Source organism: Methylomonas sp. 11b (assembly GCF_000515215.1).
GTDB lineage: Bacteria > Pseudomonadota > Gammaproteobacteria > Methylococcales > Methylomonadaceae > Methylomonas.
This window is the reverse complement of the sequence record NZ_KI911557.1, coordinates 4,538,669-4,654,011: the sequence shown is the minus strand read 5'-3', so window position 1 is coordinate 4,654,011 and position 115,343 is coordinate 4,538,669. Positions and strand designations below refer to the sequence as shown.

At 52.1% G+C, this 115,343-nt stretch carries 102 protein-coding genes (2 of these 102 running past the window's edge); 53 read left to right on the top strand and 49 right to left on the bottom strand.

Annotated elements, in window-relative coordinates:
* From METH11B_RS0122385 to METH11B_RS0122335, 10 genes are all read left to right on the top strand, one after another.
* Positions 1-666, top strand: the 3' portion of a protein-coding gene (locus tag METH11B_RS0122385; protein ID WP_155931180.1) for a hypothetical protein. 537 nt of this gene lie to the left of the window's left edge; the window shows 666 of its 1,203 coding nt (coding positions 538-1,203); its start codon lies beyond the left edge, outside the window; the stop codon is at positions 664-666.
* Positions 667-668: 2 nt separating this feature from the next.
* Positions 669-1,799, top strand: coding sequence for a glutathionylspermidine synthase family protein (locus METH11B_RS0122380; RefSeq protein ID WP_026603955.1), 1,131 nt, complete (start codon positions 669-671; stop codon positions 1,797-1,799).
* Positions 1,800-1,801: 2 nt separating this feature from the next.
* Positions 1,802-2,218: a DUF350 domain-containing protein gene (locus tag METH11B_RS0122375; RefSeq protein WP_026603954.1), complete on the top strand. Its 417-nt coding sequence runs from the start codon at positions 1,802-1,804 to the stop codon at positions 2,216-2,218.
* Between the two features lie 4 nt (positions 2,219-2,222).
* Positions 2,223-2,915, top strand: coding sequence for a two-component system response regulator CreB (gene creB, locus METH11B_RS0122370; protein WP_026603953.1), 693 nt, complete (start codon positions 2,223-2,225; stop codon positions 2,913-2,915).
* On the top strand, positions 2,912-4,345 hold the full coding sequence (gene creC, locus METH11B_RS0122365) for a two-component system sensor histidine kinase CreC (RefSeq protein WP_026603952.1): 1,434 nt from the start codon (positions 2,912-2,914) through the stop codon (positions 4,343-4,345). Before creB ends, creC begins: the two co-directional genes overlap by 4 nt.
* A 321-nt stretch (positions 4,346-4,666) precedes the next feature.
* Complete coding sequence (locus METH11B_RS0122355; protein WP_026603951.1) at positions 4,667-4,960, top strand: hypothetical protein; 294 nt, start codon at positions 4,667-4,669, stop codon at positions 4,958-4,960.
* 173 nt (positions 4,961-5,133) lie between these two features.
* Positions 5,134-5,595: a hypothetical protein gene (locus METH11B_RS0122350; protein WP_026603950.1), complete on the top strand. Its 462-nt coding sequence runs from the start codon at positions 5,134-5,136 to the stop codon at positions 5,593-5,595.
* Positions 5,596-5,876: 281 nt separating this feature from the next.
* Positions 5,877-6,629 carry a flagellar brake protein gene (locus METH11B_RS0122345; protein WP_026603949.1) on the top strand — a complete coding sequence of 251 codons (753 nt, stop codon included), beginning with the start codon at positions 5,877-5,879 and terminating at the stop codon, positions 6,627-6,629.
* Between the two features lie 174 nt (positions 6,630-6,803).
* Positions 6,804-7,436: a LuxR C-terminal-related transcriptional regulator gene (locus METH11B_RS28070; protein ID WP_155931179.1), complete on the top strand. Its 633-nt coding sequence runs from the start codon at positions 6,804-6,806 to the stop codon at positions 7,434-7,436.
* A gap of 44 nt (positions 7,437-7,480) precedes the next feature.
* Positions 7,481-8,005 carry a PepSY domain-containing protein gene (locus METH11B_RS0122335; protein ID WP_026603947.1) on the top strand — a complete coding sequence of 175 codons (525 nt, stop codon included), beginning with the start codon at positions 7,481-7,483 and terminating at the stop codon, positions 8,003-8,005.
* A gap of 122 nt (positions 8,006-8,127) precedes the next feature.
* Here METH11B_RS0122335 and METH11B_RS0122330 read toward each other — a convergent pair whose 3' ends face one another.
* The 7 genes from METH11B_RS0122330 to METH11B_RS0122300 form a co-directional block, all read right to left on the bottom strand.
* Positions 8,128-10,515 carry a hypothetical protein gene (locus METH11B_RS0122330; protein ID WP_026603946.1) on the bottom strand — a complete coding sequence of 796 codons (2,388 nt, stop codon included), beginning with the start codon at positions 10,513-10,515 and terminating at the stop codon, positions 8,128-8,130.
* 56 nt (positions 10,516-10,571) lie between these two features.
* On the bottom strand, positions 10,572-11,435 hold the full coding sequence (locus tag METH11B_RS0122325) for an esterase/lipase family protein (protein WP_026603945.1): 864 nt from the start codon (positions 11,433-11,435) through the stop codon (positions 10,572-10,574).
* Positions 11,436-11,457: 22 nt separating this feature from the next.
* Positions 11,458-12,516: a DUF6765 family protein gene (locus METH11B_RS0122320; protein ID WP_026603944.1), complete on the bottom strand. Its 1,059-nt coding sequence runs from the start codon at positions 12,514-12,516 to the stop codon at positions 11,458-11,460.
* Positions 12,517-12,533: 17 nt separating this feature from the next.
* Positions 12,534-13,430, bottom strand: coding sequence for a glycyl-radical enzyme activating protein (locus tag METH11B_RS0122315; protein WP_026603943.1), 897 nt, complete (start codon positions 13,428-13,430; stop codon positions 12,534-12,536).
* Positions 13,431-13,445: 15 nt separating this feature from the next.
* Entirely contained in the window at positions 13,446-14,099 is a 654-nt protein-coding gene (locus METH11B_RS0122310; protein WP_026603942.1) for a hypothetical protein, read from the bottom strand.
* 13 nt (positions 14,100-14,112) lie between these two features.
* A complete protein-coding gene (locus METH11B_RS0122305; RefSeq protein WP_026603941.1) occupies positions 14,113-17,085 on the bottom strand; it encodes a pyruvate formate lyase family protein in 2,973 nt (990 codons plus the stop codon).
* A gap of 242 nt (positions 17,086-17,327) precedes the next feature.
* The gene (locus METH11B_RS0122300) at positions 17,328-18,833 is read right to left on the bottom strand and encodes a phenylacetate--CoA ligase family protein (protein WP_026603940.1); all 1,506 of its coding nucleotides are present in this window, start codon (positions 18,831-18,833) and stop codon (positions 17,328-17,330) included.
* A gap of 99 nt (positions 18,834-18,932) precedes the next feature.
* Between METH11B_RS0122300 and METH11B_RS0122295 the strand changes: the two genes are divergently transcribed.
* On the top strand, positions 18,933-19,910 hold the full coding sequence (locus tag METH11B_RS0122295; protein WP_036278142.1) for an MDR/zinc-dependent alcohol dehydrogenase-like family protein: 978 nt from the start codon (positions 18,933-18,935) through the stop codon (positions 19,908-19,910).
* A 196-nt stretch (positions 19,911-20,106) separates the two neighbouring features.
* Here the strand turns inward: METH11B_RS0122295 and nadA are convergent, their stop codons facing one another.
* The 3 genes from nadA to METH11B_RS0122280 all read right to left on the bottom strand — a co-directional run bounded on the left by nadA (position 20,107) and on the right by METH11B_RS0122280 (position 22,307).
* The gene (nadA, locus tag METH11B_RS0122290; RefSeq protein WP_020485325.1) at positions 20,107-21,201 is read right to left on the bottom strand and encodes a quinolinate synthase NadA; all 1,095 of its coding nucleotides are present in this window, start codon (positions 21,199-21,201) and stop codon (positions 20,107-20,109) included.
* Between the two features lie 77 nt (positions 21,202-21,278).
* Positions 21,279-21,668, bottom strand: a complete 390-nt coding sequence (locus tag METH11B_RS0122285; protein WP_026603938.1) for a hypothetical protein — start codon at positions 21,666-21,668, stop codon at positions 21,279-21,281.
* Between the two features lie 84 nt (positions 21,669-21,752).
* The gene (locus tag METH11B_RS0122280) at positions 21,753-22,307 is read right to left on the bottom strand and encodes a DUF2780 domain-containing protein (protein WP_026603937.1); all 555 of its coding nucleotides are present in this window, start codon (positions 22,305-22,307) and stop codon (positions 21,753-21,755) included.
* Positions 22,308-22,585: 278 nt separating this feature from the next.
* On the opposite strand from METH11B_RS0122280, the gene METH11B_RS0122270 reads away from it, so the two are divergent.
* The 3 genes from METH11B_RS0122270 (at position 22,586) to METH11B_RS0122260 (ending at position 28,377) form a co-directional block, all read left to right on the top strand.
* Positions 22,586-23,515: a ZIP family metal transporter gene (locus METH11B_RS0122270; RefSeq protein ID WP_036276326.1), complete on the top strand. Its 930-nt coding sequence runs from the start codon at positions 22,586-22,588 to the stop codon at positions 23,513-23,515.
* 82 nt (positions 23,516-23,597) lie between these two features.
* Positions 23,598-24,254: a TMEM165/GDT1 family protein gene (locus tag METH11B_RS0122265; protein WP_026603934.1), complete on the top strand. Its 657-nt coding sequence runs from the start codon at positions 23,598-23,600 to the stop codon at positions 24,252-24,254.
* A 25-nt stretch (positions 24,255-24,279) separates the two neighbouring features.
* Positions 24,280-28,377 (top strand): bifunctional diguanylate cyclase/phosphodiesterase, encoded by a 4,098-nt coding sequence (locus METH11B_RS0122260; RefSeq protein WP_026603933.1) that lies wholly within the window; start codon positions 24,280-24,282, stop codon positions 28,375-28,377.
* 192 nt (positions 28,378-28,569) lie between these two features.
* On the opposite strand, the gene rnd is transcribed toward METH11B_RS0122260, so the two are convergent.
* Positions 28,570-29,769 (bottom strand): ribonuclease D, encoded by a 1,200-nt coding sequence (rnd, locus tag METH11B_RS0122255; RefSeq protein ID WP_026603932.1) that lies wholly within the window; start codon positions 29,767-29,769, stop codon positions 28,570-28,572.
* 151 nt (positions 29,770-29,920) lie between these two features.
* On the opposite strand from rnd, the gene METH11B_RS0122250 reads away from it, so the two are divergent.
* Positions 29,921-32,251 carry a TonB-dependent receptor gene (locus tag METH11B_RS0122250; RefSeq protein ID WP_036278136.1) on the top strand — a complete coding sequence of 777 codons (2,331 nt, stop codon included), beginning with the start codon at positions 29,921-29,923 and terminating at the stop codon, positions 32,249-32,251.
* A 33-nt stretch (positions 32,252-32,284) separates the two neighbouring features.
* On the opposite strand, the gene METH11B_RS0122245 is transcribed toward METH11B_RS0122250, so the two are convergent.
* Genes METH11B_RS0122245 through METH11B_RS0122235 form a run of 3 tightly spaced genes read right to left on the bottom strand, consistent with a single transcriptional unit; the run spans position 32,285 to position 36,824 of the window.
* Positions 32,285-32,833, bottom strand: a complete 549-nt coding sequence (locus METH11B_RS0122245; RefSeq protein ID WP_026603930.1) for a DbpA RNA binding domain-containing protein — start codon at positions 32,831-32,833, stop codon at positions 32,285-32,287.
* Positions 32,834-32,839: 6 nt separating this feature from the next.
* Entirely contained in the window at positions 32,840-34,126 is a 1,287-nt protein-coding gene (locus tag METH11B_RS0122240; protein WP_020485316.1) for a peptidylprolyl isomerase, read from the bottom strand.
* A gap of 7 nt (positions 34,127-34,133) precedes the next feature.
* On the bottom strand, positions 34,134-36,824 hold the full coding sequence (locus tag METH11B_RS0122235) for an LPS-assembly protein LptD (protein ID WP_231499654.1): 2,691 nt from the start codon (positions 36,822-36,824) through the stop codon (positions 34,134-34,136).
* A 257-nt stretch (positions 36,825-37,081) separates the two neighbouring features.
* Here METH11B_RS0122235 and METH11B_RS0122230 point away from each other — a divergent pair, with 257 nt between their 5' ends.
* Both METH11B_RS0122230 and murU read left to right on the top strand, forming a co-directional pair.
* The gene (locus tag METH11B_RS0122230) at positions 37,082-38,083 is read left to right on the top strand and encodes an aminoglycoside phosphotransferase family protein (RefSeq protein ID WP_026603927.1); all 1,002 of its coding nucleotides are present in this window, start codon (positions 37,082-37,084) and stop codon (positions 38,081-38,083) included.
* A complete protein-coding gene (murU, locus tag METH11B_RS0122225; RefSeq protein WP_026603926.1) occupies positions 38,080-38,778 on the top strand; it encodes an N-acetylmuramate alpha-1-phosphate uridylyltransferase MurU in 699 nt (232 codons plus the stop codon). The genes METH11B_RS0122230 and murU overlap by 4 nt, the downstream gene beginning before the upstream one ends.
* Here the strand turns inward: murU and hemJ are convergent.
* The 6 genes from hemJ to pyrC all read right to left on the bottom strand — a co-directional run bounded on the left by hemJ (position 38,775) and on the right by pyrC (position 43,839).
* Complete coding sequence (gene hemJ / locus METH11B_RS0122220) at positions 38,775-39,200, bottom strand: protoporphyrinogen oxidase HemJ (RefSeq protein WP_026603925.1); 426 nt, start codon at positions 39,198-39,200, stop codon at positions 38,775-38,777. The genes murU and hemJ overlap by 4 nt on opposite strands.
* 17 nt (positions 39,201-39,217) lie before the next feature.
* The gene (locus METH11B_RS0122215) at positions 39,218-39,670 is read right to left on the bottom strand and encodes a DUF4124 domain-containing protein (RefSeq protein WP_026603924.1); all 453 of its coding nucleotides are present in this window, start codon (positions 39,668-39,670) and stop codon (positions 39,218-39,220) included.
* A gap of 127 nt (positions 39,671-39,797) precedes the next feature.
* A complete protein-coding gene (locus METH11B_RS0122210) occupies positions 39,798-40,169 on the bottom strand; it encodes a lipid-A-disaccharide synthase N-terminal domain-containing protein (protein WP_020485310.1) in 372 nt (123 codons plus the stop codon).
* 48 nt (positions 40,170-40,217) lie between these two features.
* Positions 40,218-40,943, bottom strand: a complete 726-nt coding sequence (locus METH11B_RS0122205; protein WP_026603923.1) for a glycosyltransferase family 2 protein — start codon at positions 40,941-40,943, stop codon at positions 40,218-40,220.
* 76 nt (positions 40,944-41,019) lie between these two features.
* The gene (locus METH11B_RS0122200) at positions 41,020-42,597 is read right to left on the bottom strand and encodes an ArnT family glycosyltransferase (RefSeq protein ID WP_026603922.1); all 1,578 of its coding nucleotides are present in this window, start codon (positions 42,595-42,597) and stop codon (positions 41,020-41,022) included.
* A gap of 204 nt (positions 42,598-42,801) precedes the next feature.
* On the bottom strand, positions 42,802-43,839 hold the full coding sequence (gene pyrC / locus METH11B_RS0122195) for a dihydroorotase (protein WP_026603921.1): 1,038 nt from the start codon (positions 43,837-43,839) through the stop codon (positions 42,802-42,804).
* A gap of 113 nt (positions 43,840-43,952) precedes the next feature.
* Between pyrC and METH11B_RS0122190 the strand changes: the two genes are divergently transcribed.
* From METH11B_RS0122190 to METH11B_RS0122180, 3 genes are all read left to right on the top strand, one after another.
* On the top strand, positions 43,953-44,216 hold the full coding sequence (locus METH11B_RS0122190) for an FmdB family zinc ribbon protein (RefSeq protein WP_026603920.1): 264 nt from the start codon (positions 43,953-43,955) through the stop codon (positions 44,214-44,216).
* 89 nt (positions 44,217-44,305) lie between these two features.
* Complete coding sequence (gene aspS, locus METH11B_RS0122185; RefSeq protein WP_036276323.1) at positions 44,306-46,096, top strand: aspartate--tRNA ligase; 1,791 nt, start codon at positions 44,306-44,308, stop codon at positions 46,094-46,096.
* A gap of 247 nt (positions 46,097-46,343) precedes the next feature.
* Complete coding sequence (locus METH11B_RS0122180; RefSeq protein ID WP_026603918.1) at positions 46,344-46,619, top strand: hypothetical protein; 276 nt, start codon at positions 46,344-46,346, stop codon at positions 46,617-46,619.
* A gap of 90 nt (positions 46,620-46,709) precedes the next feature.
* Here METH11B_RS0122180 and epmA read toward each other — a convergent pair whose 3' ends face one another.
* Together epmA and efp are read right to left on the bottom strand one after the other, a co-directional pair.
* Entirely contained in the window at positions 46,710-47,687 is a 978-nt protein-coding gene (gene epmA / locus METH11B_RS0122175) for an EF-P lysine aminoacylase EpmA (RefSeq protein WP_026603917.1), read from the bottom strand.
* Complete coding sequence (efp, locus tag METH11B_RS0122170; protein WP_020485302.1) at positions 47,684-48,253, bottom strand: elongation factor P; 570 nt, start codon at positions 48,251-48,253, stop codon at positions 47,684-47,686. The genes epmA and efp overlap by 4 nt, the downstream gene beginning before the upstream one ends.
* Before the next feature lie 73 nt (positions 48,254-48,326).
* Between efp and epmB the strand changes: the two genes are divergently transcribed.
* The 5 genes from epmB to METH11B_RS0122145 all read left to right on the top strand — a co-directional run bounded on the left by epmB (position 48,327) and on the right by METH11B_RS0122145 (position 56,119).
* Entirely contained in the window at positions 48,327-49,313 is a 987-nt protein-coding gene (gene epmB, locus METH11B_RS0122165) for an EF-P beta-lysylation protein EpmB (protein WP_026603916.1), read from the top strand.
* A 99-nt stretch (positions 49,314-49,412) separates the two neighbouring features.
* On the top strand, positions 49,413-53,411 hold the full coding sequence (locus tag METH11B_RS0122160) for a PAS domain-containing protein (protein ID WP_026603915.1): 3,999 nt from the start codon (positions 49,413-49,415) through the stop codon (positions 53,409-53,411).
* Between the two features lie 4 nt (positions 53,412-53,415).
* Complete coding sequence (locus tag METH11B_RS0122155) at positions 53,416-54,339, top strand: diguanylate cyclase domain-containing protein (protein WP_020485299.1); 924 nt, start codon at positions 53,416-53,418, stop codon at positions 54,337-54,339.
* A gap of 89 nt (positions 54,340-54,428) precedes the next feature.
* Positions 54,429-55,154: a sulfite exporter TauE/SafE family protein gene (locus METH11B_RS0122150; RefSeq protein WP_020485298.1), complete on the top strand. Its 726-nt coding sequence runs from the start codon at positions 54,429-54,431 to the stop codon at positions 55,152-55,154.
* Positions 55,155-55,165: 11 nt separating this feature from the next.
* Complete coding sequence (locus METH11B_RS0122145) at positions 55,166-56,119, top strand: sigma-54 interaction domain-containing protein (RefSeq protein WP_020485297.1); 954 nt, start codon at positions 55,166-55,168, stop codon at positions 56,117-56,119.
* Between the two features lie 54 nt (positions 56,120-56,173).
* Here METH11B_RS0122145 and METH11B_RS0122140 read toward each other — a convergent pair whose 3' ends face one another.
* From METH11B_RS0122140 to smc, 10 genes are all read right to left on the bottom strand, one after another.
* Positions 56,174-56,917: a PP2C family protein-serine/threonine phosphatase gene (locus tag METH11B_RS0122140; RefSeq protein WP_026603913.1), complete on the bottom strand. Its 744-nt coding sequence runs from the start codon at positions 56,915-56,917 to the stop codon at positions 56,174-56,176.
* Between the two features lie 4 nt (positions 56,918-56,921).
* On the bottom strand, positions 56,922-57,665 hold the full coding sequence (pdxJ, locus tag METH11B_RS0122135) for a pyridoxine 5'-phosphate synthase (RefSeq protein WP_026603912.1): 744 nt from the start codon (positions 57,663-57,665) through the stop codon (positions 56,922-56,924).
* A gap of 73 nt (positions 57,666-57,738) precedes the next feature.
* Positions 57,739-58,440 carry a DNA repair protein RecO gene (gene recO, locus METH11B_RS0122130; protein WP_026603911.1) on the bottom strand — a complete coding sequence of 234 codons (702 nt, stop codon included), beginning with the start codon at positions 58,438-58,440 and terminating at the stop codon, positions 57,739-57,741.
* Complete coding sequence (gene era / locus METH11B_RS0122125) at positions 58,440-59,330, bottom strand: GTPase Era (protein ID WP_026603910.1); 891 nt, start codon at positions 59,328-59,330, stop codon at positions 58,440-58,442. Before era ends, recO begins: the two co-directional genes overlap by 1 nt.
* Positions 59,327-60,010 carry a ribonuclease III gene (gene rnc, locus METH11B_RS0122120; protein ID WP_026603909.1) on the bottom strand — a complete coding sequence of 228 codons (684 nt, stop codon included), beginning with the start codon at positions 60,008-60,010 and terminating at the stop codon, positions 59,327-59,329. The genes era and rnc overlap by 4 nt, the downstream gene beginning before the upstream one ends.
* On the bottom strand, positions 60,007-60,384 hold the full coding sequence (locus tag METH11B_RS0122115) for a DUF4845 domain-containing protein (protein ID WP_026603908.1): 378 nt from the start codon (positions 60,382-60,384) through the stop codon (positions 60,007-60,009). The genes rnc and METH11B_RS0122115 overlap by 4 nt, the downstream gene beginning before the upstream one ends.
* A gap of 97 nt (positions 60,385-60,481) precedes the next feature.
* Positions 60,482-61,258, bottom strand: coding sequence for a signal peptidase I (lepB, locus tag METH11B_RS0122110; RefSeq protein ID WP_026603907.1), 777 nt, complete (start codon positions 61,256-61,258; stop codon positions 60,482-60,484).
* 12 nt (positions 61,259-61,270) lie between these two features.
* A complete protein-coding gene (lepA, locus tag METH11B_RS0122105) occupies positions 61,271-63,070 on the bottom strand; it encodes a translation elongation factor 4 (RefSeq protein WP_026603906.1) in 1,800 nt (599 codons plus the stop codon).
* Between the two features lie 71 nt (positions 63,071-63,141).
* Positions 63,142-63,879, bottom strand: a complete 738-nt coding sequence (locus METH11B_RS0122100; RefSeq protein WP_026603905.1) for a cell division protein ZipA C-terminal FtsZ-binding domain-containing protein — start codon at positions 63,877-63,879, stop codon at positions 63,142-63,144.
* Positions 63,879-67,379, bottom strand: a complete 3,501-nt coding sequence (gene smc, locus METH11B_RS0122095; protein ID WP_026603904.1) for a chromosome segregation protein SMC — start codon at positions 67,377-67,379, stop codon at positions 63,879-63,881. Before smc ends, METH11B_RS0122100 begins: the two co-directional genes overlap by 1 nt.
* Before the next feature lie 371 nt (positions 67,380-67,750).
* Between smc and nhaD the strand changes: the two genes are divergently transcribed.
* Genes nhaD through METH11B_RS0122080 form a run of 3 tightly spaced genes read left to right on the top strand, consistent with a single transcriptional unit; the run spans position 67,751 to position 71,451 of the window.
* The gene (nhaD, locus tag METH11B_RS0122090; RefSeq protein ID WP_026603903.1) at positions 67,751-69,196 is read left to right on the top strand and encodes a sodium:proton antiporter NhaD; all 1,446 of its coding nucleotides are present in this window, start codon (positions 67,751-67,753) and stop codon (positions 69,194-69,196) included.
* Between the two features lie 24 nt (positions 69,197-69,220).
* Positions 69,221-70,756 carry a DUF4118 domain-containing protein gene (locus METH11B_RS0122085; protein ID WP_026603902.1) on the top strand — a complete coding sequence of 512 codons (1,536 nt, stop codon included), beginning with the start codon at positions 69,221-69,223 and terminating at the stop codon, positions 70,754-70,756.
* Positions 70,753-71,451 (top strand): response regulator, encoded by a 699-nt coding sequence (locus METH11B_RS0122080; RefSeq protein WP_026603901.1) that lies wholly within the window; start codon positions 70,753-70,755, stop codon positions 71,449-71,451. The genes METH11B_RS0122085 and METH11B_RS0122080 overlap by 4 nt, the downstream gene beginning before the upstream one ends.
* 200 nt (positions 71,452-71,651) lie before the next feature.
* On the opposite strand, the gene METH11B_RS0122075 is transcribed toward METH11B_RS0122080, so the two are convergent.
* Positions 71,652-72,011 (bottom strand): hypothetical protein, encoded by a 360-nt coding sequence (locus tag METH11B_RS0122075; protein WP_026603900.1) that lies wholly within the window; start codon positions 72,009-72,011, stop codon positions 71,652-71,654.
* A 294-nt stretch (positions 72,012-72,305) separates the two neighbouring features.
* On the opposite strand from METH11B_RS0122075, the gene queF reads away from it, so the two are divergent.
* From queF to tpx, 13 genes are all read left to right on the top strand, one after another.
* Complete coding sequence (gene queF / locus METH11B_RS0122070) at positions 72,306-72,695, top strand: preQ(1) synthase (RefSeq protein WP_020485282.1); 390 nt, start codon at positions 72,306-72,308, stop codon at positions 72,693-72,695.
* 7 nt (positions 72,696-72,702) lie between these two features.
* Complete coding sequence (locus tag METH11B_RS0122065) at positions 72,703-72,987, top strand: EscU/YscU/HrcU family type III secretion system export apparatus switch protein (protein ID WP_026603899.1); 285 nt, start codon at positions 72,703-72,705, stop codon at positions 72,985-72,987.
* On the top strand, positions 72,984-73,844 hold the full coding sequence (asd, locus tag METH11B_RS0122060; RefSeq protein WP_026603898.1) for an archaetidylserine decarboxylase: 861 nt from the start codon (positions 72,984-72,986) through the stop codon (positions 73,842-73,844). The genes METH11B_RS0122065 and asd overlap by 4 nt, the downstream gene beginning before the upstream one ends.
* A 108-nt stretch (positions 73,845-73,952) precedes the next feature.
* The gene (yajC, locus tag METH11B_RS0122055) at positions 73,953-74,303 is read left to right on the top strand and encodes a preprotein translocase subunit YajC (RefSeq protein WP_020485279.1); all 351 of its coding nucleotides are present in this window, start codon (positions 73,953-73,955) and stop codon (positions 74,301-74,303) included.
* Positions 74,304-74,378: 75 nt separating this feature from the next.
* A complete protein-coding gene (secD, locus tag METH11B_RS0122050) occupies positions 74,379-76,226 on the top strand; it encodes a protein translocase subunit SecD (protein ID WP_026603897.1) in 1,848 nt (615 codons plus the stop codon).
* A 149-nt stretch (positions 76,227-76,375) separates the two neighbouring features.
* The gene (gene ndk / locus METH11B_RS0122045; RefSeq protein WP_026603896.1) at positions 76,376-76,807 is read left to right on the top strand and encodes a nucleoside-diphosphate kinase; all 432 of its coding nucleotides are present in this window, start codon (positions 76,376-76,378) and stop codon (positions 76,805-76,807) included.
* Positions 76,782-77,894, top strand: a complete 1,113-nt coding sequence (locus tag METH11B_RS0122040; protein WP_020485276.1) for a bifunctional tRNA (adenosine(37)-C2)-methyltransferase TrmG/ribosomal RNA large subunit methyltransferase RlmN — start codon at positions 76,782-76,784, stop codon at positions 77,892-77,894. Before ndk ends, METH11B_RS0122040 begins: the two co-directional genes overlap by 26 nt.
* Positions 77,884-78,645, top strand: coding sequence for a type IV pilus biogenesis/stability protein PilW (gene pilW / locus METH11B_RS0122035; protein ID WP_026603895.1), 762 nt, complete (start codon positions 77,884-77,886; stop codon positions 78,643-78,645). Before METH11B_RS0122040 ends, pilW begins: the two co-directional genes overlap by 11 nt.
* 19 nt (positions 78,646-78,664) lie before the next feature.
* The gene (hisS, locus tag METH11B_RS0122030) at positions 78,665-79,951 is read left to right on the top strand and encodes a histidine--tRNA ligase (protein WP_026603894.1); all 1,287 of its coding nucleotides are present in this window, start codon (positions 78,665-78,667) and stop codon (positions 79,949-79,951) included.
* Between the two features lie 33 nt (positions 79,952-79,984).
* Positions 79,985-80,641 carry a YfgM family protein gene (locus METH11B_RS0122025; RefSeq protein WP_026603893.1) on the top strand — a complete coding sequence of 219 codons (657 nt, stop codon included), beginning with the start codon at positions 79,985-79,987 and terminating at the stop codon, positions 80,639-80,641.
* Positions 80,642-80,669: 28 nt separating this feature from the next.
* Positions 80,670-81,881, top strand: a complete 1,212-nt coding sequence (gene bamB, locus METH11B_RS0122020; protein WP_036276318.1) for an outer membrane protein assembly factor BamB — start codon at positions 80,670-80,672, stop codon at positions 81,879-81,881.
* 4 nt (positions 81,882-81,885) lie between these two features.
* Complete coding sequence (der, locus tag METH11B_RS0122015; RefSeq protein WP_020485271.1) at positions 81,886-83,277, top strand: ribosome biogenesis GTPase Der; 1,392 nt, start codon at positions 81,886-81,888, stop codon at positions 83,275-83,277.
* Between the two features lie 26 nt (positions 83,278-83,303).
* The gene (tpx, locus tag METH11B_RS0122010; protein ID WP_026603891.1) at positions 83,304-83,801 is read left to right on the top strand and encodes a thiol peroxidase; all 498 of its coding nucleotides are present in this window, start codon (positions 83,304-83,306) and stop codon (positions 83,799-83,801) included.
* 94 nt (positions 83,802-83,895) lie between these two features.
* On the opposite strand, the gene METH11B_RS0122005 is transcribed toward tpx, so the two are convergent.
* Together METH11B_RS0122005 and METH11B_RS0122000 are read right to left on the bottom strand one after the other, a co-directional pair.
* The gene (locus tag METH11B_RS0122005) at positions 83,896-84,450 is read right to left on the bottom strand and encodes a hypothetical protein (protein ID WP_026603890.1); all 555 of its coding nucleotides are present in this window, start codon (positions 84,448-84,450) and stop codon (positions 83,896-83,898) included.
* A gap of 157 nt (positions 84,451-84,607) precedes the next feature.
* On the bottom strand, positions 84,608-84,997 hold the full coding sequence (locus METH11B_RS0122000) for a glycine zipper family protein (RefSeq protein WP_020485268.1): 390 nt from the start codon (positions 84,995-84,997) through the stop codon (positions 84,608-84,610).
* A gap of 459 nt (positions 84,998-85,456) precedes the next feature.
* Between METH11B_RS0122000 and METH11B_RS0121990 the strand changes: the two genes are divergently transcribed.
* The gene (locus METH11B_RS0121990) at positions 85,457-85,963 is read left to right on the top strand and encodes a YkgJ family cysteine cluster protein (protein WP_036278132.1); all 507 of its coding nucleotides are present in this window, start codon (positions 85,457-85,459) and stop codon (positions 85,961-85,963) included.
* Here the strand turns inward: METH11B_RS0121990 and METH11B_RS27270 are convergent.
* The 5 genes from METH11B_RS27270 to METH11B_RS0121965 all read right to left on the bottom strand — a co-directional run bounded on the left by METH11B_RS27270 (position 85,946) and on the right by METH11B_RS0121965 (position 91,931).
* A complete protein-coding gene (locus tag METH11B_RS27270) occupies positions 85,946-86,230 on the bottom strand; it encodes a hypothetical protein (RefSeq protein ID WP_026603887.1) in 285 nt (94 codons plus the stop codon). The two genes, METH11B_RS0121990 and METH11B_RS27270, sit on opposite strands and share 18 nt — an antisense overlap.
* Before the next feature lie 128 nt (positions 86,231-86,358).
* Positions 86,359-88,164 carry a helix-turn-helix transcriptional regulator gene (locus METH11B_RS0121980; RefSeq protein ID WP_026603886.1) on the bottom strand — a complete coding sequence of 602 codons (1,806 nt, stop codon included), beginning with the start codon at positions 88,162-88,164 and terminating at the stop codon, positions 86,359-86,361.
* Between the two features lie 272 nt (positions 88,165-88,436).
* On the bottom strand, positions 88,437-88,946 hold the full coding sequence (locus METH11B_RS0121975) for a hypothetical protein (protein WP_026603885.1): 510 nt from the start codon (positions 88,944-88,946) through the stop codon (positions 88,437-88,439).
* Positions 88,947-89,160: 214 nt separating this feature from the next.
* Entirely contained in the window at positions 89,161-91,029 is a 1,869-nt protein-coding gene (locus METH11B_RS28065) for a diguanylate cyclase domain-containing protein (protein WP_026603884.1), read from the bottom strand.
* A gap of 89 nt (positions 91,030-91,118) precedes the next feature.
* Entirely contained in the window at positions 91,119-91,931 is an 813-nt protein-coding gene (locus METH11B_RS0121965) for a Crp/Fnr family transcriptional regulator (protein ID WP_026603883.1), read from the bottom strand.
* Between the two features lie 611 nt (positions 91,932-92,542).
* Between METH11B_RS0121965 and METH11B_RS28060 the strand changes: the two genes are divergently transcribed.
* From METH11B_RS28060 to METH11B_RS0121935, 4 genes are all read left to right on the top strand, one after another.
* Positions 92,543-96,064 carry a PAS domain S-box protein gene (locus METH11B_RS28060; protein WP_026603881.1) on the top strand — a complete coding sequence of 1,174 codons (3,522 nt, stop codon included), beginning with the start codon at positions 92,543-92,545 and terminating at the stop codon, positions 96,062-96,064.
* On the top strand, positions 96,061-96,669 hold the full coding sequence (locus tag METH11B_RS0121950) for a response regulator transcription factor (protein ID WP_026603880.1): 609 nt from the start codon (positions 96,061-96,063) through the stop codon (positions 96,667-96,669). Before METH11B_RS28060 ends, METH11B_RS0121950 begins: the two co-directional genes overlap by 4 nt.
* Positions 96,670-96,771: 102 nt before the next feature.
* On the top strand, positions 96,772-97,080 hold the full coding sequence (locus METH11B_RS29290) for a hypothetical protein (protein ID WP_155931178.1): 309 nt from the start codon (positions 96,772-96,774) through the stop codon (positions 97,078-97,080).
* Between the two features lie 471 nt (positions 97,081-97,551).
* Positions 97,552-97,863 carry a hypothetical protein gene (locus tag METH11B_RS0121935; protein WP_026603878.1) on the top strand — a complete coding sequence of 104 codons (312 nt, stop codon included), beginning with the start codon at positions 97,552-97,554 and terminating at the stop codon, positions 97,861-97,863.
* A gap of 16 nt (positions 97,864-97,879) precedes the next feature.
* On the opposite strand, the gene METH11B_RS0121930 is transcribed toward METH11B_RS0121935, so the two are convergent.
* A complete protein-coding gene (locus tag METH11B_RS0121930) occupies positions 97,880-98,701 on the bottom strand; it encodes a thermonuclease family protein (protein ID WP_026603877.1) in 822 nt (273 codons plus the stop codon).
* Positions 98,702-98,715: 14 nt separating this feature from the next.
* Here METH11B_RS0121930 and METH11B_RS0121925 point away from each other — a divergent pair, with 14 nt between their 5' ends.
* The 3 genes from METH11B_RS0121925 (at position 98,716) to METH11B_RS0121915 (ending at position 104,986) form a co-directional block, all read left to right on the top strand.
* On the top strand, positions 98,716-99,261 hold the full coding sequence (locus tag METH11B_RS0121925) for a DUF1415 domain-containing protein (RefSeq protein WP_026603876.1): 546 nt from the start codon (positions 98,716-98,718) through the stop codon (positions 99,259-99,261).
* A 495-nt stretch (positions 99,262-99,756) separates the two neighbouring features.
* Positions 99,757-103,830 (top strand): hybrid sensor histidine kinase/response regulator, encoded by a 4,074-nt coding sequence (locus METH11B_RS27255; protein ID WP_026603875.1) that lies wholly within the window; start codon positions 99,757-99,759, stop codon positions 103,828-103,830.
* Positions 103,823-104,986: a response regulator gene (locus tag METH11B_RS0121915; RefSeq protein WP_026603874.1), complete on the top strand. Its 1,164-nt coding sequence runs from the start codon at positions 103,823-103,825 to the stop codon at positions 104,984-104,986. Before METH11B_RS27255 ends, METH11B_RS0121915 begins: the two co-directional genes overlap by 8 nt.
* A 502-nt stretch (positions 104,987-105,488) precedes the next feature.
* Here the strand turns inward: METH11B_RS0121915 and METH11B_RS0121905 are convergent.
* Positions 105,489-106,190, bottom strand: a complete 702-nt coding sequence (locus METH11B_RS0121905) for a TPR end-of-group domain-containing protein (RefSeq protein WP_020485250.1) — start codon at positions 106,188-106,190, stop codon at positions 105,489-105,491.
* 83 nt (positions 106,191-106,273) lie between these two features.
* On the opposite strand from METH11B_RS0121905, the gene METH11B_RS0121900 reads away from it, so the two are divergent.
* Complete coding sequence (locus tag METH11B_RS0121900) at positions 106,274-106,600, top strand: DUF2288 domain-containing protein (RefSeq protein WP_020485249.1); 327 nt, start codon at positions 106,274-106,276, stop codon at positions 106,598-106,600.
* Here the strand turns inward: METH11B_RS0121900 and METH11B_RS0121895 are convergent.
* Positions 106,542-107,201, bottom strand: coding sequence for an HvfX family Cu-binding RiPP maturation protein (locus METH11B_RS0121895; RefSeq protein ID WP_231499653.1), 660 nt, complete (start codon positions 107,199-107,201; stop codon positions 106,542-106,544). The genes METH11B_RS0121900 and METH11B_RS0121895 overlap by 59 nt on opposite strands.
* 42 nt (positions 107,202-107,243) lie before the next feature.
* Between METH11B_RS0121895 and METH11B_RS0121890 the strand changes: the two genes are divergently transcribed.
* A complete protein-coding gene (locus METH11B_RS0121890) occupies positions 107,244-107,588 on the top strand; it encodes a cupin domain-containing protein (protein WP_026603872.1) in 345 nt (114 codons plus the stop codon).
* Between the two features lie 59 nt (positions 107,589-107,647).
* On the opposite strand, the gene METH11B_RS0121885 is transcribed toward METH11B_RS0121890, so the two are convergent.
* Positions 107,648-108,934, bottom strand: a complete 1,287-nt coding sequence (locus METH11B_RS0121885) for a DEAD/DEAH box helicase (RefSeq protein WP_026603871.1) — start codon at positions 108,932-108,934, stop codon at positions 107,648-107,650.
* A 151-nt stretch (positions 108,935-109,085) separates the two neighbouring features.
* Between METH11B_RS0121885 and METH11B_RS0121880 the strand changes: the two genes are divergently transcribed.
* Positions 109,086-109,448 (top strand): PilZ domain-containing protein, encoded by a 363-nt coding sequence (locus METH11B_RS0121880; protein ID WP_026603870.1) that lies wholly within the window; start codon positions 109,086-109,088, stop codon positions 109,446-109,448.
* A 54-nt stretch (positions 109,449-109,502) separates the two neighbouring features.
* Here the strand turns inward: METH11B_RS0121880 and rapA are convergent, their stop codons facing one another.
* On the bottom strand, positions 109,503-112,265 hold the full coding sequence (rapA, locus tag METH11B_RS0121875) for an RNA polymerase-associated protein RapA (protein ID WP_026603869.1): 2,763 nt from the start codon (positions 112,263-112,265) through the stop codon (positions 109,503-109,505).
* A gap of 198 nt (positions 112,266-112,463) precedes the next feature.
* Between rapA and METH11B_RS0121870 the strand changes: the two genes are divergently transcribed.
* Entirely contained in the window at positions 112,464-112,901 is a 438-nt protein-coding gene (locus METH11B_RS0121870) for an NUDIX domain-containing protein (protein ID WP_026603868.1), read from the top strand.
* A gap of 44 nt (positions 112,902-112,945) precedes the next feature.
* Here METH11B_RS0121870 and dapB read toward each other — a convergent pair whose 3' ends face one another.
* The 4 genes in view from dapB to METH11B_RS0121850 are tightly spaced (at most 44 nt apart) and all read right to left on the bottom strand, a layout consistent with a single transcriptional unit that may run on beyond the window.
* A complete protein-coding gene (dapB, locus tag METH11B_RS0121865) occupies positions 112,946-113,752 on the bottom strand; it encodes a 4-hydroxy-tetrahydrodipicolinate reductase (protein WP_026603867.1) in 807 nt (268 codons plus the stop codon).
* A 3-nt stretch (positions 113,753-113,755) separates the two neighbouring features.
* A complete protein-coding gene (gene dnaJ, locus METH11B_RS0121860; protein ID WP_026603866.1) occupies positions 113,756-114,895 on the bottom strand; it encodes a molecular chaperone DnaJ in 1,140 nt (379 codons plus the stop codon).
* Positions 114,896-114,939: 44 nt separating this feature from the next.
* Entirely contained in the window at positions 114,940-115,233 is a 294-nt protein-coding gene (locus METH11B_RS0121855) for a type II toxin-antitoxin system RelE/ParE family toxin (protein WP_026603865.1), read from the bottom strand.
* On the bottom strand, positions 115,230-115,343 hold the 3' portion of the coding sequence (locus METH11B_RS0121850; RefSeq protein WP_026603864.1) for an addiction module protein. The gene runs 111 nt beyond the window's last position; only the last 114 of its 225 coding nucleotides appear in the window; its start codon lies off the right edge, out of view; its stop codon occupies positions 115,230-115,232. Before METH11B_RS0121850 ends, METH11B_RS0121855 begins: the two co-directional genes overlap by 4 nt.

The window sequence follows — 115,343 nt, the reverse complement described above, 5'->3', positions numbered from 1 at the left end:
CTGTTGGTGTATGTGATTTATGCAACCATGCTGTATTGGCAATATCCGGTGTTTGCCGGTTACGCGCCGCAGTTACCGGTGTGGCCGGTGCGCGTATTGTTTGTAGCCATTGCCTTGGCGGCGTATCCGCTATTGCAAGCGCTGACCAAGCCGCCCGTCAATGTGCCGAACTATTCCTTACGCGTTGCCCAAGCCCAGCAGCAAGCCTTCCGTTCCGCATTGATCGCCAATGGTGTGGCCTGGTTGGGCTTGCCGCTGTTTCTGCTGTGCGGTAACAGACTGGATTTTTATCTAATGCTGTTGATAGGTGCGATTTATTACTACGACTTTTATCCCCGGCTATCCACCTGGGAAAGCATCTTGCAAGCCGCACCGGAAGCCCAGTCGGTCCAAGTAACAGTTCCCCGCCGTTCCATGCAGGTGTCCTTGGCTTTATTGGGCGGCTTATCGCTAGCCAGCTATGCCGGCAACCCGAACGATTTTCGGATTCGTCAGCAGGATTGCGTTGACGACATGGGCAACCCGGTCGAATGTAAAAGCAGTGGTAGCCACGGCAGCGGTTCCGGCTCCAGTTATCGCGGTAATGGCGGCTCGGACAGCCATAGCTCGACAAGACGCGGCGGTTTCGGCTTCTTTGGCGGATCGCACAGTTCGTTCGGCGGCTAAGCATGCAACGTATAGCGCTAACTCCCCGCAACGACTGGCAGCAGCGAGTGGAAGCGGTGGGTATGACTTATCACACCCTGGACAACGAAGCCTACTGGGACGAATCGGCCTGCTATCGCTTCACGGCCAGCCAGATCGATATTCTCGACGATGCCACCGCCGAATTGCATGCATTGTGTCTAAAAGCCGTTCAGGCCATCATCGACCGCAAGTTGTTCAAGCAACTGCTGATTCCGGATTGGGCCGTGCCCTATATCGTCGATTCTTGGGAGCGGCGGGAACCCAGCGTTTACGGCCGCTTCGATCTGGCCTGGGACGGCAGCGGCCAGCCCAAATTGCTGGAATACAACGCCGACACGCCCACCGCGCTGCTGGAAGCGGCTGTGGTGCAATGGTTCTGGTTGCGGGAATGCTATCCGGACGCCGATCAATTCAATTCGATACACGAAAAACTGCTCGGCTTTTGGCAACATTACCGGCAGCACCAGCCCAGCCTGTATTTTGCCGGCGTGGACACCAGCGACGAGGATAGCGGCAACTTGGAGTATCTGCGCGATACCGCTGTGCAAGCTGGTCTGCAAACACAGCGCCTGGCGATCGACCAAATCGGCTGGGACACCAACGGGCAACGCTTTGTCGATCTGCGCAATAACCCCATCCGCGCGCTGTTCAAGCTTTATCCCTGGGAATGGCTGTTGCATGAGGAGTTTGGCCCTTACCTGCCGCAAGCCCAGCCCGCCATGCTGGAACCGCCCTGGAAGCTGCTGCTCAGCAACAAAGGCATGTTGCCGATTTTATGGGAGTTGTTTACCGACCACCCCAATCTGCTGCCGGCCAGTTTCGCCGACCAACCGTTGCTGGGCGATTATGTGCGCAAACCGCTGTATTCCCGTGAAGGCGCCAACATCCAGATTCGCCGTGGCGCCAGCCTCGTCGAAACCGGCGGTAGTTACGGCGGTGCAGCTTACATTTATCAAAGACACACGCCGCTGCCCAACTTTGCCGGCAATTTTCCGGTGATCGGCTCCTGGGTCATCGCCGATCAACCGGCCGGCATCGGCATACGTGAAGACAAAACCGAAATCACCGGCAACAATAGCCGCTTCATCCCGCATTATTTCGTCGAGAATTGACTATGGAATCGCTAGACCTCTCTAACCTCCTGGCCGGCGCTAATGGCTTTTTTCTGCACTTCGTCGCCGCTGCGGCACTGACCGGCCTGTTTGCTTTCTGTTATCTGTGGATTACGCCCTACGCCGAATTCAAACTGATCCGCGAGGGCAAAACGGCGCCGGCGGTGGCGTTTAGCGGCGCATTGCTGGGCTTTGTGTTGGCGCTATCGGGAGCTGTCGCCAATAGCGTGTCTTTTATCGACATGCTGATCTGGGCCGGCATTGCTTTATTTTTGCAGGTGCTGGTGTTTGTCGGGCTGAGACTGGCCTTTGCCGACCCATGTAAACGCATCGCCGACGACGAACTGGGGCCTGCCATCGTCCTGGCCGGCTTTGCGCTGGCGGCGGGCTTATTAAGCGCGGCCTGCATGACCTATTAAAGCCGTGACTGCCGCGAAACGCATCTTAATCGTCGAAGACGAACCGGCCATTGCCGACACTTTGATTTACGTGCTGAACAGCAGCGGTTATCAGACCGAGCATGTCGGCTTGCTGCAAACTGCGTTGTCTAGGCTGCAAACCGACTCGTTCTCCCTGGCGATTCTCGATGTCGGTCTGCCGGACGGCAACGGCTTTGACCTGTGCCGGCAGTTACGCCGCTTCTCCGACATTCCGGTGATTTTTCTAACCGCGCACGGTGACGAAATCGACCGCATCGTCGGTTTGGAAATCGGTGCCGACGATTACGTCACCAAGCCGTTCAGCCCACGCGAAGTGGCGGCTAGAGTGGGCGTAATCTTGCGCCGACTCGGTAACTCCAGCGCTAACAAGCAAGCGCCGACAACAAGAGCAGCGTTTGACTTGGATAGCCAAGGCGGCCGCATCCGCTATTGCGGGCAGTTGCTGGATTTAACCCGTTACGAATTTTTGTTGCTGAAACTATTGATTGAGCACCCGGAGCGGATTTTCTCCCGCGAACAACTGCTGGAAAGAATCTGGCGAGACCCCGGCGATGTGTTCGACCGCACCGTCGATACCCACATCAAAACCTTGCGCGCCAAACTGCGCACTGCGGCCGCCGACCAAGACCCGATACGCACCCATCGCGGCCTGGGTTATAGCTTGCAAGGCCGATGAAGTTATCAGTACGGCTGTTTTTGGGTTATTTCCTGCTGGTGGCCGTGACCGGGCAACTGGTGTTGTTGCTGGTGGTAAAACAGATCGGCCCCGGCGTGCGCACCGCGCTGGAAGCCAGCTTGGTCGACACCGCCAACCTGCTGGCCGAACTGGCCGCGCCGGACTTGTTGCAGGGTAACATCGCCGACGGCCATTTCGCCCAGGCAGTCAAGCGTTACAGCAAGCGGCCGGTGTCAGCGACCATCTTCGGATTTCCCAAACAATCCCTGGATTACCGGGTTTACGTGACCGACGCGACCGGCATCGTCCGTTTTGACTCGGCGGGTACGGCAGTCGGCGAAAACTACGCCCGTTGGAACGACGTGTATCTAACCCTGCAAGGCCAATACGGCGCCCGTTCCACGCAGGCCAATCCCGGCGATAAGACCAGCTCGACCATGCATGTCGCCGCACCGGTACGCGACGGCGAGAAGTTGATAGGCGTGGTCACCGTCGCCTACCCCACCGCCCTGCTGCAACCCATTGTCGACGCCAGCAAGAATGCCATACAACGCGGCGCCTTCTGGCTATTCGGCGGCGCTTTACTGTTCGGCGCGATATTCAACTGGCGCTTGACCCGCGCCATCGATCTATTGGTCGGCTACGCCCGCAGCATCGCGTCCGGCGGCAAAGCCAGCCCGCCCAAATTGCGCAGCGTCGAGCTGTCCACACTGGCACGCGCCCTGGAAAGCATGCGTCAGGAATTGGAAGGCAAACAATACGTCGAGCGTTACGTACAAACCCTGACCCACGAGATGAAAAGCCCGCTGGCGGCAATTCGTGGCGCGGCGGAGTTGCTGGAAGAACCGCTGCCGGATGCCGACCGCCGCCGTTTCGCCGGCAATGCCAAAGAACAAGCCGAGCGCCTGGACCAGTTAATCGAACGACTATTGGGACTGGCGGAATTAGAGCAACGCCAGCAATTATCCGATCCACAACTATTGGATTTGGGCGAATTGGTCAATAGAGTCCTGGCCGAAAAAGCCCCGCAACTCCTGCAATTACATTTGCAAACAGTTGTGTCGCTGGACGAACCGCTACCGGTGCTGGCGGAAGAATTTTTATTGCGGCAGGCCATTTCCAATTTATTGGATAACGCGTTAGCCTTCGCACCTCCCTATTCGGCGATCGAAATCCACGGCAACCGCGATGGGAACCTAATCGTTCTGCACATCCGCGACCATGGTCCAGGTATCCCCGACTACGCGCTGGAGCGTGTGTTCGAACGCTTCTACTCTCTGCCGCGCCCCAACAACGGCCGCAAAAGCACCGGCCTGGGTTTGGCCTTCGTTCGGGAAGTAGCTACGTTACATGGCGGCGAGATCAAGGTCGGCAATGCCGAGGGCGGCGGGGCGGAGGCGGTGCTGAGTTTGCCTAAGGTTGACGGGTAAATAGTCGTTACTGATAAGGATAGGCGCACGCTATGTTAGGCTAGGCCATGAAGCAATTTAACTGGAACACAGAGAAGAACCAGACCCTAATCGCCGAACGAGGCATCTCATTCGAAGACATACTATTTGCAGTTTAATCCGGCGATTTGCTGGATGACGCGACCCACCCCAATCCAGATAAATATTCAAATCAAAGAATGCTTGTTGTGGATGTCGATAACTACGCTTATTTGGTGCCTTACGTCGAAACCAGCGAAGAAATTTTTCTGAAAACCATCATCCCCTGTCGCAAAGCGAGGAAACACCATCTGCGAGACGGACATGACTAACGTAAACTTGGATCAAGATGAACAGGCATTTTTAAGCGCCTTCGAAGCCGACGAATTCGAATCCGTGTTGACCGACGAACGTAAGGCCGATTTAGCTACGGCCGCCGAAGCAACCTTTAAAAAAGACAAGCGCATCAACATCAGAATATCCGCCAGGGATTTAGCGGCGTTACAACGCCGAGCCTTGCAGGAAGGATTGCCATATCAGACGTTAGTTGCCAGCGTGTTGCACAAATATGTCTCCGGGAGTCTGCGGGATGTTATGTCGGACAATATTCGGGGTTAACGAGCATTTAGGATTTGCATGGGTGTTTCATTAAGTATTTGATATACACGAATGCCGTCGAATAGGCTTGCCGGTATACTTTGTTTGTTGGTTTTTGATGATCCGGCACATGACGCTAACACTGATGCCTCCTAAGCGTACAGAAACTTTCTAATAAACTCCCAGGCGCGCCGTTGAAACACAACCCTAAATCTACTGTTGAATATGGAAACCAGAGGCTCGTGATAGCCCCATTTGGCGCCCTGCCTGCGACATTTTTTTTGATGCTTTGGGCCGCCCTATTAATTCCGGACTTTGAGCCACGCTATTTAGACATTTTATGGCTCGCTATGGATACACTTGGCGTTTTTGGTTTGTGGCTAGCAGTATTTCAAAATCCTCGGGAGTCTAATATTCGAAGCACGGTCACCTTTACTTTTCTTATTGCCGGACTAATTGCCGAGGGCCCGGTTCTATATGAGTTGGTAATATCCTTTTTTACGGTTACTCCTCTAACATTTTCGGCAAAAAGCTTTCTTGACTTGGGAACGTGGTGCTTTATTGCGACATTCTTCGGGCCAGCGACTTGTGCCTCGCATTACTGTTTCCACTATATCGCAGCAAGACTAAGCCAGGTAGGTCAGGGTGCGCGCTAGCGTTCCCTGACAATTTGGCTTCGATTCGTCACGTAGCCGCTCGGCAACTGCTCCTGCGTTGCCCTAACTCCTGCATCCATACAGTCGTATCGCGCCAACGTGACCTACATCATTCACTGCATTCATAGAGCTTGCTAAGTCAGGGAACGCTGTCGCGTACCCTGACCTACATGTCCACACTGCTCCACATTAAACATTAAATACTCCCAGTTTCAAGCCTGCAACAAAGCGGTTTTTAACCTATATTTTCCAAATATTTGCATAACCTACGATCACTATCGATGGAAGACGACTACGCGATTTTTAACCAGAAACAGATTGTCAATTACCTAACTGAAATCCAGCAGCGTAATTGTATTTTGTCCGCTCGCTATGGCGTGAATAATCAATCGTTTTTAACCGCGATCGTGCAAATTGACCTTAAGCATAATACGTTGGCGATAGACATTGCGCCGACGAAAGAATTGACGGACCGTTTGTTACTGACCAAGCGTGTGCATTTCTTCACGCAGGTGGATGGGATTGAAGCGACATTTCAAGGGGTGAACATCAAACTGGTGCAAAGCCCGCAGGGCGCGGTGTTAATGATGCCCTTGCCTGATAGGCTGTATTGGCGGCAGCGGCGCAATTATTACCGGGTGAAAGTACCGCAATCGCATGTCGGCACCTATTGTCAATTTAGCTTTAACATAACCGACGCCGCCACGGGCGTTCAATCTGCCCTTACAAAAACCTTCAAACTGCTGGATATCGGTTTGTGCGGTCTGGCCTTAATCAATCCCGAGCATGCGTTACAACAAGATTTACTGTCTATCGAAGCGGTCAGTTGCACGTTATTCCTGCACGATCACGAACATCATCATGCCGATGTCGGGCTACACGCCAAATATAGTATCGATGTCAAAACCAGCGCGATAAGCACCGCGCATCGGATAGGTTTTCAATTTACCGCCATTTCGCCGGCTTTTGAGAGCAGCGTGCAAATTTACATGCAATCCATAGAACGGATGCAGAAAAACATCGAGAGTCATTAGAACAGCGTTAACACGCCCTGTTTCTGTTAATCTCCAACGACAGCTAGGCTCAAACCAAAACCCGATTCAAAAGGCGAGTTCACGGTAGCCATCGATGCCAGAGAGAACCATGCCTTCCGCACCACAAGGGCTTGGCTTTGCAATTACACCCGTTTAGACAAAAGGCAAGATATTGTGTCAGTCATCAGACTATTGCTACCCGCACCAGGGTTTGCAGAAATTAGCCTTAATCCGGAAGAGCTGGAGAAACAAGGTGTTGTTGTCATAACAACGGAGCCAAATACTGCGGAACCGATGAATTTCGCGGCTTTAGACCTAGTCCTGATCGATGGGGAGGCGGCCTTGCAGGACAATCTGGCCCTAATCGATCAAATAAAATCTATTGCTCCCGCGTGTAAATTTATGGTCCTGCTTCGCCATTCCAGCGCCCATGCCGTGACTTATATGCAGGCCGGTGTGAAGGGGTTTTTGGCAGTGCTTCCCGACGCGGTGAAGTTGACCGAGATCATCCGCAAGCTTGTGCAAGGTGAATATTACCTGGACCAAAACATAGCGCAGTTGTTGGCCATGCGGCAAATCAAAAAGCAGCTAGATCCATTTGTATCGCTCAGCTCCCGCGAATTTGATGTATTTTGTCTGTTAGCCGAAGGCTGTTCATTACAAGCGATAGCGCTGCAGTTGGGCATTAGCAGTAAAACCGTGTCCAATTGCCAAACTCAAATCAAACTGAAACTGGCTATCGATAATCGAGGCTCGCTAAGAAAGTTTGCGAATTGCCATGGCTTGATTATCGATAACAGCGTATGATTCCCGTCATTCGGGAATTTTTCCTTTTATTTGCGAGGTAGCTTATGAAAAAGTCATTGTTAACATTATCTGTATTAGCCGGTTTTGGCATGTTGTCCGCTAGTGCCGTGGCAGCCGATCAAGGCCTGGAAAACTGCATCCAAGCCGTAAAAAAAGAAAAAGCGGGCGAACTGGTCAAACTGGAAAAGCTCAACGTAGCCGGCAAAGGCGCTTACGAATTGGAACTGCGCGACAACAACCGCCAGGAATGGGAGTTCATGTGCGATGCCGACAGCGGCAAGCTGACCGAGAAAGAATCTGAAGTGGCTGATCCGAATAGCCAGGCATTCAAAAAGAATGTCAAAGTCACAGAGGAAGATGCCGCAGCAATTGCGCTAAAAGCCAACCCCGGCAAGATTGAGGAGGTCGAATACGAAGTGGAGGAAAACGGCGGCTCGTCTTATGAATTCGACATCGTCAACGACAAAGGCTTAGAAACCAAAGTCGAAGTCGACGCCGCCAGCGGAAAAATCATCGAAACCGCTACCGAGGAATGGGAAATCGGCGAGGAAGTTGACGAAAAACGTTAAGCGTCAATCCCGGCCTTTACAGATAGCCCGATCAAGGGGACTCTTTCAATAAGAGTCCCCCACAGTACGCCGAATACCGCCATAAACCACGGTTAACGGTTAGGCGTATCCGATACTCATGTTCAGCTATTGATATCAAAGCCTATTGCCTGCCGATGTTTCTCCCAGGTGTTATCCAACAATAGGAAATAACCGAATAACTGGTATTGGTATTCCGCCGGATCGGTAGCCGAGTGAAACGGCACCAGCAGCGCGGTGGAATAAATCAATTGCCCCAGAAACAAGCCCTCTGCAATCTCCACCAACTCATCCAGACACGTACCTATCGGTGCCGGCCCGCCGATTAGCGGATAGCGGTAGTGAAACTGGAAGACTTTCTTGGCTTTATCCGGTCCGTTGTTCATCGGCAAAATCGATTCCCGATCATCTACACCCAAAAAGCTATAGCCCTGCCTGACGAACGGCGAAGGTCCGGCATCGGTGAGCTGTTGTATGGATGGTAGCGGCGGATGGTAATTCATATCCAATACCCTGAACAACGCATCGGTGGGTAGGATGCGCGAATCCTGGATGTTATTGCCAAATACCCAATGTTCGGCAGCTTCCCGTTCCCAGAAGGACTTGTCGGCTTTCGACATGCCCTGGTCCCAACTGCCGCTGCTCAAATGTTCGGCGTATAAGCCCGGCTCTGGCCAATAATGCTCACGATTTTTTTCAACCAAGGCGTAATGCGGAAAGCAGGCCGGATGAGCTTTTAGCTCGGCTACCCGCTCCGGATAGCGTTGCGCCAGGTCGTCGCTCTCGTCCAGCAGCATGCTCAACTTACGGCCACTGATCCGTTCGAAAGATTTACCGGCCCAAGGAAATATAAAGCGGCCGATATTGGCCCACACCGCGTTCAGCAAATTGGGCGCGCGCGGATCGTTTTGCAGCCTATCGGCCAGCGCGGCCGGAATCATGCTGTTCTCCTGTAAAGAGCGGGCGATGTTGGCTATAAAGCTGTCGCCAAAACCCCAATGCAAATTCAACGTCGCGCCGTGGTAATAATCAAAGCCGCTGCAAGGATCGCTTTGCCCGTACCAATCGCGCGCTTCGGGCGCATCGAAACGGGTGTTGTAGCCCAGGCCCTGGCCTTGAAACACGCCATCGGCAATGCCAGGCGCAACGCCGCAGCGAAACAGGCGATTCAACACTTCAAAATGCCGCAGGTGATCGTCGAATCCGCTGGCTGCGGAAATCTTGCCTTGCTGGCGTTGCAACATCTGCAAAATGGATTCGCCTGGCTGTAGTAACTCCCGCACATCGCCATCGTCACTTTTTGGCGATGCTTCCAGGCAAAATGTGGTGAATTTCCGATTCAACTCTGGTTCGTCGCGCCAGCCGCTCGCCCAATCCACGCCGTCTGCTGAGGCGCCCGGTTTGGCCGGCACCGGTTTATCGTAGCCTAGCTCCTTCCAGCCGCGTTCTCCGGGGCGCGGCCGCAGGTTGGGAAAGGCCGAGTCGGCAAACGCCTCGCGGGCGCGAGCGGTATCTATCATCAAAAAGAAACCGTTATTTTGATAGCCGTAATCGACCGAGTTATTGCCGGTATACGCTTCGCCCAATTCCCACTCCGGCGGATGATCACCGAATAAGGGTAACTGCAAAGTGCCCAGACTGTAATGATGGGTGGCCATGACCAATTGTCCCAAATAGACGCCGTCTTCGATTTGTACCAATTCGTCGATTAGCCGTGTCATCGGGAACGCCGGATGCAAATTGTGCCAACGATAATTGAGCTGATACACGGCTTTGCTGTTCATCTCTCCAACCACTGACTTGCCAGGCAAGGACAGGAAAATCCCGCCGGTTTTCACATACGGAATGGCTTTTTCCTTGGCCAGATTTTGCGCAAGCAATTGGCTATCGAAGCCCTGCGCTTTGGTATCCAAAGGCCGGTCCCGCAAACTCCAGAATTGGGTCAGGACCGGCATACCCAAGCTTTGAATGAAATTGGGATCGTCCGGTTCGCGGAAAAAATTCCGGCCGATACGAGTCGTTTCCGGATCGTAATTAAAGATCGCGACCGGATCGTGGCCACATTTCGTGGCGAACACCTCTTTAGTCAACGGCTCAAACGTCTTACCCATCCATAAACCGGTACTGGCGTAAGTAACATTCCACAGCGTCGCCATCCATTCCAGATGCGCCAGCAGCGAACGGTTTTCACCGTGTTTCTTGGCTGCCTCCTTAAAATAATCGCTGTCGCGAATAGACATCGAAACGCCGATCATCGGGCCGTCCAGCGGCGTGCTGGTGCCGCACTTGAATAAGGTCAGCAGTTTTTCGTGGACAGCGTCCCATTCCTCGCGGCGGCGATTGTCTCCCAGAATTTTGCGAAAGCGGCCCAGCATAGGCAGCGCGCCGTCTTGAAGATCGTTGGCAAGAATAGCTTCGAGCGCATTGGCCAACGCTTGTGTTTCAGGCTCCGAAGCGGTTGGGAAATTGGCGACATTGAGATAGTTGTTCATGGTCCTTCCCCTGTATTTGTTATATTTTTTGCTTAGGCCGGACGTATGGCTCCGGCTCAAAAGCCTTGTTGTTTTAGGTCTTTGACTATGTCGAGGTACACCGCAGGAACATTGAAATGAGTAAGCAGCATGCCGCGATAGTCCACCAAGTCGCCATGCGACAAGCCGTGGTCCGGATTGCCATCGCCTATCAGTCCGCGAAATCTGCCCCATTGGCAGGACAGCGTGGAGACCATGCCGTCGTTGTCGCCTTCTATGCGCTTCAGCAACACATGGGTGGCAGCAAACACAGGGTCGTCGATAGCCAGGCGCATCAGCGTCCCATAGCTTTGGTAATACACGCCGGGCACATCAAGTATTTGTCGATTAAATTCCGCTAGGTAACTACGAGTCAGCTGTTTAATGGCCATGCCAGCTTGGGGGCTTTTGTCGCCGGTGATCCTGGCCAGAATGTCCATCGCGCCGAACCCCAATCTCTGCGCCAGGCGTTTGAAGAAATTTACGCTCAAAAGGTTTTGGGTATCGGGAATGTCGCCAGCGACCAGATCCGCCACGGCCGAGCCATGGTGTGGGGTGCATACCGTGGTCAGACTGGCGACCTTATCGGCCATATCCAGCTTGGAAATCAGGTAGCGTGCCTCCAGGCCGCCCTTGGAATGGGCGATGATGTTGACCTTTGCCGAGCCGGTTTGGCTAAGCACCTGTTCAACATTAGGCTTCAGGACGAGTGCGCTGTTTTCGTGGCTATTCCAGGCATCCATACCGCCCTGAAATACCCGAGCACCGGCTGCCTCCAGTGTATTAGGAATGCGCCCCCATGAGTTTAACATCAGCATGTCGTCGCGGTACCCGATGCCGTGTAACAAGACGATGGGGTATAGGGTGCGGCAAGATAGAGCGGCTTCGGTATTGGCGTTCATGAGTGGTCTCCTGCTTATCGGCTTAGCCCGCGCAAATGCCGTACTTGGGCAAAATATCGTGCAGCACCGTCAAGCGATGCAATTGCAAGGCGTCGTGGAATAACTTCCAGTTACTGCTTAAAAATCCGGGCTTATAGGGATGAACGCGCAGATCCCAACTGCTGCCCAAGGCTTTCTCCTTCCAGGATCCCACGCCTTCCGCGACGTAACTAATCTCGGCGCCGCCAAAACTAAATCTTTCGCCGTTAAAGCCGTTTTTGACGATATCCAGCCATCTGTCGTGACGCGTCTTATCTTCTTTAATTTTTAATTCCAGAAAGATTTTATTCAGTAAGGCCTTATCCGCAGCCGGCAACCCGCTTGGAGGTTTATTCAGGTACTGCTGCATGGCTTTACACATCGCATCCGCAGCCTTGCAAAAATCCGTGGGGTTATCGCGTTCAACCCAGACACCGCGACCGTTCTTATACTGCCAATGCAAAAACGGCAGATCGGGAAACATCTTGGCGCGACCATGACCCAAGGGCGGAATGACATCGTCCAGCCAATCCTCCAGCATATGCTGGAGTTGCTTGGCATACATACCGGAGCTTTTGATTTCTCTGGCATGTTCCACTTGGTTAATCTCGTGAATTACCCCGGCAAAGCCTTGGTGCGACCAGGTGTCCGCATACACATGCAGAGCAATCCCCAGCCGATGCAGACTGTATGGTTTGTCTTTATCGTTGACGGCGGCCTGCACCATCTCCTTGGCCGGCGGACTATCGGGCAGGCAGACGATTTTCTGGATAAATGTACCGTCCGGATCCTCGCCCGGCCCCTTGCCGCCGTTACCCGGCAAAAAATGGAACGGCAACCAGATCAGGTGGTTGTAATCATTGTTTAAATTGCCGACATCGGTGCTTTTGTGCGAGGAATGAATTCGCGCATAAAACGCGTCGTTGTCAAAATGCACGACGCCTTCGCTGACGGCGTCGTCCACATATTGTGCCGAATAGGCGATGATGTCGGCCTGATCGTGCTCGAAACCGGCAGTGCGGGCGGTGACATAGGTGACGGCGTGATGGAAATCGGTTTGCATGACAACTCTCCTTGAAATCAACTGGCTTGCAAGCAATCGATGCAATGTCCAATTTCGGCGTCGCTCATGAATGCGCTGTGCCGATATTCGACATCGATACCGAAGCGTTGCAGCTTGTCCAGCCATAATGGGTTATAAGGCAAGGCGCTGACCTGCTTGATCTGGTGCTCCCGCAAAAATCGGGCTATGCCGCGCAGGTTTTCCTCGGTGGCGGTAATGTTCGGAATTAACGGAATACGTACCTTGACCGGAATGTCGGCGATCTCGGTCAGGCGCTGCAAATTATCCAGAATAGGCCGATTGGAATGGCCGGTGTGCTGGATACTCGCAGCTTCGTCTATCAGTTTTAAGTCGAAATAGATCAAATCCAACCAAGGCAGCAGTAAGCGGGTAAAACGCCCAAAATTGAACATGCCGTTGGTTTCGACGGCGGTACGAATGCCCGCGGCTTTGAGTTTTTTAAAAAACTCGTGCAGAAAATTCATCTGCATGGTGCATTCGCCACCGGACGCCGTAACGCCGCCGCCGGTAGCATCATAAAAGGGCTTGTCTATTGCCACCCGGTAAAACAGCTCGTCCACGCTCAGCCATTGGCCAACCAGCTCCAAGGCATGCCGAGAGCACACCGTCGCGCAGCGCCCGCATTTATCGCAGCGCTCTCGATCAAGCCGCAGCAGCTGGTCTTGCAGGGTTAAGGCTTTTAATTTACAAGCCTTGAGACAAGGCCGATCACAGTCGTCCGGATCACAGAGCTCGGGGCGAAAAGACAGAGATGGCCCCGGAGCTAGGCCCTCGGGATTTTGACACCAACTGCAACGCAGCGGACAGCCCTTGAAAAACACTGTGGTACGGATGCCCGGTCCGTCCTCGCTGGTATTACGTTTGATATCGAAGATGTAGGCTTTGCTGTCCATCTTCCTGCTCCATGTTCAGGCCGCTTTGGGAAGGTCCAGGGACAACTGAATATCCGTGGCGATAGCGCCCAGTTTGAAAAGATGTCCGACATGGCCGGTCAGTTGCACCAGATTCTCCAGCAGCAAACCGACGATATCCACACCGGAACGGCCCAATAGGCCGATAATGGATTGCACATCCTTGAAGCGCACGACCAGATCGACCTGGCTGGGGTCGTTCTCAATTTGGTCAGCTTGATTTTCAGTCAGCACTTGCGTATCCACCAGCGCCAGCGAGTTCAGCGCCTGTCCGAATGGGGTCTTGATATACAGCGCATCGGGATCGGGGCAAAACCTCAGCAACACATTCATATCGTCGCCGCGCCGGCTGGTGCGGATCAGAAATTTGCCTTGGTAATAACGGCGACCACCCGGCGCGGCGGGATCGAGAATCACGAAATTTTCCTCGAAAAAGGCATGAGCCTTGGCGGCTTGCGCGGCATCCAGGTGGCAATCGCGCAATATATAGCCAAATCCCAACCGCAGCGCGACAGCCATACCGCCGGCCAGTAAACGACCTTGGGCCTTATCCAGCACAGCCGGCAGTTCGCCAGCCTGGGTCGCGGCCTTAGCGCCCAGCTTCAAGGTTTTTTGTAAATTCGGCAGCAAACAGGGAAATCCGGCATGCATGACAGTTCTCCTATTAAAGCGCGCTGAGCGTATGTTGCTCGGCGCCGGTGTCCAATCCAAAGTTGGCTCGTTGAATAATCTCTTTACGCATTTGCGGGCTAAGGGTGACGAAATACGCCGAGTAACCCGCCACGCGTATCATCAGATCTTTGAACGGCTCGAGGGCTTTATGCTCGGCCTCGCCGGAGCCCGCCTGGCCGGCCGCCGTGGCGGCGCGGTCGGCGGCCACCAGATCGTTGATGGAGGACACGCACATTTGCACCAGCACGCCGTTTTGGTCGGCAAAGGCCTTCATATAGCGCGAGAACAACTCGGTGTCTTCTTCGAAATGGCCTCTGTCGCGGGTCGTCAGGCTGAGGTTATAGGTATAGCCGTTTTGCACCGTGTTGGCGTTCACCGACGTGACCGACAGCATATGATCCAGCAAATTGACCGGCTCGCCGTTGGCTTTCACCACACCCGGACACGGCGTAATGCCGCTGGCAAAGGATTCGCCGCTGCGCCGTCCGTTCGGCGTGGCTTTGGTCAGCATCCCAAAACCGGCATGATTGGTCATGCTCCAGTAACCGGGCAGATAGCGCCCGCCGCGATGAGTGCGGTATTGGGCAAACACTTCCTGCAACATTTCGGTCAGCAAATGCGTGTATTTGACCGCCGTGGCGTTGTTATAAATGCCGCCCGGGGTTTGATCGACGCCGGCGCCGTATTTGGGGGCCAATCGGACCATTTCCTTGATTTGTTTTAACCGATCTTTGCTTAGATTAGGCAAGCTGAGCGGCGCATCCTCGGGATGCAACCAGTTTTTTACCCGCGCCAGAAATGCCGCCCAAGCGCTTTTGGGTTGTAGGCTGTTTTCATCGAAATCGGCCTGCATGGCGGCCAGCAATTCGCCGGCAGACATTTTGCCGCCAAACACCAGGGTGTCCAGCACGCAAAACGAGTCGATCACATCGGCCAAACCAATCACCGCAATCCCCGCCGAATTGTATTTGGCCCCGCCGGCGGATACATCGCGAAAACTGGCACCCTCGCTATCCGGGGTATTGGTAGGACCGGTGAACAGCCCGGACAAAAACGGCGACTGGCGGGATTGTTCGTAGAATCGGCCGAAGTAATTGTTGCATTGCACGACATGCCGGGCCATTTCGTTCAATTGAAATTTAAAGGCTTCGATAAACGCTTGCATGCTATCGATTTGAATCAACGGCTGAGTGGTGTAACGCTCGTCGCCGTAAAACAGGTTTGGCGATTTCGGCGCCACGCCGTCGCTGCGGTGTTTGCCGCCATACAAAGCCAGCTCTAACACCGCCGGCAGCACCATCAAGGTCGAGCCGGTATTGCCGTAATGTTTATGCGCGGCGTTCTCTTCGATGCAGCCGATAGAAGTGTAATCGTAGGCATCAGCCAAGGCTTCTTCCGCGCTGATACCGGCATGCGCCGCATAGTAATTGGCCATGGCCGGCACCACTGCCGCGTCGCCATGCAGCGCCGGCGTGGCCCTGGTCAGGATATTGACCTGACAGATGCGTCTAAGATAAGGGTCCATCACTTCGGCCGGCAGCGGATTGCCTTGGGCATCGCGGTGGTGCACATCCCGGTGATAGCGAGCATGCACGTTCGGATCGCGGATCGACAAGATCTCTGTGGCTTTCAGAATGATGTAAGTCATGTCGTTGACCGCATCGACGACTTGGCCGTTTTCGTAACGGGTGCCGCCCACGGTCAACGCCTGATTCGAGCCGCTGCCGGCAAACAGGGTTTCCGAACCGGAGGTGGACAGCGGTACATGATCGGAACAGTGCAGAAAGAAATGGCTGACCAACTCTACAGCCCGACAGGTATAGTCGTCCTGAGCATGGGCGCTATCCAGTTTTTGCCAATCGGCCAAATAGAACGGGTTGAGGATTTGATCGAGGCGGCCGATGGAAAAACCGAAATTGGTATTTTCTTGTAACAATAGGTGGTAGCAAATCCAGACTACCGCCAAAGCCTCGTGCAAGGTTTCTGCGGGCTGGGCCGGAATCTTCCGGCAAATGGCGGCTAGTGCTTGGTTGCCGGCTTGGTCGGAGGCCTCGGCTAGATGTTGCGCATAAATTTTGGCGCCTTCGTATACATCGATAACGCCTTGTAGAAATTCCACCTGCTGCGGCGTGGCGGCCGTGCCATTGGCAATATCCTGTCTGGCCCGTTCGATTAGGCCATCGAAGCCATATTTCAAAACCCGCTCAAAATCCGGCACCGTATGCGAAACACAAGTGGCCTTGTCGGACAGGAAGAAGGCCACCCGCTCCATCAATTCTTGGGCTTTTGGCGTTTGTCCGGCCTTTTTACGCAATGGCGGATCGATCGACGGTTGGTAAGAGCCACCTACCCGGTCGCGGTTTTCGTATTCGGCGCTATCGTAATCGCTGTACCTAGCTAATTCCTGCACCGGTTTTTGTTCCAGCCAAAACGGAAAAATCTCCCGATTCAGGCGGTCGGCCACTTCCGGGCGAATCTTGAACGGATTTTGGGCGCGAGTCGTGACCGTCTTCAATTCCGGCCAGATGCAATAACCGATGGTATCGGCGTAGACCACCGGACCGACGAAGCTGGTGGTGGTTTGGCCGGGCAGCAAGTCGTCTGCATGCACGATTGCGGTTTTGTTGACGAAGATGTGGCGCAGCGCTTGGGCGCGCCGGGTGTAAGGCGGTAAGGCCTGACTCTCGGACCGGCGTAAGAATTCGGTCAGCAAGCGCGGCAACTCGTCGCAAATTTCCGGCGTGCCTTCCGGCGCAAACAGCTTCTCACGCCAGGCGTTGACGACCGGGAACTGTTCCAGCGTTATATGACGTAGCGCCAAGTCCTTCAGAGTTTTAATTTTCTGGAAGTCTTGATTGATGATGGGAAATAAGTCGACTTTTCCGGAACCGGAGTCCGGCAGCGCAGGACCCTTGCCGAGTTCTACCGAAATACCGCCGTCGGCTGATGGATATGGAACAGACATGTTCAATCTCCTTTACAACAGAACGTTCCCTCGTAAGCGTATGCCGGCTGCTTGCGGCTTGATCGCCAGTTCCCTGCTCCGACTATTTTTGTGATTTACGTCTAGATTATAGATCAATCCCTGTAAAATATAAGGAAATAAACTAGCGCTAATTTCCGGTATGCCAGTGCTATTTTGAAGTTTTAATGTTGCTGATAGTTAGCAGCATTGCACCGGACTAACGTCAACAACCTGACCAAGGTTCAACGCCGGGTGTAACGATGTTTTACCCCGGCGGGAAAATATTCCGTATCTGCAAAACTATGTAAGCTGATTTGCGGCAATTGTTTCTCGGCTGGCGTGTAATTGGCAAACTCGCTGTTCAGCCGCAACAATTGAGTACGGATGGAGGCGGCTATCTTTGGCGCCAGCGCCGGTTCGGGCACCACACCCGGCAATAATTCCACGGCAATATGCAGATATTTATCGCCCTCGGCATTTTCCTGAGTTTGCAGGACAAATTTTCCGGTCACCCAAGCCATGATCTCCGGCTGCTCCAGCCCCACCGTAACGTTTTCCGGATAGATATTGGCGCCGTAATAGGACACGGTAAAATCCGCGCGGCCAAACACATACACAAACGGCAGGTTACGAGCTTGAAAACCACTGTCCAAACCTAAATCCTCGAACGACTGCACGCCGTGCTGCCGCAAAAACTCCCAGATTTGCGCGTAGGTCAAGACCCCGCCCTTGTCGGCGATGTGATAGCGCAGTAAGGGTACGCTGTTCTCTCCGGAGACCACCAAAGTCCCCTCGTGTACTTCGAAGAAACGGCTATGCGGATCGTATTGGACCAGGGTCGGCAACCGCGACTCGCCAAACAAACTTCGCGCCGCTTCCGGCCGTTGCGCTAACCAACGGCGAATGGCGATGCTGAGCGGCGTTTCGTTACCCAATACGCCGCCGTCTGCGGTACCGTACAAAGATGCCGAGTCGAAACAAACCGACTCTGAACCGATACGCTCGGACAGCAAGCTGCGCCATTCCTCACTAAACACCTCGCCGGCAAACACCAGTTTGGGCTTAAATTGTGCCCAATCTATGCCATCGGCGGCGCCGGCATCGATCACGTCCTTTACAAATGGCGGATAACCTAGCAGCACGGTTTGCTCAAAATGCGGCGCCAATTCTCGCACCACCCGAAAAATTTCGGCTTTGTTATTGCCCGGCGTTGCCACCAGCAACGGATAGCCTTTGCCCGCCAAATGCCAGCAGCAAGACGTGGTAAACAATCCGCCCACCCAATTGCCCAGCGCAAAACACACCACCGCCAGCGTAGTCCGTTGATCGGCCTGAAAACTGTCCTTGAACACTTGCTCGAAGCGCACAGCCACATCCAGCTCATACGCCGCCGAACGCGGCCAAAACGTCGGCACACCGGTGGAGCCTGACGACACCGCCACTCGATCAGCGCCACTCAAACTGCCACCGAAACAGCGCGCCGGCAAGGGATAGGCTTGCATATAGTTAACTTTGTTAATTAAGGGCAGATTTTGAAAATCAGGGTAAGTTTTAATCTGCGCGGCATCGATGTGGTTTGCTTGCAAAAACTGCCGATAAGCGGGAACCTCGGTCTCACAACGCTGGAATAAAGCCAGCATCTTTTGCTGAGGATCAAACGCTTGATGTTCTGCAAGTAAGGCATCCAATGGCTTGGACAGAAAATGCTGAAATGCTGCCGCGGAAGATGTTGTGGGTAAATAGCTCATCGCAAACCACCTGAAAAATGCTGGAAAAACGCTAAAGGTATATTCTTGGCCTGAATGTTTGGTAAAAAGTTAATTCGGCACGGTTCCTTGATCATACCCATGCAAGCATTGAGACTAGACAAATCCTTATCCTACCGCAACGATATTCCGATACCGGAATTAGCTGCCGGTGAAGCTTTGATTGAACTGCGCCTAGCCGGCATCTGTGCTACCGATCTGGAACTGGTGAAAGGCTATGCCGGCTTTTCCGGCATCCTCGGCCACGAATTTGTCGGTACGGTAGTTGCAATTGCCGATCACAAACACCGAGACTGGCTGAATCGGCGCGTGGTGGGCGCCATCAACATCGGCTGCAACGTCTGCGAGGTGTGCCGAAGCGACGGCCCTGAGCATTGCCTGAATCGCAAAGTGTTGGGCATACGCGGTAAAGACGGGGTATTTGCAGATTATTTCAGCCTGCCGGTTGTCAACCTATACGCCGTTCCTGACGCGGTGCCGGATCAAGCCGCCGTGTTTACCGAACCCTTGGCGGCGGCATTACGCGTCGTCAAACAAATTGCCGCAATCCCCGTCACCGGCGTCGCCGTCGTCGGCCCCGGCAGATTGGGTTTATTGATCGCCAAAGTGTTGAATCTGGCCGGCTACCGGGTCACAGTGCTGGGCCGATCAACAAATTCCTTGGCATTGCCCAGGCAATGGCAGCTGGCGACAGGCTTGACGACCGAGACTCCGGACAACTATTTCGACTGCGTTGTCGACGCCAGCGGTCAAGCTGCCGGCTTTGCCCAGGCCTTGCGCATCGTCAAGCCACGCGGCACATTGGTGCTAAAAAGCACCTTCGCTGCCAACGCGGCGCTGGATCTAAGCAAAGTGGTGGTTTACGAAATCAACATCATCGGTTCCCGTTGCGGTCCGTTTGCAGACGCCCTAACCCTGTTGGCCGAGGGCAAACTGCCCGTGGCAACCATGATAGACGACCAATACCCGCTTAGCGACGGACTTGCTGCATTCACGCACGCCGCCCAAGCCGGCGTCAGAAAAATTCTGTTACAGCCGGCACTGCATGCAGATTATTAGCCCGGCCCTCAAATATCGCCGCTCCCGCGAAGGCGGAAACCCAGCGGCTATATTGCCCCCGCCCATACGTGAATCTAGCCCGGATATTTCACCATTCGGCGCCAGAAAGACCACGCTGAACCGCTGGAATATGTCAGAAGAGACTCAAGCCGGTAAGCAACGCCATAACTCAAAGCGGGCATGCACTTAGAAGGCGTTACGATGCCAAAAGCATATTATCCAAAGTCTTTTTCGCCAACGCGGCCTGCTCGGCAGGCACAGAGACCTGATTAACCACATGCCCGGCCGCCAGATTTTCCAGCACCCAACACAGATGTTGCGGGTCGGTACGGAACATGGTCGAACACATGCTTAAAGTGGGCGCCATGAAATGCACGCTTTTGCCTTGGGCTTTGCATTCCTGATTCAGGCGGTTGACCAGATTCAGTTCGGTCGCCACCAACCAACGGGTATTGGCTTCGGCTTCGCGGACGATTTTTAAAATCATCTCGGTTGAACCGATGAAATCGGATTTTTCACAGACTTCGAAGCAGGCTTCAGGATGGGAAATCACGATGGTTTCCGGGTGCTTTGCCTTGAACGCGTCAATCTGCTCCGGTTGAAACGCTTGATGCACGGAACAATAGCCTTTCCAAAGAATAATCTTGGCGTCGCGGATTTGCTGCTCGGTCAAACCGCCTTGCGGTTTATTGAAATCCCAGGTCACCATTTGCTCCAACGGGATGCCCATCCGGTAGCCGGTGTTGCGTCCTAAATGCTGATCTGGAAAGAACAATACTTTTTCGCGCTTCGCAAAACTCCAATTCAGAATTTTCTGTGCGTTTGAAGAGGTACAAACGATGCCGTCGTGCTGACCGCAAAACGCTTTCAAATCAGCGGCCGAGTTGATGTAAGTGACTGGCGTCACCGTGTTTTCCACGTCGATGATTTTTGCCAGTTCATCCCAACATTGCTGAACTTTGACTTTATTGGCCATGTCGGCCATCGAGCATCCGGCAGCCAAATCCGGCAAGATCGCGATTTGCTCCGGCCGCGACAAAATATCCGCGACTTCCGCCATGAAATGCACCCCGCAAAACACGATGTATTCGGCCTCAGATTGCGCGGCTTCCCGGGATAATTTCAAAGAGTCGCCGAAAATATCCGCGTGTTTAAACACCTCATCGCGCTGGTAATGATGTCCAAGCACGATACAGCGTTTGCCGAGTTTGGCTTTGGCGGCAACGATGCGGGCATCGCATTCGGCATCATCAAGCAAGGCGTAATCATGTATGGGTAAGGCAGCAGTCATTTTTTAACCTGAAAATAAAGCAAAGAAGTGTAAAGCCTTGGGCCGGTTTTTAACAGTCGGTTCCATCGCCAGCCGAATTACAGGGCATATTGCAGCAAGGTGATGCCGACCCAGCCAAAGCCCAGCGTGGTTACCACAAAACTCAAAGCCGAATAAATCCGCCAGATCGGCTTGGACCAAAAGTCGGGATCGAATGCCGCGACCACAAACACGCCGGGATTGGTCAGGCCGCCGATCACCACCAACCAACAAGCCGTCACCGGCAACGGCACTTTCGCGCCGTAAAAACCTAGGCAAAACAGTGCCATCAATGCAAAATCCACGTGGGCTCTGATCAGGGTCTTGTAGTCCTTCAAAAATTCGCCGTCTATGCCTTTTATCGGAAACCATTTTGCAAAAGTCATCAGCCACGCGGATAGCAAAATGGCGAAGATCATCAACACTGCGCCGATCAATAATATTTCCATGATTTTTTAGTCTGTCGTTGTAAAAATTACGCTGAGGTCGACGCCAATTTAGCCGGACTCAAGCCGGAAAAGTTGGCGCGAAGCTCAATATAAAGCGTGCTGAAGCAAACTCATAGCGCCGGCGCCGCTTTGGTTTTGCACATACTGTAAAACCACCGGCACAAACTGGCTGACCATGGACGGATTCATGCCCAAAGATTGAAACGATCCGGCCAAATTCGCCAGACTGCCGAGTTGCCCGCCCATTAATCCGCCCGCAGCGCCCAGCAAAGATTGCGAACCGGCAGCGGAAACCTGTTGAGGCACCGAGGACAAATAGCGGTCCATTCCCGGCACGGCATTGCTCAATTGCGAGAAGTCACCGGGATTCATGCGTTGCTGCGCCACGGAAAAAATTGAACCCACACCGCCCAGCGCTTGCTGCGGACTGATTCCCAACTGGCCGACCAATATGTCGATCAATCCCAATTGGCTAGTCTGCCCCATTGCCCCGGCGACGGCACCCACAGCACCAGAACCATAGCCGGCTTGAGATCCGCCCAGAGCAAAAGTCTGATCTGAAACCTGCTGTTGAACGGGTGCACAAGCGCTGGTGACCGCGATAACGCTAACTGCTGTAAAACCTTGCAAAACCTTCATTCTGTCGAACTCCTGAAAAACGCCGAAACACCGGATCAAGCCACATGATGGCCGCCAAAACCGGCACTGTAAATCGAAACCGGCCTAGGATACAACCAGAGCCTTTTTATAAAGCGCTTGCGCCGCATGGTGAACAACAGCGGATTCCCGTCTTACAACTTTAGTGTTATCTGCCGATGACCGAGAAACTCCCCGCAAACATTGTGGGTAAAAATCGGCAATTCGAATGAATTCAGTATAATCCCGGCTTTAGCCACAAGAACAATAAAGGTAAAAATATGCTGAATATTCAAAAAACGCTCGAAGACTACTATCTTCGCTTGCAAGCCCATCCCCAATACCTGCATGTAATGACCTTGCCGCTGATGCAACGTTGGGGTGTATTTATCGGTTTGTTTTTGCTCTCCCAGCTTTTGGTATTCGGCAGTCTGTACCTTATTTTTGACAAAGTGGTGGTGATCGGCTTTCTGGCCAGCGTGCTGGCGGGATTGGCGACCGGCATCGGCGCCTTACCTGCCCTGTTCTTTAAAAACATTTCCGACCGATTATTCAATGGTTTGCTGGGTGCCGCGGCTGGCGTGATGTTGGCAGCCACCGCCTTTTCTTTGTTGGTACCCGGCCTGGACTACGGCGAGCAAATCTGGCCCGGCAAAGGTTTATGGATCGTGTCGGCCGGCATGCTGATCGGTGCGCTGTTCCTGCATTTTGCCGACAGCCGTTTGCCGCATCTGCATTTTGATTCGGTCAGCGATCATTCCTTGGATTCGCTGCAAAAAATCTCTTTATTCATCATCGCCATCACCATCCATAACTTCCCGGAAGGCATGTCGGTCGGCGTCAGCTTTGGCTCCGGCGATATGAAAAATGGCTTGGTATTGTCTATTGCGATTGCCTTGCAAAACTTGCCGGAAGGTCTGGCGGTAGCGCTGCCCTTGGTGGGCTTGGGCTACAACAAATGGAAAGCCGTCGCCATCGCCACGTTGACAGGCTTGGTGGAACCGGTGGGTGGCCTGCTAGGCATTACCATGGTCACGGTGTTTTCATCGGTACTGCCGATTGCTATGGGGTTTGCGGCCGGTGCGATGTTGTTTGTCATCAGCGAAGAAATCATCCCGGAGACGCACTCCAAAGGCCGCTCGCGCATCGCTACATTTTCATTAATGGCCGGTTTCATCATCATGATGATCTTGGACAAAATACTGACATAAACACCGACTAAACCAAGCACGCCACCCAAAAGGCAAAAGCCTTTTGGGCTTTTTATCTTCCGATCAAACGCCTCAGTACCGAATGGAATACCTAGCAGCATTCATCACCCAAATAAGCGCATTAAACCTTACGGAATTACTGGCGACCGGCGGCACCAGCTTTGCGCTGATCGCGGCAGCTGAAATCGGCGATAAAAGCCAATTGGTATGCATGACCTTAGCGTCCAAGCACAGACCGGCTCCAGTGCTGTGGGGGGCTATCGCCGCGTTCGCGCTGCTCAACACCTTGGCGGTGGTTTTCGGCGCGGCGATTGCGAAATGGTTACCGGAATATCTGGTCGCGGCCACCGTCGCCCTGCTCTTTGCCGCATTCGGTCTGCATGCCTTACTCAACCACGACGAAGACGATGACGACGAAGAAATCGCCGAGAAAAGCGGCCACGGCATTTTTTTTACGACCTTTTTATTGATTACCGTCGCCGAATTTGGCGATAAAACCCAACTGGCCGTTGTAGCGTTCAGCAGCACCGCGCAACCGATTGCGGTTTGGCTGGGCTCGACGCTGGCACTGGCCTTTACTTCAGGACTCGGCGTGCTGGCCGGGCGTACCGTATTGCAAAAAATCCCCTTGTCCTTGCTGCATAAAGCCAGCGGCGTGTTTTTCCTGATTTTATCGGCAATAGCGGCTTATAAAGCCTACGAAAGCTTGCTGGCGGCGGGTTTACTGCCGCAACTTTAGCCAAACACCAGATGTGAAGCGATTCATGGCATTTCCCAATTACCGCTGGCTAGACTTTCCGGCGATACTCGGCTTGGCCGGGCTTTATTGCCTATTGGCTAAAATTGTACTCACCTATTTCTCGGAAACCGGCAATGTCACCTTGGTGTGGTTTTCCGGCGGATTGGGATTGGCCGCTTTATTGCTGAAAGGCCTTCGCTATTGGCCAGGCATATTTCTGGGTGCTTTTGCCGCCGGCTTGATGGTAGACGACTCGTTCCCACTGTCTTTTGCCATTGCAACCGGCAACACACTGGAATCGGCGACAGCCGCCTACCTGCTAAAAAACCAACAGCGTTTTTCTTTAGACTTGACCGAGCCAGGCCACTTTATCTGGCTAACCCTGACCGGCGCCGCTTGCTCGTTGATCAGTGCAGGTATTGGCCCTTTGGCTTTACATCAGGCCGGTTTCATACCACTAGCGGCTATCCCGCAATCGATTTTACATTGGTGGATGGCGGATGCTTTCGGCATTGTCACGGCCACGCCGATATTATTGGTTTGGCGGAATTGGCCAAACCAATGGCTTGCTGAAAAACGTGGCCTGGAAGCATTGCTGCTGATCATTCTGACCTTGTTCGCCGGCCAAGTAGTATTTCTCGAAGCTTTCCAGCCTGTCTTTGGAAAAATCGCCCGCGGTTACTGGATGTTTCTGTTTGCCATTTGGGCCGCCCTCCGTTTCAATCGTCATGGCGTGACACTGATTGCCGGCTTGATTACCATCCAAGCGCTATTCGGAGCAGCACATCATCTGGGCTTCTTTGGCGACGATTTTGAGAAAAGCGAGTTGCTGAACCTATGGTTTTATATATTGGTACTGTCCTGGACCGGCACGACTTTGGCACTAACCCTACACAAACAGCAACTGATTACCACAGGACTGGCAGATAGCGAACGGCGTTTGAAGGCAATAATCGACTACTCCCCAGTGCCCCAGGCCATTTACGACGCCAAAGGCAATTTCACATTGCTAAATCCGGCTTTCAACAAAGCTTTCGGTTACACGCTGGACGATATTAAATCGCTAGACGAATGGTGGCCCAAAGCCTATCCGGACCCTGTCTACCGCCGGACCATTATGGAAAACTGGCAGGAGTTGACTGATAAATCCCGTCGCATACAAAGTTTCGAAACCATCCAAGCGGAAATTCATTGCAAACACGGCGAGCGGCGCACTGTGCTCGCAGGCTCGGTATCCTTAGGCGAATCGTATGTCGGAGATAACCTGGCCATTTTGTTCGATATTACCGAGCAACTAAAATCCGAAAAAGCGCTGACCGAATCCAATTTATTGTTGCAGACCATCCTGGAAACCTTGCCGATCCGAGTGTTCTGGAAAGACCTGGATTCTCGCTATTTGGGGTGCAACGCACTATTTGCCGGCGACGCCGGACAACATAGCTCAAAGGATTTAATCGGGAAGGACGACAATCAACTGAATTGGCGAGATCAAGCCGCAAATTACCAAGCGGATGATCGCCAGGTAATCATATCGGGTAAGGGCAAACTGGCTTATGAAGAGCCGCAAACCACCCCTGACGGCAATACCATTTGGCTGCGCACATCGAAAATACCCTTACGCAACTCCGATCATGAAATTATCGGGGTTTTGGGCAGCTACGAAGACATTAGCGAGAATAAAGCCCGAGAAGACGCATTAGCCCAATCAGTTTCCTTGCTAAGGGCTACCTTGGAAGCCACGGCTGACGGTATTCTGGTCGTCAGCCTCCAACGCCAAATCGTTACTTACAACCAGCGTTTTTTTGAACTTTGGCAGTTGCCCAACACTGCGGTTGGAGAAGATAAAGACGATACAACACTTTTGCATTTAGCCATCAAGCAGTTAAAAAATCCGGGCGAGTTTTTCGACAAAGTCCAGGAGCTCTACAATCACCCGGATCAAGAAAGTTACGACCTGATCGAATTCAGCGATGGCCGGATTTTTGAACGCTATTCCAAGCCGCAAAGTATCGCCGATATTATTGTCGGCCGCGTATGGAGTTTTCGCGATGTCAGCAATCAACATCGCGCGGAGCAAGCATTACAACAGAAAGAATATTATCAGCGCGCATTGCTGGATAACATACCGCATGCGATTTGGCTGAAAGATACTGAAAGTAGATTACTGGCAGTCAACCAGGAATTCGCCAACGTATTTGCCGCTGAAAATCCGGAAGCCTTGGTCGGCAAAAACGATTTCGACATCGCTCCCCCGGAATTGGCCGAAAGTTATCTCGCCGATGACCGGCGCGTGTTGGCCTTAAGGGATAAGTTGATAGTCGAAGAAGAAATTGTCGATCGCGGCGTACGTAAATGGTTCGAGACCTATAAAGCGCCGGTAATGGATGAGCAAGGCCAGTTGCTGGGTACAGTGGGTTTTGCCCGCGATATCAGCGAGTTGCGCAAAATCGAGGAAAACCTGAGATTGGCGGCTCTGGTTTACCACAACAGCAGCGAAGCGATGATAGTGGTGGACAGCGATAACACCATCCTCAGCGTCAACCCTGCTTTTACCACAATGACCGGCTATACGGCGGAAGACGTTGTCGGCAAAAAACCGCATATCCTCAGTTCGGGCGAACACGATGCGGCGTTTTACCGAGAGCTATGGGCGGCCCTGGACACCACCGGCGCTTGGCGCGGAGAAATAAAAAACCGGTCTAAAGATGGCCGCCTGTTCGTCGAAGAACTGGCTATCAACACCATTTACAATGCGGAAGGCAAGCCGCAACGCCGTGTCGCACTGTTTTCCGACATCACTCAGCGTAAACAATCCGAGGAACAAATCTGGCGGCAAGCCAACTTCGACCCGCTCACCGGCCTGCCTAATCGGCGCATGTTCCGCGACCGGCTGGAACTGGAAATCAAAAAAGCCCACCGCATGGGACAGTTGTTTGCCTTGTTGTTTATTGACCTGGACCGCTTCAAGGAAATCAACGATACGCTGGGCCACGACATGGGCGACAACTTACTCAAGGAAACGGCACGGCGCTTACAGACCTGCGTCCGCGAGTCCGATACCGTGGCGCGCTTGGGGGGCGATGAATTTACGGTTATTTTGAGCGAGCTGGACTGCATTGAAGTGTCTGAACCCATCGCTAAAAACCTGCTACAAAAACTCAGCGCACCGTTTAGCTTGGACGGCGAACTGGCATATGTCTCCGCGAGTATCGGCATCACGTTCTATCCAAACGACAGTACCGATTTAAGCCAATTACAAAAAAATGCCGATCAGGCCATGTACGCCGCTAAAAACCAGGGCCGTAACAACTACCGCTTCTTTACCAAAGCCTTACAGGATGCACTGGAAGCCCGAGCCGCGATACTTGGCGACTTACGTATCGCGCTGGCCAACGCGCAATTTTTGCTGTGTTATCAACCTATCGTCGACTTGCTGAACGGCGAAGTCCACAAAGCGGAAGCCTTATTACGTTGGCATCACCCAAAGCGTGGCTTGATTAGCCCGGCAGAATTCATACCGCTGGCGGAAGAAACCGGTTTAATCAGAGAAATCGGCGATTGGGTGTTCGAAACCGCGGCACGACAAGTGCAAACTTGGCGAACCACTATCAATCCCGACTTTCAAATCAGCGTCAACAAATCGCCGGTGCAATTTCAAAGCGCCGAGCATGCCCCTGAAGACTGGTTCAATTATTTGCATCGACTGGGATTGTCGGGCCAAAGTATTGTGGTAGAAATTACTGAAGGCTTGCTGCTGGACGCCAATCTTTCTGTACATAATCATTTGATGGCTTTCCGCGACGCCGGCATGCAAGTAGCGATAGACGACTTCGGCACCGGCTATTCCGCATTGTCCTATCTGAAAAAATTCGACATCGATTATTTGAAGATAGACCAGTCGTTCGTCCGCAATTTATCGCAGGATTCGAACGACTTCGTGCTCTGCGAAGCCATCATCGTGATGGCGCATAAATTGGGCTTAAAAGTTATCGCGGAAGGTGTGGAAACCGAGCAGCAACGTGATTTGCTGGCCGCTATCGGCTGCGATTACGGGCAGGGTTATCTGTTTGCCAAGCCGCTGCCGGCGGCATTGTTTGCACAACAATTCGGTAAGTCAGCATAGCGGACTCTCGCCCGCTCCCCGCCGCCGATGCAGTTATCTTTGTTACCGCACTCGCTCCCGCACAGGCGACAGCGCAGTAGCCGCAATGGCTGTTAATCGAGACGCGGGCTTATACGGAAATGCCGGCCACCGATTGTTGTAGCCGGGTTGATAATTTAGCGGTATCGCTGGGATATTACAGACCGTGGCGTGCTAAACAGGACTAATCACCACGCCATCCGGCTGCAAACTCAAGGTCAAGTCACCGCGCAATAGGCCCTGCAACTCCCGGCCAGCCATGTTGTAACGCCAGCCGTGCAACAACAAGCAATCCTCATCGCCGGACAATAATTGTTCCAGATCCTTGCGGGTAGCCAAAATAATGGGATTCAGCGAGTTTTCCTCAGCACGGATCCTAACCACCGCGCTGAGCACATCCACTATCGCTTCATGCTGCTGAGTTTTCTTGCCGGCTTGATCTTTTTCAGCCAGGGGTTTGGGTGCACGTTGTTTGGCGCTATCGATCAATTCGCAAATCGTTTTGCCGTAGCGATTAACAGTGCGGTCATTGATGTTGCGGATTTTGGCTAAATCGGCCAAGGTCACGGGTTGTAATTTGCCCAGTTCCAGCAGCAAATCGTCCTGCAACAGCCAACTGCGGGGTTTGTTTTCTTGCTGAGCGGTACGTTCGCGCCATTCCGTGAGACTTTGCATGATGGACAATTGCTTGCCGGTCAGCTTGTTTTTGCCGCGAATCTTCAACCAGGCATTTTCCGGCGACAGTTGGTACAACTCCGGATCGTTCAACAAGGCAAAATCGCTCTCCAACCAGTTTGCGCGCCCCAGTTTATCCAGCTGATCGCACATGATTTTGTAAATCTTGCAGAGGTAAATCACATCGTCGGCGGCATACTGGATTTGATCCTGACTCAAGGGCCGTTCCGACCAATCGGTACGGGTATGCGCTTTGCTGAGATTGACGTTCAGGAAGCTGGATACCAGCATCGCGTAGCCGGGATTTTCCTGAAAACCCAGCAGCGGCGCGGCAATCTGCGTATCAAAAATCGGGCCGGGAATTTTGCCGGTAATCTGGTAAAAAATTTCCAGATCTTGCCGGCAGGAATGCAACACTTTGACAATATTGGGATTGTAAATCGCCTCTAACAACGGGGTTAAATCGGCTATCGCCAAGGGATCAACACAAGCCACCCAGCCCGGTGCGGCTATTTGCAGCAAACAAAACTTGGGGTAATAGGTTTTTTCGCGGAGAAATTCGGTGTCCAGAGCTATCCATGGCTCCTGGCTAATCAGTTGGCAAAGGCTATCGAGTTGATCCGGGCGGTTGATATATTGAATAGTCATAGTCGCTATGGCAATTAACAGGGCTTGCCGAAAAACGGCGTGACTGCGCATTTTACCGCGTCGGGCCGCTATTGACTTAAATATTCCGGAATTGCCCGACTCGACGCAGAGCAGGAATTTTTCCTTTTTATTTCCAGCAATGGAACCCCCGGCCCAGCTTGTTTACCATGCCGCTTTTGTTTTGTATTACTCAGGTAAAGTTATGAAAAAAGTTGCGCTCGGCGTGCTGCCATTGTTCAGCATGTTGCCCTTAGCCGAAGCCATAGCCGCGGAAGTCGCGACTAATCTGGAGGAAGTGGAAGTCGTGGCGGTAACGCCTTTACAATTCGGAGGCGTCGATATCAATAAAGTTCCGGCGAATGTGCAAACCGTGTCAGCCGAGAAATTGCAAGAAGCCCAAGCCCTGTCTTTGGCTGACTACATGAACCGCTACCTCGGCAGCGTCAATATCAACGATGCGCAAAACAACCCCTTGCAACCGGATGTGCAATACCGCGGTTTCAGTGCTTCACCGCTCATGGGTTTACCGCAAGGCTTGGCAACGTATGTCAACGGTATTCGTTTCAATGAGCCGTTCGGCGACATGATCAATTGGGATTTAATCCCCAGCGGCGCCATCGACAATATGAGTTTACAGCCGGCATCGAACCCTGCCTTTGGTTTGAATGCCTTGGGCGGATCGATCAACATCAACACCAAGACCGGTTTCTCGGCACCCGGCCACAGTTTCGAAGCCCAAGGCGGCTCTTGGGACCGCCATTCCGAAGAAGTCACCAGCGGCTGGAACGACGGCACCTGGGGTTATTTTCTGGATTTCAAATATTTCAACGAGAAAGGTTGGCGCGCCCATTCGCCCAGCGAAGCCAAGCAAGGCTTCGGCACATTGAGCTGGCGCGGCGTTAAATCCAGCCTGGATTTAAGCATAGGTGGTACCGATAATACCTTGCGCGGCAACGGCGCCCTGCCTCAGGAAATGCTGGCGTTCGGCCGCGACCAAGTATTCACCCATCCCGACATCACCCGCAACCGGATGATGCTGGTGTCGCTGGATGGCGATACCTGGCTGAACGACCACAATCAGTTATCGGGTACGATGTATTATCGGCGCAATAAAATCGGCACCTATAACGGCGACGGCAGCGAATTTGGCGCCTGCCTGGACGAAGGCGGCGGTGAAAATGCCTTTTTGTGCCAGGAAACCGACGGCGAACTGGCCGACGAAGGACTCTTCGATTTGGTGGGCAACAATATCGCCAACGATCCTTCTGCTGTGGGCGGCACTATCAACACCTCCAGTACGCTGCAACAATCATTCGGTTTTGCCTTGCAAAACGCTTTCGACCACAAGATATTCGGCCTCAACAACCGTTTGGTCGGCGGTGCCAGTTTCGACCATGGTAACGCCCGTTATCATGCCGACACTCAACTCGGCTCGTTAACCGCCGACCGCGGCGTGGCTGGTGCCGGCGTACTACTCCAGGACGCCCATGTGCGCTTGACCACTGAAACCGACCACTACGGCCTGTTTCTGACCGATACCTTTTCTCTGACCGACAAACTGGATCTGACGGTATCCGGCCGCTACAACCAGTCGCATATCAAGTTGCGCGACCATGTCGGCAACGACCTGAACGGCTCGCATTCCTTTGATCGCTTCAATCCGGCGGCGGGTTTGACCTACGCCTTCATGCCCGAATTAACCTTTTTCGGCAACTACAGCGAATCGTCGCGGGTGCCGACGCCGATGGAGCTGAGCTGCGCCAACCCGGACGATCCATGCCGCTTGCCCAACGCCTTCGTTTCCGATCCGCCGTTGAAGCAGGTGGTGGCCAATACTTTCGAAACCGGCGTGCGCGGTCGGTTGAAAAACTTGTTGCCTGGCTACATGGATTGGAATTTGGCTTTATTCCGCACTATCAACAATAACGACATCATTTTCAAAAGTACCGGCGGCGTCGGCAGCAATGTCGGTTATTTCGACAATGTCGGCTCTACTTTACGCCAAGGTGTGGAAGCGGGGTTGTCGGGCAATTTTTACGAGCGCTGGCGCTGGTCGACGCATTACACTTATATCGACGCCAGCTTCGAAACGCCATTTCTGGGTAGCAGCCCCAACAACCCGATGGCGGACGGTAGCGGCAATATTCCGGTACAAGCCGGCGATAAAATCCCTGGCATCCCCGCCCATCAATTTAAGTTCAGCACCGATTTCGACATCGTTTCGGCCTGGACTTTGGGAATGGATATGAATTACAACAGCTCGCAATATCTGCGCGGCGACGAAGCCAATTTGACTGCCAAGCTGCCGGGATTCGTCGTGTTTAACTTACGTAGCGAATACCGCTTCAACAAAAACGTCGCGCTGTTCGGAAAAGTAAGCAACTTGTTCGACCGTCAATATGCCAATTTCGGCACGTGGGGCAATACCGGCGATGTACTTGACGGCGTGGGATTGCCTGGCGACCAACAAAGCCGCTTTGTTGGTGTGGGCGCGCCGCGTGCCGCTTGGATAGGCATTCGCCTGACGATGTAGGCCAAGCTTGGCCGTAGGAAAACGGCTGGTGAATTAGCCGTTTTCCTCGTCTAGCTGATTGTTGTTACGGGTTTGTCTGAATTTATTATTCGGCTTAATCCGTTTGATATTGAGGCGATGCGGTCCTATAGTCGCTTCGGTCAATAACTGAAAAATATCCGCCGGCATGCCGTCCGGTAACTCAACCAGCGTGTGGGTATCGCGAATGTCGATCCGACCGATGCGCTTCTTATCTACACCGGACTCTTCGACCAATACCGCTTGAATATCATCGCGGCTAACTTGGTGCTGGCTGCCGACGGCCAGACGATAACGCACCATTTTGCCGTTTGCATGCTGACCGCGACTGTGAGGCTGCGGTAGAGGGACCAACAATTTGGGTTGTTGGATATGTGCGGGATACAAGTTTGGTTGACTCAGATAAACCAAGGCCGCGGCGCAAGTCAATAGATCTATATCCAATTCGGCCGCGGTACGCTGAATCAACTCTCGTTGCTGGGTCAGGTCTTCTTCGGTGACTATGCGCTGCAAGCGCCTTTTAAACTTATCTTCCTTACGACTTTCGACAGAGAAAGCGTTCATAGTGCCTTACAGTCTATCCAGATCGATTTCCACAAAAGCCTCGTCGCGTAAGCGCCGCAACCATAATTCGGTTTCTTCCTCGATTTTACGCTTGCGGATTTCCTCGCGGATCTTGTCTTTTTTGAATTGCTCGCTGTTGTCCTGATTTTCGCGACCCAACACCTGGATCATGTGCCAACCGAATTGGGTTTGCACCGGTTGACTAATCTCGTTAATCGCCAACTTGTTCATCGCTTCCTCGAAAGGCGGCACTAATGCGCCCGGACCCACCCAATCCAGCGAACCGCCGTTAATCGCCGACCCTTTGTCGTCGGAATGCGCGCGCGCCAAGTTGGCAAAATCGTCGCCATCGTTAATCCGTTCTCTAAGCGCCACCAAACGCTTCTGCGCTTCGGCGTCGTCCACCAATTCATTAGTCTTGATCAGAATGTGCCTGACCTTGGTTTTGGTAACGATATGCTGCCCGGCACCCTCAGTTTCCAACATTTTGATGATATGAAATCCACTGGGGCTGCGAATCGGTTCAGAAACATCGCCCTGGTTCATCGTCGTGACAACTTCGGTGAACAGGGACGGAATTTGACCGATGCTGCGCCAACCCAGATCGCCGCCTTTCAGGGCATTATCGTCGTCGGAGACACTCACCGCGACTTGTTTGAAATCCTTGCCGCCGCGTAAATCGGCGATCACCTGATCAGCCTTGTCCTTGGCTTTTTGAATCGCAGTGGCCGAAGCCGCCTCCGACACCGCGATTAGAATATGCCCCAAATGATACTGGGAGTTGCTCTGGCCGGCTTTGCTCTGGGTTTCCATGTAATGCAACACTTCGGCATCGGTGACCTTGACCCGCGAACCTATTTCCCGACCGCGCAGCTGGTTGATGATAATTTCGTTGCGCAGATTATCCTCGAAAGCTTTGTATTCCATGCCTTGCTTGGCCAACTCGTTACGAAAACTTTCAACCGACAAGCCGTTGCGGCTGGCTATATCAGCGACAGAAGCGCTAAGCATCTCATCGCTGACCTGTACGCCCGATTTAGCCGCCAGTTGCCGTTGTAACTTATCGACTACCATGCGTTCCAACACCTGTTTCCGCAGGACATATTCGGGAGGCATCGTTACATTGTTACTACGCAATTTACTGACGATGGCCCCAACTTCGTTATTCAGTTCGCGTTCCAGAATCACATCCTCTTCCACCACCGCCACTATTCGGTCCAACACCTGGGCTTGGCCCGGAGCGATGTAAGCGCTTAGCAGCAAACAGAAAATCACTACCCATTTTTTTATCATGCGTTGCTTACTCAAAATAGCTGGCTTTGCGATAGCCTTTCAGGTTGGTTTGCAGGAACGTATCGACATTGTCGCCGAAGCTGGACAGACCTTTCAGTTCCAACTGTACGAAAAACGCGGTTTCCGGCTTGGTGCTCGGATCGATAAAGGTAACAGTACCGGTGTTTGCACCATTGATAAAGCGCCTACCGAGGATGCGGAAGCGCCAACAACAGTTTTCCTTTTCCACACCAATGAAACTTTCCGTGGTTTTGTCGAAATTCAAAGAATATTGCCAACGTCCGAAGCCGTACCATTCGCCGAATAACGGTAAGCGGAACGATACATCGGTTTGCGAGATGGTTTGTAAACTATCCAGAGGATTACGGCGATAGCGATACCCTAGATTAAGTATCTCGTTTGGCTGCCTGCGATACGTTAATGCAACTTGGCCTCTGGCAAAACCATTAGCCTCAGGATCCCATTGCGTTCCGGTCATATATGACAAGTTACGGCTGAATTGCCCACTGAGCTCTCCGATCAGGTTGGACGTACTGCTTGTTTGGGGGGCTGTAAACGGACGCACGGTTGGGTTATTTTTATCATACAAATCCACTGTTCGATCCTGGAAATAGAGGATCTGACCAATACTCAACTTCAATGGTTCTAAGCCAGTATTTGAATCGATGAACCTCGATGTCGCAGCTAAAGTAACCTGGTTCGCGTCCTGAACTCTATCGCCGCCGGCGAAGCGATTTTCCCTAAACAAGCTGTAAAAATTAGTATCGTACAAAGCGGTATCGAAAACGGGAATGTTGCTCTGATCTTTACGAGGGATGTACAAATAAAATAATCTAGGTTCCAAGGTATTCAGATATGGAGAACCGGACAAATTCAATTCTTTTTCGAATGTCATGCCGCTATCCAGCGAAAAAATTGGTAATGCACGGCTTATTGTAGATGGCAGTCCCGCCTGAGTCTGACTACTTAACTGGTATTGAGTGTACTGACCAGTAATTTTAGGTATGACAAATCCAGCACTACTTTCCAATGGCAAACTAATCGATGGTGCAATATTGAAGCGCTGACCGTTTACCAAATCGGTGTGGTAGAAATGAGTAAACTCGTTATTCATCGCCAGCGTAACCGGCAAACCTTCGAACGCACGCGCCACGTTGAAATTGACACGAGGCAGCATATCGTAGGGCATCGAGGCATCGGGAATGGTTTTATCCACCGATTGATAATGGTATGCCCCCACCGACAAACCTACACCGGTGCCGGCAACAGACCCGCCGTAACTCAGTAACGCGGTACTGGGCAAATAACTGGTATTTTGGAAGCCCAAAGCATTGTTCAAGTCGTTGAAATAGGTTTTGTCGGACACATAATTCAAATCCAGCAAGGAATTTAAACCAGGTAACAAGCTGGTTTGGTCTTTCCAGCTTGCAGAGTAACGGGCCTTGTTGACCAATTGATCGTTGGGCATATATTCCGCAGAAAACGTGCCTCTGGACATATCGGTCAGGTAGCGGAATTTATTACGTAATTGCTCGCCACGCTTGGTCATGTAACGCGGCGTGACGATATCGTCGAAGTTGGGGGCAATATTCCAATAAAACGGCACGGAAAAGTCGAAACCGTTCCGCTGTGTGTTACCCCAGGTGGGCGCCAACAGGCCCGACAGACGCCGATTGTCGGTAGGAAAAGAAATATACGGCGTGTAAAGCACTGGTACGCCTTTAAATTCCAACCAGGCGTTTTTCGCCGAACCTTGCCCACTGTCCCGGTTAATTTTCATCCGCGACGCATGCACGATCCAGTCCTGATTGCCGGGCGCACAACTGGTAAAAGCGGCGTCGTTATAACGCGACAAACCTTTGCTCTCGCGATAAACCACCTCGGCATTACCGCGAAACGGCGCCTCCGCGACGATAAATTGCGCCTTCCGCAAGCGCGCTTCGTCTTTACCCAGGCTCAAGGAGGCGGTCTCGCTGGAAAACGCCATTTGGTCTTCACTGTATAACACGCTACCTTGTGCATCTAGCGTCTCGGCAACCGTATCGTAGCTGGCCTTGTCGGCGATCAAATGCTGATCGGCGCGCACCATATCGACATTCCCGGCAAAATTAAGCACTTCGCCGTCGAACACTTCCGAAAAATCGGCATTGATATCGGTGGTTGCCGCATCGCGAACCTCGGCGGAGGTGGCTCTGATTTTACGTTTTTTAGCGCCCCACACTTCGCAGCTTTGCCAAGGATCTTTATCAAACTCCGCCCGTAAGGTTTGAAAATTACGCTCCTGTTTGCGATCAAAGGTAGGCGTAAACCAAGACGAACCGGACTCTTCACTGCCGCCGCCCTCAGCCACGACATGGGCCTCGCCTTTCGGATCGGCACCCACCAGATTACAGTTCCAACCGCTCTTATCATCACCGGTTTTACAAGTCCAACCGGGCACTTTACCGGTGTTGGCATTGGCTGTCTCGGTTTTGGGCTCGACTTTTTCCAGCACCGGTTTTTGATTTTCAGTGACTTTAACCCGCAACTTTTGTGGCTCTGCAACGGCTTTTTCCACCACCTTTTCGACCACCTTAACCTTTTCCGGCTCCGGCTTGACCGCTTGCTGAACGGGCGCTGGCACGACGGGAACAGGCGGCTGCGCGACCGTTTCCGGCTGGGCAGGCTTGGTTTGGGCGGGTGGGGTAGGTTTAATCACTTGCGGCTGAGCAGTTGGCTCGTTGCCAGCAGGTGTTTGATTTAGACAAGTCCATTCGCCATTTTTGGTTTGCTCACAATTCCACGCCGCATTATTGGCAGCAGAGGCGACGCCCGTAAAAAACAATAATGCTGAAGAAATTGTATAAAACCGATAATTCATGTCTTGGCGAATGCAGCTAAATTGACTTAGCGGAATGGAAATCGAATAAAATGCTTCCCATCATTTTACCTTAGGTTGACCCGCAATTAATAAAAATGTACGTTTCCAGCTCAGACCGCCGCTTGGCGGAGCTTGTCGATTGGCTCAATAACGACGTCGCACTTGATATACAGCAAATTACCCCGGCTTCCAGCGACGCCAGTTTCAGGCGATATTTCCGAGTTGAGCACCGCGACGGCTGCCACATTGCCATGGACGCGCCGCCGGACAAAGAAAATACCGAACCGTTCGTACGCGTCGCCGGATTGCTGAAACCAAGCGATATCCATATCCCGAATATCTATCAACAGAATAGCCGACAAGGATTTCTGTTGCTGGAAGACTTAGGTTCTACGAGTTTTCTCGACCGCTTACAAATCGGCAACGCCGAGCTGCTGTATAGCCAGGCCATGGACAGCTTGTTCAAACTACAAACCGGCGTAAACCCGCTTGACTGCGGCTTGCCGGCTTACGACAGCGCCCTGCTCCTCCGCGAGCTAGCTATTTTTTACGAATGGTTTTTGGAAAAACTACTCGGCATTGCCATTCCACATAAGCTCGCGACAACTATCAACACTATTTTGATCGATTCGGCGCTTGAACAGCCGCAAGTCTGCGTGCACCGAGACTTCCACTCGCGCAACCTGATGGTGCTGGAACACAACTCTCCTGGGGTTATCGATTTTCAAGATGCGGTGATAGGCCCTATCAGTTACGATCTGGTATCGCTGCTGCGCGACTGTTACATCGCCTGGCCCGAACAGCAAGTCATCAGTTGGGCCCAGCAATATCATCAACGCCTGTTGGCAATCGGACTGCTGAACGCCGATTTTAATCGATTCAAACGCTGGTTCGACCTGATGGGCATGCAGCGCCACCTGAAAGCAGTGGGCATTTTCGCCAGACTTCATCTTCGCGACGGCAAATCCCATTATTTGGCCGACATCCCGCGCACCCTGGCTTACATCTCCCGTGTTTGCGACCTCTATCCCGAGTTCGCAGACATGCAGCAGTTTCTGCAAGAACAGGTGCTGCCGCGTGTCGGAGCATCCGCATGAAGGCAATGATTTTGGCGGCCGGACGCGGCGAAAGAATGCGACCATTGACCGACCACACCCCTAAACCTTTACTGAAAGCAGCCGGCAAAGCGCTAATCGAATTCACCATAGAAAATCTAGCGGCCGCCGGCTTTGGCGACATAGTCATCAACATCGCCCATCTAGGCGAGCAGATTAAAGACTATTGCGGAAATGGTAAGCGCTGGAATGTATCGATTGTGTATTCTGATGAAGGCGAAACCGCACTGGAAACCGCCGGCGGCATTGCCAAGGCCCTGCCTTTGCTGGGCGACGAGCCGTTCCTGGTGCTTAACGCCGATATTATTTGCGATTATCCCTTGGCCAATTTGCGGACCAAAGCCATCGATCTCGCTCATCTGGTGATGATCAATAATCCGCCGCATCATCCGGAAGGCGATTTTTCACTGAACGCCGACGGCGTATTGTCGGAAAAAGGTTTGAACAAACTGACCTTCAGCGGTATCGGCGTTTATCACCCCAAGCTGTTTGCCAACATCCCCGTCGCGCCGTTAAAACTAAGACCGGTGTTAAACCGCGCCATGCAGCAACAGCGGATTAGCGGCGAGAAGTTTTCCGGCCTGTGGATGGACATAGGCACACCGGAACGCTTGGCTGAACTGAGTGAACAACATGCTCGCCACGGCGACAGACATACCGAGGATGCCGCGTATTAGAACGGCTTGACGACGGCCAACAGGACTATGGCGACTAAGAACAATACCGGAATTTCGTTGATCCAGCGGAAATACACATGCGAATGCCGGTTGCGATCATACTTAAAATCCAGCAACCATTTGCCGCAAAACAAATGATAAACCACTAGCAAGCCCAATAGCCCCAACTTAAGATGCAGCCAACCGCTGGCGGAATAAAGCATCCAGGCGTAATCGCCCAACATCCAAACGCCGAATATAAAGGTGCAAATCATGCCCGGCGTCATGATGCCGTAATACAGTTTGCGCTCCATCACTTTGAAACGTTCGTTGCTGATACTGTCGTCGCTCATTGCATGATAAACAAATAATCTGGGCAAATAAAACAAGCCGGCAAACCAAGTCACCATAAAAATTAAATGTAAGGCTTTTAACCAGAGCATGAGGTTCCCGAGGCTGACTAACGTAAAATTTCGGTGGTCACCGGCGCGGGCATGCCCGGTAACACGGTGGGAGGCGCGACAATCAGCACCCGATTACTGTTTTGCTGCGTCTGTCGTTCCAAGGCTGCCGCCTGGCGCTGTTCCGCTTCAACTTGCTGCTGTTGCGCAATTGCGCTTTGCTTTAGGGCATTTGTCGATTCGGTTTGATTTTTCAGCATCGCATCGCGTCTTTCGGCTTCCAGCTTGGAGGCTTTGGCTGCTTCCTGTTCGTTTTGCAGGGCTTCCAGCTTCGCTTTGGCCGCCGCTTCTTGGGCTTCATTGGCTTGAATATCCAACTGCACGGTTTTATCGCTGGCTTGACAAGGCTTGGCCTGATAAACGGTTTTACTGTCCTTGCCGATACATTTGAATACTTCCGCGCGTGCCGAGTGAACACTCAGAACCATCAACAGCAAAATTAACACCCTCATAGCACACCTCGCCAAAACGCCATTTGCTCGGGCCATAGTTTAGGGTAAAAATTCAGTCTGTTTTTAATAGTTAGGAAAAATCCTCGCGCAAAATCGGGCTATGCACTTTTCCAGGAGGTCAAACCGTTTAGGTCCCCACATCTTGCTCAGTCATTTCCGCCAACGCGTCGCGATGTTCGCGGCGAATCAGCATTAAGTTTCTGGCATACACAAAAGTACCCGGCAATTGGCCCAGGATAATCACCGGATCAACGCGATGAATACCATAAGCCAAGACAATGACACCGCCCGACAAACTGAAATACCAGAAACTCACAGGAATCATGCTCTTCTGGTGCCGCTCACTGTGTATCCATTGCACGATAAAGCGCATCATGAACAAGGTCTGCCCTACCAATCCGATGGTGAGCCAAATGATGTCATTCGAGTCCATGATCGATAAATGGTGCTGCCATTTATCGATCAAATGCGTAAAAAAATAAACGATACCATTTTCCATGTTAATTACTCCTGAGATACGGCGGGGCAAACGGATTGAATCCAGCGATTAACCACGCTGAATCTCGCTAACAATCGGCAGACTATGGCGTTTTTTCAACCAAACCACGCCCAGCAAATCGACAATGCCGACCAAGGCCCGATCCAAGGTTCCGTATTTTGACGTGCCGAAATTTCTCGGCCTATGATTCACTTTCACCGAAATGACATGCCCGCCAGCCATTCTGATTAACGCCGGCAAGAACCGATGGATATGATCGAAATACGGCAAAGCCAAAAACTTATCACGCAGAAATAACTTCAAGCCGCAACCGGTATCCGGCGTGGCGTCATGCAAAATTGACTGGCGAACGGCATTGGCGAATTTGGAGGAGAACTTGCGCCAACCCGTGTCGTTACGTTTATGCCGAAAGCCGGCCACCATCCACAATTGGCTATCGTTTTGTTCGTGCCAGGCCGCGACCAGATTAGGTATATCGGCCGGATCGTTCTGACCGTCGCCGTCCAAGGTGGCAATCCACGGATAGCGCGCCGCCGAGACGCCCGTATGCACCGCGCGGCTTTGCCCGCAACTGCGTTGATGTGTCAGTACTCGCAGCGTCGGATATTGCTGCATCGCACCTTGCAGTTTAACGCCGGTGTCATCGGTACTGCCGTCGTCCACAAAAATCATTTCATAGGTTTCCCCATCGCCCAGCGCGCGATGGATTTCCTCGATCAGCAATTCGACATTGTCCGTTTCATTGTGAACGGGGACCACTACAGAAATCTTCATATCTTGGTAAAAGTTAAAAAAGTTGTGAATTGTATCAAACGCTTATGCACAGATAAGAATTTTGTACAGGTTTGAGTTATAGCGGCTTGACCTCAGCAGCCTGCCCCGCGTACCGAAATACCAGCCAATATTCCCGATGGGGCTGTAAGTATACGGCGTCGCTAGGCTTGTTTTTTTCCAGGGAAATCAGGTACCCGTCCGCGTGTTGCGCCGCCCAATCGGCAAGCCGTTCCGCAGGTAAAACCGGCAGTGGCTGGGTTAATCGCCCCAAGAAATTGAATTGACCTTGGTAATTGCCGACATAGACATAAGGGATTTGCTGTTCGTTGTAGTTTTTCACCTGCATTGCCGCGGGCGCCAGGTCGTATGCCGGACCGGCATAGCGGAAGAAAAATATAAATCCAACAAAAATTGCCGCCACCAAAGCCGTTGATATTGCCGCAACCGGCAACTTGCGTTTAATCCAAACCAGCAGCGCCAACATAATGGCAATAGCCAAGACACTCAAACCCCATGCTGGCTGCACAGTCTGGACCCAGTTCAGTTTCGACAAGCCCGGCACCTTGGGCAGATAAACTAAAAACATCCCGATTGCGCCGAACAGTAGCGGCAGCAAGCACTCGCCCGCTAATTTCGGCTTGTGGGCATGCAGTACCACCCTGGCTACCAACAACGCAAACGCCGGTAACATCGGAATCAGATAATGAATCTGCTTACTGGGCAACAACGAGAACACTACAAAGGTTGATAGCAGCCAAACCAGACAGAAACGTAGACCGCAATCACTAAAAAATCGGCTACCGCGCAAACTGCTCCAGAAACGTGGCCAAAACAACCACGGAAACAAAAACATCGGCAAAAACGGCAGATACCAGAACACTGAGCGGGTATGGATTTTAGTGCTTACTGCGCGATCAGCGGTCTGATGCCAAAGTATCGCGTTGGCGTATTCCTCGCCACCGGCCATGGCGGCCGGAATCGCCCAGGCTAGCGCTATCGCAGCTCCGATCAAGGCGGCTATCAATAAGCCAGCAAACCAGCGTGAATAGACAACAGGACGCTGTGCCCAGACAACTACAAAAGCCGCGGTTGGAATTAAATGCAAAAAAACCACCGGTCCTTTGCTTAGAATTCCCAAACCCAACGCTGCCGCAACCAATATCCAACCCTTGCGCTCCTCACCTTGTACAACTTCCAGAACACCGAGCATGCCTAACAACACCCAGCTGGTCAGCAGAACATCGAACATGATCGATGTGGCAAACAAAGTCCATAACAAGGTTGCAATCAATATCCACGGCGCCAACAATGCGGCTACCGCTTGCTCCGGCCAAAGCTTTTCCGCTAATTTTCGCGTCAGCAACAGATTTGCTAAAGCTGCCAGAGGTCCTACCAAACTCGGCCACCATGCGTTAACGCCAAACACGCCCCAACCAGCTTGAATCAACCAGAATAGTAAGGGCGGCTTATGACTATAGGTCTGGCCGTTTAGATACGGCACCAAAAAATCGCCGCGCAGCCACATTTCCCAGGCCACGCTGAGATAGCGCGTTTCGTCGATGGGTATGGGCGAACGAAAATAGACGCTTGTGGTCAACAGCAGCCAAAGCGGCAGAATGCCCCAGCGGTAAATCAGTTTATCGGGTATGGTCATTTTTCGAGAAAATATCGATTCCGAGCACTGGACATCCAAGTGACCAGAATCACGCCAGCGTTATGACAATAAGTTAAGCCAATTTCATGCCAACACTATTACAGTCGGCAAAGCCCGACACATCTAAAGTCGACATAAAAAGGTGACAGGGCCGGTTGAAACAAACCGCTAACCAGGTTGAATTGCCCCACTTATCATAAGGAATCAGGCGACGACTAAGCGCCATGACAAACTTTCGCCAGCCCGTAATGGTGTAATAGTGCCATCCACATTGGCGTAGGCTTCCGGCACGATCCAGGCTTGTTTTTCTAAAGTAACGCTCGCGGAGTTGCGCGGCAACCCATAAAAATCGGCGCCATAAAAACTGGCGAAGCCTTCCAGCTTATCCAAGGCGCCAGCCTGCTCAAAGGCTTCGGCATACAATTCCAACGCCGCATGCGCGCTGTAACAACCGGCGCAACCGCAGCTATTTTCTTTCAACCCGGTCAAATGCGGCGCGCTGTCGGTACCGAGGAAAAATTTGGCATTACCGCTGGTAGCCGCTTTTATCAGGGCTTGGCGATGGTGTTCGCGCTTCAGGATAGGTAAACAGTAGAAATGCGGGCGAATACCGCCGGCCAAAATAGCATTGCGGTTGTAGAGCAGATGCTGCGGGGTAATAGTCGCGGCGACATTCGCGCCTGATGCTTGGACAAACTCTACCGCTTCCTGGGTCGTCAGGTGTTCGACAACAATGCGTAGCGCTGGGAATTGCCGGGTAAGCTTGCTTAATTTACTATCGATAAAGATTTTTTCCCGGTCGAAAATGTCGTATTCAGCATCGGTGACTTCGCCGTGGATTAACAGCGGCACGCCGTATTTCTCCATCGCCGCGAATAAAGGATAAGCCGCTTCGATGTCGGCGACGCCGGCATCGGAATTGGTGGTCGCACCGGCTGGATACAATTTAAAGGCGAACACATACTCGGCATCGGCCACTTTTTTGATTTCCTCCACCGACGTACTTGCCGTGAGATACAGGGTCATCAAGGGCAGAAATGTCGATCCTGGCGGTAAAGCTGCCAAAATTTCCTGCCTGTAAAGCAAAGCCTGAGCGACCGTTGTGACTGGAGGTTTCAGATTCGGCATGATAATAGCGCGACCGAACTGCCTAGCCGTATGACCTATCACGGTTTTTAAAATACTGCCGGTCCTGACGTGCAAATGCCAATCGTCGGGTTGGCGGATGGTCAATTTATCCATAATCTCCGGGCGTTTTCATTTAAAATAGCCAGTTATTCTAACATTAAGGGCCTTGAAAAATTAAAACCCCGCCCTTAGTAAGCCGATTTAAACACTTTCAACTGGAGAAGCAGATGCCTATTTACGAATACCAATGCAATGCTTGCGGACATGAACACGAAGCCCTGCAAAAACTGGGTGCCGAGCCCTTAATCGTTTGCCCGGCCTGCAATGAAGCGGAATTAAAAAAGAAAATTTCCGCAGCGGGATTTCGTTTGAAAGGCGGCGGCTGGTACGAAACCGATTTTAAAAGCGGCAACAAGAAAAACGTCGCCGGCGAAAGCAAAGCCCCCGAAAAAGCCAGCAGTTGCAGCGGCTGCCCCAACCATAACCATTAGGAATCTCATGGTAACTGCCAGTTTTCCGAAACGACTGGCACTTCCTAATTTTTACCTATCCCCGTATTTTGATTAACCCGAGAACAACTATGCGTAGCCACAAGTGTGGAGAATTGAACACCCAACATTTAGGTCAAACCGTTGCCCTGTGCGGCTGGGTCCATCGTCGCCGCGACCACGGCGGCGTTATTTTTATCGACTTGAGAGACCGCGCCGGCCTGGTGCAAGTGGTGTTCGATCCCGATATGGCCGAAAGCTTTGCGATTGCCGAACACGTGCGCAGTGAATATGTACTGCGTATCGAAGGCATCGTCCGCGACCGCCCTGAAGGCACGCATAACCCGAACATGTCCACCGGCCAAATCGAAATACTGGGCAAACATATCGAAGTATTGAACGAGGCGGAAACCCCGCCGTTCCCGTTGGAGAGCGATATCGAAGTCAACGAAGAGACCCGCCTGCGTTTCCGTTACATCGATCTGCGCCGCACCGCGATGCAGCAAAAAATGAAAGTGCGCCGCGACGTCACCCGCAACCTACGTCAATATCTGGACGATCACGAGTTTTTCGAAATCGAAACCCCTTACTTGACCAAGGCAACCCCGGAAGGTGCGCGCGATTACATCGTCCCAAGCAGGACCCACCAAAACTCATTCTTCGCCTTGCCGCAATCGCCTCAACTTTACAAACAATTGCTGATGATTGCCGGCATGGACCGTTACTACCAGGTAGTACGTTGCTTCCGCGACGAAGATTTGCGCGCTGATCGCCAGCCGGAATTTACCCAGCTGGATATCGAAACTTCGTTCATGAACGAACAAGACATCATGGCGATCATGGAAGAAATGATTCGCCGTCTGTTCAAGGAAATTATCGATGTCGATTTGGGCGAACAATTCCCGGTGATCAGTTACTCGGAAGCGATGCGCCGCTACGGTTCTGACCGTCCGGACCTGCGTATCCCGCTGGAGCTTGTAGACATTGCCGAGGAAATGAAAGACGTCGATTTCAAAGTCTTCTCCGGCCCCGCCAACGATCCAAACGGTCGCGTAGTCGCCATGCGCCTGCCAGAAGGTGGCGACTTGAGCCGTAGCGTGATCGACGAACTCACCAAGTTCGTCGGCATTTACGGTGCTAAAGGCTTGGCTTATATCAAAGTCAATGACTTGGCAGCCGGCGTCGAAGGCTTGCAATCGCCTATCGTCAAATTCGCTCCGGCTGAGGTCTGGGCCAAGGTAATGGAAAAAGTCGGTGCGCACAATGGCGACTTGATTTTCTTCGGTGCCGACAAAACCGGCATCGTCAACGAAGCGATGGGCGCCTTGCGGGTTAAATTGGGCTTGGACCGCAACCTGTTGACCGGACCTTGGAAACCCTTGTGGGTCGTGGATTTCCCAATGTTTGCCTGGGACGAAAAAGCCCAACGCTTTACAGCTATCCATCACCCGTTCACCGCGCCGAGCTGCTCGGTGGAAGATTTGGTCGCTAATCCTGGTACGGCATTGTCGCGCGCTTACGATTTGGTGCTGAACGGCACCGAAGTCGGCGGCGGCTCGATCCGGATCAACCGCACCGCGATGCAGCAAACCGTATTCGACATTCTGGGTATTGGCCACGAAGAAGCCCGCGAAAAATTTGGCTTCCTTTTGGATGCCTTGAAATACGGTGCACCGCCCCACGGCGGTATCGCCTTTGGTTTGGACCGCTTGGTCATGTTGATGACCGGAGCCAGCTCGATCCGCGATGTGATCGCGTTCCCGAAAACCCAAACTGCCGCTTGCCCGTTATTCAATGCGCCGGCATTGGTCAGCGAAGAACAATTGAAAGAATTGGGCATCAGGTTGCGTAACCCTGCCGGCAAAACCGAAAAGCAGGATTAAAGTAAATCTGAGGGCGGGCTAACTTGTCCGCCCTTTGTTCTTGTTAAGCTTGCCACCTGCGATACCTTACCAAGCAGTGAACCAAGGTCTTGATATACGTCAAAAAAGCCCACCAAATACTCGTTGACTTTTTTTGCCAAATTGATAAGTTAATCACGTTATTTTTATTAAATAACAGATCCCGGTTGCGGATCTTCGCATGGCATAAGGATTACCGCCCAACACTCCGAACGAGGAGGGGGATGCTATGAATAAAATAACTCCACATCTACTTCGCGATTTGAACGCCACTCTTCCTGAGGGTGCAGAGTGCTATCTGTGCGGCACAGTCAGAAGAGCGCTACACAATTACCGCAAGGGTCGCGAACCCGTGGCCTACCTAGACAAAGATCACGCTCTAGCGGTGCTGGCGCATCGCCTTGGCCGCGGCCTTAGGCGTTTTTTCGTAGACGACATACAAACAGCGCTAGATGCCGCAGACCACCCAGACCAGCAAAAAAGTTCGCTCAGCTGGCCCTACTAGGCAAATCGATTAATCGTTTTTAGGGAAACCTACCGACTACATCCCCCTTCGGCGAAGGGGGAGTTTTTTCGGACTTTTCATTATTGAGCCTCAAACGCGGACAGGAAAAGTCAGCACATCACTAATGGACTCACTGCCCAGAGCAATCATCAGCAGCCGATCCAAGCCAATCGCCACGCCGCTGCAATCCGGCAAACCGCATTTCAAGGCCTGCAAAAATGCCGCATCCTTAGCGACCGCCGGCAAACCATGACTTAGCCTATAGGCAATTTCCTTATCAAAACGCGCTTCCTGTTCAAGCGGATCGGCGAGTTCATAAAAACCATTGCCCAGCTCCACACCATTGATAAACACTTCAAAACGCTCACTGATCCGCGAATCATCGACATTCAAGCGCGCCAGCGAAGACTGTATCGCCGGATAGCCATGCAGCAAATAAATCGTATCGTTATCCATCATCTGCTGGACGCGATGGCTAAAAATGAAATCCAGCCACAAGGCATGATCGTTACCGCACAGCTCGCTAGCCTCCGGAAGCGCATTCGCAGCCGCATAAGCCTGATAATCGCTGATGCAAAATACCAATGGATCCAAGCCGGTGGAATCCAAAAATAGTTGTTGATAGCTGATTTGCTGGGTTGGCAATTCGGCCCGAAAAGGCTGCAACAGCTGCTGCAACAATTCGGCGACTTCCAGCATCAATTGCCGCAAATCGTAGCCGACCCGGTACCACTCCAAAATCGTGAATTCCGGATTGTGATAACGCCCGGCTTCGCCATTCCTAAACGCCTTGCAGATCTGATAAATACTGCCGCTGCCGGCGGCCAACAGGCGCTTCATCGCGAACTCCGGCGACGTTTGTAGAAACAGAGTTGGCCGGTTGGGGGGGGAATTAAACTGACTGCTGAAAAAATCCAGCTGCGGATCGGTACCGGTGGCCGGGCACAATAGCGGCGTTTCGACTTCCAGCACATCCCGCACCTCGAAAAAACGCCGTATCGCCGCCAGCATTTGCGCGCGAATGCGCAAATGCTCCAGTGGGCAGCTGGGCTGCCAGCTTACCGTCACTCTTTAACGCGGGACACGTACTCGCCGGTACGGGTATCGACTTTAATGACTTCGCCGATTTGCACAAACAAGGGCACCCGCACCACGGCACCGGATTCCAGCGTGGCCGGTTTACCACCGCCACCGGACGTATCGCCTTTCAAACCGGGGTCGGTTTCGGTGATAGTCAATTCCACAAAGTTGGGTGGTGTGACAGACAATGGCGAGTCGTTCCATAGCGTCATCGTGCAAACATCTTGTTCTTTCAGCCATTTAATAGCATCGGACACCGCGTTTTTATCGGCTTGGTACTGTTCGAAGGTATCGGGGACCATGAAGTGCCAGAACTCGCCATCGCTATACAAATATTGCATTTCCTTATCAACGACATCCGCACCTTCCACGGTATCGCCGGATTTAAAGGTACGCTCAATGACCCGGCCGGTTTTCAGATTTCTGATCCTGACCCGATTGAACGCCTGCCCCTTACCCGGCTTAACAAACTCGTTTTCGATAATCGAACAAGGGTCGTTGTCCAGCATGATTTTCAAACCGCCCTTGAACTCGTTGGTGCTAAAAGTCGCCATTTTTTCCTCGTGAAACAAATAATAGTCGGACGATTATAATGGATAAGATTTTTAATCGGAAACCGGAGCAGCATTGAACACCCAAACCGCCGGCTGGCAACAGGCGCTTGCCGATGCATTTACCAGCGTCGAAGCCCTTTGTGACTATCTGCATATTCCAACAGACAGCGTGGCATTGCTACCGGATTTCAAAGCCTTTCCGCTCCGGGTACCGCGCGGTTTTGCCGATTGCATGCGTCCCGGCGATCCGAATGACCCCTTGCTCAGACAAGTGCTGCCGACTCAGAACGAACTGATCGACTATCCGGGCTACAGCCATGACCCGGTGGGCGATCTCGGCGCGGTCGCCGAAGCCGGCATCATTCATAAGTATCATGGCCGAGTATTGTTGATTAGCACCGGCGCTTGCGCAGTGCACTGCCGGTATTGTTTTCGGCGCAATTTCCCTTATGCGGAGTTGCAGTTGTCGACGCAAAAAGTCCAACAAGCACTTAGCTACATCATCAGCCATCCGGAAATCAGCGAAGTGATCCTCAGCGGCGGCGACCCCTTGTTGCTAAATGACGAAAAACTAGGCCAACTGCTTGATCGGCTAGGGGAGATCGAACATGTCAAACGTATTCGTATTCATAGCCGGGTGCCCATCGTGTTGCCAATGCGCATCACCCGGCAACTGCTGAACTCCTTCTCCAGTCTGTCGCAACAAATTGTGATGGTATTTCACGCCAATCATGCGAATGAGCTGAGTCCTGCCGTTGGTGCGATTTGTGGTGATTTACGCCACCGCGGCGTTACCTTGTTAAACCAAAGCGTGCTATTGAAAGGAATTAACGACACCGGCACGACGCTCTGTACATTGAGTGAAAAACTGTTTGAATTGGGCATTCTGCCTTACTACCTGCATGTGCTGGACCACGCCAGCGGCACCGGCCATTTTGAAGTATCCGAAACCGCTGCCAAGGATCTACTAGAGCATATGCAAAGGCATCTCCCCGGCTATCTGGTGCCCAAACTCGTTAAAGAACAGGCGGGAGCAGCGTATAAAATCCCAATTTGCTGAGCACCGGACAGTTTTCCGGCGACATGGATTCACATTTACCGATACCCGGTCTAAGATTTTTCCCGTCCCTCCCGGCAAGATTCCCGACATCAGCAAAATATGACAGATCAACACGCAAACACTGACAATCAGATACGCCGGTTCGTGCTGGTCGCAGTGTGTTTACTGTTGATATGCGACATGACCGTTGTGCTCTATCAGAGCATAAACGGCACCAGGGAACTGACCGAAATACTGATAATTTTGCTGCCGGGACTAGCTGTCTTGCTGATTTTTAGCGAACTGTTGTCAAATCGGCAACATCTGCCATCCGGACTGGCGCCCATCGGCGACTTTTACGACCATCTCACCCAATCCGCCATCGTGGTCGATAATCGGGGCATTATTCGCAGTGCCAACAAAGCCGCGGCTTTGTCGGTGGGCAAGTCCCCGGCGGAATTAGCCGGACAAGCCGTACACACCTGGTTTCACCCGACCAACCATGCCGAATTAGAATGCCCCTTATGCCAACATATCAAGGCCGGCAAGGCCATGCCGGCCAGCGACTTTGCCTTTCCAAATCAAACATGGCAGCAAATCTCGCTTACCCGTCTGTCCATGCATAACAACAGCGAATTAATCCAGTTCCATATCGACATCACGCCTCGAAAGCAAATTGAAGAACAATTGGCCCTGGTCATAGACGGCGCCCAGTTGGGCTATTGGGATTGGAATTATCTAAGCGGCAAACATTCCGTGAATCAACGTTGGCTGGACATGTTGGGCCTCAGCCATGACGAACTGGATAACTATGTCAGCGATTGGGACAAACGCCTGCATCCGGATGACAGACAGCGCGTGAAAGAGGTGGTTGCCAAGCACATAGAGTCCGGCCGCCCCTATGTAGTGGAATTTCGCATGCGCCATAAACTCGGCCATTGGGTATGGATACAAGGCTCCGGCGCCGTTGTAGCGTACGACCCGGTCAGCGGCGGTCCAAGCCGGTTATGCGGCACGCACCAAGACATCAGCGTACGTAAGCAGTCGGAGCATAATCTGCAACGCGCCTATCAAATTATCAGCCAGAGCGCGGCAGTGGTATTGAAATGGAATAATTCCGAAGGATTACCGATAGAGTTCGCCACTGAGAACGCCCGCCAGCTGTTCGGCTACAGTGTCGAACAATTGATTACCGGCAATCTGTTTTATCTCAACCTGATCCATCCCGATGATGTTGGGGTTTTCCTTCGCGAAATCGCCACCTGCCGCAACGATCCGGACTGTTTCGAAATAGCGCATCAACCCTATCGCATCGTCGCCCAAAACGGCGGCATAAAATGGGTGCAAGACCGCAAGATGGTGGTGCGCAACGAGCAAGGCAAGATTATCGATTATCAGGGTCTGGTTACCGACATCACTCAACAGCGCCAGCAAACCAGCGTGATTAGGAATATCGTATCCAGTAATCTGCCGCAAAATGCGACATCGCTACTGGATAATCTGACGCTATTGACCGTGGAAACCCTAGGAGCCGACTTTGCATTAATCGCGGAAACAACGGGCAATGGACGCGCCCGCAGCCTATCGCTTTGCGCAAAAGGCAAAATTGTCCGTAATCGCGAATTCAGCCTAGATAACTCACCTTGCCGCGAGGTTGCCGCCGGATCTATTTGCTGCGTCGAACATAATGTAGCGGAACGATTCCCCGACGCAGACTGGCTGCGACACCAACAAATCCAAGGTTATCTGGGCATTCCATTGCACGACAAACAACAAAATAGTTTCGGATTTATCTCGGTATCCTACTGTCGCCCCATTCCCGATACTAACTTTGCCACAGACACCCTGAAATTATTCGCGTTGCAAATTACCGCCGAGTTGGAACGCAGCCGGGCCCTCAATGCGCTGCAAGACCAAAAACAACGCTTACTGGATGCGCAAAGCATTTCCCATATCGGCGATTGGCATTGGCATTTGCCGGACAATCACTTTAGCTGGTCGGACGAAATGTATCGGATCACCGCAACCAGTAAAGCTGTTTTTACCCCCAACTTCTCCAGCATTTTAAGCACGCTGGTTCACCCGGACGACCAAAGCTTTTTCAAAACGTCGATGCAAAACGCGATCAATAGCGGCAGTCTCGATTTCAGACATCGGATAGTGCTCGGTAACGACCAAATTCGTCATGTCCACCAACGCGGACAAGTTATTCGCGACGTTAATGACAAACCCACTGGCATTCAAGGCACCATGCAAGACATCACCGACCGCCTGCAAACCGAGCAACGGCTGTTGGAAGCCAAGCAGCAGGCGGAACAGGCAACACGGGTAAAATCCGAATTTCTCGCCAATATGAGCCACGAAATCCGCACCCCGATGAATGCGATTATCGGCTTAGTTGAATTATGTCTGAACAGCAGCATCTCCGCCAAACAGCGCGACTACCTGGAAAGAGTGGAAACCGCCTCGCGCTCGTTGATGACCATCATTGACGATATTCTGGACTTTTCCAAAATGGAAGCCGGAAAAATGCAACTGGAATCCGTACCTTTTCTATTAGAAGAAATGCTGGATAAGGTGTTTTCCACGATGTCCGAACTCTGCGCCAGCAAAGGCATAGCCTTGATTCGCCCACCTAAGAGTCAGACTTTTCTCCCGGTGATCGGCGACCCGCAACGGCTAAGGCAAATTTTTATCAATTTGATCGGGAACGCGATCAAATTTACTGAGCATGGCGAGGTAAGAGTCACGCTCACCGAGCTTAGACGCTCCGCGCAACAGACTTGTTTGCAGTTTAGTATCAGCGACACTGGCATCGGCATGAATGCAGAAAAACAGGCCAAACTATTCCAGGCGTTCAGCCAAGGCGATAGTAGTGTCACGCGTCATTACGGCGGCACGGGCTTGGGCCTGATCATTTCCAAACAATTGGTCGAACAAATGGGCGGAACGATAAGCGTCTCCAGCCAAGAAAACCTCGGCTCGACATTTACCTTCAGCGTCAAACTCGGCATCACCAGCCTTGCTTCGATACGCAACGCGCAATACCAACAAAAGCTCCCCCTCGATAGCGGGAAATTGCAGCATATCAGCGGCGCACGAGTATTGCTGGTTGAAGACAACGAAGTGAATCGAATTGTGGCGATTGAGCTGCTGGAACAAGCACATTTGCAAGTCGACGTGGCCGAAAACGGCGAAATCGCCTTGGGCAAACTGCAACAAACCACTTACGACTGCGTGTTAATGGATGTGCAAATGCCGGTGATGGACGGCTATCAAACCACCAAACATATACGAGCAATACCCGGCTGCCAAACCTTGCCGGTCATAGCTATGACCGCCAACGCGATGAGCAATGATCGCAACAGATGCTTTCAAGCCGATATGGACGATTTCATCAGCAAACCGATATTACCGGAAACACTTTACGCCACGCTGGCGAAATGGATTAAACCGCGAGCTGATGGAATGCCCCAGACCGATCCGAACAGCGAACAGATGGCAAGCAATCCGCTTCCTTATCTGTATGGCATAGACACCTCCGCCGGCTTACAACATACGGCCGGCAACCTGACCGTTTATCGAAAAGTTTTACTAAAATTTGCTGAAAATCATGCGGATACCATGAACGAAATCGACCAAGCCTTCACACACAACCAGTACGACAAGGCCTATCAATTAGTCCATACTTTGAAGGGTTTGGTGGGCTCGCTCGGCGCGCTACAATTGCAAAGCCACTTAGTGCGGCTGGAAGAATCGCTAATCGATTTCCGTGCCAATATTGCCGATGTCCCGCATATCGACAGTAATATTGTCGCCACAACACTGGAGATGACCAAGGTTATCAGTAGTATCAACAGTAATTTGGCCAACAGCGAGAGCCACGGCGACGGTGAACCGCGCTACTCCACGCTGGAAATTCGGCAACAGCTGGCCATATTGATTGATAAACTACAAACCTTCGATTCCGACTCGGACCAGCAACTTGAACGGATTATGCGCCATATCGACGATAAAGCTCTGCTGCAAATCTTATTGCCCATCAAAAAACAAATTGCCAATTACCAGTTTGTAGATGCTGCGCAAGCTCTCAACCACATACTGGAACATCGGATATAGGAAAATGGAAAGTAGAAACACGCATACCATCCTGGCCGTGGATGATAGCCCGGAAAACCTGGATCTTATCAAGAATATTCTCGAACCCCATTACACGGTAAAAGTAGCCGTGCATAGTGAACTGGCTTTACATATTGCCACCAGCCAACTTCCCGACCTGATCCTGCTGGACATCATGCTCGACGACATGGATGGTTATGAAATATGCCATCAGCTCAAGTCGTCTGATAAAACCCGCAATATTCCGATTATTTTTCTGACCGCCAAACATTCGGAAGAAGATGAGGTGCATGGCTTCCGAATCGGCGGTAGCGACTACATCACCAAACCGTTTTCGCCATCGATTGTTTTAGCAAGAGTACGCACTCAAATTCAGCTAAAAACCAAATCCGATTTGTTGGAAAAACTGGCTTCGCTGGACGGACTGACGGAGATACCCAACCGCAGAGCGTTTGACGCCGCGTTGGAACGCCAATGGAATCAATCCAAACGCACCGGCATGCCGCTCTCGTTACTAATTGCCGATATTGACAATTTCAAACAATTTAACGACTACTTTGGCCACCCTATGGGCGACGAGTGCCTGAAAAGGGTGGCGCGCGCCTTACAAACAATTACCCACAGACCCGAAGACTTGGTAGCCAGATTGGGCGGTGAAGAGTTCGCCATCCTGCTTCCCAACACCGACAGCATAGGCGCCCTGATGCGTGCCGAGCAGTACCGCGAAGCCATAGAGAATCTGAAAATACGGCACACACAGAGCAACCCCAACAATTTCGTGACTATATCCATCGGCGTTGCGACCTTGCAGGCCCACACGTTCGACGACGTTGCCAGTTTACTGAAAGCGGCGGACGACGCGTTGTATCAGGCCAAGCATCAAGGGCGGAATCGCATCTGTGCGAATAACTTGTCCAACGGCAGTTAGTTTAAATATCTGCGCGTCGTTACCGTTCCGGAAAGCGTCTATAATCCTCGCTAATTCACTCGATACCTTATTACCCCGGCTTTTTGTTTATGCATCTTTACCTCGACTTTAATGCTTCCTATCTTGCCGCGTTTGTAATGGGTTTATTCAGCAGCCTGCATTGCATAGGCATGTGCGGCTCCATTATCGGCACCCTAACTTACAGCCTGAAACCCGAACTTCGCAACGATAAACGCCGTCTGTTCGGCATCGTACTGAATTACAACATCGGCCGGGTTCTCAGCTACGCGATGGCCGGCGCCTTGGTTGGCGTCCTGGAGGCCTTCTTGACTTTACCTTTTGCTCAAGGTCAGGCGCACAGGTTTTTGCAACTGCTCTCGGCCGTGGTGATGGCAGGCGCCGGACTTTACCTCGGCGGCTGGTTTCCTTACTTTGCCTACATAGAAAAAATGGGCGCACGCTTCTGGAAGCTGATCGAACCATTCGGCCGCCGCTTGATTCCGGTACAAAATCGCACCCAAGCTTTGTTGTTTGGTATGGTGTGGGGCTGGCTACCGTGCGGCCTCATTTATACGGCATTGGCACTAGCAGTTACCACGGGGAGCATTACCCACAGCGCGCTCACGATGTTGGCATTTGGATTGGGCACTTTACCTGCCGTGATGGGTGTCGGTATAATGACCTCATTACTGGCGAGGCTTTCGAAAATCCGGCACTTTAAACACGCGGTTGCAGCCTTGTTTATTATCTTTGCGCTATTGGCGGCCTTCCCATGGCTCTATCCGATGCGCGTTGAACACATCATGACGTTTTGAGAGGTTTTACAGTGGATAACTTCGATCCTATTATTGGACAATCTCCCGCAATCGAAGCATTGATTCGCAGCGCTCGTATCGTTGCGGCGACCGACGTTACCGTGTTGATCAAAGGCGAAACCGGCACGGGAAAAGAAGTACTGGCAACGGCCATTCAAAAGGATAGCCCGCGCGCAAATAAACCCTTCATCGCCTTAAATTGCGCAGCACTCCCTGAAGGTCTGGTTGAATCAGAAATATTCGGCCATAAGAAAGGTGCTTTTACCGGCGCAGTATCCGACAAGCAAGGACTGTTTCAGGCAGCCGATGGCGGCACTTTGTTTCTGGACGAAATCAATTCTTTACCCTTGGGAATCCAGGCAAAACTTTTGCGCTTTCTGGAGTCGGGAGAATGCTTGCCCGTTGGCGGCACCAAGCCGTATATGGTGAATGTGCGCGTGATTGCGGCTTCCAATGCCGACCTCACCAAATTGATAGAAAACGGTCAGTTTCGTCAGGACTTGTATTTCCGCTTAAATGTAGTGCCTCTGGAATTGCCTGCATTGCATCAGCGCACCGAAGATATCGAAATACTGGCTAAACACTTTTTCACGCACTTTTCAGCCACACATTCCCTGGAACCGCCTACGTTCAGCAGACAAGCCATCAAAACGCTGCGCAGCTACAAATGGCCGGGCAATGTTCGTGAATTGCGCAACCTTTGCGAAAGACTAAGCATTCTGTTGGCGGGCAAAGTAATCGAGCCGGAAAATCTGCCCCACGAGTTCAACCGTAGCGCAATAACAGTCAGCTCAGACTTTACTTTGCCGGAGTTGGGGTTACAACTTGATGCACTGGAAGCAGATATGATTCTGCAAGCTTTGAACAGAACCAAGGGCAATCGCAGCAAATCGGCGCGCTTATTGGGTATTTCCAGAGACACCTTGCTTTACCGAATTCAAAAACACGGCTTGGCAACACACTAAGCTATTGGTTTACCGGGGCTGCGTTGGTTCAGCCCCTGCCCTCCTACTAAACAGCTAACGCCGTCTTATCCACTGCACGGTAACATTATCGCTTTTACCTTGGGCGCGTAACACCGCCATTTTTGCCATCTTCTGCAACTCCGGCTTTCCACTACCCTCTTGCGATAGCGCCAACAACTCCTGCTCCTTTACAAACTCCCAGAAACCGTCGCTACAGAGCAGAAAGGTTTCGCCGCATTTCATAGGTGGGAAACTGACAATATCAACCGCAGGCGCACTCAACACATTTATACTACGGGTCAGCTTATGCTGATCGGGATGAACCCCCATTTCCCATTCGCTTATTTTGCCCTCGTTAAACAGTTGTTGGGGCACAGAATGATCCTTTGTCCGCCATAGGACTTGTTCGGAATTGATACGATAAACTCGCGAGTCTCCGCAATGCGCCACTATCGCTCGCTCCTGGTCCATATACAGAATTGCGCAGGTGGTGTGGGCATCGCTTGCAAACGGATCGTCGGCAAATAGTTCACTCATATTCCTGACAGCTTCCGCGACCCAAGCAGCCATCACCGTCTCTGCCTTCACTGAGGCTATATGGGCATGATATTTTTCCGCTAGGGCAATCAAGCTACGGCAAAAAAATTGTGAAGCTTTTTCGCCGGAGTAATGTCCACCTAATCCGTCAGCGACGACAAATAGTGCGTAATCAGCGCACACCCGGTGCGCCATGCAATCCTGATTGACCTCGCGATTGCCTATCGAGGTTAATTGATAAAATTCGAGTTCTTTCTGCATGCAATCAACCGTGTAAACGCGACTCCCGCATGACGCGCTTCATATCCCTAACCGCGTAATCCAAGCCGGAAAACAAAGCTTGCGCAATCAAGGAATGACCAATATTTAGCTCGACAATCTGCTCGATCCGGCAAATAGCTTCCACATTGGCGATATTCAAGCCGTGACCGGCATTGACTTGCAATCCTGCTTGGTGCGCATAAGCCGCAGCCGTGCGGATTCGTTGCAACTCTTGCTCTCGCTCTAGTTTGCTTGCAGCGTCGGCATAACGGCCGGTATGTAATTCCACCACCGGCGCGCCAGCCTCAACAGCCGCGTCGATTTGCCGACAATCCGGATCGATAAACAAGGAGACTTCTATATTCGCATCCGCCAATTGTTGGCAGGCAGAACGCATCCTATCCCCGGCACCCGCCACATCCAGACCACCCTCGGTCGTTAACTCCTCTCGGCGCTCCGGTACCAAACAACAAGCTTGCGGTTCGACCTTAACCGCCAACGCCAACATAGCATCGGTCACGGCCATTTCCAGATTCAGCCGGGTATGCAACATATCCTTTAACAAATAAATATCTCTATCCTGAATATGCCGTCTGTCTTCGCGCAAATGCGCGGTAATGCCGTCGGCACCGGCTTGCTCGGCGATCAGCGCAGCCTGCACCGGCTCGGGATAACGGGTACCTCTAGCCTGGCGCAAGGTCGCAACATGGTCGATGTTGACGCCTAATAAGATGATTTGCTTTTCCATTGAATATAAGTCCGCAAGCGGATGAGTAAGATGGATGAAAGACGGTAAACCCGTCCTGAGTTTCGTCTTTTGCCTACAAATACTTAATGATTTTTGCCAGTACATCCCGGCTTTTCAGCTGTCTGCCTTGCAAATGCCCATCCAGCATTTTTCTAAAGAGTAGTTTGGCTTCAAGCAAAGCGCGACCTTCCAGCGGCGCCCTTGCGGCCAATATTGACAAGGTTTCACCACCGATCAAGCCTTCGTTATCCGCGACCATGCCGAAATCCGTTAAAAAATTATAGCGTTGCCCTGTCATTATTGGATTACCGTTAGCTTCGGAGTCCATCGCAACGGCATAGCCAGCCTCTTGCAATAAATCCAGTTCAAAATAACGCAGAGTCTGCTCGATACGCTCACCAAGCAATAAATCACTCAGGCAACGCTCGTAGCAACTGAATATCTCGGGTTGAGGATCGTATTTGTGCACAAATATCTGCACCAGCTCGTTCACATAAAATCCGCAATATAACGCCAAGCGCTCTAAAGGGTAGCTATCGACATATTCAACTTGAGAAAGAATTTTTAATTCGTTTTTATCGACAAAAGACAGCCGCAAGGCACTGAAAGGCAACAACAAGCCGGCTATTTTCGACTTTTCCTTACGCACACCCTTGGCGAGCATGGACATCACGCCAAAATCCCGGGTAAAAACATCTAACAATACGCTGGTTTCCCGGTATGGCCGATGCTGGAGCACAAACGCCGGCTGTAAATAAACGGCCGAACCATTCATTAATTACCAAAATCGCTGAAACCCAGACTCAGTAAGGCTCGCTCGTTATCCGACCAACCCTTTTTCACTTTGACCCACAGTTCCAGATAGACTTTTTGGCCGATCAATTTTTCGATATCAACCCGCGCCTCGCTACCGACTTTTTTCAGCATTTCGCCTTGCTTACCAATGACGATGCTTTTTTGGCTATCCCGCTCTACCAAAATTGCTGCGTATATTTTGCAAAGCTCCGGAAACTCCTCGTAACGTTCAATTTCCACGGTCAGCGCGTAAGGTAATTCGTCACCCAAACGCCGGGTCAGTTTTTCGCGAATAATTTCGGCGGCAAAAAAGCGCTCCGGCCTGTCGGTGATTTGATCTTCCGGATAAATCGGCTCGGCCTCGGGCAACAAGGCCATGATGTGCTGTTCCAGCAGCTCGAGATTGGTATTTTTCAGTGCCGAAACCGGCACAATGTGCTGAAACGGGTATTTTTGCTGAGCCTCGGCGAAGAATTTCAGCACCGCATCCTTATCCTTGATTTTATCCACTTTGTTGATAGCCAAAATAACCGGCAATCCAGCCCGCTCGAGTTTCTGGAAAATTTTCTCGTCGTACTCGTGCCAATACAAGCCGTCCAACAGCCAAATTACCACATCAACCCCCAACAAGGTACTATCCGCAGTCTTATTCAGATAACGGTTCAATACCTTTTTTTCGTCGCTGTGCATGCCCGGTGTGTCCATAAAGATGGCCTGCCCGGCGGCTGTCGTCTTAATACCCAGAATTCGATGCCGGGTGGTTTGCGGTTTTCTTGAGGTGATACTGAGTTTCTGACCCAGCAAGTGATTCATCAAGGTCGATTTGCCGACATTGGGCCTACCGATTAAAGCAACATATCCGCAGTTCATTTATCCCTGGATTGTAAAAAATTTAACATATTTTCGGCAGCAGCCTGCTCGGCCTTCTTTCTGGAAATACCGACGCCATTGCGCGTTTCCGGTGTCAATGCGATAGTGCATTTCACTTCAAAGGTTTGCGCGTGATCCGCACCGGACATACTGACCAATTCGTAAATCGGCAAGGGTTTGCGGCTGGCTTGCATCAATTCCTGTAAACGGGTTTTCGGGTCTTTGGTCCAATCGTCCACTTTCAGCGCAGCCAGCTTGTCATCGAATAATCGCAATATCCAATTTTGACAGGCCTCAACCCCTTGATCTTTCAGTAAGGCCCCCATGATGGCTTCCAATGCATCCGACAGAATCGAGTCTCTACGAAAGCCGCCGCTTTTCAATTCGCCGGAACCGAGGATCAGATAATCACCGATATTGTGCTGTCGAGCCACTTCCGCCAGCGAATTTTGGTTGACCAAACTGGCTCGTAGCCGGCTTAAGGCACCCTCGCCCGCATCGGGGAACAGTTCGTATAATTTTTGGGCGATTACGAAGCCCAAAACAGAATCACCCAAATATTCGAGACGCTCGTTGTTTCTGGCACCCATGCTGCGATGAGTCAACGCCATCGTAAATAAGCTGGGATCGTTAAACGTCAAACCCAACTTACCGGCAAGAATTTCCGGTTTTTTAATCACCTGTTGCCAGCTTCGAATTCCTCATGGAATTCAACCAACACACTCAAATTACCCATGATGGGCTCTACGCGTTCGTAGTCGATGTCAACCCGCACATAGCCGGGTTGCGCGACAATTTTGATATTGTCATTGGTCACGTGCTCTACATAATTCATATCAAAGCGTTTTTCCAAGCTACTTTTTATATCACCCTTGGTTTTAGTCACTATATCGGTGGTATTTTCCACGGCTTTCAAGGCGTTTACCACCCGGCTGTGATTGATGTAAATCGGCGCAATTTTTAGAATCAATAGGGTAAAGAAACCGATTAGCGCCAAGATAAAGGCAATAGACAGAAAGGTTAAACCGCGTTGTTTTTTTAATGATGACGGCATAACACTACCCCCCGAGAAAAATTAGAAATAAACCAGCGGCTATCGAGAATCCACCGCAATAAGCATTGTCTTTTCGGATTGCCGCTCAGTAAACCGCTCAACGCAGCACTGTGCCTAGCCGGTCGAAAGCAATACCGTTATTTTGCCAGTCCCAATTCATCCAGATAAAAAAGGCTCTACCCACCAGATTGGCTTCAGGTACCGTGCCCCAATAACGACTGTCGTTGCTGTTATCGCGGTTGTCGCCCATGACGAAATACTGGCCCTGCGGGACCACGAACACATCCTCAACAGACGAGGCTCCGCGACTCACCAGGATGGAGTGTTCAATCCCCAGCAAATCCTCTTCCAGACGCTCGGCACCGGTCATATTGCTGCCCTGCCCAACGCCCTGATAGCGCCCCAGCGACACTTGCTTGGCAGGAACGCCGTTAACGTGAAGCTTTTTGTCAAAGTAAGCGATGCGGTCCCCCGGCAAACCAATCACCCGTTTGATGTAATCGACTTCCGGTTGTTTCGGAAACCTGAACACCACGATATCGCCCCGCTTCGGTTCGCCAACTTCGATAACCTTGGTGTTCAGAACCGGTAAGCGCACCCCGTAACTGAACTTATTCACTAAAATAAAATCACCTACCAGCAATGTCGGCATCATCGATCCCGACGGAATCCGGAACGGTTCGAACAGAAACGAGCGCAGCAACAATACGATCAATACCACCGGGAAAAACGAACGGGCATATTCGACCAATAGCGGCTCGTTCTCAGTAGGATAAGGCAGATTGGCCCGCTTTAGATATAAGCTATACCCACCCCAGACAACGCCGGTGACAAAACTGGCTACCACCAGAAAAAATGAAAAATCGTAATCCATAATTGATCGTTATTACTCTTTGTTGACCTGCAACACCGCCAGGAAGGCTTCCTGTGGAATCTCGATACTACCCACCTGCTTCATCCGTTTTTTACCGGCTTTCTGTTTTTCCAGCAGTTTTTTCTTACGGGTAATGTCGCCACCATAACATTTGGCTGTGACATTTTTGCGCATGGCTTTTACCGTAGAGCGTGCAATGACTTTTGCGCCGATAGCCGCCTGAATCGCCACTTCGTACATCTGCCGCGGAATCAGATCTTTCATCTTTTCGACCAAATCGCGGCCGCGATTCTGGCTCAAGTCGCGATGAACGATAATAGACAAGGCGTCGACTTTGTCACCGTTGATCAAGACGTCCAGCTTAACGAGCGGGGCAGGCTCGAAGCGCAAAAATTCGTAATCGAAAGACGCATAACCACGACTGACCGACTTCAAACGATCAAAGAAGTCCAGCACCACTTCGCTCATCGGTAACTCGTAGCTCAGCGACACCTGGCTACCGGCATACTGCATGTTTTTCTGAATGCCGCGTTTTTCGATACACAGATTGATCACGTTGCCCAAGTAGGCTTGCGGCACCAGAATATTCGCCAGAATGATAGGCTCGCGAATCTCGACGATGGTGCCAACGTCAGGCAGTTTAGCCGGGTTGTCGACCATCACTATTTCGCCGCCATGAGTTTCTACTTCGTAAACCACGGTAGGCGCGGTGGTAATTAGGTCGATGTTGTATTCGCGCTCCAGTCGCTCCTGGACGATTTCCATATGCAGCATGCCCAGGAAGCCGCAACGAAATCCAAAGCCCAAGGCTTGCGAAGTTTCCGGCTCGTAATTCAATGCCGAATCGTTCAAGCGCAATTTGTCCAATGCTTCGCGCATCGCACCAAAGTCGTCGGAACTGACCGGATACAAACCGGCGAACACTCGGGGCTGAACTTTCTCGAAGCCGGGCAAGGCTTCAGTTGCAGGATTATCTGTCGCGGTGATGGTATCCCCTACCGGTGCACCGAAAATATCCTTGATGCCAGCGACGATGAAGCCCACTTCACCGGTGTGTAACTGTTGCTTCTCCAACTGCTTTGGCGTGTAGACCCCCAGTTTCTCAACCAAAAACGACTTACCGGTGGTCATCACGGTGATCTTTTGTTTTTTACGCAGATTGCCGTTGACGATACGCACCAGCGAAACCACGCCCAGATAATTATCGAACCAGGAGTCGATGATCAAAGCCTGTAACGGCGCATTTTCGTCACCGGCAGGTGGTGGAATTTTTTGGATCAATTGGTCCAGCACCGCTTCGACGCCGATGCCGGTCTTGGCACTGATTTTCAAGGCTTCGTCGGCCGGAATGCCGATGACATTCTCGATCTCTTCCATCACCCGCTCCGGCTCGGCGGAGGGCAAATCGATCTTGTTCAGCACCGGCACCACTTCCAAACCTTGTTCGATGGCGGTATAGCAGTTGGCCACACTTTGCGCTTCCACACCTTGCGCGGCATCGACCACCAGTAAGGCGCCTTCACAGGCGGCCAAGGAACGCGAGACTTCGTAGGAAAAATCCACGTGTCCTGGTGTGTCAATAAAATTCAGTTGATAGGTGACGCCATCGCTGGCTTTGTAATCCAGGGTGACGCTTTGCGCCTTGATAGTGATGCCGCGTTCCCTCTCCAGATCCATGGAATCGAGTACTTGCGCCTCCATCTCCCGGTCGCTTAATCCGCCACAAATTTGAATGAATCGGTCTGCCAATGTCGATTTCCCGTGATCGATATGGGCAATGATGGAGAAATTTCTGATATTTTTTTGATCCACTTAGCTTCTAGTTAATTCGTTAGGTTTACAGAATAAATGCGGCGGCTGCCCTGCCCCCGCGAGGTACTGCTTTAGGCGGCCTTGGCCAATATTTGTCTAAACTGCGCGACGGTTTCCGCAGTCAGCGGCTGCCGCTGATTGTCCCAGACCACGCCGTCCAGTTCGTCGGCCAGAGTATCGATGGTTTCCATGAAGTCATCGAATACCGCCAACGGCGCATCAACCTCACGTGGCTGCATGAAAAACACGATGCCGGGGCAATAAAAGTCTTGCAGCCCGGTATCGGGAAAAGTACCGGGATCGACCATGCTGGCGACAGCAAAATCGACCATGCGATTGGCATCCACGCGTTCGAACACCCGCACACTACCATAGCGTAAGCCCACACGTTCGAAAGCCTCGAACAGATCTTCGCCGTTAAAGCCCTGATCGGCGCGCGCCACGATGCTGAACTCGATCAAGGCCGGCAATTCCAAACGCCGAGAATTAGCCAAGGTAGCGGCTTGTTTCTTATCGACATCTTTACGCGAAACATCGGCCGAGGGTTTTGGGCTGGGCTTGATGGCTTGATCGTCTAACAGAGCATCTCCATCAACCAACTCGCTGCCCAACGCAAATACATCCATCTCATCGTCGTCTTCCTCAACCGAAAACTCGTCAACCACTCGGTCGTCGTAAGAGTCCTCGTCATAATAATCGTCGGGCGTGCGTCTTTCTCGCAACGATTTGACGAAATGCCACAACACCATGCCGATCATCACCAGCACGCCGATCAAAATAATCACGACTCTTAATAATTCTTTATCCATTAGCTTTCTGCCATGCTCACTGCTTCATCAATATCAACCGCCACCATTCTGGATACTCCAGGCTCCTTCATGGTAACACCTGCCAGATGTTTTGCAATTTCCATTGTGACTTTGTTGTGCGAAATATACAAAAACTGTACGGTTGCCGACATGTCTTCCACCATTTGTGAAAAACGCACCACGTTAGCATCGTCGAGCGGTGCGTCCACTTCATCAAGCAAACAGAACGGCGCCGGATTCAGTTCAAAAATGGAGAACACCAAGGCTACCGCCGTCAAGGCCTTTTCACCGCCTGACAATAGATGAATCGAGCTGTTGCGCTTGCCGGGCGGCCGGGCAATGATATTGACGCCGGCTTCCAGCAAATCGTCCTCGGTCAATTCCAGATAAGCCTGACCGCCGCCGAATAAACGCGGAAACTTCTCTTTCAAACCGTTATTGATCTTGTCGAATGTCTCTTTGAAGCGCTGGCGACTTTCTTTGTCGATCTTGCTGATCGCCTGATCCAGGGTATTCAACGCATCGACCAAATCATCATGCTGTTCATTTAAAAACTTCATCCGTTCGGACTGGGTTTTGAATTCCTCGATCGCCGTCAGATTGATGGACCCCAGCTTTTCTATCTGATCGGTCAAATCATCGACCGCATTTTTCCACTTAGCTTCCGTTGCGCCTTCGGACAGATTGGTTAGTATCGCCTCCGGATCGGCATCGACTTCTGTTAGTTGCTCCGCAATCGTTTGCTGCCGCACCCGGCTGTCCTGTTGCTCGAAACGCACCTGATCCAAGGCTTCTTTTTGTTTTTCCAAGGACCGTTGGGTTTGCGAGTATTGCTCAGCCAATTGACTGACTGTCTGTTCGCTGGCGTGTTGCGCCTGGCGTTCGGACTGAAGGTTATCCTCGAATTCGGCTTTTCTCTCCAACAACTCTTCCAGCTGCAATTTCTCGTCGTCGAGCGGTGCCAAAGCATAGTGCAATTTGTTTTCCAACTCGGCGATGCGGTCGGCCGATTGTTGATGTTGCAATTGCAGACGCTCGATCTGTTTGGCGGTCAGCACTTCCGAGGATTTCAGCGATTCGATTTGCGCATGCAGCCTATGCAAATGTCGGCGCGCCTCATCGACCGAGGCATCGGTGTTTTGCTGTTGCGCTTGAATTTGTTGATTCAGTTGCTCCAATTCGGTTTTCTTGTCGCCCAGGTCGCCCAAAGCTTGCTCGGCATCCTGCTTGATCATCTCCGCTTCGGAGATGCTTTCGGCGTTTTCCGCCAGATGTTGGCTGATTTCCTCTATCTCGTGATCGAGTTGCTCCAGGCGGCGCTTTTGCTGCTCAAAGCGGGCTGACTGCGCGCTGTACTCGGCGCTTTTCGCGGAAAACTCGGCGCTCAGCAGCTTTTCCTTTTGTTGGTACTGCTCACGATTGCTTTCGGCGGCCTTTAACTCCTGTTCAGCGTTCGCCAATTGTTCTTCATCCTCGGCAATCGTCATTTGCAGTTCGCTTTGCCGCTGCTTAAGTTCCCGCAATTCTTTTTCGCGATGCAATACACCGGCCTTGCTGTCGCTGCCCCGGCTGATTTTGATCCAATCCCTACCCAGCCAGGTGCCGTCGGCCAACACCACCGACTCGTGCGCCTGTAAATTCATTTGCCGGGCCTGTTGCATGGTCTCGGCGCAGTAGATGCCGCTTAATAGACTGGATAAATCCCAGCGACTGCGCAACTTACTCGCCAAAGCCACCGAATCAGCACTAGCACCGCTTGAACTGGCATGCGTTTCAAACACCACCAAGGACTGTTTGGTCAAATCCTGCAACTCGCCCAATATCGAATCGGCGCTATCTACACAGATCGCTTCCAGGTAACTGCCCAATACCGTTTCCACGGCGGTTTCCCAGCCTTCTTCCACATCCAGAAATTCAGCTAAGCGCGGCTGTTGCTCCAAGCCTACCTGCTCCAGCCAGACGCCCAACTCTTTTTTATCCTTACCCATCGCGTGCTGCTGCAACAATTCCAAGGAACTGATCTTGCCGTTAACCTTCTGCAATTCCGCTCGGCTGGCGTGCAGGCTGTCGTGAAGTTGTTTGATGGCCGGCCGTAGTTCGGCGATGCGTTGCAGCACGACTTCCAGTTGCTGCTGCAACGCATCACGTTCGGCTTCAATCAATTCGATACTGCTATCCAGCGTTTCCAATGCCAGTTGCAACCGGGTGTCGGCCAGGCCGCCACGTTCGCCGTTTAATTTGTCCAAGCGCGTCTGCAACTGCCGGTTTTGATTTTCCAGCTGTACCAGCTTGGTCCGCTGCACTTCCGCTTGTTCGCGGTAACCGGCGTTTTCCGCCAAAAACGCTTCCCACTGCTGCTGCCATTGCTGCTTTTGCAAATGCGCGTCTTGTTGAATGCCCAGCAAGTCTTCCTCGCGTTCGCGGGCCACAATCATGGTTTCTTCGGCTTCCAGCAAGGTCTGGCGAATTTCCTCCAGCTGCTGCCTATCCTGCTCGCATTCGGATTGCGCTTGCTCCGCCTGCAATTTCAAACGATTGATCTCAACCAGGGTTTCTTCGTGGCTTTTTTGATTGTGCTTGATGGTCTGTTCCAGCCGACTGACTTCGGCGACCACCGCATAGTATTCGGCCTGAGTGCTGTCCAGATGTTGTTGCTGAGCTTTCTGTTCGCCGCGTTTCAGCTCCATGGCTTTTTCGGTATCGCGCAGCAACACGAACAGCCGATTGTGCTCGGCGGCGATACTTTGCAGTTTTTCTTCCAGCTTCTGCGCGGAACGCTGAAAATTTTGCCAGCGCATCGCCAGCAGCTCTTGTTTGTATTGGCGTTCCTGCTTTTTCAGCTCGGTGTATTTCTCGGCCTTTTCCGCCTGCTTGGCCAAATTCTTGATTTGCTTTTCGACCTCGTCACGCAAATCGTTCAGCCGCTCCAGATTCTCGCGGGTATGGCGCATGCGGGTTTCGGTTTCCGACCGTCTTTCCTTATATTTGGAAACGCCCGCCGCTTCCTCGATATGCACCCGCAGATCTTCGGGCTTGGCTTCCACCATCCGCGAAATCGTGCCCTGCTCGATAATCGCGTAGCTGCGCGAACCTAGACCGGTACCCAAAAACAGATCGGTGATGTCTTTACGTCGGCATTTGGAACCGTTCAACATGAACAGCGACTGGCCGTCGCGGCTGACCTGGCGCTTGATGGAAATCGTGGCGTATTGTGAATACTCCCCACCCGCCTTACCTTCGCTGTTGTCGAATACCAGTTCCACCGAGGCCATGCTGACCGGCTTGCGCCCCGACGAACCGTTGAAAATCACGTCGGCCATATTGCCGCCACGCAAATGCTTGGCCGAGCTTTCGCCCATCACCCAACGCACCGCGTCGATGATATTGGATTTGCCGCAACCGTTAGGACCAACAATCGCAGTCAGATTGCCGTTGATCGGTATCGTGGTGGGATCGACAAAGGATTTAAAACCCGAAAGTTTGATTTTTTCCAGCTTCATGCCTGGTTAGAGACGCTCAAGGACGTTTACAAAGCCGGCTATTATCTTCGAAATGCCATTTCGATTCGAATGGAATTTAAATCCGCTTAACACTACGCCTTAAACTGAACGAAGCATTTGGTCTCGAAAATCAATGTGTAAAAACATTGCTGTTGTCGCTTGACCAACCACAGCTGTGCGCCTGGCAGCAAACGCTAGCAGCCTTTAACAAAGTCGATCTCAAATTTTGCACATGTAGCGGCTTTGCTTGCAAACATTGCCTCTTTACGCTTTTTTTACACGGCTAAAAATACAATCCGTAGATCGTCCAAAGTCGCCGGAAACCAAGCAATTTTGAGGCATCTTCATTTATCTCGTTAACCGGAGAACGCATGCTGCGGGTTGTCTATCTATTTGGATTAGTGTCGCTGATATTTCCCGGCCCCGGATTTGCCGAGTCTGCGACGCCGCCGCAGTCGTTTCATCTTGATCTTACTCAGCATTGGGTTGGCTACTTTTCGCTGGTCGTGATGATCATCGCGTATATCTCAGCGATGCTCGAAGATGTGACCAATCTCCGCAAATCCAAACCAATGCTGCTGGCAGCGGCATTGATCTGGTTTGTCATCGTCCTGGCGTATCAACAACACGGCGACAGTTTACCGGCAACTACCGCTTTTAAGGCGAACTTGCAGACTTACATCGAATTGCTGCTATTCATCATGGTATCGATGACTTATCTGAACGCCATGGAGGATATGGGCATTTTCGATGCGCTGAAGATTTGGCTGGTCAGTAAAGACCTCAGCTATCGACGACTATTTTGGATAACGGGATTTTTAGTTTTTCTAATTTCCTGTATCGTCAACGGCTTAACCGCCGGCTTGTTGATGGGCGCTGTCGTGGTAGCCGTTGGCAAAAACAGTCCGCGTTTTGTCTCACTGGGCTGTTTGAACATCGTGATTGCCACCAATGCCGGCGGCACATTTAGCCCGTTGGGCGGCATATCGACGCTGTTTGTTTGGCAACATGGCATGCTGGGTTTTACCGAGTTTTTTAAATTGTTCGTACCTTGTCTCGTCAACTTTTTGGTACCAGCCGCAGCTATGCATTTTGCACTACCCAAAGACAAACCCATTATCGAACCCCAGCAAATTTTGTTACCACGCGGGGCCAAACGCATCATATTCCTGTTCGGCGTCACCATCAGCTTGGCGGTTGGTTTTGATATGGCGTTGGGATTACCGGCGGCAGCCGGCATGATGGCAGGTCTATCCTTGTTACAATTCTTTTATTTCTATTTGCAAAAATCCGATAAGCCAAGTAATCCGCAACAGTCGGAGTTTTCGCTATTTTTCGGCGGTGGCGATTTGCATTCGCTGTCTATTGAAGCCAAGCGCCTGGATGTTTTCGATAAAGTGGGCCGACTGGAATGGGATACTTTACTGTTCTTCTACGGCGCGATGATGGGCATCGGTGGCCTAGGCTTCATAGGCTATCTTGATGCGATTTCACAGGTGCTATACGGGCAATTCAGCCCGACTCTGGCGAATGTGATGATCGGTTTATCGTCAGCATTCGTCGATAACGGCACTTTGATGTTCGCCGTGTTAACCATGCATCCCGATATTCCGCAAGGACAATGGCTGTTGCTGACCTTGACGTTGGGCGTTGGCGGCAGCCTGCTGGCAATTGGCTCCGCGCCAGGCATCGGTTTAATGGGCCAAGCCAAAGGACAATATACGTTCGGCAGCCATATGAAATGGTGTCCGGTAATCCTGTTGGCATACTTTGCCAGTATCGGCACTCATATGCTGGTCAATGCAGGGTCTTTCTGACCAGCAGAAGCCTTAAACGGATTGATGAAATTATCTGGCGTTTTCGGCTCCAGCCCGAACTTAGCGAGAAACGAGCGTTTCATCGGCCATGCCTGGGGTTTAGCCGCGCCCTTCATTTGCACGCTGATCGATTGGCCTTTGCGCGACCTATTGGGACCGGCCAGCATCCTGATGACTTACTTGCTGGGCGTATTTCTGGTCGCCAGCCGCTATGGTCGCAGCGCGTCCATCGTCGCCTCGCTACTCAGCGCGCCAACCTTTGCCTTTTATTTTGCCCGGCCAATTTTCTCGTTTGCGATTAGCGACCTGGAAAATATCGTCGGCTTGGCGGTAATGATCATTGTCGCGAACGTCACCGGCAGCTTGCTTGAAAAATCACGCTTGCAAGCCGAGTTAGCCAAACAACGTGAATCGCATACTAATGCGCTCTATCGATTGAGTCGTGACCTGTCCGCGGCCCAGGATCACAACGCCGTTGCCCGTATCGCGGCCGAACATATCGACAATGAATTTGGTACGGATTCGGTGCTGCTGATTGCCAATACCGAAAACGGCCTGCAAATACAGACAAATCAGGTATTACCCGTTTCACTGCACAACATCGATCTTGCTCTGGCACAAGGGGCCTTCGAGAAAGGCGAAGTCAGACAGCAGCACCCTTTAAGCTATTACCCGCTGCACGGATCTAGTGCCGTGCAAGGTGTGTTAACCATCCTACAAACTGAAGCATTGGTCAGACAATCGCCGGAAGTAAACACCTTCTGCCATTTAATCGCGCAAACCTTGGAGCGATTTCAGCTAGCCGCTCAAGCCCGCGAGGCCAATCTGCAAGCCGAAACTGAAGCCTTGCGCAATGCGTTGTTAAGCTCCATTTCCCATGACCTACGCACGCCTTTGACCCGCATCATTGGTGCGGTCGGCACCGCTATCGAGAATGATGCCGGTTTATCAGCCATGGAACGCCAAGAGTTGAATCAATCTGTATTGGACGAAGCGCAACGCATGTCTGAGCTCACCGGCAAAATTCTGGATATGGCCCGCTTGAGCAGCGGTCAGATCATTTTGCACCGCAGTTGGAACGCCATTGAAGAAATCGTCGGCAGTGCCTTGAACCGCCTGGATAAACACTTACAGGACAGACCGGTACGCACGCTGCTGCCGGATAGCTTGCCGCTATTGTGGATCGACGCGGTACTGATGGAACAGGTACTGGTCAATCTGATCGAAAACGCGGTTAAGTATACGTCGCCGGGCAGCCCCATTGACATCGAAGCGATAGCGCTGCCGAAGCGCTTTCGCTTAAGCATAACGGATTACGGCCCTGGCATTGCCAAACATCAACAAACCCGGATTTTCGAGAAGTTTTATCGCGGCGCCACCGAAACCCAGCAAAACGGGGTTGGCCTGGGGCTGGCATTGTGCAAGGCTATCGTCGAGGCGCATGGCGGGCTTATTCAAGCCGATAACCGCGCCGGCAAAGGTGCGGAATTTAGCATTGAACTACCCCTGCATGCGCCGCCGCTGCTTGCAGAATCGGAAGCGCTTGGGAGCGTGGCATGACAGCAATCCCCCTGATTCTACTGATAGAAGACGACGCACAAACCCGACGCTTCCTAAAAACCAGCCTCACCCATCGCGGTTGGTCCACAATCGAAGCCGACTGCGGCAAATCGGGGCTGGCAATGCTGAATAGCGAACATCCAGATTTGGTGATCTTGGATCTAGGGTTACCTGACATGGACGGTATAGCGGTCACCCGTCGCCTGCGCCAATTGTCGGATTTGCCCATCCTGATCTTGTCGGCGCGCAGCCAGGAACAAAACAAGATCCTGGCACTAGATGCCGGTGCCGACGATTACTTGACCAAACCCTTCGGTAGCGGCGAATTGCACGCTCGTCTGCAAGCCTTGATGCGCCGGGTCGCTCGCAGCCGTAGCAACCTAGAGGTATTCGAAACCGGTCTATTAAAGGTAGATTTGACGCGTCGGAAAGTATTCGTCGCCGATAACGAAGTACGCATCACCCCTATCGAATATCGATTGCTCGGGATTCTGATTCGCCATGCCGGCGTGGTGGTCACCCATCGCCAGCTACTACAGGAAGTCTGGGGCGCGGAACACATCCACGATCAACATTATCTGCGTATTTACATGGGGCAATTGCGCCACAAGCTGGAAGTCAACCCGGCGCGGCCACGTTATTTACTGACTGAAGTCGGCGTGGGCTACCGCATGGCGATTGATGATACCGAGTAGAGCAACCATTCGAGATCAACTGGCAGCACAGGATTCCACTTCTTTAGTGATAGTCGCTTCGTTTTTATCGCCAACGACTATTTCAAGACTTCAGTCAATCGGGGCGAGACGAGGATTGGTATGAAATTACCGGAATATAGCGGAGCCAGCCAAAAGACTGGCCCCTATTTGCGGAAACTGCCGAAAGAAACGTAGCGAGCCTAATTCAATAATGCGCTTAAGTTGGCGCGCGCTCTGTTGGCGACAGCAGATTGGGCTTGAACTGGATTGTTTTGAATGTCCGAGATTAACTTCCCAACCACCTCTTGCGCCTGCTCCGGACTGTTGATTCTGGCCTGACTGTCGCTATTTTGTCCGCTGGCAGCCTGCGCCAATTTCAAAGATTCCTGGGACAAACTGACTGTGTCGCTTGGGCTTGGCTCGGTTCTCTCAACCTGACTTTGCGAATTACTTGCCTTTCTGCGCTCGGCCAATTCTTCAATTGCGCCGGCTTTTTGCTCTCTGGATACGCCTTGGCTAGCCAAGGAATTTGGGTTTGGGTATGTAGTGTTGATTTCCATCGTCGACTCCCCTGCAAATTGAACTTACATTCTAGCGGTTTTTACGATTCGCCTTAGCACTAATTTTACATCATTCGCCCCAAGTTGTTGACAATTCCGCCGACCAATTGTTTCGACTCGTTTAGGAAGGACAAACCCGGAACCCTACACACCCGCCAACGTAAAATAATGCTATAAATAATTGATTTTAAATGCTTAATACGCTATGGCATCTTAGCTGGTAAAATATAACCAGACTTAACCGGCGGATGTCATATCCGCCACTCCGGAATCCCTAGCACCCCAAATCAAGCAATGACTACAAAACCCAGCGCAGACCTCACCACTTTCGAAAACCCCAGGCCGGCGCGCGACTTTACGATTCGCATCGACATCCCGGAATTTACCTGTTTATGCCCGATGACCGGCCAACCCGACTTCGCCAAACTGGTTCTGGAATACGTACCCAACACATTGTGCGTCGAGCTCAAATCCTTAAAGCTGTACATGTGGACTTTCCGCGAGCGTGGTGCCTTTCATGAAGCGGTCACCAACGAGATTTTGGATCATATTGTCGCGGCGATTTCACCTAATTTCATGCGCTTGCGCGCCGAATTCAATGTGCGCGGCGGCATTTACACCACCGTAATTGCCGAGCATCGCGACCCAAGCTGGCAGGCGCCCGAATTGGTCAATCTACCTTGAACCTGACGTGAGCGGTAGAACCTTCTACAACAGCGACATTGCCGTCGCGCTCCAGTACGACGGCAAAAATGCGCCGAAGGTTACGGCTAAAGGCGAAGGCTTTACCGCTCAGCAAATTCTGGCCATCGCCGAAAAACACGGCGTACCGCTGCAAAACGAACCGGAGCTGGCGCGAATTTTGGCGCAAGTCCCGCTCGGCGAGGAAATCCCCCAACAACTGTATATTGCTGTCGCCGAAGTCATCGCCTTTGCGTATTTCATCAGCGGCAAAACCCCCGATTCCGAATCATGAATTTAAAAGAAATTGTTACCGTGCTGCCGCAATACGCATTGCCGCACCACGCGCTGTCCGGCTTGATGTCCAAACTGACCCATTGCCAAAACAAAACCTGGAAAAACCTGTTTATCAAATCCATCGTGCAGATGTACGGCGTGAATATGCAGGAAGCCAGGTTTCAAGACCTGGATCACTATCCTAGCTTTAATGATTTTTTTACCCGCGAATTAAAAGACGGTGCCAGACAAATTGCCTCAGCAGCCAACGCCATAGCCTGCCCGGCGGACGGTGCGGTCAGCCAAGCCGGACCGATCAGCAATGGTCGAATTTTCCAGGCCAAAGGCCACGACTACACCGCACTGGAGTTGCTTGGCGGCGATACGGAACGGGCACAGGCCTTTGAAAACGGTTCCTTCGCCACCATTTACTTATCACCGAAGGATTATCACCGGCTGCATATGCCCTTAACCGGCACTTTGAAAGAAATGGTGCATATTCCCGGCCGACTATTCAGCGTGAATAACACCACAGTTGGCGCCGTACCGAATCTGTTCGCGCGCAACGAACGTGTAGCCTGTATTTTTGACACTGACGCCGGACCAATGGCTTTGATTCTGGTGGGCGCGATTTTCGTGTCCAGCGTCGAAACCGTCTGGCACGGTGTAGTAACGCCACCTAGCATCAGCGCACCCAGAACTTGGCGTTATCAAGAAGACGCGCCGACGCTTGAAAAAGGCGTGGAAATGGGCAGGTTCAATATGGGCTCAACCATTATCGTCTTGTTCGGTAAAGAAAAAACCGCCTGGAATGAAGACTTGACCGCCGGCAAAGCGGTACAACTGGGCGAAGCCATCGGCCGGACGCTAGCATAAACCGGGCAAATCGACTGCGTAATGTGATAAGCACTGCTAGTGTGGCATAATGCGCGCCTGTCCGCCCGGCCGGACCATTAAAACGACGATAACAATAAGAGGATTACCATGAGTTTCTTGATTTCTGATGCGCTGGCCCAAACAGCGCCCACCGCCGTACAACCCGGTTTTGAAGGCATGCTGTTCCCGTTGGGCATTCTGATATTTTTCTATTTCCTGTTCATCCGCCCACAATCCAAGCGCAACAAGGAACAAAAACAAATGCTGGCTGCGTTGGGTAAAGGCGCGGAAGTGGTCACCACCGGCGGCATTCTAGGTAAAGTGGCCGAACTGGACGACAACTTCGTCAAACTGGAAGTATCCGATAACAGCTTTATTCAGGTACAGCGCCATGCCATCGCCAACATGATGCCAAAAGGTACTTACAAAACCTTGAACAGCAAAAGAACCAAAGAATAAGTTTGCTTTAACCCTGCGATATCCCCCGCTTTTATTCGCAACAGCCTGGCTGTCACTGCTTTTAATGGAATAACCATGCAAAATCATTTCCCTGTCTGGAAAAACATCCTAGTAATTTTCGTGCTGTTGGTTGGTACGATTTACGCGTTGCCCAATCTTTATGGCAACGACCCGGCAGTGCAATTGGCTTCGTCTAGCCCGACGCCATTGCAGCAGTCTCAGGCTGACGCAGTCGCCGCCAGCATCAAAAACGCTGGTTTTACGCTGAAAAGCTTCGAATTTGCCGACGGCAAAATTCTGGCGCGCTTCAACAATACCGACGAACAAATGAAAGCGGCGGACATATTGCGCGAACAAATGTCCGGCAAAGCGACAGTCGCCTTAAATTTAGCGCCTGCCACCCCTGCTTGGCTGCGCGCTTTCGGTGCAAACCCTATGCATCTTGGCTTGGACTTACGCGGCGGCGTGCATTTCCTGTTGGAAGTGGATATGGACAGCGCGCTGAAACAAGCGGAAGAGCGCTATACCAACGATATTCGCTCGGCCTTCCGCGATGCAAAAGTTCGGTATCAATCAGTTTCGAAGGAAGCTGGCGGCATCAAAGTCGTGCTGCCTAACGAAGAATCCAGAGTTGCCGCCACGGAAGTACTCAACAAAGACTTCCGCACCCTCGATCTAGTGGAAAGCGGTCCGAATGAATTTACGTTAAACATTCCCGAACGCAACCTGCGTGAAATCAAGAAGGCGGCGCTGGGCCAAAACATTACCACGCTGCGTAACCGGGTGAACGAACTGGGCGTAGCCGAGCCTATCATTCAGCAACAAGGCGACAGCCGCATCGTCGTGCAATTACCCGGCGTACAAGACACTACCCGCGCGAAAGAATTGTTAGGCACCACAGCAACACTGGAATACCGTTTAGTGGACGTGGAGCATGATGTGCAGTCGGCCCTGGGCGGTCACGAACCTATCGGCAGCCGTTTGTATAAAGACAAAAACGGCGCTCCGGTGCTGTTGAAACGTTCGGTTATCGTGACTGGCGACCAGATCACCGATGCGTCATCGGGCTTGGATCAAGACGGTTCACCTGCCGTATTCATCACGCTGGATGGCGTCGGCGCCAAGAAGATGGGCAAGATGACCCAGGAAAATATCGGCAAGCCGATGGCGGTGGTGTTCATCGAATACAAATCCGAAACCCGGGTCGTTAACGGCGAGAAAGTCCAACATAAGGAAAAAGTCGAAAAAGTCATCAGCGTCGCCACCATCCGCGACAGTTTCAGCAAACGCTTCCAAACCACCGGCCTGGATAGCCCTGAAGAAGCCCGCACCTTGGCCTTATTACTCAGAGCCGGCGCCTTGGCCGCTCCGGTTGAAATCGTCGAAGAACGCACAGTCGGCCCCAGCTTAGGTCAGGAAAATATCGATCAAGGCATGATGTCGATTACCGCCGGCTTCCTGCTGGTCGTGTTTTTCATGGTCGCTTATTACCGCGCGTTCGGTTTGATCGCCAACTTTGCTTTGTTGTTCAATGTCGTACTGCTGATCTCCATCATGTCCGTTTTGCAAGCCACCCTGACCTTGCCAGGCATGGCCGGTATCGTCTTGACTGTGGGTATGGCAGTGGACGCCAACGTGCTGATCAACGAACGGATCCGCGAGGAACTGCGTAATGGCTTGAGCCGGCAGGCCAGTATTTACGTCGGTTACGAAAAAGCGTTTGCGACCATTCTCGACTCCAACGTGACTCACTTCATCGTCGCAGTATTATTGTTCGGCTTTGGCACGGGCCCGGTTAAGGGTTTCGCGCTGGTCCTGATGATTGGGATTGCCACTTCGGTATTTACTGCGGTTACCGGCACCCGGATGTTGGTCAACTGGTTCTACGGCAACGATCATCGCACCGATAAAATTTCCATCTAGCCAAAAAATTGAGGCTCGGCGCAGCACAAACCGGGCCTATTCAGCCGTTTCGGAAAAGCACTATTCGGCAGGGCGTTTCTCAACACCCTGCCTGACAAGATATAATGCGTAATTAATTTTTCAATCACTATCCTCACTGGAGTTACACAATGGCAATCGAACGTACTTTCTCAATCATCAAGCCTGATGCAGTCGCTAAAAATGTGATTGGGGAAATTGTCAGCCGCTTCGAAAAAAACGGCCTGCGCATCGTCGCATCCAAAATGCTGCAACTGAGCCAAGAGCAAGCCGAAGGCTTTTATGCCGAGCATAAAGAACGCGGCTTTTTCAAAGACTTGGTCAGCTTCATGACCTCCGGCCCGGTCGTTGTGCAAGTATTGGAAGGCGAAAATGCGGTTCTGAAAAACCGTGAATTGATGGGCGCCACCAATCCTAAAGAAGCCGCTCCCGGCACCATTCGCGCCGACTTCGCGGTCAGCATCGACGAAAACGCCGTACACGGTTCCGATGCACCGGAATCTGCTGCGAGAGAAATCGCTTACTTCTTCTCTGCTGATGAACTCTGCGACCGTATCCGCTAAGCCAGCATTGATTAATCTGCTGGATTTCGACAGAAAAGGCTTGCAAGCCTTTTTTGTCGAGCTCGGCGAAAAGCCGTTTCGCGCCACTCAGGTGCTGAAATGGATTTATCAGGAAGGCATCTCCGATTTCGACGAGATGACCAACCTGAGCAAATCGCTGCGCAGTCATTTAAAAGAACACTGCCAGATCAAAGTCCCGGAAATCGTTGCCGAACAATTGGCGTCCGATGGCACCTGCAAATGGGCGGTACAGATGCACTGCGGCAATCGGGTGGAAACCGTTTACATCCCCGAAGAACGCCGCGCCACCCTGTGCGTGTCCTCACAAGTGGGCTGCGCACTGGCCTGCACCTTTTGCTCGACCGCCAAACAAGGCTTCAACCGCAACCTGTCCACCGCCGAAATCATCGGCCAGCTCTATCTGGCGCAACAAAGACTGGGGCCGGAACGCCGCATCACCAATGTGGTGATGATGGGCATGGGCGAGCCTCTGCTGAACTTCGACAATGTCGTGGCAGCGATGAATTTAATGATGGACGACTTTTGCTATGGCCTGTCCAAACGCCGCGTCACCATCAGCACCTCCGGTATTGTGCCGGCGATGAAACGCCTGAACGAAGTCTGTGATGTCAGCGTCGCCGTATCGTTACATGCTCCGCATGACGCATTACGCGACCAACTAGTGCCGATCAACGTCAAATATCCGCTGAAAGAATTGATGGAGGCCTGCCGCGAATACGCCAAAACAGGTCCGCGCAAACACATTACGTTTGAATACGTGATGCTGGACGGCATCAACGACAGCCCCGAAGATGCACGCACCCTGGTCAAATTATTGAAAACCGTGCCGTCCAAACTGAATTTGATTCCTTTCAATCCGTTTCCGCAATCGCACTATCGCTGCTCCAGTAACGCCGCTATCCTGAAGTTTCGCGATATTCTGCATAATGCCGGCATCGTCACCACCGTCCGCAAGACCCGCGGCGAAGACATAGACGCAGCTTGCGGGCAATTGGTCGGTCAAGTACAAGATAAGAGCCGCAGACATTTAAAGCTGCAAGCGCAAGGACTTTCGCATGGCCAATAGGCGAACAGCGCGCGGATTAGTGCTGATCGGTTTATTGCTGGGTGCCTGCGGCTTACTGCCGGAGACCCGCGACACGATGAGCAATGCCGAAAAAGCCAAGCTCAATTTACAGATGGGCGCCCGCTATCTGGATATGGGCATGCTCGAAGTCGCCAAGGAAAAGCTGGAAACCGCAGTGCGACTGGATTCCAGCAACCCGGAAACCCATAACGCGCTGGCGGTATTCTACGAGCGTATCAAACAAACCGAAGCGGCCAGCGAGAGCTATCAAACAGCCTTGAGTAAAGACTCGGACAACTTCAGCATCAAGAACAACTACGGGCGTTTTTTGTGCGAGCAAGGCAAATTCGACAAAGGCATCGCCCTGCTGCAAGAATCCATGGCCTCGCCGATGAACAGCCGGCCCTGGTTCGCGCTGACCAATTTGGGCGTTTGCCATGCAAAACAAAACGACATGCAGCACGCCGAAGAGTATTTTCGTCAAGCACTGCAATCTCAACCGGACTATTCGCCGGCCTTGCAGGAGATGCAACGCATCAGCTATCAGAATGGCCAGTTTATGTCGGCCCGTGCTTTTCTGGAACGCTACCTGGGTGTCGCCAAACATACCCCGGAAACGCTGTGGATAGCGTTTCAAACCGAACGGGCGCTGGGCAACAGCAAAGTATCCGAAGAATACCGCGAGCAATTGATTAGCTCATTTCCGGCTTCCAAAGAGGCTCAACAAGTAAAAACCGCGATCAGCAAATAATCCGGCAGCAAACAAGATCATGGCAAAACAACAACAGGCTATCCAAGCCATCCGCGGCATGCACGACATCCTTCCCGAGCAATCGCCTTATTGGCAGTGGCTGGAAGGCCAGGCCAGACAAGTACTGGGCGCATACGGCTATCAGGAAATCCGGCTGCCCATCGTCGAAAAAACCGAGCTTTTCAAACGCTCGATCGGCGAAGTCACCGACATCGTCGAAAAAGAAATGTATACCTTCGACGACCGCAATGGAGATTCGTTGACCCTGCGTCCTGAAGGCACCGCCGGCTGTTTGCGCGCCTGTCTGGAACACGGTTTATTGCACAATCAGAGCCACCGCTTGTGGTATTACGGACCGATGTTCCGTCACGAGCGCCCGCAGAAAGGCCGTTACCGGCAGTTCTACCAACTGGGCGTGGAAACCTATGGCATGCCGGGCCCGGATATCGACGCGGAAATCATCGCCCTAACCGACCGGCTGTGGAAGCAATTGGGGATTCGCGATAAAGTCGAACTGCAAATCAATTCCCTGGGTACCAGCGAAGAACGTCTGACCTACCGCGGCAAACTGGTCGACTATTTCCAACAACATCTGGCGGTTTTGGACGAAGACAGCTTGCGCCGCCTGGAAACCAATCCGCTACGCATTCTGGATAGTAAAAACCCCGACATGCAGGCCATGCTGCAACAGGCTCCGGTGTTGCTTGAGCACCTGGGCGAAGAAAGCCTGGCGCATTTCAATAGCCTGAAAGCCACGCTGGACGACCTGGGCATCGCCTACCAGTTGAATACCCGCTTGGTGCGCGGCCTGGATTATTACGGCAAGACCGTATTCGAATGGGTCACCGAGCACTTGGGTTCGCAAGGCACCATCTGCGCCGGCGGCCGCTACGACGGCCTGATCGAACAATTGGGCGGCAAAGCCAACCATGCCATCGGCTTTGCGATGGGCATGGAGCGCATCCTGGCCCTGCTCGAGTTGCTGGATAACGTACCGGTCGAACGTACCACGGATGTTTACATGATACGCGTCGGCACCAGTGCCGAAGTGGCCGGCATGCGCTTGGCAGAGCGCATCCGCGATGCGATTCCCGGCTTAAAACTGCAAGTCAATTGCGGCGGCGGCAGCTTCAAGAGTCAGTTTAAAAAAGCCGATAAATCAGGTGCAGAGTACGCCATCATCATCGGCGACGACGAAGCCCAACGCGGCGAAGTGGCCTTGAAACCCTTGCGTATCGACGCTGAACAAAGCACGCACAATCACGACCAACTCCTGCAAACCCTGCAAGACTGGCACAGCCAATAATCCCTTGTAACCTGAGAATAGAAGAGAACTACCGTGGCAATTTACGATACCGAAGAAGAACAGCTGGAACAGTTGAAAAAATGGTGGGAAGCCAATCAGACTTCATTGATCGCCGGTGTTGTCACCGCAATAGTATTGGTGAGCGGCTGGAATCTTTGGCAAAACCACCAACTGGACAAACGCAACCAAGCCTCGCAAATGTACCAACAATTATTGGACAGCGCGGCCAAGGACAATAGCGAATCCACCGAAAAACTGGCGGAACGCTTGCCTATCGAATTTCCCGGCACCGCTTACGCCCACTATGCCGGCCTGCAACTGGCCAAAAGTAAAGTGCAAAAAGGCGATCTGGAAGGCGCTAAAGCGATTCTGGAAAAATCAATCAAAGAAGCCGACAGCGATGAATTAAGACATGTCGCCCGTCTGCGTCTGATTCAGTTAATGTTGGCTACCGGTCAATACGAACAAGGCTTGCAATTGATCGCTGCGGTCGATCCCGCCAAATCCGAAGGATTTTCCGCCAGTTACGACGAATTGCAGGGTGACCTGTATGTGGCGCTGGACCGCTTGGACGAAGCTCGTAGCGCTTACCAAAGCGCAATCAGAACCGGTCAAGCCACGCCGTTGACTCAGTTCAAACTGGACGACGTCGCAACGCCGAGCAACGCTGCCCCGGCGACCGCCAATTAAGCTCACTCCAACGGATACACGCTTTAGCATGTTAATCAGGAACTTCAGATACCGCTCACTTTTCCCGCTGCTTGCTTGTCTGCCTATGCTGGCCGGCTGCGCGGGACTGGATGCCGGACGCGACTTTATCTCGGGCTTAACGGAATATATCACCGGCGACGACGACAACGCCGATCCACCGGCCGCCTTGCAGGAATATACCCCTGAAGTGCAAGTCGAGGTGCTATGGAAGGAATCAATCGGTAATGGCGCGGACGAAAAATATCTGAAACTGATACCCGCAGTCGCTGAAGGCACAGTCTACGTCGGCGACAACAAAGGCCATTTGCAAGCTCGCGGGGCCGGTAACGGCAGCCTGACCTGGGAAAACAACACCGATTACAGCTTCTCGGCCGGTCCCGGCCTGGGTGTACATACGGTGGTGATGGGTACCAGCACCGGCGAAGTCATCGGTTTTGACAAAGCCAGCGGCGAACAACGCTGGAAAGTTGACGTGCCTAGCGAAGTATTGGCCGCTCCCGTGGTGAGTCGCGGGATCGTCATCGTCCGTACCACCGACGGCAAGATCATAGGCCTAAAAGAAGATAACGGCGCACAACTCTGGACCTTCGAGCACAACGTACCGGCCTTGAGTATCCGTGGCACCGGCGCGCCCATCATCATTGATGACAATGTGATCGCCGGCTCGGCTAACGGTAAGCTGGAGGCCCTGCAATTAAGAGACGGCAAATCCATCTGGGAAGCCACGATCGCGATTCCAAGCGGCCGTTCCGAAGTGGAACGCTTGGTCGATCTGGATGTCGATCCGGTCGCGGCGCGCGGCGCGATTTATATTGCCGGCTTCACCGGCGGCGCGTCCTCTGTTTCGGAAGTGGACGGCGACGTGCTGTGGCGCAACGAAGCGGTGTCGTCCTACACCGGCCTGAGTCTGGATTATCGTTACCTTTATGTCAGCGACACCCAAAGCGAGGTCTGGCAACTGGATCAACGTAGCGGCGCCTCGTTGTGGAAACAAAAAGACTTACACAACCGCCAATTGACAGCGGCGGTGGTTTATCAAAATTATGTGGTAGTTGGCGATTTCGAAGGCTACGTACATTGGCTGTCCAATAGCGACGGCCGCCAATTGGGCCGCATTCAGGTCAGTAAAGCGGCGATAGAAGCCAAGCCGGTAGTCGTGGACGACACTGTTTACATTTACGCCAAAGACGGCACCTTGGCCGCCTTGAGAGCAAAATAAATTCATGTTACCCGTTATAGCCCTAGTGGGCCGCCCCAATGTCGGCAAATCCACACTGTTCAATTATCTAACCCGCAGCCGCGAAGCATTAGTCGCCGACTATCCCGGCCTGACCCGCGACCGCCAATACGGTCGCGTCAAACGCGGTGAACGCGATTGTCTGATAGTAGATACCGGCGGGATTACCAACGAACAGGAAGGCATAGACGTCTTCGCCAAAAAGCAGGTGGAAATCGCCTTGCAGGAAGCCGACGTCGTGTTTTTTCTAGTCGACGCCCGCGATGGCCTCAACGCCATCGACGAAGCCATTGCCGACATGTTGCGCAAGCTTGGCAAACCGGTAGTGCTGGTAGTCAATAAAGTTGACGGCATAGACAGCAATACCGTGACCAACGATTTTTATAGCCTGGCGCTCGGCGAACCCATCGGGATTGCCGCCACGCACGGCCGCAATGTCCACGACTTGCTGGATCGCATCGACGAGCTGTTGCCGGTAGTCGAGGACGAATTCGAAGAACAAGATCCGGGCATCGCCATTGCCATCGTCGGCCGCCCCAATGTCGGCAAATCGACTTTAGTGAATCGACTGCTCGGCGAGGAACGCGTCGTAGTGTTCGACGAAGCCGGCACAACCCGCGACAGTATTTATATCCCCTTCGAACGCAACGGTCAGAAATTCACCTTGATCGATACCGCCGGCATGCGCCGCCGTTCCAGGGTATCGTTGACGGTGGAAAAATTCAGCATCATCAAATCGCTGCAAGCTATCGAAAAAGCTCATGTGGTGATTTATTTGATCGACGCCCGCGAAGGTGTGACCGATCAGGATGCACATATTTTAGGTTTGGTCCTGGAAGCCGGCCGGGCCTTGATCATCGGCTTGAACAAATGGGATGGTCTGAACGCCGAACACCGCGATTTCGTGAAAAAGCAGATCGAAATCAAATTGTCGTTTTTGGAGTTCGCCGAAAAACATCCGATTTCCGCCCTACACGGCAGCGGCGTCGGGAAGTTGTTCGACGTAGTGCATACCTTGTACGACTCGGCCATGACCGATATGTCAACGCCCTTGCTGACCCGGATTTTGACCGACGCTCTGACAGCGCATCAGCCGCCACTAGTCGGTGGTCGAAGGATTAAATTGAAATACGCGCACCAAGGCGGCCGCAATCCGCCGGTGGTGGTAATCCACGGCACCCAGACAGACTCGTTACCAGGCGCTTACAAACGCTATTTGATGAATTACTTCCGCGACCAGCTGCGACTGACGGGTACACCGATACGCTTGGTATTTAAGTCGCCGGAAAACCCGTTTCAAGGCCAGAAAAACCCGCTGTCTGATCGCCAAGTGAAAAAACGCAAGCGCTTGATCGATTTCAGTAAACGAAAAAAATAACAACTCAAGATACCTGGAGCATTCCTATGGCAACCATCACTTTCCAAGGCAAGCCGATCAACACTATCGGCGACTTACCGGCGGTAGGTGCGCAAGCGCCTGATTTCCAGCTAACCAATCGTAAAATGCAGGATGTGGGTTTGGCGGAATTCGCCGGCAAACGTAAAGTGCTGAATATTGTCCCCAGCCTGGATACGCCCACCTGCGCTACCTCGACCCGCAAATTCAACGAAAAAGCCGCGCATCTGGATAATACCGTGGTGCTGGTGGTGTCAGCCGACCTGCCTTTCGCGCAAGTACGCTTTTGCGAAGTCGAAGGCATCAAACACGTGGTGCCGCTCTCCAGTTTCCGTTCCAAATTTGCACACGACTACGGCGTCGAACTGTTAGACAGCATTTTGGCCGGCCTGACCGCGCGCGCCATCGTCATCATCGACGAAAACGACAAGGTGATCTACACCCAATTGGTTAGTGAAATTGCCGACGAGCCTGATTATGTCAGCGCATTGGCGGCGTTGCATTAATCGTAAACCGGAGCGCCGAGTCCGATTTTCAGCTCGGCGCAATGAACATTTCTAATGACCCATCGCCTCCGACTGTGCCAAACCGCTGGATTTATTAAGCCTTAGCCAGGCGTTCCGCTTGATCGTACATCGCGCAAAATAGCTGAATAACGACAAAAATCATGGTCCGGGTGGTGCGCAGCGCATCCGGATCAGTCGGGCTTTCGGCGACATATTCGCTGATCGTTTCGTCCATGAATTTAACCAAGTCAGGTTGCGAGTTGCTATCGATCAGGCGCTCGGTAAATCGATTCTGAAATTTATCGCGAAACTTCGTATCCATCTGGTTACCCGGCATGAATGCCTGCAACTCGGCATCGAGTAAGGCGGCGGTGTTCTGTAACCATTCCATGCTCAAGACCCGCTGATCCGGCAAATCGCCGAAAGCATGCTTGAATACGCAAATCACATCAAAACAAAGATCCATGAATAGATTCGCCAGGTTCCGATCCTTATCGGCAATCAACGCCGAAAACACGCCAAAGATGGTTTGCGCCAAGGCAGGCTGCTCGGTTTGGAATTGCTGAAGTATGGCGCGGCCAGCATTTTCATCCTGGCTTTTGGCGTATTGCAGGGCCTGATACAACTCTCGGTCGGTTAATTCACGCATCGTCATTTCTAAATAAGTTCAACAAATATCCCGACGATATAGTATCAAGCCCCTGCCTGATAACGGATATTTATAATGTGTAGAACTGTTATTCTCTCGGTCCTTAAATAGCGGCTCTCCCGCGTACACAGCAATCAGGTATTTTCAGAGGTTTTCTTTAGTTAACCAGCGTATGACCGCGTTGACGCATGCAGGTTTTAAATGCCCGTTTAAAGCCCTCGTTGGCTTTGTACCCTTCCCACAATCCTGCAGGAATAGCCAATATAGCGCCACCGGCGGCACCGGTTGCGGCGCTGCCGGCTATCGCACCGACTGCCGCGCCACCCGCAGCACCGGTAACCGCACCGACGCCCGCGCCCATACCGATTTCTTTGGTGATATCCGACGCTTGTTCCGCCAGCGACTTGCACTCGACCATGTCGCGTTGCGCGGTTTCCGGCTGTTGGTCCAAGCGCGGATCGATGATCGGATGCCAACCACTCATGGATGCGCAGCCGCTGGTTAATGTGGCAAGTACCAACATAGTGGGTAAATATTTTTGTGTCATTTTTTCTCCAAAACAGACATGTTTAAATCGTTAGATAACATTTCAGCATTTATGCTTAAGACATAGAGCGATGCCGCTGCGGGATGGACACCGCGGCACGCATTAGAAGTGATAAAGTTGTGGGATATTGCTGCCGACTGGTTTGTACCATTCCTTAAAATCTATCGGCAGCTCGAGTAAGGGCGCTGTTATGCAATATTTTAAGAGGCCGTCAATGGCAACATAAGTGCCGCCGCCAATGCATTTTTCGCCAAGCTGTTGATTCAATAAAGCATTCGAGTCGCACATAATCACTCCACAAGTTATTCACTTGCGGAAAATTCTAAGTTTGGCGACTTAAAATCTACTTAAGCTTTGATTAGGATCCGGTTAAAAGCAGCCGGCTATTTAGACCGCGCCGAACCGGCGTCATGCTCGGAAAGGCTTTGCAAAACCTGGTTAAACAGGCAGTATATTCAAATGAATACCCTCACCCAGCTCCAGACAGATATCAATACGCGCGTAAAAACCATCCGCGACGGCCAACCCGATTGGCTATGCCGCCAGGGTTGCGATAGCTGTTGCCGACGGCTTGCCGCAGTACCCAAAATCACCGAGGAGGAATGGCGTTGCCTGCAAGAAGGCCTAAAGGACTTACCTCCGGAGCAACTTCAGGAAGTCGGCCGGGCGATAGCCGCACTGGCCGGCCAGACGTCGCGCCCGATCATCTGCCCGCTGCTGGACCAGGCGAAAGGCGCCTGTCTGGTCTATGCCCACCGCCCAGTGGCTTGCCGAACTTACGGCTTCTATGTCCAGCGCGACCAGGGGCTTTACTGCAAGGATATCGAATCGCTCGTTACCGATGGCGCGCTGAACGAAGTAGTGTGGGGCAATCATGACGGCATCGATCATCGACTACTCGCTCTAGGCGAGTCGCGCGAATTGCCGGAGTGGTTTGCGGATTGGTCTCTAGCAGACTTGAAATAAGGCTCCTGCCTCGCAGTGAGCTAATTGAGGGCAATGCGAACAAATGCTTGCCACTTCCGACAATAGATCATTCTGCCTTTCCTCCTGAATTTGCCGCAACAAATACGCATTAAATTTATTGTCGGGTGGCTTGATATATAGCGGATAGCCGAGCCCGAGTAACAAAGTGCTGGCGAACTGGGCTTTGCGTCCGCCATTGTCTATCATCGATTCCTCTTCCAAAAATCGCGCAAGCGGGCAATTTCGCCCGAAGTCTATTTTGCTCATTACCGTATGCTTTTTACATAAATTCATGTAAAAAGCATACGGTAATGAGCAAAAAAAATAACCACCTGTATATGGTAATTATTTAGCACATATATGCCAATCACATAAAATCGAAGAGCTTGGATGCGCTACTTGGTAGTAATCAGACCGTGATCGATGGCAAAGCGCGTGACTTCGGCCGTGCTGTGCAGGCCTAGATTTGCCATCAGGTTCCTGCGGTGCGAGATGACCGTTGGCGTGGCTAGGTGTAGCTGTCTTCCGATTTCGGCAGAGGTCATTCCCGTAGCAATCATCCCGAGAATCTGCCGCTGCCGCTTGGTCAGACTTTCGGCTGCTTTAACGTTTTCTGCCTTAGAGGTTAAAGGCGATGAACTTTCGCGTATGAGCGATTCAATCCGCTTCAGCAAGTCCACACCTTCTTCATTCAGGCGCTTGCGTTGGCTAATATCCAATATCGTGCCGACCATGCGTAGCGGGTTATTTTGCCTGTCCCGAAGGGTAACCCTGCCTCTTGCTTCGACCGATACCCAATGGCCATCCTTGTGCCTCAACCGGTGTTCGCTTTCGAAGCTGACGGTTTCACCCTGCAAATGCGCTGAGATTTTCTGTTTGAAGTGTTCAAGGTCCTTGGGATTGACCAAATCCATCCAGTCGTCTTCGTTGTCGCCCAACTCCTCCTTGTTGTAGCCGAGTAATTCGAACCAGCGATTGCCTGTTGTGACTTTACGTTCAGGAATATGCCAATCCCATAAAACCAATCCCGATGCCGCCAGCGCCATTTCGAGTTGTTCCTCGCTTTCTGCCAGCGCCATTTCGGCCTGCTTTTGCTCGGTAACATCCTGGCCCATGCCCATCCATTCGAGAATGCGGCCTTGTCTATCGCGAACCGGCACCGCACGCACGTTCATCCAGCGCCATACGCCATCATGGCGGCGAATGCGGTGTACGTTCAAGAACGGTTCGCCGCGCTCGACTGCGGATTTCCAGAGCGCCGCAGCCGCTTCGACATCGTCGGGATGCACGACCTTGGCCCACCCCGCGCCGAGCATTTCTTCCGCTGTCTGGCCGGTGAATGCCATCCACGCCGGTTGGGGGGCAACCTGAAGACCATTGGCAGGGCAGAACCATGTCACGACACTGGTTGTTTCCACCAACGTTCGGTAGCGTTCCTCGCTGGCCTGCAAACTGGTCAAGGCTTCGCGCTGGACCGTAATGTCACGACCAACCGACTGAATTTCCTTGAGTATGCCGCCAATATCGTAGAATCCTCGATTGATGAATTGCATCCAGCGCAGTTCGCCCCCAGCGACATACACCCTGTTCTCGATGGTGACGACGGGGTGGTCCGGCGACATCTCGCTTAGCCTGGCCTCGATCATGGGAATATCGTCGGGATGGGCTGCCGGATGCCAGCGATGACCAATCAACTCGTCGGCGACTTTGCCAAAAACCCGACAAAAAACATCATTGACGAACAGAAAGGCTCCGTCAGGCAGGAACCGACTGATAACCTCGGTCTGATCTTCCACGACTGACCGATAGCGGGACTCGCTCACTTCTAGTTTTTGAAGACCTTGATAGCTTGCGGTTCTATCGACGATTGCCCCCACGGCCACATCAGAGCAATCCCCAAAACTTGAAATATTGAATTCATACCAACCCGTCGAGCCATCCTTGCGCTTCTGCGGGATGATGCCGGTATAGGTGCTGCCCTCCGCAATAGCAGCGTAAGCCTCACGCCCGAATGCCTCATAGCTGTCCTGGTCAAGAAACAGGTTTCGGGTAGCCTGGTTAATTAGTTCATCCGGCTCGTAAGCAAAAATACGATGCATGGCCGCGTTGGCCCAAACGATGTGCCTATCCTTAATTATCGCGATGGCGATGAAATCACTATTCAGGATTGCGGCTGATTGACCAATTGATTTTTCGAGCATGACGCAGACCCGGCTTGTAGATAGCCAGGTATTTTGCCAGAAGGAACGCTTTAAGCGTCGAGTAATTGCCCCACTTTTCTATTCCAAGCATAAGGCTAGGGAAATGAGGGAACCCACGAGTTGAGTTCCCATGCCTATTTGCTAACCCGGCCCTTAAATATTGTCGCTCCAGTCAAGGCGGGAGCGACAATATTGGCTTCGCTGCGCAGTCTAAACGGCTCCCGCCTTTGCGGGAAGACGACTCCAGGTAATTAAGGGCCTAGTCAACAATATCATTCCGCAGGCGGCGAATGATGGCTATTGTGACCGGGTATGTCCGGATTGCCGTGGTCCTGGGTTTGGGCATCGAACCACTCATGCAGGGCCTGAACGAATTGAGGATATTCGGTGGAAAAATGAATCTGTCCGCCGTTATCCAAGGCTTGATATAGAACTTTTATATCGTCGACTTTTGCCTTTTTTAACTGCGCCAGTCCAGGCATATCCGCACCGTGCAAACGTTCGGTGACCGAATAATCTCCCGCTTTGTATTGTTCAGCCCTTTTTTGCAAATGCGCCTGGATCAATTTGATTTGCGAGGTGTTGTCCGCCGATTTGATCACCACATGCTGGACGCCGCCGTGAACCGTTTTGGTAAAGGTTTGTACCGTCCCCTTCACCGCGTAAGGCACTATTGTCTGTAATTGTTCTTGATTGATGGGTTTAGCGGGCGCATGTTCAATGGCTTGCACGACGATAAGGCATTGCAAAAGGCCCAGTATTATTAATAGGTAGTGTTTCATGGCGATACTCCGAGTAAGTTAACATTCATCCTGAACACTGAGTTTTTATCCGGTCGTTCAATACCGTTTGCTCCGAGCTTGCCGGAGGATATAGCCCACTTGGCTTCGATAAACTTAGCCGGAGCGGGATACCGGTAATAAATAGGGCCGGATTAGCAACTTAGTAATTCGCTGGCTCCGTTCTTTATACACAAAATCCGTTTTGGCAAAATCCTTAAGCTTTCCATTGACCGAATTGATTGAGGCGCTCGACATTGTCGGGTAAAAACACATGTACCTGATTACGGCCTTTTTCTTTGGCTCGGTAGCACGCGCTATCGGCGTTATTTAAAAACTCATCGACATCTCGAACACTACAGGTCACCGCGGCTACTCCGATACTGGCGCTAACGGTAAATTCGGTATCCCCCCAGTTAAATTTGAAATTGCGCAGGCTATCGCACAGTTCATGGGCGATATTGCGTGCCTGGTCAAGCGTGGTGTGTTCCAGCAACAACGCGAACTCGTCACCGCCCAGCCGGGCCAGAGTGTCGCGTTGCCGCAGTTTGGAGGACAAAACGGCACTTATTCTGCGCAATAATTCGTCCCCGGCTGCGTGTCCGCAGGTATCGTTAACCTGCTTGAAATGATCCAGGTCGATATAACAAAGCGCGTGTTGAAAATAGCCGGGGCGGGCACTGGCCAATACTCTGGTCACCCGTTGTTCGAAGGCTGTCCGATTGACTAGTCCAGTCAAAGGATCGTGGCTGGCGTGATAGGCCAAACTCCGAATTTTGGTATGAGATGCGGACATGTCCCAAAACACCAGTACCACGCTGTCGACGAATCCATCCAGCGCGACCGGATAAAACGAATATTCGACCGGAAATGAACCGCCATCCTTGCGCTTAAAACTGGCGACACTGCGCTGACCGGCTATATCGCGGGCAAGGTCTGGCGACCTGAGAGCTTCCAGGGCTAGTGTTAAATCGTCAGCTAGCATGGTGATTATGTCTTGCCCCAGAGCGTCTTCTTCGGAATAACCCAACATCTGCAACGCGGCCCGGTTAACGAAGCTGCAACGACCATTCGCATCCAATCCGACAATACCTTCGCCGGCCGAATCCAGCAGTAAGCGAAAGCGCCTCTCGCTGTTGCGCGCCTCGGTATTGGCGTGTTTGAGCTTAACTAAGGTGGCGTCAAGGCTGGCATTGGCGGACTTGAGGATGGCGCATTGTTTTTCCAGTTGCTCAGTGCGCTTGAATACCAGTTCCTCCAGGCGTTGCCGGTAATAGCTCAGTTCCTGCTCGGTTTCCTTGTCTTTGGTAATATCAACCAGGACACCCTGCAAAAACAAACTATCGCCAGCTTCATTTCGCACCACATTGGCTTCGTCCAGAAACCAGCGATGGTGTCCGTCGTGATTGCGTAATCGGTATTCGCATCGCAAAGGCGCATGATGTTCATAGGTATAGGCGTAGGCTTCCACGGTCACGGCCAGATCGTCCGGATGCACCTGCTTAAGCAAACCTTGCGGATCATCAAGCCAATCTTGCTGGGTATAGCCCAATTGAGAAATTTGCGGGCTGACATATAACAGCTTTACCGGCGTTTCCAGCGATGCGATATAGGTGATGACCGGCATTTGTTCTACCAAGCTCCGGTACTTAGCTTCCGCCTCACGCAATTGCTCCAGGGCTTCGGTCTTCTCCACAAGCATTTGTTGTTCATGCTGCATTCGGCAAACTTCAGTGGGCGATTCGGCGTCCGCGACACTAGTGCAGTGGTGAGATTTTCCCGCTAATAATGTCGCATCATCCAATGCTGCCTGTATCAGGTTCGAAACATTGGGCTGCTTGACCGTTTCCGCTTGATTGGCGATATAGCCGGCGTCCAGCATATCCGGCGATTGCCGGTCCCAGCGCGATCGTTCGGGCTGACGGTCTTCAGCGAGTTTGAGATCGTGATGACTGGGTTCTTCCTCGCAAAATACCGAATCGTGATCTTGAAACGCCGCTAAGGAATGTTTGTTAGCCATCCGATTGGCAGGATCGTAGTCCATAACTAGTAAGCAGCTATTGGCTCTGGCTGATGCAGTGTTCATAAAATCGCCCCCCTATCGGTGACTGGGTTTCAATAGCCTGAGTGACCAGACAAAATCACGGGGCGATTTTTCAGCGCCGATAGACTTTATCAGCCAAACGCGTAGCGCTTCCTGAGATCTTTGACATGTCCATAAGACGTTATTGCAGTAATAGGTTTGGACAGCGGTGACAGATTAGCGCTAATAGCCACTAGCCGAGCAAACTCGTTTTTGATGACCTGGTAACACTCGCAACTTTGCGCTTCCAGGCCGGCGCGCTCCAGTACGCTGATATGCCCACGGCAATACCGAATCACCCCGGCTTGCTGTAATTTCCCGGCAGCCTCGGTGATACCTTCGCGGCGTACGCCCAACAGGGTGGCGATGGATTGTTGCGTTATCGCTATCTCGCTCCCACTCTGCCGGTCCAGAATCATCAACAGCCAGCGCGAGAATTGTTGATCAATTGAATGGTGCCGGTTGCAGGCGGCTATCTGCGTCATATGCGTAATCAATGCCTGGGTATAGCGGAGTAACATGCCATGTAACGCGCCGCTACGCTGTCCGCCTATCCGTTCAATTTCCTCCTCAAATAGACTCCTGCGCAAACGATAGGCATAGCCCGGTATGACCACGACAGCTTGATGCGGCATGGATTCCCCACCCATGAACAGCGAAATGCCCAGCATGCCTTCGTTGCCGATCAAGGCCAGTTCGCTGGAGGCGCCATTCTCAGTAAAGTAAAGCTTGGCTATCACGCCGGTGACGGGAAAATAGACATAACGCAGTGATTCATCCGGTTCACAGAGCACATCGCCACAACGCATTTCAACCCGTTCCAGTAGTTTTGAAACGTGCGCGTAATTGGCTTCGGGCAGCATGGCGAGTAGCTGGTTTTGTCTTGGCTGGTCCATTTCACTCATCAGTTATTTCCGGATTGTTTGGCGAGGGCTGCATCAGGTATTCATATTGCTGAAACGGGAAATCCATACCAACATGGCGCGTTTTAACACAGCGGCTATCCGGTAAAAATACGTACTGCTACTTAGGCGGAAATCTGATTATTCACCTTGCCCGCAGATTCCCTATACTCGCCAAGCTGTAAACACTGCGGAGCGAATTCGCTGAAAGTTGCAAATGGGCAAAAGCGACCGAGCATTGAAGATAAGTTTGACAGGGTCAATTTTTCGCCAGCATACTTCTGCGCGAACTGGGGCAAGAAGCCAAGTCCAGGCATAGATCATCACAAACTAAGGCTGGCTATTTCGGCTATGGCCGGATAAAAACCCGGTTGCTAACGCCCTCTGTTGCCGAAACAGGGCTTACCGGCTAACCACCCGCACAATACTGCTTGAGTGACACCCATCGAAGATAAGCCCGAAGCGGTCTCAATGCTGTCCCAACTGGAAAATGACTCATGACTGACGAGCGTTACAAGTCTGCAAACACTGCAAGTCCTTTTCGACCAGAAGTGGAGAACAGACACCCAAACTCAAAAAAAACCTCCTGTTCCCAGGATGCTCCAGAGACAATCTTGCAAGAACTGCAAGTGCGTCAGATTGAATTAGAGACCCAAAATCAATCGCTGCTTCAGGCCCAACATACACTTCAGCAGTCGCGAGACCGCTTCCAGCATCTTTACGATTTCGCCCCGCTCGCCTACCTCACACTCAGCCCGGACCATATAATATCCGCCATAAACTTTACAGCCACCACGTTGCTGGCTGTTGAGTGCCAAAACGTAATTGGCCGTGATTTTTCAAGCTTGATTGCCGATCAGAGCCGCGATTTTTGGCAAAGGCGTTTATTGCAGATTCAGCAAAGCAGCGAAAATCAATCTTGCGAATTGCACATGCTGCGTGGCGACAACACTGCATTTCCTGCCAGACTCGACTGCCTAATGGTCACCGATCCCGCCGACCAGCCGGAACTGCGCATTACCCTCACCGACCTCACTCGACAAACACAAGCAGAATCATCGGTGCAGGCGCAAAGCCCGACGCTGTGCGCGGCGCTTATACAATCGGCGCGGGATGCAATCGTCTGCATCGACGCAAAATACCGTATCGTATTATTCAATCCCGCAGCCGGTAACCTGTTCGGCTGCCGCGCGGATCAAGCCATTGGCGACGCTATCGAACACTTTATTCCGGCTGGTTTTCCGGCCATTTATTCAGCGCCGAAATCGGGAGACGCTAGCGATCATCAGGCGAACGAACTTCGCACAGTGACCGGCGTGCGCGCTAGCGGCGAAGAATTTCCGATGGAAGCCGTCATTTCCGAGATAGACACTGGCGGGCAAACCTTGTATTCCCTCATTCTGCGCGATGCGGACGGGCGCAGCCTCCTGCAAGCCGGACGTCATTTGCAGGATCAACTGTCCAAAGTGGCGGCTTCCGTACCCGGCGTTATTTGTTCGTTCCGTTTGGCTGCGGATGGTTCAGCCAGCATGCCTTATGCCAGTCAGGCGCTTGAATCCCTGTACGGACTGGCTCCCGAAGCGGTGGCCGAGGACTTTAGTCCGGTATTTGCCAGAGTTCATCCCGACGACATCAAACTTATCAACGAAACCATCAGCGAATCGGCGCGCAGCCTTGAACCTTGGCGCGACACCTTCCGCTACCAACATCCCAGTAAAGGCGAAATCTGGATAGAAGGGCATTCCATGCCGATGCGGGAACAGGGCGGCAGCATTTTATGGCATGGCTATCTTCAAGATATTACCGCGCGAAAACAGGCTGAATCGGTATACCGCGATCAGGATAGGGAACTGCAACTGATCATGGATGCCACGCCGGCGCTGATCGCCTATTTGGATGTCGATTTTCGCTATGTGCGCGTGAATGCGACTTACGAACGCTGGTTCGGCATCTCTCCGGAACAGGTTATCGGCCGCACCGTGCCGGATATTTTGGGTGTCGCGGCGTGGGACATCGTCCGCCCGTATCTGGAACGGGCATTAGCAGGCGAGCAGGTGAGCTTTGATCAACAAATTCCCTATGGCAACGGCAAACCCCGCTGGGTGCATGCGACCTATATTCCTAATGCTGATGAAACAGGACGGCGGAAAGGTATTGTGGTGCATGTGATCGACATCGAAGAGCGCAAACAGTCCGAGCAGAAAATTGCCCTATTGAACCAACGCTTGCAGCGCCGCGTGGAGGAAATGCAGGTTATTTACAACACGGTACCCATTGGACTCGCCATCGCCGGCGACAAAAGCGGGCAACATATCCGCGGAAATCGGGCTAATGAGCAAATGTTAGGCTTACCCCCTACCTCGGAACTATCGCTGTCCAGCGGGAACCCGCCGGCCATCACGGTATTACAAAACGGCTATCCGTTGGCCGTCGAGGATCTGCCGATCCAGCGTGCTTGCCGGGGAGAAGTGGTGACCGACGAGACTCTGGATATAGTCCGCCCGGACGGCAAAGTCATTACCGTGGTGTCTAATGCATCGCCATTGCTGGACGATAAGGGTCAACCGCGCGGGGCCGTTGGGGCATTTTTGGACATTACTCCGCTCAAAGTAGCTGATGACGCCCTGCGCCGCAGCGAGGCTTTCGTACGCTGTATTCTGAATTCGCTGCCCGCGCATGTGGCAGTGCTGGATGATAGCGGCTTGGTGACTACAGTCAACGCGCCTTGGGATTGCTTTGCTATGGAGAACGGCGGTTCGTCCAGTCAATTGTCGGAAGGCGCCAATTACCTTGAGGTTTGCCGTCGTTCGTCGGCGGCAGGCGACCGGGACGCGCAGAAGGCTTTGACCGGTCTTGAAAGCCTGATAGCGGGGCATCAGTCGGAATTTATGATGGAATATCCGTGTCGGACCGCGCTTGGCGAGCTATGGTTTATGATGCATGCCAAACGTATTACCCAAGGTTTCCAGGGCATGATTATTACCCATGTAGACATTACCGAACTGAAGCGCACCCACGCGGAATTGCGGCATACCGAGACCCGTCTGGCGCTGATCATCGACGAAGTGAACGCCGGTTATTGGGACTGGGACTTAGTGTCGCAAACCTTATTTCTCTCGCCGGAATGGAAACGGCAAATCGGTTTTGACGACCATGAGATGCTGAACCGCTGGGAAGAATGGGAATCTCGATTGCATCCGGATGATCGGGCATGGGTCTTGGCAAGCACCGAAGACTATCTCGCCGGCCATCAGTCGGCTTACGAACTGGAATTCCGCTTGCGGCACAAGAATGGCTCGTATCGCTGGATCCATGCGCGCGGCAGCTTATTGCACGACAAAAATAACCGGCCTTATCGACTGCTGGGCATCAATTTCGACATCACCGACTACAAATTGACCCGGGAATTGAGCGAACGCCGAAATCGGATGGAACAGTCATTTCGGGTATCGCTGGCGACACAGACGATAGCGGCGATTGCTCACGAACTTAACCAACCCCTGGCCGCCATTTCCTCGTATGCCGATGTGGCGTTGCGCCTATACCAATCAGAAAAACCGGATGCGCAAAAACTCAAGCACGTGTTGGAAGCCTGCGTGCAACAAGCTCAGCGTGCCGGCGAAGTCATACGGCAGCTATTCAGCCATTTGAATAAAACCGAGACCGTCGGCGAACGGGTCGATATTAACTTTTTAGTGACAGAAGCCTGCGCATTTGTAAAAAACGACAGAACCTTAGACACGTTTAACATAGAACTGGACCTTGCTGTCGATTTACCGCAGACGACGGTCAATGCACTGCAAATTCAAAAGGTGCTGGTCAATCTGATCAGCAATGGTCTGGAAGCGATGCAGGAACACGGCAAGCTGTCCGAGGTATTGCGCGTAACCACCGGCCGATACGCCGATGATCCTGACATGGCAATAGTTTGTGTTTGTGACAGCGGTAAAGGCTTGGCGGATGCCATTGCCCTGAAAACCCTGTTTCAACCTTTTTACTCGACTAAACCCGCGGGCCTGGGAATGGGCTTGGCCATCAGCCGTGCCTTGATTCAAGCCCATGGCGGCAATATGTGGGCGGAGCGGAATGTCGGCGACGGTCTGAGTCTGTTCTTTACCTTACCGTTTGCAAAATGAATACTCAGCCCTGCGTATTCGTGGTGGACGACGATGATGCGGTCCGCGATAGTCTGGGTTTGGTATTTGAAACCGCGGGCCTCGCGTATCAAACATTTGCCAGCGCCGAATGCTTTCTGGAACGCTATTGCCCGGACCAGCCCGGCTGTCTGGTGCTGGACGTCAACATGCCGGGACTGGATGGTCACGAGCTGCAAGCCGAACTGATCCGCCGCCAGATCCACCTCCCCATTATTTTCCTGACCGCCTATGGCGACATACCGATGACAGTGCGCGCGATGAAGGCGGGAGCTGTTGATTTTCTCACCAAGCCGGTCAGTACCGATCTGTTGCTCGACAGGGTACAGGCAGCGCTACAGATTGAAATCATCACTCACGCAGAGACCATGAAAGGACAAGCGCTGTGTAATCGGCTAAGCGGTCTGACTTCACGTGAACTGGAGATTATGGGGATGGTGGTGGCCGGTCTAACCAACAAAGAAATAGCCCGGCGCTTGGGCATTAGTCACCGTACGGTTGAAATCCACCGCGCCAAAGTGATGGAGAAAACCGGCGCGACGAATCTGCTGGAACTCGCCCGGATCTATGAGGCCTGCCGACTGTGAGTGCATCGATCCCGTTAGTCAGGCCCTTCACTATCCTTGTTTCCACGCCGGCGGAGCCCAATAACTATCGATGGCCCCAAATGCACGCTATTAATAGACCTGATGAATATTACTAATTTAACAAAGCCTGTTTTTTGGCTTAACGTATGCCAACGTCAAGTAAAACCCCATATACAAGACTCGTTAGCAATACCAAATCCGAAAATAGGTGTAACGATGACAAGAGAAAAACTTACTACTGCTCAAAAAAACCTGCTGAATAAATGCCCCAAGGAGTGGGCTGTCGTGCCGGTTGGGTCCACTAATAAAACATTGATTGCGCTGATGAAAAAAGGCTTGGTTGATTCGCGGCTATTAATTAATACATTGTTCCCGGAGCTCTCCAGATGCGAATGGCGCATAGCTCCATAGCCGCCAAAACAGCAAAGGCTTTGCCATAAAAAAGTTGGTGCAGGCCTACCTTATTCGGTGGAATAAGGCATAGCCAACAATTTCTCCCGGGTTTCCATCAGCAATGTCAAAGCCGTTTTGCAGGTTAGGCATCGGTGTAGTGGCCTTTCGTCGGACCAACAACTTATTACAAAACAAAAAACCGCAGTGCAATAGCAGCCGGATTTTTAGCTCGACACCCAAATTGTTGACTATGGACGATCAACTGCTGCGTTTACCGGGAACTTTGTCCAGTAATATGACATCGGAGAATTAAGTTTGATTGAGCATTTTGGCGAGTGCATTTAAAATCCCGACCTAAATACTCAGATTTTCTTGGGAAGTTTATTATTTTGGTCGAATGTTATTTAGGAACTATTTTTTCAACATCAATTCGCCGGTTGTCCTCTACAGCATTCGTGTATGCGGCGGCATAGGTCAGTGGTAGCCACTATGATGACTAGCGATGATTCGGCGCGCCGCCGAGGGGCGCGCCGTCAGCAAGAACGCCGGACTAATCCGTTCGCCTTCAACTCAGCGGAGTGGATCGCTTTCGTTCAGCAACAATATGTGCTGTGGCCAAAACAAGACCGACGGGTATTAGATCGCCGGCGCGCCGAGCGCCGCGAGATTGATCGTCGCGCCGGACTGCGCGACGCGGAGCGGGAAATCCCGTTTCAACGCACCCGCTGGTTTTCGGCTGAGCATATCCTCAACGACGAAGAAAAGCTGATGATTCAGGCTTTATTTGCGGAAGAAGACTAGCCTGACACGGGCCGCATCAGCGCAGCACGATGTCCGCCGGATGCCTGACCTGCAAGGCAAAACGCTGTTTCGAGCGTCTCACCCAGCCCCTCACTTCCACGTCTTTGCCTACATAGGTTTCCAGCGGCGGAAACAACCCCGCCGATATTGGCTCCACGCTAATGGACACCGTATCGGAGAATTGCAGATAACTGTGTTTGGCGGTCTTTTTGACCCCGCGGATACGTCCGGTCACGCGCTTCCAGCCCTGATAATTATTTTCATCGAGCAGCTCCGCAGCCAGCGGCGCATAGGCCTGTTCACCCCAAATCCCCAGCCTGGCTTGCTCGGCACTGCGTTGAGCCGCAAGCAAGGTGTCGAGATATTTGAAGTTCGGCGGGTAAATATTCACCGTCGCCAAACCGCGTTTCACCAGCTCCAGATTGATATGCTCCTTGTCTTCGGTAAACACGTAGGCCAAGGTGCGCTGATATTTGTCCTGTTTTTCCACATCGCCTTGCAGGAATACCTTCCGCTGCTCCAACTTTTGCTTCAACCAGGCCTTAGCCTGCTCGCCGCCGGCTTCGGCTGACTTGTTACGACCGGCAACCTCCGGCGTATTGATCCCTAAAAAACGGACTTTCCGACCGTCGCTTAGTAAGATAGTATCGCCATCGAACACCTTTTCTACCCGGTAATACGCGACGCCTGGATCGATGCTTACAACTTTGGCGTTTTCATTGCCATGATCAGCATAATGGCGGCGACCTTGCTGATCGGTCCATTGATAGACTTCGGCGTTCAGTAAAGCCGGCAATAACGCCAACAGCCAAAGACAGTGTTTAGTGCTTTTCATCATTTTTTTCGATCACCATGACTAACCAACAGATTATCGCCGCCACTCAGGCTTGGCTAAAAACTTTTGTTATTGAATACAATATTTGCCCGTTTGCCCGCCGCGAGCAGGAAAAAGACAGTATTCGCTATCAAGTCGTGTCGAGCAACAGCATCGAGGATAGCCTGGAAGCGGTAATTGCCGAGTGCGTGCATCTCGATTCCGAACCCGACACCGAAACCACCTTGTTGATATTTAGCGAGGCGTTTGCCGACTTTGAGGATTTCCTGGATTTACTGGCTATCGCCGAGCAATTGCTGATCGATCAAGGTTACGAAGGCATCTACCAATTGGCTAGTTTTCACCCGGACTATTGCTTTGCGCAAACGCCGACAAACGACCCCAGCAATTACACCAACCGCTCCCCTTACCCCATGCTGCATCTGATTCGCGAGGACAGTATCGAAAAAGCTGTCGCTAGTCATCCCGACCCGGAGGGGATTCCCGAGCGCAATATAGCGCTTACCCGCGAATTGGGCCTGGAAAAATTGCGGGCGATTGTAAATGCCTGCTACCAACAGTAGCGGAAACATTTGCCCGTATGCGTTCGGTTTTCTCGTTTCAAAATTAGCAGCGTTCTAATAGCACGGCGGCGTCGCAAAATAAGCCTGTCGAATTGTTCTTACGGCGGGATTGGATAAGACCGTTCACTATGGAATTCGTCTCGCGCCAGTTTATGCGCGGCCATCTCATCACGGCTCAACTTGATTCCTTTGGGTATTGATAGCCATCCAATTCGCAGAGACCGGAAGCCCCTTACCCCAGCTGGACGAAGCCGGCAAATCAGCAAGCACTTCATGCCTCACCGAGGCTGAGCTTGCCTAAATATCGGCAATTGACTGTTGCAAGGGCCTGTTACAAGACCATGCGGCCCGAATTCATGACTAAAAAACCTCCTTGAAAATCAGGACCGTTCAATGAATAAACCTACCCACTAGCCTATGCCGATTACGCGGCCATTTCGCCGGCTTTTTAGCAATTGCCGGATTTAGATGATAATTTATAGCCGGGAGTGACACATGAAACAACGTTTTCCAAGAATATCCGCTTTTGGTTTGGCAATCGCCGCGGGCTTGGTCGGTATCTTGGGATTTGCGGCGCTGATGGGTTTGAGTCTGCAGCAAGAGCGCGATAGCCACGTAGAACATGCGCGTATCGAGACGGCAAATATCGCTCTGGTTCTAGAGGGGCATGCACTGGCCACGATACAAAAAATCGATCTGATTCTGAAAGATCTTCAGGGGCATATTCGACCCGACGACATGCGCAGCAGCCAGTTCGATAACGCCGTTGAAAACCATGCTATGCGAGCCTTGCTGAAGGAAAAGGCCAAGGATATTCAGCAAGCGGCGGTGATCGAGATCGGCGGAATCCAGATATTCAATGCCAACGGCGATTGTATCTACAGCTCCATCGACGCTCAGCCGGCCATCAAAGTCACCGACAAAGAAAGCTTTCAAATTCATAGGGATCATCGCCAGATTGGCTTACACATTTCCCCGCCGGAAATATCCCGTACCTTGGACATCTGGCATATATCCCTAACCCGGCGCATCGATTTTCCCGACGGCGGCTTTGCCGGGTACGTTAACGTCATTGTGCAATTGAGTTCGTTCGAAAGTTTTTACGCGACGCTGAACCTTGGCGAGCACGGCGCGGTTTTACTCCGCGACGAACAGATGCGGCTTTGGGCTCGCCATCCGCACCTGGAAGCCAATCTAGGCAAAGCCATGCCTAACCACCCCCTGAACCAATACGTTGCCAAGGGTATGGCCCACGGTTCCTACTTACAGGCCAGCCCGGCCGATGGCGTCAAACGCCTCTATAGTTTTCGGCGGGTCGGCGATTATCCCTTGTACGTGTTGGCCGCCATCGCCGAACAGGATTATCTGGCCGAGTGGCGAAAACATTTGGTTTGGTACGGCACGGCCGGACTCGTCATCTTGATCGCTTCGTTAGTGTTGGCCTTGGTTGCGCGACACAGCCGCTTGAAATGGCAGAACAACGAAAGGAATTACCGCTACATCATCGAGAATGCACCGGTCGGCATTTTTCAGAGAAATTTTGAAGGTCAGTTTAGCTTTCTGAATCTCACTTTGGCACGCCAATTGGAATGCAACTCCGTCGATACCTTTCTGCAACGTTATGTTCCGGCCGAGAAGTTGTGGGCCGATCTCAATCAATTGAAGTCCTTTTATCAGTTACTGCAGACAGATAAAGAGGTACGCGACTTTGAAGCGCAAGCGGTGCTCATAACCGGGCAAACCAAATGGTTCTCGATGTCCGCCTACCTGGATGAAGAAAGCGGACAGATCAACGGTTTTACACTCGACATTACCGAACGCAAGCAAGTCGAAGAACAGCTCAAAACATCGGAAGAGCGTCTGCGTATGACGATGGATGTGGCACAAATCGGCGTTTTCGATTGGGATGTCAAAAAAGACAGTTTCGAGGTGTCACCGATTTATTTCACGATGCTAGGCTACCAGGCGAAACCCGGTCCGGGTGATCGTAACGAATGGCTGGAGCGGCTCCATCCGGACGACCGGGCCGACATCGCCGAAAAAATTGGTGCCGTACTGTCGAAACGGGCCAATGCCTACAGTTACGAAGCCAGGATGCGCCATGCCAATGGCACCTATCGCTGGATAAGTGTTAAAGCGTTCTGCGTGCAGCGAGGCGAAGACGACATGGTCACCCGCATCCTGGGCATACGCATGGACATCACCGACCGCAAACGCTACGAAGTCGAATTGGAGCACTACAAAAATCATCTCGAACACTTGGTAAATGAGCGCACGACGGCGTTGTTGGACGCCAGAAAACAAGCCGACAATGCCAACCTGGCCAAATCCGATTTCTTGGCGAACATGAGCCACGAAATACGTACCCCGATGAACGCCATCATCGGCCTGACGCAACTGGCGCTGGATACCGAGCTGAACCAGAAGCAACGCGATTACCTCGGCAAGGTATTGAATTCGTCGCGAGCCTTGCTGGGTATTCTCAATGACATTCTCGATTACTCGAAAATCGAAGCCGGGCGCATAGACATCGAGGCCATCGAATTCAACTTGGAAGAAATACTACGGGCGACGGCAGACTTGTTCTCCATACGTGCCGATGAAAAAGGCCTCGAGCTGTTCATCGATATGGCGTTAGATGTGCCCGATCAGCTGCTGGGCGACCCGCTCCGCCTCAGCCAGATCATTAACAACCTGGTCGGCAATGCCATTAAATTCACGCAACATGGCGAAGTCCACCTTCGCGTCGAGGCACAGGAAAGGACGGACGATGCCATACGCCTGCGTTTTGCGGTGAGAGATACCGGCATCGGCATCACGGCCGAACAAGCCGGTCAGCTGTTTCAGCCTTTCGCGCAGGCCGACGCCAGTATCACCCGCAAATTCGGCGGCACCGGCTTGGGGCTGACGATCTCGAAACGCCTGGTGGAATTGATGGCGGGAGAAATCACCCTGGAGAGCGAACCCGAATCCGGCAGTACCTTTGCCTTTACGGTTCGACTAGGCCTGCCGGCCGGCATTTCGTCAAGCGAGCAGACACCGGGCCGGCGTTTGCAGGATTTACACCCCATGCGTACCCTGGTAGTCGACGATCAGGAAACCTCGCTGACGATACTGCGCTCGATTTTGGAAGCTTGGCAGTTCGAGGTGGCGACGGCCCGGTCGGGCGAAACAGGTTTGCGCTTGTTCGCCGAAGCGGCGCGATGTGGCAAACCCTTCGAGCTGTTGTTATTGGATTGGAAAATGCCCGGCATGAACGGTCTGGAGCTGGCCGAGACCATAGCCGATAGCGAGCATAACAGCCGGCCGCCAATATCCATCATGATCACGGCTTATGAGCACGAGGCACTGGCCAAGTCCGCCGGCAACATTCGGGTGGATGCGATCATCGCCAAGCCGGTCACTCCCTCCAACCTGCTTAACACCCTGGTTCAACTGCAACGAAACGAAACCAGCCAGCCTGTTCCCGTCGCCGAAGTTTTCAACGCCACCCGAACCACGCTAGCAGCCATCCGTAGCGCTCGGATCTTGCTGGTTGAGGATAATAAACTCAATCAACAGGTGGCACAGGAATTTCTCATTAAAGGCGGTTTGGAGGTCACGACTGCCAACAATGGCCTGGAGGCCTTGGATTGGCTGGAGAAATCCAATTTCGATGCGGTGTTGATGGACCTGCATATGCCGGTGCTGGACGGCCTGGAGGCCGCCCGCAGGATTCGCCAATCGGCGGCGTTAAAGGAATTGCCCATCATCGCGATGACCGCGGCGGCGATGAATCAGGATAAAGAGGCCTGCTTAGCGGCCGGCATGAATGACCACATCGCCAAGCCTGTTGAACCGGAAGAACTTGCCAATGCGTTGGCGAGGTGGATCAAACCCAAATCCGCTGCGGCGCAACAGGAAAAAGCTGTCAAGATTTGCCCGGATACCGAGGCAATTGCCAAACTCGAGAGCAATCTGCCAGGCGTGGCGGTGCAAGCGGCTTTGGCCCGACTGGGAGGCAACATCGCCCTTTACCGGCGCCTATTGCTCGCGTTTGCCGAACAGCATCGGAACGCTGCAACGCTATTGCGCCAACGACTTGCTGATGACAATTCGGAGCAACTGTTTTTCGTTGCTCACAGCCTGAAAGGCGAGGCCGGCAATTTAGGTTTCGGCGCGCTTCAATCCTCGGCCGACCGACTGTGCCGGATGCTCAAAAACGGTGAGGAGAGGAATTTGATGGCGCAAACGGAAGTACTTGCACAGGAATGCGAGGCTGCAATACTTCTACTAAGTCAGTCATTAGAAAATGCTGACGATAGACTGCTTGTCTCATCTATCAATTCAAAAGAACTGTTTAAAAATACCAACCTGATTCCCGAACTAAAGAAATTGCTTCTCCAGTTGAAAGCTAAGAATCTGGATGCCCGATATTCGGTCACCGATCTCGTCCGCAAGATAGGCGATCACGAACTAGCCTTGGAATTTGCGGAAATTGCGCAAGCGACACAAGAATTGCGCTACGATGCAGCGTTGATCGCATTAGAGAAACTCTTAGAACGAAATAGCTGGACAGACCATGAATAGCCAAGATAAACGACCAAAAATATTGATCGTAGACGACTCCTTAAATAATATCGAGGTGTTGAGCAACATCCTGGGCAAGGGATACAGCACGAGCTTTGCCAGCGATGGCGCCGAGGCTTTGGCGCTGATCGGCCGCGACGCGCCGGACCTGATATTGCTGGATGTCATGATGCCGGGTATCGACGGCTTCGAGGTTTGTAAGCGCCTTAAAGCCGACCCCGCGACTCGCGATATTCCGGTGATTTTTCTGACCAGCTTGGATAGCGCCGTGGACGAGGAGTGTGGCCTTTCGCTGGGCGCCGAGGATTTTATTCACAAACCGGCTTCCGCGCCGGTGGTGTTGGCCCGGGTCCATAATCATCTGGTCCTGGCCACCACCAGACGTGAGCTTAAACAGCACAACGAAAACCTTGAGCAATTAGTGGCCGAGCGCACGGAAGAGTTGTTCCGCAAAGATCGGCAGCTGATCGCCGCGCAAAGCTCCATCATCGCCGCTTTTTGTGCGTTGGCAGAGGTCAGGGACAACGAGACCGGCAACCATATACGCCGTACCCAACGATACGTGCAGCTGTTGGCCGAACGGTTGAGCTCTAATGCGCGCTATAGTCTCTCCGATGGAGCCATCGAACTGTTGTTTAAATCCGCACCTCTGCACGACATCGGCAAGGTTGCCATTCCCGATGCGATACTGCTTAAGCCGGGAAAGTTATCGCCGGATGAGTGGAAGATTATGAAAACGCACTGCGAGGAGGGAAGGTCTGCCATCTTGTCGGCGGCACGGGATTTTGGCGACAGCGACTGGTCATTTTTGAATTACGCGGTGGAGATTGCTTATTGTCACCATGAAAGATGGGATGGCGCCGGTTATCCACAAGGGCTTTCGGGAGAGCAAATACCGCTGAGCGCCCGTTTGATGGCAATCGCTGACGTCTACGACGCTCTGATAAGCAAACGCGTTTATAAAGAAGCGTATCCCCACGAAGAAGCTGTGCGACTGATCGCTAAAGGCCGGGGAACTCACTTTGATCCGGATATCACCGATGCCTTTTTGGCTATCGCCGAGGCATTCGATGAAACTGCTCAGCGCTACAAGGATGTCGGCGACGCCAAGCCTGCTATCGAAACCGAAGCGCATTCACTATCGGCTAAATCCTGAAAGACCTAACAAAGTTTATCTTGCCGGCACCACGAACGACCTGAACGATCTGGCCGGATTAATTCCGGCGCTCAAGTTTTTAGAACGGTTTCCAAGACTGGATCAAACAGGTTGTTCCGCATTCACGCGGCAACAATGCGAGCTATCAACTGGTCTTTGCGATACTGTTGATCTCGGTGGGCGGGATAGGCGGCGCCAAAGCGATGACCAAAGTACGCGCCGCATGGTCGTTTGGGGTTTCGACCAAGATGCGCGAGCGGGTTTCAATTGCCGGTGGAAACCGCTATCGGCCGCTTGTTTAATGTATCGATTTCAATCGACCGGCATCGGCGCCGATGACGCCTTTAACTTTCTATTCAATTAGTGCTTTTCACCCCTCGTCCGCGGAAAAAAAGGGTTGGCTATATTGAAAACCGCGCAGATAGATAGCCTGACTCATGCAGACCTAAAACCCCGCTAAGCCGGGCCCCGCAGGGTATTAAAGTTTGAATGGCCAAATAATTTAAGAGTAGTAATCAAAGTCCTCTTTCTTCTCTATCTTGAAGCCCGGCTCCACATTGATTTCAATGTCCTTGAGTTTGGTTTTTTCCGGTGCCGGCGTGGCACGGACCTCCTCCATAAACTCCTTGAACCATTGGGCATTGATCACGCCAGCCATATCTTCGTCTTGCAATATATTTTGTTCGTCGGGCAAACTGCCAAAGTCCCTGGCGGTTTGCAACGCAGCCAAGCAGGCATCGTTATCGCCGCGCAACGCATAAACGCAGGCCAGATTGTAAGCCGCGCTGCCTTTTTGAATAGCACAGGCCTTTTCGAAAAAATCTTCCGCCAACTCGTATAGATCGGGTTTGGCTGCTTCCGAGCTAATGCGAGCCAATTCCATAAATGCTACGCCGCCGTCTATCGCCGCCCCTAAATAGTTAGGCGAAATCAGCAAGCAAAAAGAAAACTTGGAAATGGCGTCTTCGTAAATTTCGATAGCGGCTTTCGGCTCCTGAGTCCGGGCCTCGTGCAATAAACCAAAACCCCAGTGATACAGCGCTTCGGAAACAATCAAATGGTCGGCGATGACATTAGCAAAGCCTTGATACGCACCCTTGTATAATTGCTCGGCTTTGCTGCCTTCGCTTTTACGGGCCTGGGCAACTTGCTTGATCGCCGCATCCAGGGTGGAACGCTTTTTAAATGAACTCAATAGCGACATCGATGAATCCTCACTTCTGTTTTATAAATCGGGTTACGATAAAATAGCTGGGCATACTACAACATCCCAACCGGAAAATGTTAATGAACGAGTCACTCCCCGATCTGGAAAAAGCCAAGGTGAATTTGGAAACCTCGTCCATTCCCTGGGCCGAGTTGCAACGATTTTTCGCAGCCGGACTAGCAATCTCGGTCGCAGAGGAGCTAGATCTGGTCGAAGTGGCTTACCAGTTTTCGCGCGACAATAAAACTCAGGTCGCACAATGGCTGGATGCCGGCCTAATCGGTCATGTTTCGGATCGACAGGCCGGCGAATGGATCAGCGCCAACAGCTCGGTTTGGGCTGTTGTCGTCAGGCCCTGGGTGCTAGTTCAGGCAAGTATTTGCGCGCCAGCCAATAATCCACACTGACAAACCTGCCGCCGCCCAGGAAAAACAGCGCCAGCAGCATGATGAAATAGGTGGCGGCAAACTCAATCCCGTTATTCAGTACGACCAAGGGCCCGTTTTCGGTCAGCCATTGATAGTCGCCCTGCGCCTGTAAAATTTCCTTGGCGCGCTCCAAGCGTTCTATCGCGCCTATCGTGCGTTCGGTGGCAAAAATACCGCTACCGGCCGCAATGGCCAGCCAACCGTTTTGAATATGGGCACTGATGGCGGCCACCACCATGATCACCATCAACGGAACGGTAATCGGTCGAGTAGCAAAGCCGAACAATAAAAACAAGGCGCCGACAATTTCAAATAGCGCCACCAAAAATACCAACACATAAGGCGCCGGCAAACCCAAGCCCCATTCGACATTACCGAACCATTCGGCCGTGTCGGAAAAATTGGCGAATTTTTTGGTGCCCGCCATCCAAAACACCGGCGCCAAATAAAGCCGCAGAAACAGCGGCGCCAAAAAATCCACACATTTAGCAGTATCGCAAATGCGTTTGGACAGCTGCATAATCCCCGGTAGTTTATCGATGGCCACCGCCATTAACGAAGCAAAAGACGTATTATTCATTTTCATTCCCCTCCCCCAATTTTTTATTATGTACCCGCTTTTATGAATATCAGCAGTTCGTGCATTTTTACAGACATTCCAGCTCAGTTGCCAATAGAATTATGCCAAACCTTGTTTAGCAAGCCTACTATTCGCATCGAGCGCATCGTTTCCAAGGGTCATTGCAGTGCCGAAAACGAGTGGTACGATCAAAATCAGGACGAGTGGGTGATATTGTTACAAGGGGCAGCCAGGCTGACATTTGCCCAATCTGCACCTGTGGACCTGAAGCCGGGCGACTACCTGCTGATTCCGGCGCATTGTCGGCACCGGGTGGAATGGACCAACCCGGACATTGAGTCGGTATGGCTGGCAATTCATATTTTTGAGGTGCCGGCCGCGGAATAAACCAGCATTCGGCATGAGGAAGTGTCGTGCCCATGGCCGGACACGACGAGTCAAACTGATTAGCGGGGCTTGGCTGTTTGCTGACGCGGTTTACGTGAATTAGGTGCGCGTTTGCCAGGTTCCCCTCCTGGCCGACCATTTTGCGGTCTTCTGGCCGGTTTGTTCGGTTGAGCCGTTTGCGGTTTTGGCTTGCTATTGGTTACTACCAATGACACATTGGGATAGCCCGTATCATCAACTCGCGGAATCTGCCTTTTCAACAGCTTTTCGATGGCAGCCAACAAATAGGCCTCTTCAGGGTCGACCAGGGAAATTGCCTGACCTTCGGCGCCAGCGCGGCCGGTGCGACCAATACGATGCACATAATCTTCCGCTACTTGCGGCAAATCGAAGTTCACCACATGGGGCAATTGATCGATATCCAAACCGCGAGCGGCGATGTCGGTCGCAATTAATGCGGTAATCGAACCGTTTTTAAACTCTTCCAGTGCCCGTACCCGTGCACCCTGACTTTTGTCGCCGTGCAAGGCCGCGCAACGGATTCCGTCTTTGATCAACTGTTTGGCTAAACGATCCGCGCCATGTTTGGTGCGGACAAACACTAACACCTGCTGCCAATGACCATTGCCTATCAGGTAGGACAGTAATTCGCGCTTGTATTCGCGGTTAATGCCATAAACCAACTGCGAGACGGTATCTGCGGCAGCATTACGTTTTGCGACAGCGATTTCAACTGGATCGGTGAGGATTTGTTCGGCCAGTGCGCTGATTTCCGGGGCATAGGTCGCCGAGAACAGCAGGTTCTGACGTTTACTGGGCAACAAGGCGATGATTCGACGAATATCGCGGATAAAGCCCATGTCCAGCATCCGGTCGGCTTCGTCGAGTACAAAATGTTCAACCTTGGATAAATCCATATGCTGTTGGTGAATCAAGTCCAATAAACGACCGGGCGTGGCAACGACAATATCGGTGCCACGCTGGATCTTCTGAATTTGCGGATTGATACTGACGCCGCCGTATATCGCCTCGGCAAAAAACGGTAAATGCTTGCCGTAGGTTCTGACGCTTTCATAAACCTGCATCGCCAATTCGCGGGTCGGCGTTAAGATCAATACCCGAACCGGACGCGGCTTTTGCGGAACCGGTTGTTCTTGTAACAGTTGAAGCAGAGGCAAGGTAAATCCGGCGGTTTTGCCGGTGCCGGTTTGCGCGCCGGCCAGCACATCGCGGCCTTGTAAAATGACCGGAATGGCCTGCGCCTGTATCGGCGTCGGGGTTTCATAGCCTTGCTCGGCAACCGCCTTAAGTAGTTGCTCGGACAAACCCAATTCTGAAAATAACATGCAAAAACCTTATGTTTTGCCCGTAATTAACGGGTGTGTGAATAGAAAAGATATGGCATGATGAACACACCTAAAGTAGAAAAAATTAACTTTGCACCTACAATAAATCCTCGATAGCGTAAGCGCGATTCTTCAGCAGGGGTCAAAACAAATGAGTTTCGAAAAACGAATTCACCGTAGAGTAAAACCTAGAGGTCTACAGGCAGGCATTATTTTCAATTCCAGAACAGCCCGGGAAGTTTCGCTAAATGCGGAAATTCTGGACATCAGCTACAGCGGCATCCGAGTTAAACTCCAAGATCCGATTAGCGCGGATATTGCCGGCAAGGTTAAGATCACCATGGTATTACCGGAATCCGGAACGCCGTTCAGTGTCCACGGCATTCTGAAGCATCAACATGTCGATTCAGAGTGCGGCTTGCACTATGTCGACCATGTCGAAGGCTCAATCGACGACCTGATGTTTGAGTGCATCGAAATTGACGATACCACCGTGCTGATCAAAACCGTTTAAACACCTTGTCTGCGAAAAATAGGCCGCACACACTCTAAAGCTCTGCCTGCAAGCCTAGCTGGTAATAACAAAACGCACCGCGTCCAGCCGCAACTGGGTTTCCTGTATGCTTTCGTGCGAAAGCATGGTCATTTCCTTGAGTTGCTCTATTTCCTGCTCCTTGATACCGGGATTGATCTTTTTCAGCCGCACCAAACGTTTGATTTCACCGGTTAAGGTCGCAATCATCAGATTACTGCTTTCCGCTATCAATTTCTGCATTTGCCCGCCCGCCAACTGTTCCGCGACTTTGATCATGTCTTGAATATGCTGACGCTGGCTATTCAAAAACTGACTGATTTGCGCCTTATCGAAACTATCGCCGGTCTCGACCAGGCTATCGTGGCTAATGACAAGCGTTAGATCTTTTTTATGCTGATCGACTAAAACGCGTAACGGCGTATGCGGTAAAAACCGGCCGATTTGTAACTCGGCGGGCGCACTGCATTCTGCAACAAACAATAGCTCCAGCAGAAATTGGCCGGCTTTGAGTTGCGGATGTTTGACCACGCTCACTGCGGCATTGCCGGTCTCGCTGGACAACACCAAATCCATGGCTGACAACACCATCGGATGCTCGGCGGTGAGAAATTGCATGTCTTCCCTGGCCAACGCGATGTCACGATTGACGGTTACCGTCAAACCGTCGTCTTGCAACATCGGGAAATGGGCGATGCGCAGATTTTCGCTGGGCCACAGGATATGGCAATCGCGCGAATGATCTTCAACATCGACACCATAACAATCGAACATCGCTTCCATAAACGGCCATAAACTACCGTCGTGTTCGCCGGCCGTGATCTCGTCCACCAGACGCGCGGCTTCTTGCGGGCGGCAAGAATTTAGCTCCAACAGCAAATCGCGGCCTTTATGCAATTCCTCTTCAACCTGACTGTTCAAAGCCTTCGTGTTGGCGATTAAGGCATCCACTGCCGCCGCATCGCGGCTAAGCAACGCGTTATCGCGGGTTTCGCCAAGCAATTTCAGAACTTGCGCGGCACCCGAACAGTTATGCCGGAATGCGTCCAGGCCCTCGTCGTACCAGCGAAACAATACGTGCTGAGCACTATCGAGCAAATAAGGGATATGAATTTGAATGACATGCTTCTGGCCTATCCTATCCAGACGACCGATGCGTTGTTGCAACAAATCCGGATTTTCCGGCAGATCGAACAAAAACAGATGGCGCACGAATTGAAAATTGCGGCCTTCGCTACCGATCTCCGAACAAATCAATACTTGCGCCCGGCTCTCTTCGTCTGCAAAAAACGCCGCAGCCCGATCCCGCTCGACGATACTCATACCTTCATGAAACACCGCTGCGGTATGGCCGACATGCTGCCGTAATAATTGCTCCAGCTGGATTGCGGTTTCCGCGCGTTTGCAGATTAACAGGGCTTTTTCGTCGCCCAGGGCTTTCAACTGCCCAACCAGCCAATGCAGATAAGGGCTGTTGGCTAAATCCGCCGTGTCTTCACCTTGCAGCGGATAAGCATGGCGTTGCCGATCCGGAAAGCCCTGCACGGTTTGCCGAGAGTTTCTGAACAAAATCCGTCCGGTGCCATGATGATCGAGCAACAACTTGATCAATTCTTCCCGAGCATTGGCTTGGCTGTCGTTAACCTGTTGCAGCAGTTTGTCGACATTGTCCTGTCTTAATAAGTTTTTCAATTGCTCCTGCTGTTCGGCATCCAGCGCTGCGCCGGAAATCAGCAAATTGGCCAGTCTGGCTACCGGTTCAAACTGGCTTTCTTCGCGCAAGAACTGCTCAAACCGATAAAAACGGTCAGGATCGAGCAAGCGCAAACGCGCAAAATGGCTTTCCTTACCCAATTGCTCAGGGGTCGCGGTCAACAGAATCAGACCGGGAGACGCCAAGGCTAAATGCTCGACGAATAAGTAGTCGGCGCTAGGTGCGTCTTCGCTCCACTCCAGATGATGCGCTTCGTCGACCACCACCAAATCCCAGCCGGCATCCAAGGCTTGTTGCTGGCGATGCGGAGAATCGGCAAAAAAACGCTGGCTGCACAGCACCAACTGCTCGCTGAGAAACGGGTTCTCGTCGGGGCTGGCAAAGCAGCGACTTTCGTCGAAAATGCTGAAGCGCAGATTGAAGCGGCGCAGCATCTCCACCAACCATTGATGCAACAGGCTTTCCGGCACCAAAATCAACACACGTTTGCTTAAACCGTTGATCAAGCGATGTTGAATGATCAAACCTGCTTCTATGGTTTTCCCCAGACCCACTTCATCGGCAAGCATGATGCGCGGCAAGGCGCGGCTGGCGGCTTGATGGGCAATGTATAGCTGGTGCGGAATCAGCGAAGCCCGCGCGCCCTGTAGACCTTTGGTAGCCGCTTGCTGATGCTGTTGCTGACGCCGCCAGGTTTCATAGCGCAATAAGAACCAGGCCGTCGGGTCGAATTGGCCGGTAAATAACCGGTCTTGCGGTTTGTTAAATTGAATATGATGGTTAAGCTCCATCTCGTCGATTTGCTGCAACTGACCGTCTTCATCAACACCTATGTAGGTCAACAAACCATTGTGCTGCTGCACCTGCTGCACGCTAATCTTCGCGTAATCCGCCGATTCGATCACATCGCCTTCGTTGAACTGCACCCGGGTCAAAGGCGCGTTATCTCTGGCGTAAACCCGCCTGTCGCCGGTCGCTAAAAACAATACGGTGACACGGTTAAATTCAGCATCCATCACCATACCTAAACCCAATTCGGATTCGGTATTACTAATCCAGCGTTGGCCGGGAATAAACTCATTCATGTTTTACTTCTTGGAAATTTAATTCGACTTTAAAAGCGCCGCGTAAAGCAGCCGGGATGATATGAAAAGCGGATTAATTCATGATTAATTTGTCGAGGAAAAAGAATCGAGAATTTCAGCAACTCTTGAAAACATGGTTAAATTTAGCAGAACACTCATATTTTCTATGCGCTAAAACTCATCATTATCAGGAACAACATGGCAAAGCCGATCACACCCTTGTTAGCCGCCGATATTTTGATCGAATTGATCGATCATCCACAGCGCCCCTTCGTGTTGATAGAGCGGAAATACCCACCCTACGGCTGGGCGGTACCTGGCGGCTTTGTCGATGTCGGCGAAACGCTTGAGCACGCGGCAATCCGCGAAGCCAAGGAAGAAACCAGCCTGGATGTGGAACTAACCGTATTGCTGGGTCTTTACTCCAATCCGCAACGCGACCCGCGCAATCACACTGTCACCGCCGTCTACCTGGCGCAAGCCCATGGCACGCCAATGGCTGCGGACGATGCGAAAAACTACGGACTGTTCAATTTTGACAATCTGCCAAGCCTGCTGGCTTTCGATCATGCTCAGGTTATTGCGGATTACCGGCATTATAAACTGACTGGCGAGGTAACGCCTCTACGAATATAAGACTTGGCTGATTCACGGGTCTTTAGGCTGGGTTTGAGCGCTGATTAGCCTTTCAAACCTAGCACATCCTGCATATCGAACAGGCCGCTTTGTTTGTCCGCCAGCCAGGTTGCGGCTCGCACCGCACCGTTGGCGAAGGTCATACGGCTGGTGGCTTTATGGGTGATTTCCACCCGTTCGCCTTCGTCGGCAAACATTACGGTGTGCTCGCCGACTATATCGCCGGCCCGAATGGTGGAAAAGCCGATGGTTTTACGGTCGCGGGCACCGGTATCGCCTTCGCGGCCATAGATCGCACAGTCTTTCAAATCGCGTCCCAACGCAGCGGCGACCACTTCGCCCATCCGCAACGCAGTACCGGACGGCGCATCGACTTTGTGGCGATGGTGGGCTTCTATGACTTCGATGTCGGTATAGCCGCCCATCACCTTGGCAGTCATTTCCAACAACTTTAAGGACAGATTGACGCCAACACTAAAGTTAGGCGCGATGACTATCGCCACATCCTTGGCCGCTTCGGCAATTGCGGCTTTCTGCGCATCGCTGTAACCGGTGGTACCGATCACTATTTTCTTGCCAGCTTGCCGGCAGATGTCGATGTACTTGATCGACGCCTCGGGCCGGGTAAAGTCGATCAATACGTCAAACTTGTCAGTCAGCGCGGCCAGATCATCAGTGACTTGAATGCCTGCCGCCGCCACACCGGCCAGTTCACCGGCGTCTTTGCCAATCGCCAAACTATTCGGGCGAGACACCGCCACCGTCAACTCGGCGTTTTCGGTCGCCATCGCCGCTTTTAGCAAACATAAACCCATACGCCCGGAAGCGCCAACTACCGCGATCCGCACCATGGTTTATCCCGTTAATTTATCGAAGAAGTTTTTAACGCCATCCATCCAGCTATGCTCTTGCGGGCTGTGATGTTTACCGCCGCCGGTCAAAGATTCGCCCAGCTTCTCGATCATGGCTTTCTGCTCTTTAGTTAGATGAACCGGGGTTTCCAGTTGCACCTTACATAACAAATCGCCGACCAAGCCGCCTCGGACCGGCTTGACGCCTTTACCACGTAGGCGGAACATCCGACCAGTCTGAGTTTCCGGCGGAATTTTCAGCATTACCTTGCCATCCAAAGTGGGAACTTCCAATTCGCCACCTAAACAAGCGGTCGTAAAACTAATCGGCACTTCGCAATACAAATTGGCACCATCGCGGGTAAAGATCGGGTGATCCTTGACCTGCACTTGTACATACAAATCCCCAGCTGGGCCACCGTTCGCACCGGCTTCGCCCTCTCCGGCCAAGCGGATTCTGTCACCGGTATCGACACCGGGCGGTACTTTGACATTTAGAGTCTTGGTTTCCTGCACTCGGCCTTGGCCGTAACATTTCGGGCAAGGGTCTTTAATTTGCTTACCGGTACCCCGACAAGTCGGACAGGTTTGTTGCACCGAGAAGAAGCCTTGCTGCATCCTGACCTGACCATGGCCGTGACAGGTATTACACGTCACCGGACTGCTACCTTTTTTCGCACCACTACCGTTACACTCAGCACAAGCCACCAATACAGGCACCTTGACAGTCGCTTCGGTACCGCCGACGGCTTCTTCCAGAGTCAGTTCCAGGTTGTAACGCAAATCGGCGCCACGTTGCACACTGCTGCGCTGCTGCCGACCGCCGCCAAAAATATCCCCGAATACATCGCCGAAAATATCGCTGAAATTCTCCGCCCCGCTAAAGCCGCCACGACCGCCACCCATCGATGAATCGACGCCGGCATGACCGAATTGATCATAGGCCGCGCGTTTTTTAGGGTCGGACAGCACCTCGTAAGCTTCCTTGACCAGCTTGAATTTCTTCTCGGCTTCCTCTGGATTATCGTTATTTCTGTCGGGATGAAATTTCATCGCCATCTTGCGATAGCTCTTTTTGATCTCGGCTTCGCTCGCGTTGCGATCCAGTTCCAGCAGTTTGTAAAAGTCTTCTTTTGCGGCCATTTATTTTTCTTGAGTATCTATTATTTCAGTGTGGATAAATTCAGTTATAGCCTGCCCAACCAATAATCGGGCCTTCTTTTCTTATGCGAAACCGCCAAAATTTGTACGCCAGCATGATTATCCCTAAAGATAATTCTATAAGGAAATTTAAGCAGGGAAACCACTCGAATATTTGGTTTTCGCTCAACTCGATAACGTCCTGGCATATTGGCAACGCTAATCATAAAGCTCTCAAATTCCGCCAAATAGACAGCACCTAAACCTGGCTGCCTTGATTCGTAAAATCCGATAATTTCTAAATGTTCATGCTGCGCGCCGGGGTGAAATCGATAATTCATTTCAACAATAACCGCGCTTTAGCGCTGACTTCCTCCGCTGAAATTAATTCGACCAAACCTTGATCTATTTCATCGGCACGTCGCTGGGCTTCGTCTAGCCAAGCTTCCTT

Coding starts and splice junctions, on each gene's coding strand:
- METH11B_RS0122380 (WP_026603955.1), top strand. CDS start 669: ATGCAACGTATAGCGCTAACTCCCCGCAACGACTGGCAGCAGCGAGTG.
- METH11B_RS0122375 (WP_026603954.1), top strand. CDS start 1,802: ATGGAATCGCTAGACCTCTCTAACCTCCTGGCCGGCGCTAATGGCTTT.
- creC (WP_026603952.1), top strand. CDS start 2,912: ATGAAGTTATCAGTACGGCTGTTTTTGGGTTATTTCCTGCTGGTGGCC.
- METH11B_RS0122355 (WP_026603951.1), top strand. CDS start 4,667: ATGACTAACGTAAACTTGGATCAAGATGAACAGGCATTTTTAAGCGCC.
- METH11B_RS0122345 (WP_026603949.1), top strand. CDS start 5,877: ATGGAAGACGACTACGCGATTTTTAACCAGAAACAGATTGTCAATTAC.
- METH11B_RS0122335 (WP_026603947.1), top strand. CDS start 7,481: ATGAAAAAGTCATTGTTAACATTATCTGTATTAGCCGGTTTTGGCATG.
- METH11B_RS0122330 (WP_026603946.1), bottom strand. CDS start 10,515: ATGAACAACTATCTCAATGTCGCCAATTTCCCAACCGCTTCGGAGCCT.
- METH11B_RS0122325 (WP_026603945.1), bottom strand. CDS start 11,435: ATGAACGCCAATACCGAAGCCGCTCTATCTTGCCGCACCCTATACCCC.
- METH11B_RS0122320 (WP_026603944.1), bottom strand. CDS start 12,516: ATGCAAACCGATTTCCATCACGCCGTCACCTATGTCACCGCCCGCACT.
- METH11B_RS0122315 (WP_026603943.1), bottom strand. CDS start 13,430: ATGGACAGCAAAGCCTACATCTTCGATATCAAACGTAATACCAGCGAG.
- METH11B_RS0122310 (WP_026603942.1), bottom strand. CDS start 14,099: ATGCATGCCGGATTTCCCTGTTTGCTGCCGAATTTACAAAAAACCTTG.
- METH11B_RS0122305 (WP_026603941.1), bottom strand. CDS start 17,085: ATGTCTGTTCCATATCCATCAGCCGACGGCGGTATTTCGGTAGAACTC.
- METH11B_RS0122300 (WP_026603940.1), bottom strand. CDS start 18,833: ATGAGCTATTTACCCACAACATCTTCCGCGGCAGCATTTCAGCATTTT.
- METH11B_RS0122295 (WP_036278142.1), top strand. CDS start 18,933: ATGCAAGCATTGAGACTAGACAAATCCTTATCCTACCGCAACGATATT.
- nadA (WP_020485325.1), bottom strand. CDS start 21,201: ATGACTGCTGCCTTACCCATACATGATTACGCCTTGCTTGATGATGCC.
- METH11B_RS0122285 (WP_026603938.1), bottom strand. CDS start 21,668: ATGGAAATATTATTGATCGGCGCAGTGTTGATGATCTTCGCCATTTTG.
- METH11B_RS0122280 (WP_026603937.1), bottom strand. CDS start 22,307: ATGAAGGTTTTGCAAGGTTTTACAGCAGTTAGCGTTATCGCGGTCACC.
- METH11B_RS0122270 (WP_036276326.1), top strand. CDS start 22,586: ATGCTGAATATTCAAAAAACGCTCGAAGACTACTATCTTCGCTTGCAA.
- METH11B_RS0122265 (WP_026603934.1), top strand. CDS start 23,598: ATGGAATACCTAGCAGCATTCATCACCCAAATAAGCGCATTAAACCTT.
- METH11B_RS0122260 (WP_026603933.1), top strand. CDS start 24,280: ATGGCATTTCCCAATTACCGCTGGCTAGACTTTCCGGCGATACTCGGC.
- rnd (WP_026603932.1), bottom strand. CDS start 29,769: ATGCGCAGTCACGCCGTTTTTCGGCAAGCCCTGTTAATTGCCATAGCG.
- METH11B_RS0122250 (WP_036278136.1), top strand. CDS start 29,921: ATGAAAAAAGTTGCGCTCGGCGTGCTGCCATTGTTCAGCATGTTGCCC.
- METH11B_RS0122245 (WP_026603930.1), bottom strand. CDS start 32,833: ATGAACGCTTTCTCTGTCGAAAGTCGTAAGGAAGATAAGTTTAAAAGG.
- METH11B_RS0122240 (WP_020485316.1), bottom strand. CDS start 34,126: ATGATAAAAAAATGGGTAGTGATTTTCTGTTTGCTGCTAAGCGCTTAC.
- METH11B_RS0122230 (WP_026603927.1), top strand. CDS start 37,082: ATGTACGTTTCCAGCTCAGACCGCCGCTTGGCGGAGCTTGTCGATTGG.
- murU (WP_026603926.1), top strand. CDS start 38,080: ATGAAGGCAATGATTTTGGCGGCCGGACGCGGCGAAAGAATGCGACCA.
- hemJ (WP_026603925.1), bottom strand. CDS start 39,200: ATGCTCTGGTTAAAAGCCTTACATTTAATTTTTATGGTGACTTGGTTT.
- METH11B_RS0122215 (WP_026603924.1), bottom strand. CDS start 39,670: ATGAGGGTGTTAATTTTGCTGTTGATGGTTCTGAGTGTTCACTCGGCA.
- METH11B_RS0122210 (WP_020485310.1), bottom strand. CDS start 40,169: ATGGAAAATGGTATCGTTTATTTTTTTACGCATTTGATCGATAAATGG.
- METH11B_RS0122205 (WP_026603923.1), bottom strand. CDS start 40,943: ATGAAGATTTCTGTAGTGGTCCCCGTTCACAATGAAACGGACAATGTC.
- METH11B_RS0122200 (WP_026603922.1), bottom strand. CDS start 42,597: ATGACCATACCCGATAAACTGATTTACCGCTGGGGCATTCTGCCGCTT.
- pyrC (WP_026603921.1), bottom strand. CDS start 43,839: ATGGATAAATTGACCATCCGCCAACCCGACGATTGGCATTTGCACGTC.
- METH11B_RS0122190 (WP_026603920.1), top strand. CDS start 43,953: ATGCCTATTTACGAATACCAATGCAATGCTTGCGGACATGAACACGAA.
- aspS (WP_036276323.1), top strand. CDS start 44,306: ATGCGTAGCCACAAGTGTGGAGAATTGAACACCCAACATTTAGGTCAA.
- METH11B_RS0122180 (WP_026603918.1), top strand. CDS start 46,344: ATGAATAAAATAACTCCACATCTACTTCGCGATTTGAACGCCACTCTT.
- efp (WP_020485302.1), bottom strand. CDS start 48,253: ATGGCGACTTTTAGCACCAACGAGTTCAAGGGCGGTTTGAAAATCATG.
- METH11B_RS0122160 (WP_026603915.1), top strand. CDS start 49,413: ATGACAGATCAACACGCAAACACTGACAATCAGATACGCCGGTTCGTG.
- METH11B_RS0122155 (WP_020485299.1), top strand. CDS start 53,416: ATGGAAAGTAGAAACACGCATACCATCCTGGCCGTGGATGATAGCCCG.
- METH11B_RS0122150 (WP_020485298.1), top strand. CDS start 54,429: ATGCATCTTTACCTCGACTTTAATGCTTCCTATCTTGCCGCGTTTGTA.
- METH11B_RS0122140 (WP_026603913.1), bottom strand. CDS start 56,917: ATGCAGAAAGAACTCGAATTTTATCAATTAACCTCGATAGGCAATCGC.
- pdxJ (WP_026603912.1), bottom strand. CDS start 57,665: ATGGAAAAGCAAATCATCTTATTAGGCGTCAACATCGACCATGTTGCG.
- recO (WP_026603911.1), bottom strand. CDS start 58,440: ATGAATGGTTCGGCCGTTTATTTACAGCCGGCGTTTGTGCTCCAGCAT.
- era (WP_026603910.1), bottom strand. CDS start 59,330: ATGAACTGCGGATATGTTGCTTTAATCGGTAGGCCCAATGTCGGCAAA.
- METH11B_RS0122115 (WP_026603908.1), bottom strand. CDS start 60,384: ATGCCGTCATCATTAAAAAAACAACGCGGTTTAACCTTTCTGTCTATT.
- lepB (WP_026603907.1), bottom strand. CDS start 61,258: ATGGATTACGATTTTTCATTTTTTCTGGTGGTAGCCAGTTTTGTCACC.
- METH11B_RS0122100 (WP_026603905.1), bottom strand. CDS start 63,879: ATGGATAAAGAATTATTAAGAGTCGTGATTATTTTGATCGGCGTGCTG.
- smc (WP_026603904.1), bottom strand. CDS start 67,379: ATGAAGCTGGAAAAAATCAAACTTTCGGGTTTTAAATCCTTTGTCGAT.
- nhaD (WP_026603903.1), top strand. CDS start 67,751: ATGCTGCGGGTTGTCTATCTATTTGGATTAGTGTCGCTGATATTTCCC.
- METH11B_RS0122085 (WP_026603902.1), top strand. CDS start 69,221: ATGAAATTATCTGGCGTTTTCGGCTCCAGCCCGAACTTAGCGAGAAAC.
- METH11B_RS0122080 (WP_026603901.1), top strand. CDS start 70,753: ATGACAGCAATCCCCCTGATTCTACTGATAGAAGACGACGCACAAACC.
- METH11B_RS0122075 (WP_026603900.1), bottom strand. CDS start 72,011: ATGGAAATCAACACTACATACCCAAACCCAAATTCCTTGGCTAGCCAA.
- queF (WP_020485282.1), top strand. CDS start 72,306: ATGACTACAAAACCCAGCGCAGACCTCACCACTTTCGAAAACCCCAGG.
- asd (WP_026603898.1), top strand. CDS start 72,984: ATGAATTTAAAAGAAATTGTTACCGTGCTGCCGCAATACGCATTGCCG.
- yajC (WP_020485279.1), top strand. CDS start 73,953: ATGAGTTTCTTGATTTCTGATGCGCTGGCCCAAACAGCGCCCACCGCC.
- secD (WP_026603897.1), top strand. CDS start 74,379: ATGCAAAATCATTTCCCTGTCTGGAAAAACATCCTAGTAATTTTCGTG.
- ndk (WP_026603896.1), top strand. CDS start 76,376: ATGGCAATCGAACGTACTTTCTCAATCATCAAGCCTGATGCAGTCGCT.
- METH11B_RS0122040 (WP_020485276.1), top strand. CDS start 76,782: ATGAACTCTGCGACCGTATCCGCTAAGCCAGCATTGATTAATCTGCTG.
- pilW (WP_026603895.1), top strand. CDS start 77,884: ATGGCCAATAGGCGAACAGCGCGCGGATTAGTGCTGATCGGTTTATTG.
- hisS (WP_026603894.1), top strand. CDS start 78,665: ATGGCAAAACAACAACAGGCTATCCAAGCCATCCGCGGCATGCACGAC.
- bamB (WP_036276318.1), top strand. CDS start 80,670: ATGTTAATCAGGAACTTCAGATACCGCTCACTTTTCCCGCTGCTTGCT.
- der (WP_020485271.1), top strand. CDS start 81,886: ATGTTACCCGTTATAGCCCTAGTGGGCCGCCCCAATGTCGGCAAATCC.
- tpx (WP_026603891.1), top strand. CDS start 83,304: ATGGCAACCATCACTTTCCAAGGCAAGCCGATCAACACTATCGGCGAC.
- METH11B_RS0122005 (WP_026603890.1), bottom strand. CDS start 84,450: ATGCGTGAATTAACCGACCGAGAGTTGTATCAGGCCCTGCAATACGCC.
- METH11B_RS0122000 (WP_020485268.1), bottom strand. CDS start 84,997: ATGACACAAAAATATTTACCCACTATGTTGGTACTTGCCACATTAACC.
- METH11B_RS0121990 (WP_036278132.1), top strand. CDS start 85,457: ATGAATACCCTCACCCAGCTCCAGACAGATATCAATACGCGCGTAAAA.
- METH11B_RS27270 (WP_026603887.1), bottom strand. CDS start 86,230: ATGAGCAAAATAGACTTCGGGCGAAATTGCCCGCTTGCGCGATTTTTG.
- METH11B_RS0121980 (WP_026603886.1), bottom strand. CDS start 88,164: ATGCTCGAAAAATCAATTGGTCAATCAGCCGCAATCCTGAATAGTGAT.
- METH11B_RS0121975 (WP_026603885.1), bottom strand. CDS start 88,946: ATGAAACACTACCTATTAATAATACTGGGCCTTTTGCAATGCCTTATC.
- METH11B_RS28065 (WP_026603884.1), bottom strand. CDS start 91,029: ATGAACACTGCATCAGCCAGAGCCAATAGCTGCTTACTAGTTATGGAC.
- METH11B_RS0121965 (WP_026603883.1), bottom strand. CDS start 91,931: ATGAGTGAAATGGACCAGCCAAGACAAAACCAGCTACTCGCCATGCTG.
- METH11B_RS0121950 (WP_026603880.1), top strand. CDS start 96,061: ATGAATACTCAGCCCTGCGTATTCGTGGTGGACGACGATGATGCGGTC.
- METH11B_RS29290 (WP_155931178.1), top strand. CDS start 96,772: ATGAATATTACTAATTTAACAAAGCCTGTTTTTTGGCTTAACGTATGC.
- METH11B_RS0121935 (WP_026603878.1), top strand. CDS start 97,552: ATGATGACTAGCGATGATTCGGCGCGCCGCCGAGGGGCGCGCCGTCAG.
- METH11B_RS0121930 (WP_026603877.1), bottom strand. CDS start 98,701: ATGATGAAAAGCACTAAACACTGTCTTTGGCTGTTGGCGTTATTGCCG.
- METH11B_RS0121925 (WP_026603876.1), top strand. CDS start 98,716: ATGACTAACCAACAGATTATCGCCGCCACTCAGGCTTGGCTAAAAACT.
- METH11B_RS27255 (WP_026603875.1), top strand. CDS start 99,757: ATGAAACAACGTTTTCCAAGAATATCCGCTTTTGGTTTGGCAATCGCC.
- METH11B_RS0121915 (WP_026603874.1), top strand. CDS start 103,823: ATGAATAGCCAAGATAAACGACCAAAAATATTGATCGTAGACGACTCC.
- METH11B_RS0121905 (WP_020485250.1), bottom strand. CDS start 106,190: ATGTCGCTATTGAGTTCATTTAAAAAGCGTTCCACCCTGGATGCGGCG.
- METH11B_RS0121900 (WP_020485249.1), top strand. CDS start 106,274: ATGAACGAGTCACTCCCCGATCTGGAAAAAGCCAAGGTGAATTTGGAA.
- METH11B_RS0121895 (WP_231499653.1), bottom strand. CDS start 107,201: ATGAATAATACGTCTTTTGCTTCGTTAATGGCGGTGGCCATCGATAAA.
- METH11B_RS0121890 (WP_026603872.1), top strand. CDS start 107,244: ATGAATATCAGCAGTTCGTGCATTTTTACAGACATTCCAGCTCAGTTG.
- METH11B_RS0121885 (WP_026603871.1), bottom strand. CDS start 108,934: ATGTTATTTTCAGAATTGGGTTTGTCCGAGCAACTACTTAAGGCGGTT.
- METH11B_RS0121880 (WP_026603870.1), top strand. CDS start 109,086: ATGAGTTTCGAAAAACGAATTCACCGTAGAGTAAAACCTAGAGGTCTA.
- rapA (WP_026603869.1), bottom strand. CDS start 112,265: ATGAATGAGTTTATTCCCGGCCAACGCTGGATTAGTAATACCGAATCC.
- METH11B_RS0121870 (WP_026603868.1), top strand. CDS start 112,464: ATGGCAAAGCCGATCACACCCTTGTTAGCCGCCGATATTTTGATCGAA.
- dapB (WP_026603867.1), bottom strand. CDS start 113,752: ATGGTGCGGATCGCGGTAGTTGGCGCTTCCGGGCGTATGGGTTTATGT.
- dnaJ (WP_026603866.1), bottom strand. CDS start 114,895: ATGGCCGCAAAAGAAGACTTTTACAAACTGCTGGAACTGGATCGCAAC.
- METH11B_RS0121855 (WP_026603865.1), bottom strand. CDS start 115,233: ATGAATTATCGATTTCACCCCGGCGCGCAGCATGAACATTTAGAAATT.